General features: G+C 42.8%; 105 protein-coding genes, 2 tRNA genes and 1 pseudogene (1 of these 108 running past the window's edge). 45 read left to right on the forward strand and 63 right to left on the reverse strand.

Features of this window, described 5'->3' with window-relative positions:
• Window positions 1–28: 28 nt before the first annotated feature.
• The 3 genes and pseudogenes from AC6RV6_RS04735 to fabG form a co-directional block, all read right to left on the reverse strand.
• A complete protein-coding gene (locus AC6RV6_RS04735) occupies window positions 29–1,852 on the reverse strand; it encodes a hypothetical protein (RefSeq protein WP_500239352.1) in 1,824 nt (607 codons plus the stop codon).
• Window positions 1,853–1,989: 137 nt separating this feature from the next.
• A pseudogene (locus AC6RV6_RS04740) lies at window positions 1,990–3,204 on the reverse strand (glycosyltransferase).
• Between the two features lie 403 nt (window positions 3,205–3,607).
• Window positions 3,608–4,372 (reverse strand): 3-oxoacyl-[acyl-carrier-protein] reductase, encoded by a 765-nt coding sequence (fabG, locus tag AC6RV6_RS04745; RefSeq protein WP_500239354.1) that lies wholly within the window; start codon window positions 4,370–4,372, stop codon window positions 3,608–3,610.
• 99 nt (window positions 4,373–4,471) lie between these two features.
• On the opposite strand from fabG, the gene trxA reads away from it, so the two are divergent.
• Complete coding sequence (trxA, locus tag AC6RV6_RS04750) at window positions 4,472–4,789, forward strand: thioredoxin (protein ID WP_500239356.1); 318 nt, start codon at window positions 4,472–4,474, stop codon at window positions 4,787–4,789.
• A gap of 110 nt (window positions 4,790–4,899) precedes the next feature.
• Here trxA and AC6RV6_RS04755 read toward each other — a convergent pair whose 3' ends face one another.
• From AC6RV6_RS04755 to AC6RV6_RS04780, 6 genes are all read right to left on the reverse strand, one after another.
• Window positions 4,900–5,019, reverse strand: a complete 120-nt coding sequence (locus tag AC6RV6_RS04755; RefSeq protein ID WP_500239359.1) for a photosystem II reaction center protein J — start codon at window positions 5,017–5,019, stop codon at window positions 4,900–4,902.
• Between the two features lie 45 nt (window positions 5,020–5,064).
• Window positions 5,065–5,184 (reverse strand): photosystem II reaction center protein PsbL, encoded by a 120-nt coding sequence (psbL, locus tag AC6RV6_RS04760; protein WP_500239361.1) that lies wholly within the window; start codon window positions 5,182–5,184, stop codon window positions 5,065–5,067.
• Window positions 5,185–5,226: 42 nt separating this feature from the next.
• The gene (psbF, locus tag AC6RV6_RS04765) at window positions 5,227–5,358 is read right to left on the reverse strand and encodes a cytochrome b559 subunit beta (RefSeq protein WP_500239363.1); all 132 of its coding nucleotides are present in this window, start codon (window positions 5,356–5,358) and stop codon (window positions 5,227–5,229) included.
• Window positions 5,359–5,406: 48 nt separating this feature from the next.
• A complete protein-coding gene (gene psbE, locus AC6RV6_RS04770; protein ID WP_500239365.1) occupies window positions 5,407–5,652 on the reverse strand; it encodes a cytochrome b559 subunit alpha in 246 nt (81 codons plus the stop codon).
• 89 nt (window positions 5,653–5,741) lie between these two features.
• Window positions 5,742–6,770 carry a photosynthesis system II assembly factor Ycf48 gene (locus AC6RV6_RS04775; RefSeq protein WP_500239367.1) on the reverse strand — a complete coding sequence of 343 codons (1,029 nt, stop codon included), beginning with the start codon at window positions 6,768–6,770 and terminating at the stop codon, window positions 5,742–5,744.
• Window positions 6,771–6,826: 56 nt separating this feature from the next.
• Window positions 6,827–7,174: a rubredoxin gene (locus tag AC6RV6_RS04780; protein WP_500239369.1), complete on the reverse strand. Its 348-nt coding sequence runs from the start codon at window positions 7,172–7,174 to the stop codon at window positions 6,827–6,829.
• Between the two features lie 349 nt (window positions 7,175–7,523).
• Between AC6RV6_RS04780 and AC6RV6_RS04785 the strand changes: the two genes are divergently transcribed.
• Window positions 7,524–7,781, forward strand: a complete 258-nt coding sequence (locus AC6RV6_RS04785; protein ID WP_500239371.1) for a ribbon-helix-helix domain-containing protein — start codon at window positions 7,524–7,526, stop codon at window positions 7,779–7,781.
• Window positions 7,781–8,104: a type II toxin-antitoxin system RelE/ParE family toxin gene (locus AC6RV6_RS04790; protein WP_500239372.1), complete on the forward strand. Its 324-nt coding sequence runs from the start codon at window positions 7,781–7,783 to the stop codon at window positions 8,102–8,104. The genes AC6RV6_RS04785 and AC6RV6_RS04790 overlap by 1 nt, the downstream gene beginning before the upstream one ends.
• A gap of 471 nt (window positions 8,105–8,575) precedes the next feature.
• Here AC6RV6_RS04790 and AC6RV6_RS04795 read toward each other — a convergent pair whose 3' ends face one another.
• Entirely contained in the window at window positions 8,576–11,473 is a 2,898-nt protein-coding gene (locus tag AC6RV6_RS04795) for a GUN4 domain-containing protein (RefSeq protein ID WP_500239374.1), read from the reverse strand.
• A 128-nt stretch (window positions 11,474–11,601) separates the two neighbouring features.
• Here AC6RV6_RS04795 and AC6RV6_RS04800 point away from each other — a divergent pair.
• A tRNA-Arg gene (locus tag AC6RV6_RS04800) sits at window positions 11,602–11,674 on the forward strand.
• 64 nt (window positions 11,675–11,738) lie between these two features.
• Here AC6RV6_RS04800 and AC6RV6_RS04805 read toward each other — a convergent pair.
• Genes AC6RV6_RS04805 through AC6RV6_RS04815 form a run of 3 tightly spaced genes read right to left on the reverse strand, consistent with a single transcriptional unit; the run spans window position 11,739 to window position 14,393 of the window.
• Window positions 11,739–12,056 carry a hypothetical protein gene (locus AC6RV6_RS04805; RefSeq protein ID WP_500239376.1) on the reverse strand — a complete coding sequence of 106 codons (318 nt, stop codon included), beginning with the start codon at window positions 12,054–12,056 and terminating at the stop codon, window positions 11,739–11,741.
• Window positions 12,057–12,064: 8 nt separating this feature from the next.
• Window positions 12,065–12,688 (reverse strand): Uma2 family endonuclease, encoded by a 624-nt coding sequence (locus AC6RV6_RS04810; protein WP_500239378.1) that lies wholly within the window; start codon window positions 12,686–12,688, stop codon window positions 12,065–12,067.
• Between the two features lie 22 nt (window positions 12,689–12,710).
• Complete coding sequence (locus AC6RV6_RS04815) at window positions 12,711–14,393, reverse strand: M14 family metallopeptidase (RefSeq protein ID WP_500239380.1); 1,683 nt, start codon at window positions 14,391–14,393, stop codon at window positions 12,711–12,713.
• A 140-nt stretch (window positions 14,394–14,533) separates the two neighbouring features.
• On the opposite strand from AC6RV6_RS04815, the gene AC6RV6_RS04820 reads away from it, so the two are divergent.
• Both AC6RV6_RS04820 and AC6RV6_RS04825 read left to right on the forward strand, forming a co-directional pair.
• Window positions 14,534–15,037, forward strand: coding sequence for a DM13 domain-containing protein (locus AC6RV6_RS04820; protein WP_500239382.1), 504 nt, complete (start codon window positions 14,534–14,536; stop codon window positions 15,035–15,037).
• Between the two features lie 6 nt (window positions 15,038–15,043).
• Entirely contained in the window at window positions 15,044–15,205 is a 162-nt protein-coding gene (locus AC6RV6_RS04825) for a hypothetical protein (protein WP_500239384.1), read from the forward strand.
• Between the two features lie 9 nt (window positions 15,206–15,214).
• On the opposite strand, the gene AC6RV6_RS04830 is transcribed toward AC6RV6_RS04825, so the two are convergent.
• From AC6RV6_RS04830 to AC6RV6_RS04895, 14 genes are all read right to left on the reverse strand, one after another.
• Entirely contained in the window at window positions 15,215–16,672 is a 1,458-nt protein-coding gene (locus tag AC6RV6_RS04830; protein ID WP_500239386.1) for a glycosyltransferase family protein, read from the reverse strand.
• Window positions 16,673–16,676: 4 nt separating this feature from the next.
• Window positions 16,677–18,395 (reverse strand): hypothetical protein, encoded by a 1,719-nt coding sequence (locus tag AC6RV6_RS04835; RefSeq protein ID WP_500239389.1) that lies wholly within the window; start codon window positions 18,393–18,395, stop codon window positions 16,677–16,679.
• A gap of 299 nt (window positions 18,396–18,694) precedes the next feature.
• Window positions 18,695–19,732: a hypothetical protein gene (locus AC6RV6_RS04840; RefSeq protein ID WP_500239391.1), complete on the reverse strand. Its 1,038-nt coding sequence runs from the start codon at window positions 19,730–19,732 to the stop codon at window positions 18,695–18,697.
• 709 nt (window positions 19,733–20,441) lie between these two features.
• A complete protein-coding gene (locus AC6RV6_RS04845) occupies window positions 20,442–21,533 on the reverse strand; it encodes a glycosyltransferase family 1 protein (protein ID WP_500239393.1) in 1,092 nt (363 codons plus the stop codon).
• Window positions 21,530–23,362, reverse strand: a complete 1,833-nt coding sequence (locus tag AC6RV6_RS04850; protein ID WP_500239396.1) for an LIC_10190 family membrane protein — start codon at window positions 23,360–23,362, stop codon at window positions 21,530–21,532. Before AC6RV6_RS04850 ends, AC6RV6_RS04845 begins: the two co-directional genes overlap by 4 nt.
• 145 nt (window positions 23,363–23,507) lie before the next feature.
• Window positions 23,508–24,623 (reverse strand): glycosyltransferase family 4 protein, encoded by a 1,116-nt coding sequence (locus tag AC6RV6_RS04855; protein ID WP_500239398.1) that lies wholly within the window; start codon window positions 24,621–24,623, stop codon window positions 23,508–23,510.
• Window positions 24,620–25,471 carry a glycosyltransferase family 2 protein gene (locus AC6RV6_RS04860; protein ID WP_500239401.1) on the reverse strand — a complete coding sequence of 284 codons (852 nt, stop codon included), beginning with the start codon at window positions 25,469–25,471 and terminating at the stop codon, window positions 24,620–24,622. The genes AC6RV6_RS04855 and AC6RV6_RS04860 overlap by 4 nt, the downstream gene beginning before the upstream one ends.
• The gene (locus AC6RV6_RS04865; RefSeq protein ID WP_500239404.1) at window positions 25,468–26,637 is read right to left on the reverse strand and encodes a glycosyltransferase family 4 protein; all 1,170 of its coding nucleotides are present in this window, start codon (window positions 26,635–26,637) and stop codon (window positions 25,468–25,470) included. The genes AC6RV6_RS04860 and AC6RV6_RS04865 overlap by 4 nt, the downstream gene beginning before the upstream one ends.
• 51 nt (window positions 26,638–26,688) lie before the next feature.
• Entirely contained in the window at window positions 26,689–27,525 is an 837-nt protein-coding gene (locus tag AC6RV6_RS04870) for a hypothetical protein (RefSeq protein ID WP_500239405.1), read from the reverse strand.
• Window positions 27,518–28,570: a glycosyltransferase family 2 protein gene (locus AC6RV6_RS04875; protein WP_500239408.1), complete on the reverse strand. Its 1,053-nt coding sequence runs from the start codon at window positions 28,568–28,570 to the stop codon at window positions 27,518–27,520. The genes AC6RV6_RS04870 and AC6RV6_RS04875 overlap by 8 nt, the downstream gene beginning before the upstream one ends.
• A gap of 18 nt (window positions 28,571–28,588) precedes the next feature.
• The gene (locus AC6RV6_RS04880; protein WP_500239410.1) at window positions 28,589–29,683 is read right to left on the reverse strand and encodes a glycosyltransferase family 4 protein; all 1,095 of its coding nucleotides are present in this window, start codon (window positions 29,681–29,683) and stop codon (window positions 28,589–28,591) included.
• 5 nt (window positions 29,684–29,688) lie between these two features.
• The gene (locus AC6RV6_RS04885; RefSeq protein ID WP_500239411.1) at window positions 29,689–30,543 is read right to left on the reverse strand and encodes a class I SAM-dependent methyltransferase; all 855 of its coding nucleotides are present in this window, start codon (window positions 30,541–30,543) and stop codon (window positions 29,689–29,691) included.
• 18 nt (window positions 30,544–30,561) lie between these two features.
• Window positions 30,562–31,845, reverse strand: a complete 1,284-nt coding sequence (locus AC6RV6_RS04890) for an ABC transporter ATP-binding protein (RefSeq protein WP_500239412.1) — start codon at window positions 31,843–31,845, stop codon at window positions 30,562–30,564.
• 56 nt (window positions 31,846–31,901) lie between these two features.
• The gene (locus AC6RV6_RS04895; RefSeq protein ID WP_500239414.1) at window positions 31,902–32,726 is read right to left on the reverse strand and encodes an ABC transporter permease; all 825 of its coding nucleotides are present in this window, start codon (window positions 32,724–32,726) and stop codon (window positions 31,902–31,904) included.
• Between the two features lie 133 nt (window positions 32,727–32,859).
• Here AC6RV6_RS04895 and AC6RV6_RS04900 point away from each other — a divergent pair, with 133 nt between their 5' ends.
• The 3 genes from AC6RV6_RS04900 (at window position 32,860) to AC6RV6_RS04910 (ending at window position 37,911) form a co-directional block, all read left to right on the forward strand.
• Window positions 32,860–35,118: a GumC family protein gene (locus tag AC6RV6_RS04900; RefSeq protein WP_500239417.1), complete on the forward strand. Its 2,259-nt coding sequence runs from the start codon at window positions 32,860–32,862 to the stop codon at window positions 35,116–35,118.
• 17 nt (window positions 35,119–35,135) lie between these two features.
• The gene (locus tag AC6RV6_RS04905; protein ID WP_500239418.1) at window positions 35,136–36,551 is read left to right on the forward strand and encodes an SLBB domain-containing protein; all 1,416 of its coding nucleotides are present in this window, start codon (window positions 35,136–35,138) and stop codon (window positions 36,549–36,551) included.
• Between the two features lie 82 nt (window positions 36,552–36,633).
• Window positions 36,634–37,911 carry an FAD-dependent oxidoreductase gene (locus AC6RV6_RS04910; RefSeq protein WP_500239421.1) on the forward strand — a complete coding sequence of 426 codons (1,278 nt, stop codon included), beginning with the start codon at window positions 36,634–36,636 and terminating at the stop codon, window positions 37,909–37,911.
• A gap of 64 nt (window positions 37,912–37,975) precedes the next feature.
• Here the strand turns inward: AC6RV6_RS04910 and AC6RV6_RS04915 are convergent, their stop codons facing one another.
• Window positions 37,976–39,145, reverse strand: coding sequence for a hypothetical protein (locus tag AC6RV6_RS04915; RefSeq protein ID WP_500239423.1), 1,170 nt, complete (start codon window positions 39,143–39,145; stop codon window positions 37,976–37,978).
• Window positions 39,146–39,326: 181 nt separating this feature from the next.
• Window positions 39,327–40,028 (reverse strand): ribulose-phosphate 3-epimerase, encoded by a 702-nt coding sequence (gene rpe, locus AC6RV6_RS04920; protein WP_500239425.1) that lies wholly within the window; start codon window positions 40,026–40,028, stop codon window positions 39,327–39,329.
• 136 nt (window positions 40,029–40,164) lie between these two features.
• Between rpe and AC6RV6_RS04925 the strand changes: the two genes are divergently transcribed.
• From AC6RV6_RS04925 to AC6RV6_RS04935, 3 genes are read left to right on the forward strand one after another with little or no spacing between them, the layout of a single operon-like run.
• Window positions 40,165–41,742 (forward strand): S8 family serine peptidase, encoded by a 1,578-nt coding sequence (locus AC6RV6_RS04925; protein ID WP_500239426.1) that lies wholly within the window; start codon window positions 40,165–40,167, stop codon window positions 41,740–41,742.
• A 56-nt stretch (window positions 41,743–41,798) separates the two neighbouring features.
• On the forward strand, window positions 41,799–42,068 hold the full coding sequence (gene grxC / locus AC6RV6_RS04930; protein ID WP_500239429.1) for a glutaredoxin 3: 270 nt from the start codon (window positions 41,799–41,801) through the stop codon (window positions 42,066–42,068).
• A 54-nt stretch (window positions 42,069–42,122) separates the two neighbouring features.
• Window positions 42,123–42,785 (forward strand): class I SAM-dependent methyltransferase, encoded by a 663-nt coding sequence (locus AC6RV6_RS04935; RefSeq protein WP_500239431.1) that lies wholly within the window; start codon window positions 42,123–42,125, stop codon window positions 42,783–42,785.
• Between the two features lie 5 nt (window positions 42,786–42,790).
• Here AC6RV6_RS04935 and AC6RV6_RS04940 read toward each other — a convergent pair whose 3' ends face one another.
• Both AC6RV6_RS04940 and ruvX read right to left on the reverse strand, forming a co-directional pair.
• Window positions 42,791–42,997 carry a hypothetical protein gene (locus AC6RV6_RS04940; RefSeq protein ID WP_500239433.1) on the reverse strand — a complete coding sequence of 69 codons (207 nt, stop codon included), beginning with the start codon at window positions 42,995–42,997 and terminating at the stop codon, window positions 42,791–42,793.
• A gap of 271 nt (window positions 42,998–43,268) precedes the next feature.
• Entirely contained in the window at window positions 43,269–43,694 is a 426-nt protein-coding gene (gene ruvX / locus AC6RV6_RS04945; protein WP_500239434.1) for a Holliday junction resolvase RuvX, read from the reverse strand.
• A gap of 138 nt (window positions 43,695–43,832) precedes the next feature.
• Between ruvX and pyrG the strand changes: the two genes are divergently transcribed.
• Together pyrG and AC6RV6_RS04955 are read left to right on the forward strand one after the other, a co-directional pair.
• Window positions 43,833–45,524, forward strand: a complete 1,692-nt coding sequence (gene pyrG / locus AC6RV6_RS04950) for a CTP synthase (RefSeq protein ID WP_500239435.1) — start codon at window positions 43,833–43,835, stop codon at window positions 45,522–45,524.
• Between the two features lie 153 nt (window positions 45,525–45,677).
• Window positions 45,678–46,097 carry a hypothetical protein gene (locus tag AC6RV6_RS04955; protein ID WP_500239436.1) on the forward strand — a complete coding sequence of 140 codons (420 nt, stop codon included), beginning with the start codon at window positions 45,678–45,680 and terminating at the stop codon, window positions 46,095–46,097.
• 165 nt (window positions 46,098–46,262) lie between these two features.
• On the opposite strand, the gene psaJ is transcribed toward AC6RV6_RS04955, so the two are convergent.
• Window positions 46,263–46,382: a photosystem I reaction center subunit IX gene (gene psaJ / locus AC6RV6_RS04960; RefSeq protein WP_500239437.1), complete on the reverse strand. Its 120-nt coding sequence runs from the start codon at window positions 46,380–46,382 to the stop codon at window positions 46,263–46,265.
• Between the two features lie 82 nt (window positions 46,383–46,464).
• Window positions 46,465–46,959: a Photosystem I reaction center subunit III gene (locus AC6RV6_RS04965; protein WP_500239438.1), complete on the reverse strand. Its 495-nt coding sequence runs from the start codon at window positions 46,957–46,959 to the stop codon at window positions 46,465–46,467.
• Window positions 46,960–47,220: 261 nt separating this feature from the next.
• Between AC6RV6_RS04965 and tsaD the strand changes: the two genes are divergently transcribed.
• Entirely contained in the window at window positions 47,221–48,282 is a 1,062-nt protein-coding gene (gene tsaD, locus AC6RV6_RS04970; RefSeq protein WP_500239439.1) for a tRNA (adenosine(37)-N6)-threonylcarbamoyltransferase complex transferase subunit TsaD, read from the forward strand.
• A gap of 32 nt (window positions 48,283–48,314) precedes the next feature.
• On the opposite strand, the gene AC6RV6_RS04975 is transcribed toward tsaD, so the two are convergent.
• Window positions 48,315–49,304: a carbohydrate kinase family protein gene (locus AC6RV6_RS04975; protein ID WP_500239440.1), complete on the reverse strand. Its 990-nt coding sequence runs from the start codon at window positions 49,302–49,304 to the stop codon at window positions 48,315–48,317.
• Between the two features lie 240 nt (window positions 49,305–49,544).
• Between AC6RV6_RS04975 and pedR the strand changes: the two genes are divergently transcribed.
• Window positions 49,545–49,823 (forward strand): photosynthetic electron transport-dependent transcriptional regulator PedR, encoded by a 279-nt coding sequence (pedR, locus tag AC6RV6_RS04980; protein WP_500239441.1) that lies wholly within the window; start codon window positions 49,545–49,547, stop codon window positions 49,821–49,823.
• A complete protein-coding gene (locus tag AC6RV6_RS04985) occupies window positions 49,801–50,388 on the forward strand; it encodes a TolB family protein (protein ID WP_500239442.1) in 588 nt (195 codons plus the stop codon). The genes pedR and AC6RV6_RS04985 overlap by 23 nt, the downstream gene beginning before the upstream one ends.
• Before the next feature lie 53 nt (window positions 50,389–50,441).
• Here the strand turns inward: AC6RV6_RS04985 and AC6RV6_RS04990 are convergent, their stop codons facing one another.
• The 8 genes from AC6RV6_RS04990 to AC6RV6_RS05025 form a co-directional block, all read right to left on the reverse strand.
• Window positions 50,442–50,846, reverse strand: a complete 405-nt coding sequence (locus AC6RV6_RS04990; RefSeq protein WP_500239443.1) for a type II toxin-antitoxin system VapC family toxin — start codon at window positions 50,844–50,846, stop codon at window positions 50,442–50,444.
• A gap of 21 nt (window positions 50,847–50,867) precedes the next feature.
• Window positions 50,868–51,149, reverse strand: a complete 282-nt coding sequence (locus tag AC6RV6_RS04995; protein ID WP_500239444.1) for a hypothetical protein — start codon at window positions 51,147–51,149, stop codon at window positions 50,868–50,870.
• 89 nt (window positions 51,150–51,238) lie between these two features.
• Window positions 51,239–52,015 carry a FliH/SctL family protein gene (locus tag AC6RV6_RS05000; protein ID WP_500239445.1) on the reverse strand — a complete coding sequence of 259 codons (777 nt, stop codon included), beginning with the start codon at window positions 52,013–52,015 and terminating at the stop codon, window positions 51,239–51,241.
• Between the two features lie 105 nt (window positions 52,016–52,120).
• Window positions 52,121–56,452 (reverse strand): WD40 domain-containing protein, encoded by a 4,332-nt coding sequence (locus AC6RV6_RS05005; RefSeq protein WP_500239446.1) that lies wholly within the window; start codon window positions 56,450–56,452, stop codon window positions 52,121–52,123.
• Between the two features lie 159 nt (window positions 56,453–56,611).
• A complete protein-coding gene (locus AC6RV6_RS05010) occupies window positions 56,612–57,235 on the reverse strand; it encodes a hypothetical protein (RefSeq protein ID WP_500239447.1) in 624 nt (207 codons plus the stop codon).
• Between the two features lie 9 nt (window positions 57,236–57,244).
• Window positions 57,245–58,462: a type II secretion system F family protein gene (locus tag AC6RV6_RS05015; protein ID WP_500239448.1), complete on the reverse strand. Its 1,218-nt coding sequence runs from the start codon at window positions 58,460–58,462 to the stop codon at window positions 57,245–57,247.
• A gap of 102 nt (window positions 58,463–58,564) precedes the next feature.
• Entirely contained in the window at window positions 58,565–59,659 is a 1,095-nt protein-coding gene (locus AC6RV6_RS05020) for a type IV pilus twitching motility protein PilT (protein ID WP_500239449.1), read from the reverse strand.
• A 62-nt stretch (window positions 59,660–59,721) separates the two neighbouring features.
• Window positions 59,722–61,716, reverse strand: coding sequence for a GspE/PulE family protein (locus tag AC6RV6_RS05025; protein WP_500239450.1), 1,995 nt, complete (start codon window positions 61,714–61,716; stop codon window positions 59,722–59,724).
• Window positions 61,717–62,324: 608 nt separating this feature from the next.
• On the opposite strand from AC6RV6_RS05025, the gene grpE reads away from it, so the two are divergent.
• From grpE to trmFO, 9 genes are all read left to right on the forward strand, one after another.
• Window positions 62,325–63,287 (forward strand): nucleotide exchange factor GrpE, encoded by a 963-nt coding sequence (gene grpE, locus AC6RV6_RS05030; RefSeq protein ID WP_500239451.1) that lies wholly within the window; start codon window positions 62,325–62,327, stop codon window positions 63,285–63,287.
• Window positions 63,288–63,398: 111 nt separating this feature from the next.
• The gene (dnaK, locus tag AC6RV6_RS05035) at window positions 63,399–65,375 is read left to right on the forward strand and encodes a molecular chaperone DnaK (protein WP_500239452.1); all 1,977 of its coding nucleotides are present in this window, start codon (window positions 63,399–63,401) and stop codon (window positions 65,373–65,375) included.
• 160 nt (window positions 65,376–65,535) lie between these two features.
• A complete protein-coding gene (gene dnaJ, locus AC6RV6_RS05040; RefSeq protein ID WP_500239453.1) occupies window positions 65,536–66,672 on the forward strand; it encodes a molecular chaperone DnaJ in 1,137 nt (378 codons plus the stop codon).
• Between the two features lie 33 nt (window positions 66,673–66,705).
• A complete protein-coding gene (locus tag AC6RV6_RS05045) occupies window positions 66,706–66,963 on the forward strand; it encodes a sulfurtransferase TusA family protein (RefSeq protein ID WP_500239454.1) in 258 nt (85 codons plus the stop codon).
• Between the two features lie 17 nt (window positions 66,964–66,980).
• Window positions 66,981–68,018 carry a small ribosomal subunit biogenesis GTPase RsgA gene (gene rsgA, locus AC6RV6_RS05050; RefSeq protein WP_500239455.1) on the forward strand — a complete coding sequence of 346 codons (1,038 nt, stop codon included), beginning with the start codon at window positions 66,981–66,983 and terminating at the stop codon, window positions 68,016–68,018.
• A gap of 63 nt (window positions 68,019–68,081) precedes the next feature.
• Entirely contained in the window at window positions 68,082–68,801 is a 720-nt protein-coding gene (locus AC6RV6_RS05055) for a sulfite exporter TauE/SafE family protein (protein WP_500239456.1), read from the forward strand.
• Window positions 68,802–68,867: 66 nt separating this feature from the next.
• Window positions 68,868–69,275 (forward strand): hypothetical protein, encoded by a 408-nt coding sequence (locus AC6RV6_RS05060; RefSeq protein WP_500239457.1) that lies wholly within the window; start codon window positions 68,868–68,870, stop codon window positions 69,273–69,275.
• A 254-nt stretch (window positions 69,276–69,529) separates the two neighbouring features.
• Complete coding sequence (locus AC6RV6_RS05065) at window positions 69,530–70,804, forward strand: valine--pyruvate transaminase (RefSeq protein WP_500239458.1); 1,275 nt, start codon at window positions 69,530–69,532, stop codon at window positions 70,802–70,804.
• A 79-nt stretch (window positions 70,805–70,883) separates the two neighbouring features.
• Window positions 70,884–72,230 (forward strand): FADH(2)-oxidizing methylenetetrahydrofolate--tRNA-(uracil(54)-C(5))-methyltransferase TrmFO, encoded by a 1,347-nt coding sequence (gene trmFO, locus AC6RV6_RS05070; RefSeq protein WP_500239459.1) that lies wholly within the window; start codon window positions 70,884–70,886, stop codon window positions 72,228–72,230.
• A 21-nt stretch (window positions 72,231–72,251) separates the two neighbouring features.
• On the opposite strand, the gene AC6RV6_RS05075 is transcribed toward trmFO, so the two are convergent.
• Window positions 72,252–72,467 carry a hypothetical protein gene (locus AC6RV6_RS05075; RefSeq protein WP_500239460.1) on the reverse strand — a complete coding sequence of 72 codons (216 nt, stop codon included), beginning with the start codon at window positions 72,465–72,467 and terminating at the stop codon, window positions 72,252–72,254.
• 268 nt (window positions 72,468–72,735) lie between these two features.
• Here AC6RV6_RS05075 and AC6RV6_RS05080 point away from each other — a divergent pair, with 268 nt between their 5' ends.
• Complete coding sequence (locus AC6RV6_RS05080) at window positions 72,736–73,488, forward strand: PspA/IM30 family protein (protein ID WP_500239461.1); 753 nt, start codon at window positions 72,736–72,738, stop codon at window positions 73,486–73,488.
• A 68-nt stretch (window positions 73,489–73,556) separates the two neighbouring features.
• Here AC6RV6_RS05080 and AC6RV6_RS05085 read toward each other — a convergent pair whose 3' ends face one another.
• Both AC6RV6_RS05085 and AC6RV6_RS05090 read right to left on the reverse strand, forming a co-directional pair.
• The gene (locus tag AC6RV6_RS05085) at window positions 73,557–74,279 is read right to left on the reverse strand and encodes a TIGR00266 family protein (RefSeq protein ID WP_500239462.1); all 723 of its coding nucleotides are present in this window, start codon (window positions 74,277–74,279) and stop codon (window positions 73,557–73,559) included.
• A 36-nt stretch (window positions 74,280–74,315) separates the two neighbouring features.
• Entirely contained in the window at window positions 74,316–74,864 is a 549-nt protein-coding gene (locus AC6RV6_RS05090; protein WP_500239463.1) for a peroxiredoxin, read from the reverse strand.
• A gap of 84 nt (window positions 74,865–74,948) precedes the next feature.
• Between AC6RV6_RS05090 and AC6RV6_RS05095 the strand changes: the two genes are divergently transcribed.
• Together AC6RV6_RS05095 and AC6RV6_RS05100 are read left to right on the forward strand one after the other, a co-directional pair.
• A complete protein-coding gene (locus AC6RV6_RS05095; RefSeq protein WP_500239464.1) occupies window positions 74,949–75,722 on the forward strand; it encodes a class I SAM-dependent methyltransferase in 774 nt (257 codons plus the stop codon).
• Window positions 75,723–75,855: 133 nt separating this feature from the next.
• Complete coding sequence (locus AC6RV6_RS05100; protein WP_500239465.1) at window positions 75,856–76,500, forward strand: GDSL-type esterase/lipase family protein; 645 nt, start codon at window positions 75,856–75,858, stop codon at window positions 76,498–76,500.
• A 65-nt stretch (window positions 76,501–76,565) separates the two neighbouring features.
• Here the strand turns inward: AC6RV6_RS05100 and AC6RV6_RS05105 are convergent, their stop codons facing one another.
• The 4 genes from AC6RV6_RS05105 to cbiD all read right to left on the reverse strand — a co-directional run bounded on the left by AC6RV6_RS05105 (window position 76,566) and on the right by cbiD (window position 81,520).
• Window positions 76,566–76,949: a hypothetical protein gene (locus AC6RV6_RS05105; protein WP_500239466.1), complete on the reverse strand. Its 384-nt coding sequence runs from the start codon at window positions 76,947–76,949 to the stop codon at window positions 76,566–76,568.
• Between the two features lie 111 nt (window positions 76,950–77,060).
• Window positions 77,061–78,686 carry a glutamine-hydrolyzing GMP synthase gene (guaA, locus tag AC6RV6_RS05110; RefSeq protein ID WP_500239467.1) on the reverse strand — a complete coding sequence of 542 codons (1,626 nt, stop codon included), beginning with the start codon at window positions 78,684–78,686 and terminating at the stop codon, window positions 77,061–77,063.
• A gap of 159 nt (window positions 78,687–78,845) precedes the next feature.
• Entirely contained in the window at window positions 78,846–80,135 is a 1,290-nt protein-coding gene (locus tag AC6RV6_RS05115) for an RNA-guided endonuclease InsQ/TnpB family protein (protein ID WP_500239468.1), read from the reverse strand.
• A gap of 284 nt (window positions 80,136–80,419) precedes the next feature.
• Window positions 80,420–81,520, reverse strand: coding sequence for a cobalt-precorrin-5B (C(1))-methyltransferase CbiD (gene cbiD, locus AC6RV6_RS05120; protein ID WP_500239631.1), 1,101 nt, complete (start codon window positions 81,518–81,520; stop codon window positions 80,420–80,422).
• Between the two features lie 229 nt (window positions 81,521–81,749).
• Between cbiD and AC6RV6_RS05125 the strand changes: the two genes are divergently transcribed.
• From AC6RV6_RS05125 to AC6RV6_RS05145, 5 genes are all read left to right on the forward strand, one after another.
• On the forward strand, window positions 81,750–84,305 hold the full coding sequence (locus tag AC6RV6_RS05125) for a response regulator (RefSeq protein WP_500239469.1): 2,556 nt from the start codon (window positions 81,750–81,752) through the stop codon (window positions 84,303–84,305).
• Complete coding sequence (locus tag AC6RV6_RS05130; RefSeq protein WP_500239470.1) at window positions 84,271–85,674, forward strand: adenylate/guanylate cyclase domain-containing protein; 1,404 nt, start codon at window positions 84,271–84,273, stop codon at window positions 85,672–85,674. The genes AC6RV6_RS05125 and AC6RV6_RS05130 overlap by 35 nt, the downstream gene beginning before the upstream one ends.
• 36 nt (window positions 85,675–85,710) lie before the next feature.
• The gene (locus tag AC6RV6_RS05135; RefSeq protein WP_500239472.1) at window positions 85,711–86,088 is read left to right on the forward strand and encodes a response regulator transcription factor; all 378 of its coding nucleotides are present in this window, start codon (window positions 85,711–85,713) and stop codon (window positions 86,086–86,088) included.
• Between the two features lie 178 nt (window positions 86,089–86,266).
• Window positions 86,267–86,689, forward strand: a complete 423-nt coding sequence (locus AC6RV6_RS05140) for a secondary thiamine-phosphate synthase enzyme YjbQ (RefSeq protein WP_500239473.1) — start codon at window positions 86,267–86,269, stop codon at window positions 86,687–86,689.
• A gap of 251 nt (window positions 86,690–86,940) precedes the next feature.
• Window positions 86,941–88,437: a sugar transferase gene (locus AC6RV6_RS05145; RefSeq protein WP_500239474.1), complete on the forward strand. Its 1,497-nt coding sequence runs from the start codon at window positions 86,941–86,943 to the stop codon at window positions 88,435–88,437.
• Between the two features lie 8 nt (window positions 88,438–88,445).
• Here AC6RV6_RS05145 and AC6RV6_RS05150 read toward each other — a convergent pair whose 3' ends face one another.
• From AC6RV6_RS05150 to sufB, 7 genes are all read right to left on the reverse strand, one after another.
• On the reverse strand, window positions 88,446–88,850 hold the full coding sequence (locus AC6RV6_RS05150) for a hypothetical protein (RefSeq protein WP_500239475.1): 405 nt from the start codon (window positions 88,848–88,850) through the stop codon (window positions 88,446–88,448).
• 150 nt (window positions 88,851–89,000) lie between these two features.
• Window positions 89,001–89,216, reverse strand: coding sequence for a hypothetical protein (locus AC6RV6_RS05155; protein ID WP_500239476.1), 216 nt, complete (start codon window positions 89,214–89,216; stop codon window positions 89,001–89,003).
• A gap of 168 nt (window positions 89,217–89,384) precedes the next feature.
• Window positions 89,385–90,647 carry a SufS family cysteine desulfurase gene (locus tag AC6RV6_RS05160; RefSeq protein ID WP_500239477.1) on the reverse strand — a complete coding sequence of 421 codons (1,263 nt, stop codon included), beginning with the start codon at window positions 90,645–90,647 and terminating at the stop codon, window positions 89,385–89,387.
• Between the two features lie 118 nt (window positions 90,648–90,765).
• A complete protein-coding gene (gene sufD / locus AC6RV6_RS05165) occupies window positions 90,766–92,130 on the reverse strand; it encodes a Fe-S cluster assembly protein SufD (RefSeq protein WP_500239478.1) in 1,365 nt (454 codons plus the stop codon).
• Window positions 92,130–92,918 carry a Fe-S cluster assembly ATPase SufC gene (sufC, locus tag AC6RV6_RS05170; protein WP_500239479.1) on the reverse strand — a complete coding sequence of 263 codons (789 nt, stop codon included), beginning with the start codon at window positions 92,916–92,918 and terminating at the stop codon, window positions 92,130–92,132. The genes sufD and sufC overlap by 1 nt, the downstream gene beginning before the upstream one ends.
• A 106-nt stretch (window positions 92,919–93,024) precedes the next feature.
• Window positions 93,025–93,267 (reverse strand): hypothetical protein, encoded by a 243-nt coding sequence (locus tag AC6RV6_RS05175; protein ID WP_500239480.1) that lies wholly within the window; start codon window positions 93,265–93,267, stop codon window positions 93,025–93,027.
• Window positions 93,268–93,284: 17 nt separating this feature from the next.
• A complete protein-coding gene (gene sufB / locus AC6RV6_RS05180) occupies window positions 93,285–94,727 on the reverse strand; it encodes a Fe-S cluster assembly protein SufB (RefSeq protein WP_500239482.1) in 1,443 nt (480 codons plus the stop codon).
• 168 nt (window positions 94,728–94,895) lie between these two features.
• Between sufB and sufR the strand changes: the two genes are divergently transcribed.
• Window positions 94,896–95,540 carry an iron-sulfur cluster biosynthesis transcriptional regulator SufR gene (sufR, locus tag AC6RV6_RS05185; RefSeq protein WP_500239484.1) on the forward strand — a complete coding sequence of 215 codons (645 nt, stop codon included), beginning with the start codon at window positions 94,896–94,898 and terminating at the stop codon, window positions 95,538–95,540.
• 150 nt (window positions 95,541–95,690) lie between these two features.
• Here the strand turns inward: sufR and AC6RV6_RS05190 are convergent.
• Window positions 95,691–95,764, reverse strand: a tRNA-Pro gene (locus AC6RV6_RS05190).
• Window positions 95,765–95,947: 183 nt separating this feature from the next.
• Between AC6RV6_RS05190 and ebsA the strand changes: the two genes are divergently transcribed.
• Both ebsA and AC6RV6_RS05200 read left to right on the forward strand, forming a co-directional pair.
• Window positions 95,948–96,325: a type IV pilus biogenesis protein EbsA gene (ebsA, locus tag AC6RV6_RS05195; RefSeq protein ID WP_500239485.1), complete on the forward strand. Its 378-nt coding sequence runs from the start codon at window positions 95,948–95,950 to the stop codon at window positions 96,323–96,325.
• A gap of 44 nt (window positions 96,326–96,369) precedes the next feature.
• On the forward strand, window positions 96,370–97,464 hold the full coding sequence (locus tag AC6RV6_RS05200) for a phosphotransacetylase family protein (protein ID WP_500239487.1): 1,095 nt from the start codon (window positions 96,370–96,372) through the stop codon (window positions 97,462–97,464).
• 76 nt (window positions 97,465–97,540) lie between these two features.
• Here the strand turns inward: AC6RV6_RS05200 and AC6RV6_RS05205 are convergent, their stop codons facing one another.
• Together AC6RV6_RS05205 and AC6RV6_RS05210 are read right to left on the reverse strand one after the other, a co-directional pair.
• Window positions 97,541–99,544: a calcium-binding protein gene (locus AC6RV6_RS05205; RefSeq protein ID WP_500239489.1), complete on the reverse strand. Its 2,004-nt coding sequence runs from the start codon at window positions 99,542–99,544 to the stop codon at window positions 97,541–97,543.
• A 101-nt stretch (window positions 99,545–99,645) separates the two neighbouring features.
• Entirely contained in the window at window positions 99,646–100,632 is a 987-nt protein-coding gene (locus tag AC6RV6_RS05210) for a hypothetical protein (RefSeq protein ID WP_500239491.1), read from the reverse strand.
• 210 nt (window positions 100,633–100,842) lie between these two features.
• Between AC6RV6_RS05210 and AC6RV6_RS05215 the strand changes: the two genes are divergently transcribed.
• Window positions 100,843–101,073 carry a hypothetical protein gene (locus AC6RV6_RS05215; RefSeq protein WP_500239493.1) on the forward strand — a complete coding sequence of 77 codons (231 nt, stop codon included), beginning with the start codon at window positions 100,843–100,845 and terminating at the stop codon, window positions 101,071–101,073.
• On the opposite strand, the gene AC6RV6_RS05220 is transcribed toward AC6RV6_RS05215, so the two are convergent.
• The 3 genes from AC6RV6_RS05220 to AC6RV6_RS05230 form a co-directional block, all read right to left on the reverse strand.
• Window positions 101,032–103,515, reverse strand: a complete 2,484-nt coding sequence (locus tag AC6RV6_RS05220; protein ID WP_500239494.1) for a M48 family metalloprotease — start codon at window positions 103,513–103,515, stop codon at window positions 101,032–101,034. The genes AC6RV6_RS05215 and AC6RV6_RS05220 overlap by 42 nt on opposite strands.
• A gap of 120 nt (window positions 103,516–103,635) precedes the next feature.
• Complete coding sequence (locus AC6RV6_RS05225; RefSeq protein WP_500239495.1) at window positions 103,636–104,049, reverse strand: ExbD/TolR family protein; 414 nt, start codon at window positions 104,047–104,049, stop codon at window positions 103,636–103,638.
• On the reverse strand, window positions 104,033–104,695 hold the full coding sequence (locus AC6RV6_RS05230) for a MotA/TolQ/ExbB proton channel family protein (protein ID WP_500239497.1): 663 nt from the start codon (window positions 104,693–104,695) through the stop codon (window positions 104,033–104,035). Before AC6RV6_RS05230 ends, AC6RV6_RS05225 begins: the two co-directional genes overlap by 17 nt.
• Before the next feature lie 272 nt (window positions 104,696–104,967).
• Here AC6RV6_RS05230 and AC6RV6_RS05235 point away from each other — a divergent pair, with 272 nt between their 5' ends.
• Entirely contained in the window at window positions 104,968–106,386 is a 1,419-nt protein-coding gene (locus AC6RV6_RS05235; protein WP_500239499.1) for an energy transducer TonB, read from the forward strand.
• A 100-nt stretch (window positions 106,387–106,486) separates the two neighbouring features.
• The gene (locus AC6RV6_RS05240; RefSeq protein WP_500239501.1) at window positions 106,487–107,479 is read left to right on the forward strand and encodes a helix-turn-helix transcriptional regulator; all 993 of its coding nucleotides are present in this window, start codon (window positions 106,487–106,489) and stop codon (window positions 107,477–107,479) included.
• Between the two features lie 176 nt (window positions 107,480–107,655).
• Here the strand turns inward: AC6RV6_RS05240 and AC6RV6_RS05245 are convergent, their stop codons facing one another.
• Entirely contained in the window at window positions 107,656–108,891 is a 1,236-nt protein-coding gene (locus AC6RV6_RS05245) for a PEP-CTERM sorting domain-containing protein (protein WP_500239503.1), read from the reverse strand.
• 387 nt (window positions 108,892–109,278) lie between these two features.
• Here AC6RV6_RS05245 and AC6RV6_RS05250 point away from each other — a divergent pair, with 387 nt between their 5' ends.
• The 5 genes from AC6RV6_RS05250 to AC6RV6_RS05270 all read left to right on the forward strand — a co-directional run.
• Window positions 109,279–112,212, forward strand: coding sequence for a TonB-dependent siderophore receptor (locus AC6RV6_RS05250; RefSeq protein WP_500239505.1), 2,934 nt, complete (start codon window positions 109,279–109,281; stop codon window positions 112,210–112,212).
• Window positions 112,213–112,233: 21 nt separating this feature from the next.
• The gene (locus AC6RV6_RS05255) at window positions 112,234–113,550 is read left to right on the forward strand and encodes an MFS transporter (protein WP_500239506.1); all 1,317 of its coding nucleotides are present in this window, start codon (window positions 112,234–112,236) and stop codon (window positions 113,548–113,550) included.
• Between the two features lie 21 nt (window positions 113,551–113,571).
• Window positions 113,572–113,886, forward strand: coding sequence for a DUF2470 domain-containing protein (locus tag AC6RV6_RS05260; protein ID WP_500239507.1), 315 nt, complete (start codon window positions 113,572–113,574; stop codon window positions 113,884–113,886).
• Window positions 113,887–114,244: 358 nt separating this feature from the next.
• On the forward strand, window positions 114,245–115,024 hold the full coding sequence (locus AC6RV6_RS05265; RefSeq protein WP_500239508.1) for a 2,3-dihydro-2,3-dihydroxybenzoate dehydrogenase: 780 nt from the start codon (window positions 114,245–114,247) through the stop codon (window positions 115,022–115,024).
• A 69-nt stretch (window positions 115,025–115,093) separates the two neighbouring features.
• On the forward strand, window positions 115,094–115,343 hold the beginning of the coding sequence (locus AC6RV6_RS05270) for an isochorismate synthase (RefSeq protein ID WP_500239509.1). It continues 995 nt past the right edge of the window; only the first 250 of its 1,245 coding nucleotides appear in the window; it begins with the start codon at window positions 115,094–115,096; the stop codon falls past the right edge of the window.

Below are 115,343 nucleotides of genomic sequence, written 5' to 3' on the forward strand. Positions count from 1 at the left end.
GGTTGGATGCCCTTTTCTCAACTTAGTTTTACATACTAAGTTCGGTAGACCCGATGATTGGATTGGCAAAAATGGTATTTGAAAAGTCAACTCTTGCAGTTAGTCTGCCGACATCAAGATTAAAAGTTGTTTCCCAATCAATACCAATATTTGGCTTAAAGAATATGTCAGGATTTAGTTCAAATGTGACATCCATTTTAGAGTCATTGTCTAAATCTTTTATGAGTAGATCATCTAGTTCCTCATAAGGCGTTTTTGTATCCAAAAATTCTCCACCAATAATTTCAGGTTTGGTATCTCTAGGCATCCCTACTTCTAACTCGTAAAACAGGCTTGCTGTGCCAATAATCTCTGCTGGTAGAAGCCGATAAGACAACTCAAAAGGACCTTTCTTAAAAATATCTTGTGCAAGGAATGCCCAATCAGGTTTTTTGGCCAAGATTTTATCTATATTTATCGTCAAGCTAAATAACTTATCTGGATTTGATGGATCTGGATTGGGTACACCAGGTGGTAAATCTTCTGGATCTGGTGGTCGTTTGTTTGTTAGCTTAACAGCAAAATTTTCAGATGATGATGTATTCTCTAAGGTAAAATTTGATAAAGGCAATAAACTATGACTCCAAGTCGCCAAACCATCCATTAATTTATATTTGTTTACACCAAACTGACCAGTCATAAGATCAACTTGCCCAGGCAGTAAATTTATTTGAACAGCAGGATCATTTAATGTATTTATATTTACCATTCGATGATTAAAACTTCCAGATACGCCATTCAATACAGTGACTTCTGTTCCTACACCAGCCAGATCAGCAAATGCCTTAATTCGACCAATATCATAGTCAAATACTGCATCTAAAACTGCATATGCAGATGGAGAAGTAATATCAAGTTTAGTATCAAAAATCGTTGTAAAATCGAATTTGAGTTCTTTATTAGAATTACTTGCTGTTAGAAGAGCTTGTAATGGCAAATCCATATCAATAGCTCCCAAGTTGGCTCCAGCATATGCCTTTAAACCCAAACCAAATGCTCCACTACCTACATCTATTCCTGCTTGAGCAATACCATTGTTATATAACGGCATCCTAAAACCAGGATATGGGGTATTGAACATTAAGGAATCACCAGAGTCATACTCATATGAGTTGGCTAGATTTGTCCCAAAGAAATTGTTGATATAATCTGCAACATTTGCATCAAAAACATATCGACCAAAATCAATTCCATCTGTATATGTTCCTGTTGGAAGAGAATTTTCCACTTCCACTGATTGATCATTAACTTGAATGACCGCAGAATCATTTTCTTGGGTGATTAAATTCATCGTGGAATCCCCCAGATTTTCTCCCTGAACTAAAACAGAAAAAAGATTCCCTTCGTCTCCCGGTGTGTCCACATCATTCACCCGTGTATCAACATAATGTCCAAACTCTTCCAATAAAACACTATTAACGATCGCCAGATTATCTACATTCTGATACAAAAAATCCTCAGAAAAATAGATTGTATTTGTTTCCGCAGCATAAGCAGCATTTGCTCCTTTTAGTTCTTCACCTGTGCGAATTTCAATCCTTGGGAATGAACCAAAATTCCCCGAAGTAAAGGACTCTTTTAAATCGCTGTAATCATTCCCCTCGCCAAACACCTGCCCCATTTTGTCCGCAAAGGCTGCATCTTCGGCAAAATCCTGCAAACTCGACTGAAATAAGTCTCGTAACTCCGCACCATTCCCCAAAAAACGGTCAAAAACATCCATCAAACCCGAAAAAGAATCATCTTGAACTGCCAAAAAGTCATTTTCTAACAAGTCATTGTTTGCGAAATATTGAGCATCGAGTTCCTTCATGATGAAACCTCCAAAGAGATAAAAAATGGTTAATAATGTTGTCTTTTTGTCGGGACGTTGCGTGCAATGTCCCGACGGTAATTTCAGGATCGTTTCTACAGGAATTTCGGAATCGTTTTTACGAGAATTTAGAGGGTTTAACGACTCATCACCCAATCCAAATGAACGGGTAATAATTTCGCGAGATCGTAACGTTGTAAAATGGTTTCTCTGGCTTGCTTTCTCACCCCCTCCAACCGATCGCACTTCTCCAAAACCGAGATAACACGATCGCATATCTCATCGAGAGAAAAGAAATCCACCAGAAACCCATTCACCCCATCGGTAATAACCTCTTCCACCGGAGGAGTCCGAGATCCCACCACCAGACACCCCACCGACATCGCCTCCAACATCGACCAAGACAGGACAAAAGGACGAGTCAGATAAACGTGAACCGAAGAAGTCTGTAACACTCGCAAATACTGGGGATAGGGTAATAATCCTGTGAAATGCAAGCGAGATAAATCTAAATCCAACTGTTCTAACATCGACTGCTTATAGGTTTTCCCATCGGGAAGAGTCTTCCCATAAGCCACCCGATCTTCTCCCACCACCACAACATGACACTGAGGACGACGGCGCTGTAATAACTGCACCATCTGCATAAACTGCGGAAACCCCCGATAAGGTTCCATACCTCGCGCCACGTAGGTGACGATTTCTGCACCTTTCGGCGGTAAATTTGACCCGCGAGAAGCGATCGCACTCCCGAGATCCACCCCGGCTTGAGGCTGAAAAAACGCCGTATCTACCCCATCGTGTAAAACCCGAATCTTGGCTTGAAACTCCGAGGGAAACTGCTGTTTTTGCCACTGTGTCGGAGATAAACCCCCATCACAAGCCACCAAATCCAACAAAATCGGCGCATTCTTCACCCGAATTCTCGCTACATCATCCGCATCTAGCGGATCGGCTGGGTCAAAATCCGCATCAGATCCAAACGCCCGATAAAACCACTCGAAATAACAGAGATATCGCGCCTTCGGAAACACATCCCGCATAAACAACCCCGATCCCTATCCCGAATGGGCATAAATAACATCGGGAATAAACCCTTCCTGTTTCAACTGTTCTCCTAAACGATAGGCACCTTGCCCTTGCAAAACTGCACTTTCTAGAGGTCGAACATAATGATGAGTTTTAGGATTGGGATTACGAGATACACCGTAAATACACTTACGCACTCCTACTAATTTTCCTTCCTGCCGCATCGTTGCAAAAACAACCTCATGCCGAGTATCCTTGGCTAGCAGAGTTGCCAAAAAGCGGAATTGCGCGGGAAAATTGGCATGTAAGAATAAAAAGCGCACGGCTCTCCATAAGTTAATAAGCGCGATTAACTGAGTATCTCTATCAAATTAGGAATATCCTACCACGGAATTTTAAAGCGATCGCAATAATTCACAATAAAATACTGAGACTAAATATTAAGATTAAAAGAGATTGATGCGATCGCAAAAATCGCATCTCGAAGAAATGAAGTTCCCCCGCTATCTACTTCTCTGGAGAGTCTTTGGTATTTTATGCAGCGATCGCTAAATTATTTACAAAACTTTATGAAATAGATCTTTGTGATTGATTCTCCGCGATCGCCAAAAAATTTCCCATTCACTATTGAGGGACATTCCCTTGAATACCCCTAAATGAATTTTTGCGCGATCGCACTATCTTCTAATTATTTTGACTTTCTTCCCGTCACATCATCGCAATTTTCTACGCCATGACCATACCACCATCGACATTAAAAACCTGTCCGGTGATATAGGACGCGGCGGGATCGGCGGCGAGAAAGCGAACCATACCGGCAATTTCTTCCGGCTGTCCGTAACGACCGAGGGGAATGTATTTGAGAATTTCGTCGGTTTTGAGGTCGTGGGTCATATCGGTTTCAATAAATCCTGGGGCGACGGCATTCACGGTTACGCCGCGACTGGCCATTTCTTTGGCAATGGTTTTGGTAAAACCAATGACTCCCGCTTTGGCCGCACTGTAATTAGCTTGACCGGGATTGCCCATTTGTCCCGCCACTGAAGCAATATTAATAATGCGACCGCTACGCTGTTTGAGCATTAATTTACTCACGGCTTTGGTACAGAGGAAAACCCCGGTTAAGTTGAGGTCAATAACGGCTTGCCAGTCTTCTAACTTCATCCGCAGCAATAGGGTATCGCGGGTAATTCCAGCATTATTCACCAGTACGTCAATACGCCCAAATTTACTTTTGGTTTCCTTGATAAGATTTTCAACTTGTTCGGGTTGGGAAACATCGGCTTGTAGGGCGATCGCTTCTCCTCCGGCTGCGACAATTTCTGCGACGACTTTATCGGCCGACTCCTGCGATCGCGCATAATTGACCACGACTTTTGCCCTTTCTGTGGCAAGGGCAAGGGCGATCGACCGACCAATACCCCGAGATGCCCCGGTCACGATCGCGACTTTCTCTTGCAAATTCTGTAAGTTTTCCGGTAGGACTGCCATAAATAATTAGCTCTGTTCTCTTAAGGTTTGCCTAATCTACAATCTCGGATTTTTGTCCTAAAATCAACTTATTCACCCTTTATCCCTTCTCCTTCCACAATGGCCGTTAAAAAACAATTCTCGAGTTTTCAGGAATTACTTGCCAAAACCTCCAAACCCATTCTCGTTGACTTTTATGCCACTTGGTGCGGACCCTGCCAGATGATGGTTCCCATTCTTGAAGAAGTCAGCAAGCAGATTGGCGATCGCGTGCAGGTGGTTAAAATCGATAGCGATAAATACCCTCTCCTCGCTTCCCAGTATCATATTGAAGCCTTACCCACCCTCGTTCTTTTCAAAAACGGCGAACCGATCGATCGCATTGAAGGGGTCGTCCAAACCCCTCAACTCATTCAGCGTTTACAATCAGTGATTTAGAGTATCTAACCTGAATTTCCCGAGCAAAAACCGCCAGTCCGAGAAGAACTAGCGGTCTTTTTGGGTTAGGGAAATATTAACGAGATTTGTTAATTTACGGTTAATTCATCCTACAAAGATGAACCGAGACCGGCATAAGCCCCATAGAAAAAGATTCCCAAAACACTAATTGCACCCATACCAGCAATGAAAGCTACTAGCCAAAGGGGAATTCGTCCATCTGCAAACATCTTGTTGACTCCTAATCGCTTCTTAAATAAATTGGTTGAACTTTGTTAGTTAAAGAAATAGCTGGAAAATAAAATTCCCAACACGAAAATCAAAAGTAAACCCAAATACAGAGAAGTCCGATTGAGTTCTACGGGCTGCCGATTGGGATTGTTGATTCTATCCATGTTTTATCTCCTTGGTTGGTTTGAGTATTGTTAAAACCGGTTTTAACGTTGAATGAATTGCATGGCTGCGATCGCACCTACGAAGAAAACCGAAGGAACGGCCAAGGTGTGAATGGCGAGCCAGCGCACCGTAAAGATGGGATAAGAAATAGGTTGATTGGGTGAGTTCGTCATGGTGTTTTTCCTCTGAGTTATCGTTGATAAATCGTTAATAAAGGGGCGTTATTTTTGGAATTCCTCAATTTGTTTGCTGCTTTCAAAGCGATCGGAAACAATGGGCAACTCCAAACGATTATCGGTGAAATATTCGTTCGGACGAGGGGTTCCAAAAGCATCGTAAGCCAGTCCCGTGCTAACAAAAAGCCAACCGGCAATAAAGAGCATGGGAATGGTAATGCTATGAATTACCCAGTAACGAATACTGGTAACAATATCGGTAAAGGGGCGTTCTCCAGTAGTACCTGACATTTCAGTTTCTCCTTTTACAAATGTTAAACGTTGACTTTACATAATCGGAAGTTTATTGGCTTGACTCCAAGCCACAAATTTTCCAAACTTTACGCATTTTCTGGGGAAGGTTCGTATCTGAGAATGATGCCGCGATCGCCAAGGATAAATCCCCGTTGCGGACTGGTAAAAATAATATTGTAGAAGTTAGAGGGCGTTTCTTCTACACCTCTATCTTTTTGCCAAGTTTCACCGCCATCAAAACTAACGAGTAAATTCCCGCTTCCTCCAGTCACCCAAAGTTCTTCGGGGGTGCGATAGTCCAAATCTAATAGACCCCAACTCGTTCCGGGTTCGGGATAAATAGTATCATCCCATGTCTCCCCGGGGGTGTCTTCCTCGCTGGAATCTTCACCGGGTCGGGAAAATTGTAGTTGGCCGCCTCGTGCGATCAGCCATTTGCGCCCGTCTGGGGAGAAGCCCATATTTTGCAACCGTCGGGAACTATTACGATTGTGAGGAGTCCAAGCGGTTTCCCCCGGTTTCCACGTCGAGTAAAAGTTTCCTCGGGAGGACACAGCGATATAAGACCCGTCGGGATCGCGATACATATTTCGCACGACTCCCACGGCTTGTTGCACTAAAGCCGTCCAATGTTTGGCTGTGTCGTTGGTTTGATAAATTGCCCCGACATCCGTGGCCATTTCGGCACTGTTGTCCCCTAATGCCTCAATCTGGTAAGGGGCACCGGGTAATTTACTGCTGAGGGCAATGCGATCCCACGATTGACCGCTATCCCGTGTATGCAGGAGGATGGAGGGTTTGCCGACAATCCAGCCTTCATCGCCGTGGAAGCTGACGGAAGTAAAGGTGACTTTTTCGTCTCCGAGGTTAAATTCTTGGGGAGACCAAGTTTGTCCGCCGTCGGTTGTCTCAAAGATAGAGGCGCGAGAACCCACTAGCCATCCATGTTGGGAGTCTGCGGTGAAAGCGATGTCGAGGGCGGCGGCATCGGTTGGGAGGTTGATGCGCTGCCAAGGATTGGAACTGGTACTTTCTAAATTACTACAGCCAACACAAAACAGGGAAATTGTCAATATTATTAAGAACTGTTTCAAGGCGCTCGCGAATAGACTCATAAACGAACTGGCAAATCGGTAAGGGTTAATGAAAAATAATTTTGTTTTTGAGGTTTTCAGTGTAGGCCGTACAAGCTGAGGAAGAAGAGAAATGCGATCGCTAAACTGCCAAAAATGAGTAGGTTTTTTTGGCCGGGGGTGAGACGATTTACGCCCAATCCATAGTTTAGATTCTCTTGAAAGCCTGACGGAGAGCCACTCGAGCCGATATTACGAAATTGCGATTTTCTCGCTCGGCAGACAGGACATCGCCAATCTTCCGGCAGATCATCAAAGAGGGTATCGGGGGAAATATTGGCGTTACTATCGCCTTTCACGGGTTCGTAAACATAGCCGCAGGCCAAGCATTCATGGCTGGAGGGGGCTAACTCCGCTAGGGTTTTCTCTTGGACGGGGTCGCTCATGGCTGGTCAGGTCGGCAATTCTTAAAATCTTTGTTAAATATTATCACAGAAAATTAACAAAGTATTCATTTATCGAGAAAGATTGCGCGATCGCGTTGCGGCTTTCGGGGTTTTGGGGTGGGTATGGCGATCGCGTTAACCATGAGAGGAGTGCGATCGCAGTTATCTCAACTTATCATTTTCCAGAGATAAGCAGATTTAAAAATATGGATGTTATGAGATCGCAAATTGCGCGATCTCATCGAGTGCGTTAATTAACCGAAAACTCAACAAACTAAATTTAATTGCAGTTGTGGGTTTGAGAGTGTTTTTTGTTATAATAGAACGATAGAATTAAATAAAAATAGATATGGAAAATATTACAACGGTTAATATTGCTCTATCTGAATCACTTCAATCTTTCTTAAGCCAACAAGTCAATCAAGGCAATCATAAATCTGTCGATCGATATATTTTACACCTTATCCAACAAGAACAAGCTAAGATTGCTAGAGTTGAAGCATTGCTTTTGGAAGGATTAGATAGCGGTAAAAGTATTGAAGTCACTGAGAGTTGGTGGGAGGTAAAGCGAACTGAACTATCTCAGCAGTTTTCTCAGCGATCGTAATGTCTAAGAAGATTTTTATCAGACCACGAGCAAGTCAAGATATTGACGAACATTTTGAGTATATTGCTCGCCATGATTTTGATGTAGCATTACAGTTCTTTGATGCGACTCGCCAAACTTTTGCTAGGTTAGCAATTATGTCGGGAATGGGTTCTATTTATCCGATACAAAATCCTCTATTGGCAGATTTGCGAAAATGGCCGATCAAAGATTTTGAAAATTATCTCATCTTTTATCTTTTTGATGATGAGACACTCGATATTGTTAGGATTCTTCATGGTGCAAGAAATATTGAAACTATTTTAAAAAACCAAGATGTCTAACCGATCGCAGCAGCAATTTTAAAAGTTATATTCAATATGTGCGATCGCGCGATCGATGAAGGAAAGAAAATGAAACAGTAGGGTTTATTTTTAACATCAGTTCGGGTTAAGGAATATGCTTTGATTAGTTAGAGATAACCCGTTTCAATCGTTCACTCTGTTTGGAGAGGTTCTTCTGGGGGACTAGCCCCCCAGACCCCAACAGTGCGCGTTCCCTTGCGTCTTTCGCCGACGCGGGGTCGCACTGCCATTGGGAGCGCAGCGCCGCCCCCAAGCCCCCCGCGCACGCTCCGCTTGCCCAGTAAGTTCAGTGAATTTTTGCAGGGGTTGACACGCTCTAAAGCTTAGTTTCTTAAGGTTTTAGAATTTTAGCTTAACCCGAACTCAGGTTATTTTTACAATTTTTGTATTAGGTTGGGCTTCATTTCATTCTACCCAACTTACGGCGATATACGATCGCATTATACTACCTTAGTTAAGTCTTGATAGGAGGGACAAAAATTTCTTAAACTCAAATCCTGTCGTCATCATACCATCTAAACCTACCCGTTCCAAAAAACCAAATCCCCAGAATGTCTCACGAGTAGTCCATTTGACTGGAAATTCTCCTTTTACAGTTTCATCTTTTGAGAAGTTTAAATTTTCATATTTTTTCCAATTTTCCCCATCATACCATTTTACTTTTTTGCTAAATTTTATCCAACTTTCAAAATTATACTCTGACTTTTTAACAACATTTCTCCATATTTCTTTTTGTATACTAAAACCAAACTGCCCGTTGCTATATTTTACCCAAAGTTTGTCAATTATATTAAGGTCTTGACTGGGAAAATTCTCACAGAGATCGTGAAAATTATCAAACTTTTCTAAAGCTATAATTTGATAAAAAATCCATAATGTTTCTTCATCAGCTTTTTGCCATTTTTGTTGCTTTAAAAATCCTTCTAAATTATTGCACATTTTCACTCTAGATATTTCATTGAAATTCTTTCCTAGCTCAGTTGTAAAAGCCAAGTCTGAGTCTCGATTGTATTGTGTCGCCAGCATTTCATAAAATCCTTCTCGAAAACGTTCTAGATTATCTTTATTAGCAAACTTCAATCTAAAAAGCTCTTGCCATTTTTTACTATGTCTATAACCTCGCCTTCCCCACAATTCAGTCAAGATATCCCATGCTTTCCGATACAGAGAATAAATATCTGGTTCTGTGGGTAGCTGAATATTGCGAATAATACGAGGCAAAATCTGAGATACTCGATAAATCCGATCGCATTCCTCAACATCAGAACTCACCTCGAGCAAACCCAATGCGATCGCGCGTTGTAACTGTTCTCGATAACGAGATATGCCTTCGCAAACGGCTTCTAATGCTGCGATCGGGACAGGAATTTCATAAACCAAACACCGACTGAGAATTTTTTCAAGCGGTTTATCAATTTGTAATTTGGGTTCATTTTCCTGATTCCAAATGATTCGATCTTGCCAGCGATCTGCACGAGTTTCGTATTCTGTCAATTGTTCTTCTGCATTCTCTTGCGAGAGAACATCTCGATCCAACCATTCCAATAAACGAGGATTTCCGTCCGCCAAAATTAAAGCTCTTTCTCTTAACTTCTCATCGATCGCTTCTGAATTAAAATTTTCCAACCGTCGCAGCTTTTTCAGGAGATCGGTATCATGAAAATTATCTAAATTCTGCACGAAAAAGAGAGGCGACCAATCCCAATCAAACCAATATCGGCAAGTGATAATGATGCGATGCCGAGAATCTGTTTCTCGAATTGCCCACACGAGCGCATCTAAAACTTTAATGGCTTCAGTATTGAGAATATACCCATCTTCTCGAGGTTCGAGATTCCATTCAAAATCGTCAAAAACAAAGAGAAAAGGTTTTTCTCCGGCTTCATTTAAACTTACAAAAATATCCCGCAATCTAAACTTAAGCTCGTCCGAAAAGTCCTTAAGAATTTCGCGCTCTTCTCTCGTTAATTTGTCTCCTAAAGTCGTCGTTAAACTACTTTCATCGATCTGTCGCCACCACACTAATGTTTCGTAATTTGATAAGCGATCGCACAACCGAGCCGCGATCGCGCTTTTTCCCCAGCCTCCCATCCCACACAAAACAACCCCGATTTTCTCCTCATCCTTCTTGAGAACCCGCAAGCAATTTTGCAACTGACGGCGGCGACCGACAAATTCACCACGAGACAACAAGCGCAAACGGTTTTTCGAGTCAATAAATCGATCCGTTACTGTTGGTCGAGGTGCAGGTCTGCGTCCTTTTGCCGTCGGTTTGGTCACTAAAGCACCGGGAAGGGCATCCGCAACATAAAATCGCAATAAGTGCCATTGACTCCCGCCTCGTCCCCGCGATATTTCCTGTATCCCCGTCCTTGTCTCTTCCTGTTTTAATAAAGTTTGATAGGTCAAGGCGATCGCTTCTGTCACCGTCCGACCTGTCGATAATGCTTCATAGAGTTTTGCCGCGATCGCCGACGCATTGTCATCATTAACGCGATCGCCCCAACTTAATACCGCCGTTGCTCCCTCATTTAACAACACTTCAGCCATTGAAGGAACTGCATCACCAGAGGAATACCCTGTGCGACAACCGGACAGGAAAATTAACTTAGGATAAGCAAATTGTAAAACCGTGGCGATATCTTCCGGGCTGCTTTCTACGCGATCGCCAAATTCATTTTCCGTCAGAAAATAGGGCTGTTTGTCTGCGATCGCCGCATGACCCGTCAGGTGAACCACATCGAAAGGCTCTTCGGTTTCATCGACCAATTCCCCCAAACCCTGCAAACAGCCGCTTTCTTCCACCGTCAGACAGAGAGATTTTTTCCCTTTCGTCGCGGTCAAAATTTGCCCTTCTTCTGCCTCAAAATCTAACTTCGGTGTCACCTCGCGAGGAGAAGTCGCCATAAAGAGAACATTGAGAAAGCGATTTTGCGGGTTATTTTCGGCGTTTAACCGTTCGCGATCGGCCACCCACCGCACGGGAACGATCGCGGGTTTTCGGTTCACTAAAAAGCGCTTTCCATCGTGCAGTAGTTCCCAAGGGAGATTTGCTAACCTTCCAGATGTGGCGATCGCGAGAACAATTTGCTTGCGTTTGTGGCGATCGAGGGCAGATTGAAAAATGCGATCGCGTCCATCGAGCCAATTAAACAACACTTGACCCGTTTGGGCATAATTTACGGGCATTCGCGTGTAATAGTCCGTTTCGGCGCAATCGTGCAAACTGGCAATATCCGCAAGAGAAAGGTTGCGCGGCGCATACTCATGGGAATTCTCCCAAAAGAAACGAAATTCAGCCTCTTCTTTTCCTCTGGGTTTGAGATTAATATGCAGAATTTGAACCATTACTTGAGATATTGCTCATCTGCTTTAAGTGTAATTGCGATCGCCAACCATTTCATTGAGTCAAAGCGATCGCCAATAATCCTGCGCTTTAATTCTTTGTGCTACAATTGTAGTATCATAAAAAAACTGGGAACGTAGCTCAATGGACAGAGCATCGGTCTTCTAAACCGAGTGTTGTAGGTTCGATCCCTACCGTTCCCGCTACATTAAACTATCTCTAGTGTTTTTATTCTGATTGGCGATCGCCACCAAGAGAACGCCGAAATTAGTCTTCTAAGATTTCTTTAAGTTGTTCGATAGTAGGATTTTTGAGCAGCAAGCGTCGTCCATCCTCCGTGATAATCATCGCTTTTTCGATCGCCTTACCCGCGTCACCTTTTTGCGATTTTTGATACCACTGATACAATTTTTCAGAAATTGCGATCGTGCCTCCAGTAATCGCGACAACGGTAGCAATTGTCGTCAAAACTTCTGCTTTGTTTGTTTCATCAAAAGTTTCGTAACTGCCTTCAATGCCGTCAATGGAGAAAAGCGATCGCGCCATTTCTTCTGCATCTTGTCCGGTAATTTCAATTTTGATCATAGGTAAGTTTATCGGTTGAGAGTGGAATCACCAAAAATATCAGATGGCGTTAAATTGAGTTCGGGAAAAGTGGAGGAAATCAGGCGATCGCTTTCTCGATATGCCTGCATTTGATAGACTCCTTTTTCATCAAGAACAAAGATAAAAATAGTAGGTTGTTTGGGATTGCCGAGATAACTGCGACTCCCGATCGCTAAATAATCAACAATCCAATATTCTGCAATTCCTAAACGTTGATATTCTGCAAGTTTATCAATATAATCATCTTCCCAATTGGTTGAAACAATTTCAACCACTAATTGAGGCGGATCGAGAAGTGCAGAATAAGCAGTCGGTTGAGATTCCCATAAAGTTTTATCCACAACAGTGACATCGGGATGGCGACCATGTTCTCGTCCATCTTCCGTTTCAGTGGCAATAACAATTCTACAAGAAACACGGTAATTTAAATTAAGTCGTTCTACCTCGCGATCGACTTTTCGTTGGATGAAGTCGGCAATATCTTCATGTCGTCGTGTGGGAAGTCGTCTCATAATTTCACCGTTAACCAGTTCGTAATAGCCTTCCTCATCAGGAAGGTTTTCGAGGAACTCCAGAAAATTTAATTTGGGCTTGACTTGAATTGCTGTCATGGTTCTCATCAATTTCTAAATTCTATTTTAACTCAACTTCCGTCCTAACGACCCCAGCGCGATCGCAACGAACTTCTAACTTTACTATTCCCCCAGAAGCACGCACTAACCATTCCACTTTTGCTCGATCTTTGGTTGCATCGCTTCCTCGCCAAATCACCGCAGAAGATTGATAAGCACGTCCTTCCAATTCTCCTAACATTTCTTGAGATTCTCCCATTGATAAACTTGCCTCTTCTGGTAATTCAATAGTCGCAATACATCCTCTTGTCAATTTCTTTTCTAATGCCTTTTTCGTAACATAAGTAGGCAGCCATCCTGTATTTTCTACCACCAATTGGATTAAAAATAATTGCGTTCCCATGCGTTCTACTAATACTTCTCGAATTGCCAGCAAAGGAGAGATTAATAAATGCCAAACCAACCATTGAGGAAAAGGGGAAATTTCCTTTTCTAATAAAGACAAGGAAGGATTACGCCAAAATGAAAAAGTATCCCATCCTCCTAACTCAATTTTACCCAATTGAGGATGCTCGAAAGGATACCAATCGACATAACCTTTGCCGTCTAATTCTTCATCATTCCAGCGCAAAATGGCAAGATCGTCCTCGAGAGGATGTTCTTTAAACCATTGAGTGTAATGATAATTTTTAATTCCGGCTTGACGAATGGGACTCCATAACTCTACCGTCCATGCAAAAAGTCCTTGTTCTTCATACGCCCAATCATCAAACGCCCCCGAGGTGTTATCTTGGCGATCGCAGCGATATTCATGGTAGATCGAGCCAGAAGGATAGCTGGTAATTTCTTCTCCTTTTTTACCAATATGCTGATAAACTCGCAAATCTAAGACAGGAAAATTATCATCACTTTGGTTACTGTAGGGACGCAAAAGAACGGCACTCATGGTATGAAATGCGATCGCCCCAGTTAAATTGGCATGAGAAACAACAAAATCAACAACGGTGCGGACTTCCGGTTCTGAAGTCGGATATTCTCCCGCCCCAAATTGCTCGCACTCCGGTCGCCACTCATAGGGAAAGTTGCGGTTAAAATCTAATCCTTCTTTAGGTGGGGGAGTATTGATGAGAGACCCATCGTAATTAGCGATCGTGCCTTCAGGAAGCAAGCGATAATACTGTCCTCCCGTTTCCGTCGGATCGCGAGGAATCATCAAACGCGGCTCTTCTGGACAGACTTTCCAAGCCCCATTGCGATCGGGAATTCGCATATTGAGATGTCGTCCATCTCTGTCAATATCTTCTTCGATTAAGTTGTTTTTTTCGGGTTGAGGCGTAGGATAAATTCGAGTTCCCGATCTGACAAACTTAGGTGAGTCAGCAAGGGCGAGTTCGGCTCCATCGGGGTTGACGCGAGGGCAAATGTAAAAAGCGCGGGTATCCAGACATCGGGTAATATCGGGATCGTTCCCATATTCTCGCACGAGAGTATCGATAAAATAGAGACAAAGGGTAGATGCAGCAACCTCTGAGGAATGAATATTCCCATCAACCCAAAGAGCGGGTTTTTCTGTGGATTTTCCTGTGGCAAAATTGGTTGCTTCTAATAGCCAAATATCCCGCCCTTCATAACTTTTACCAAGGCTGTTCAATTTGAGAAGGTGGGAAAACTCTGCGGCAAAATCGTGGAGAAGTCGGCTCAATTCAACGTAACGATAATAGCGATCGCCAGAAAATTCGGGCATAATTTTAATAACTCAAATAAAATTCAGAAAATGCTTATGTTTTTCTCAGATATTCGTCAGAATTTGTTCAGTTGCGATGATGATAGTAGAAATTAAGAACGCAAACGGCAAATAAATCCTATCGCAAAGGAGCGACGATCGTGAAACATTTATTACTGGGAAGTTTAGGGCTTTTACTGGCTGCAACTGCTTGCACTGCAACTCCCGAAGTAAATACACCACCGACTTCTCAGGCTGAGGAAACCACTATCGAACAATCTCTAGATACGTCTATTCAAGAATCTAACCCAGCAGAAACGGGAAAATCAGGGTCATTTGTAGATGGAGAGCATCCCACTTCTGGGACGGTTAATCTCGTTAAAAAAGAGGATGGGTATTATTTAGAATTTGCGGCGGATTTTCGCTCCGATACTGGACCCGATCTGACAGTTATTTTACACCGTTCGGCGGATGTTATCGGGGAAACTTCTGCTCCCGCTCATGCGATCGCAGAGGAAGATTATGCTTTTATTGGAGAATTACAAGCCACAAATGGGATGCAAACTTATAAAATTCCCGGCAATATTGAAGTGAGTCAATATCAATCTGTCGCGATCTGGTGTCGTCGATTTAATGCTACCTTTGGGTCAGCCACTTTACAATAGTTTTTGATGTCCCTTGCACCTTGGCGATCGCATCTCGAAGAAGCCCTAAATAATAATTGCCATTTACCTTTTTCTCGTTACTTTCAACTCGCTGCAGTAACATCAGAGGGGTATCCTGCTAACCGCATGGTGGTTTTTCGAGGATTTTTTCAGGATAGCGATCCTTAATTGCGGTCGCTATTTTATGATTGTAACATCATAAGGCGATTTTGGTATACTATTGAAGCGACGACCAAACAATTCTACTCTTTCGTAGTCTGGAAGATCGAGTGTTATCGCTGCTTTTGCAGGAGAAATAATCCAAACTGTATTCGCTGGCTTTTCCTCTACTGATGCCGGCCAAAAAATTTCTGGATTATTAGAAAAATTCCAATCAATTGTATTGTCTGGTAGATTGTAATCAAAAACAAAGCGCGCAGAGACTTCATCAATTGCATAATTGCGATCGGGATTCTCTTTAACCCATTTTAGAATAGATTCATATTTATTAGACGGTAGATTGTGTTGACCGATCCAACTTACAATCAGTTGACTTTGATAAATCAGAAGCGAGACAATACTTAGACTAATCAACAGAGTTCTTAAGTTCTTAGAAACATTAATATTAAAAAGCATAACTGTTATCCCAAACCAGCAAAAAAAGTTAAAGTTATAATATAAGGTACTGGTATAAAGGATTATATTTAGAATTAACGCAATATTGAGAATTATTGCAAAAATCATGATTTTTTTGCGATTCTTTTTGCGATTTTTAAAAAGTAAAAAGAGAAGAGTTCCATAAAGAGTATAGATCACACCATAAATAATTACTCCATATCCATTGCTCACAATAAATACAACTTCTGGGATCACTTTATAAATTGGTACAATTCTAAGAGATGCATGCCAAGAAAGATCTTGAAAAAAACGAACTATTTCAAAGTTAATTGCTAAAAGAAATACAAGAGAGATGAGTAATATTGCTAAAAGTAGTGCAATTATTCTTTGATAAAAATACGGCCAATTTAGTTTTGATTTTGTTCTTAAATTCACGATCGTAATTGCACAAGAAAAAGGAATTGCATAAGCCATTAGGACAGGAGAAGTACAAATTGCTAATCCGAGAAAAATAAATCCCCAAAAGTAACGCCAAGAAGTATCTCGAATTAGTCCCCAAAGCCCAATAGCTAAATAGGCCATTCCTAAAGCATCTTGACGCAAACCAGCAATAACCATCCAAGTAGTATAAACTACAGGAATGCAGCTGATAGACAACCAAGAAAATTTATATTTTCTCAAAATTAACGCTGTAAATATTGAGAATAAGCTATAACAAGTACACTGAAAGAACAGAATACTATTTGTGCTATTTCCAAATAAAGAAATCCAGCTAGCAAGAGTATAAGAGTGGAAAGGAGGTTGCACAAAAAAGCGATCGATTGTTCGCTCTGTCCACATTGACAATAAAGGATTAAAAAATTCTTGTGTTTTGGCAAGATTAATAGCAGCACCAATGAAGAAAAGATCGTCTCCCATCGGTTTGGGAAAACCTAAAAAATACAGGAAAAGCCAGAAGATTATTATCGATATCAGAATAATCCAACTTAACAAGCGATCGTTCGCGATCGCTCTTTTTGATTCAGTTTCTAATCTCATTATTTTAACCTTCATCTGGCTGAATAATTTCTCTGTCTATTAAATCTGATGATAGCAATAAAAACACTTCAGTTTTTGGAATTTTTAATTTAAAAAAATTCCATTGTTGCGGTTGCTCGATGAACTTTATAAACTCTTTATCTTCTGCAAGGCCTGCATCGTGTGCTAGGCGAGGAGTTAAAATAATCATATTGATTCTTTCATTTTTCAAGAACTTGGCAAAATTTTCTTGTTTTTGGGTTTCGTAAATGTAATGGTAGCGATCGCCGAGATAAACATGATAACCAGTACGATTGGGTTGCAATACATTCACTTCATTTTCAATCTGTAAAGATTGGATAAACTCAATTGTTTTTAAGACAGGTAATTGCGAAGTTTCTGGGGTTGAAATTCTTGGAATAATACAAAGATTTTCTGACCAACACCAGCCAGTTGCAAGATTTGGTGTTAGTATAAATAGGATCGTGCCAATAAAAATTGAATATAAAATTTTTTGCTTTTTTCGATCCTGATGAGCGATCGGCAAAGAGTTTTCCAATAAGTAAGCAATAATAGTTAAAATTAAAACAGATTGCAAAATCAGATAATGGAATCGCGGATGAATCAAAAAAGAAGATATAAAAACAGGAATAAGAATACTGATTAAAATCATTAATAATCGTTTTAATATTGTGTAATTAATCCGAGCTAATAATAGCTTAAATCTAAACGTGCTTACTAATATAGCTATTGCCAATAAAATAACTTCAATGCGTCTTATTAAAGTATTAATAGCAGCAGAAAAGTCATTTTGAAAATCAACTAATAATATAGAAAATGAACGATGAAGATAAGATATAAAATTAATTCTGATATGAATAAAAAACTCTTTAGGGTTCGCTATTAAAGCCTGAGATATACTATCTACATCTCCAAAGATAGAATAAAAAATAGAGATATAATATTCAGCGTCGTGATCGTAAATCGTTGCATCATTGCGAAACATCCAGAGAAATCCATAATGTTCGGCAAATGCTATCAAACTCCTGCCACTAGTTAAAGGATTACCAATAAATAATACTAATAATAGAATGAAAGTCAGAAGAGTAGCCAATCTTAAAATTTCATTTTTTATATTAATAGTTTGAGAAAATATAGAACGAATAAATAACAGCAGATACATTACAAATATTATTAAAAAAGAAAGGCTATATTCAGGTCTGATGAACGAGATTGATAAAAATGCAGAAGCGGTTAGAAAGTAAAATCTTATATTATTCTTGGTAAAATTAGCAATGACTAAAAAAAACAGAAAGATGAGAACAGAAAAGTTTCCTGGTCTCGGACTGACTAAAGATATAGTTGATATAGAATAAATAAATCCAAAAATAACCGCGATTACCGGGCGGATTTGTAGCGTTCTTAAGTAGATATAAAAAAGAGATGAAGTCGTAATAATTAATAGTTTGAAATTGAGATAAAATAAAACAATATTGTCACGTTCAAATAAGGATAGAAAAAAGTACCAAACTGCATATAATGGCCCCCAAGATGCTTCGGGGATACCAAATTTGAATAGATTTACTCCTCGATCCAAGTAAAACAATGTTTCGTCATATAGATCGATATCTTTAATCGTTTCTAAAGAATGCGTAAATTTAAAAGTAAGTAAAAGCAATAATAGAACATAGAAGATATCTAAAAATAATTTTGAGGATGTCTTGTTTATTTTCAATCTTAACATCTATTCCTTTTAAAACTTAGTATGTATTTATAGCAATCTTGTTTGAGTTGTAAATAAGTAGATCCAGTAATTGCAAGAGTTTCAGCCTGCTCCACGTTCATCTATAATTTAGGATTGCTATAGTATGTATAATGTTGTTAAATACAATTTTACAATTATCTTGAATCAATATTGATTGGATTTTAAACTTTCTTAATTTTCTCCATTTTTTTGAAATATACCTATTTGGTTTAATTGACGTTTCGTCGCAATCGGTTGCTTTTTTTAACTTGGTTTTCAATATGGCTATTTTCCAATCTCTAATTTTGGATATGATGAATGTCTATCAAATCTGATGAAAGCAATAAAAATATTTTAGTTTTAGGGACTTTTAATTTGATAAAGTCCCATTGTTCTGGGTGATTTGCAAATGTTATAAATTCTTCATCTTTAGAAAAACTTGAACTTCTTGTTAAAGCCGGAGTTAAGACAATCATATTTATTTTTTCTCTTTGCAAAAACTGTAAAAAGTTTTCTTGTTTTTTAGATTCAGGGATATAGTGATAGCGATCGCTCAGATAAACATGATAGCCACCATCAGCTTCTAAAATATTTACCTCATTTTTTATCTGTAGCGATTGCAGGAATTCAATAGTTTTCAGAATAGGTAATCTTGAAGTTTCTGGAGTGGAAATTCTTTGGATAACACAAAAATCATCTATTAAACACCAGCCAGTTGCAAGATTTGGTGTGAGTATAAATAAAATTGAGCCAATGACAATCGGATACCAAAACTTATAGGTTTGCTTCTGAATATTTAAAGACAAAGAGTTTTCCAAAAAATAAGCAATGAGAGTTAGGATAAAAATAGATTGCAAAATCAGATAATGAAATCTTGGATTAATCAGAAGAGAAGATATAAAAACAGGAATTATAATACTAATGAAAATGGTCATGATTCGTTTAAGAATTATATAATTAATTCGTTTTAAGGATATTTTTAGTCTAACAATAATAAACAGAAGAACGAGAGATAGGGAAATAAGTTCAAAATCTCTTATGGAAGTATTGACAATAGTAGAAAAATCATTTTGAAGATTAACTAATAAAATTGAGATCGAATGATGGAAATAAGAAGTAAAATTCATTGATATATGAGCAAAGAATTCTCTCGGATTAGCAATCAAGGCTTGAGATATACTATTAACATCACCAAAAACCGAGCGAATAATATCATTATAATAATTAACATCAACATTCGGAGCTATATTATTTCGTTCCATCCAAAAAAAGGAAAAATGCTCAGAAAAGGCAATAAAACTTCTTCCCCCAGCCAGAGGATTGCCAATTAAAACCACTGATAGTATTATACAAAAAGCAAGAAAAATGAATTGAAAGAATATATTTTTTAAATTAGAAGAATTATAAAATATCGAAATACTTAGCAATAATAAATACAAAAAAAGTATAATTAGAAAAGAAATCGAATATTCAGGTCTAATGAATGCAATTTGTAGGAACGCTAATGCGATCAGAAAATAAAATTTGATGTTATTTTTTATTAAATTAGCAATAGCAAGAAAAGACAAAAAAATGAGGACAGAAAAATTCCCCGATCTTGGAGTTAAGAGAGAAATACTCGAAATGGAATAAATAAATGCAAAAAAAACTGCAATTATAGGTCGGATTTTTAGTGTCCTTAAATAGATGTAAAAAAGAAGTGGAGTTGTAAAAATTAACAATTTAAAATTGAGATAAAATAAAGCAATATTATTATGTTCAAACAAAGATAGAAGAAAATACCATATGGAGTATAAAGGAGACCAAGATGCTTGAGGAAGACCAAGATCGAATATTTTGATTCCTCGATATAAGGCAAAGGTTTCGTCATAGAGTTCAACATCTCTAATAGTTTCTAAAGAATGAGTAAATTTGAAAGCCACTAAAAGTAAAATTAGGCAATACAGAATATCTATTAAATGTTTTTTGATTAGGTTTCTTATTCTCAACTTTAACATCAATCGATTTTTCTCCTAAAATTTAATACAATTTTTTTGCAAAAAAGAGTTAGGTTTTTTTGATCTCACTAATTTTTTTAGCGATCGCAGTTGCTTGCTTCTGTAAATTATGATGAGAGTACCATTCACGAGCACAATCGACAATTATTTGACCTTGTTCAAGAGTGAGAGACGATAGAGAGTTGTTGGCTAAATAGTAATGCCGATCGCATTCTAAACCATCCATTATGTTTGTAGGAGGTTGAGTGACAATAGGAATTAGACCATGGGCGCAATAGGACGCAAAAACCGTCGATTTTGCTAAATATTCTGGCGGAATAAAGCATAAAAATCCAGCAATAGCGTCTAACATTAGTTGACTAATTGTCTTCGCAGGAGTGATTCCCATTTCGATTATGGTAATATCATTCATTGGAGGTAACTGTAAGCCAGTAGGCACACCAATATCATACACTTCTTGAATGCCTAAAGTTTGACAAACTTTTTCGAGAGCAGGCAAATTATTCTGATAAACCAGTTTGCGACTATTATAATGACCAAAAATAATCATGCGTCGCTGACGTTGTTTTAAGGGTAGAATATTTTGAGGCTCGCCAATATTACAAAATACGGGAAAAACCTCAATCTCTCGATTGTTTTCTTGGCTTAATTGTTGGAGCAGTTCAGCATAACTTTGCTTGCTAGTAATTGCGCGATCGCTTATTTCTAAAAGTTGTGCGGCTAGTTTTTTTTGCCAAGGAGACAACCAAAAAGAACTGCTCCAAGGAGGTCCGTGATGGTAAGGATAAATTTCATGAAACATGGTAATCAGAGGTTGTTTGGATCTTTTATGCCATTGTTGTAGACCTTCAATTAACCAGCGAGGATTCCCTCGCTTAGCATATCCATATCCTTCATAGTTAAGGAAAATGGGCACATTAAAATCCAGTGAGGAAAGTAAGGATTTTGCCGAACGTTTCTCGATTTGAGTAACTGGAAATCCAGCAATTTCTTGATTACCAGACCATTGAAGATTACCAACAATGAAGTGAGTCATTATCTGATAATCTTGCCTTAATTGTCGAGCTAAATTGAAAGCATAATCTCCTAACCCATCAACATGAGGAGGAAGAGTGGGTACAATTTGAATAAGAGTTTTCATGGTTCTTTAGTTTGAATAAATCCTCCTGCTAATCCAAGATCTGGATTTCGCAAACGAATATTAGGATGAGTTAAGTTAGGAGTACAAGGAATTTCTGTATTCCAGCAGCGATCTTCTGAGGAAAAAAAACCGGGCGCTCGTTCCCAGAGATAATTGGGATCGGGTATAAGATAACTAATATCATTAACTTGTTGTTTAATAAAAGGAGAAGAATTGAGGGTTTGAATTTGGGCGGGAAATAACCAATAGAGTTTATATTCAGCAGTACTCAAATATTGTTTGGCTGGAACTAATCCGACAAAAAAGCAAAAAACTCCCAATAAAAATGAGGGCTTTATTGTATAAGAGTAACGCCAAATAATCGCGCTAAAAATAGCAGCTAAGCCCAGCAATAACAATAGAGTTGAAGAAAACCCAAGCCAAAGATTTGCTGTTCCTCCGATTGCCCAAATTGTGGCAATTTGCCACGGAGAGCGTTGATAGCAATAAATAGCAAGGAGCAAACTTGGAATAATAAACAGATAAGTAATGCCAATTCTCAAATAAGGACTTCCATACATAACAAATATTGTTCCGACAATTCCTAAGCCGATTAAATAGTTTTGTCCGGCAATTTTCGTTTTTTTAGGCAAAGCAAAGACACTAAAAATAGAAAAAATAATTAAAAAGACCGCACGTTTTTCTTGTTTCAACCAATGTTCAACCCAGTCCCAAGCTCGAGCGTCTGGAGGTGCATCAGGAGGACAAGTCCATCTGGCACAGTTTTGGAGAATTTGAGTAACTTCTTGGACAGTCTCTTTGCCAAGAGACCAAGGTAAATTATCAAAGCAAAATAAAGCAGAGGGAAACAAGGGACATCCTGTTGCAATCATAGCAAAAGAAAACATCGGAAAAAGTAAAATGACCCCGATCGCAGTTCCCCCTAAAATTCGCTTCCATTGATAAGGACAACTGCAAGCAAAAAAGAGAGCGGCTGTTAAAAATAGAGGTAATGCACTTAGCTTGCTCGTCACGGCTCCTGCTGCTAGAATAACAGGAATCAAGTAAGAATCGAAGGGGTGTTGTTTCGAGTTTGGTTGTTGCTGGCTTATGATTAAGATTGTCCAAATAACAACCATTGATAAAATAATGACACCAACATCAGGAGAAGGTGAAATAGGAAGCCCAAACCAAGTTAATACAGATAGACAAAGAAATGCAGAAATAATAAAAAACCAATCACTAAGTTGATGGGTTTTAGAAAGAATTCGTTTTGCACAAATAGCAGCTTGAGATAATCCTAATAAAAGAGCAAAACCTCCTATCGCTGTTGCAGTACGATCCGTTAAAATTCCAGCGTTTAAAGATGCAGAAAGTGTCAACCATGAAGAGGGATAACCAAGAGGATAGTGTAGCAAACTCAATCCCGGAACAAGGCCATATTCCGATAACCATTTGATTGCTGGAAAATGGTAAAAACCTGTATCGTAAGCTGTCACTTTTTGTGAAACTAAGGCCGCTACAATCAAAACTAACAATCCTTCACCGAGTAACTGTTTCCTAGAAATACTGGCAAGAAGAGTTGTTAGTTCTCGGTGAATAATAGGATGAGGACGAGTTAGAATGAGAAGCACGATCGCCACGATCGCGCCAATAACTGGTGAAAGAGGAACAAATAAGCAAGCACCAAGGAGAGAAATTGCCATTAAAGACAATCCCAGCCATATTGCTAGAATAAGTCGATCGCCTTGTTTCCAAAGAAATTGTGTATCGAGACGATGCAAAACACCAATTCCGATAGTCCAACAAAGTAATGCCAAACTCAGCCAAATAATTACTAAAACTACCATTAATAAAATCTTTGTATGAGGAAAACAGGAGACAAGGTGAAAATGTCTGTAAAATAATGGTTATGAAATCATTTATATTGTGTTAACAAAGAATCAACTATAAGTCAAGTTAGAAAAATTGAAAAAAGTTTAAATATCTCTGATTTTATTGGATTTCTTTTAACCAATTTATATAGACTGTTTCTATTTCTTTGATTGAATTATCCCATCTTAAGGTTTGCACTTTTTTATATCCATTTTGAGCAATTTTTTGTTGCAAGTCTTCATTTTTTAATAATGTCTTAATATTATTATACAAATCTGGAGATAAAATTTCATCAAGTAGCATAATTTCTTTTCCAGATTCAAGATTAGCGGCAAAACCAACTTGACTGGCAATGACAGCACAACCACAAGCCATTGCTTCAGCAATTACTAATCCAAAACTTTCATAAATTGAAGGGACGAGCATAATCGCAATCGATTGATAGATTTGAGCAAGCTCTTGTTTTTCTCGGACAAAAGAAATGACTTCAATGCGATCGCAAATTTCAGAGGGAAAATAATCTTCCTTGTTAAAGTCTGCACCCACTCCAATTATTTTAAACCGATATTGAGGAAATTCGGACAAAATTTGCGGAATATCTTGCTGAATGGCTTTGATTCCTTTACGCGCAATCCAAGAGCCACAATATCCTAAAACTGGCGGTCGATTGAAATTTATACTTAAATCTAAATAATTATCTGATAAGCCAGAAGGAATTGTGAGGATATGTTCTGGGTCTTTGTAGCCTTGTTGCAGTGCATAATTGCGATCGTAGTCGGATTGCGTGACGATTCCTGCCACAAACTTAAAAGCATTTTTAAATAGAAAACGTTGGTCGAATTGATACCATTTTCGCCTTGTCTCTAACCATGTTTCATATTTATTCATGACTTCAATAAATTGTGTTTCTAAACCATTGGAGTGACTGACCAACAAATATTTATTTTTCCAGAAACAATCTAAAACTAAAACTACTAACCATGAATCGCCGCCATAAAACTCAATAATATCATACTCTTTTTTCTGGATTTGTCGTAGAGTAAAGATTAGCATTCCTAATGCAATACGGTAATTATTTGCTCTTCCTCGCATAAACTGAAAAGGCTCATAATCATCTGGGCTAAAGCTATCAATTTCGTGGCCAAGTTGTCGCAATCCTCGGCAAAAATTAACGGTAACATAACCCGATCCTTGAGACTCAATCAGAGGACAATTACTAATGGATAAAATTTTCATTCTTGTTTGGCGATCGCTCCCCATCTTTGTTCGATTTTCCCGAATATTTCGGGGATGTACTGGATCGGATTTCTCTGCTTGCTCAAGCGGACTGAATAAGATGTTAAATAGCGCAAGAATTTAACATAATTTGGTTTAAAATAGAGGTTATAACAAATACTTGCATAAAGACGACTTTCATACATACTTAAAGGACGGCGGGTAATCGTAATAGCTTCAGCATAATGCTCAACATAAGCACCTAAAATGCAGCGAGAACGAATACCATTAGCGTATAAATACGCACCAAACTCGAGAAAACTTTCTCCATAGCCATAATCTTCTAACATTCGAAAACCGCGATCGTAAACACTTCGAGGATAAATCGTCGAACCGTCAGCAATACCCCAATTATTATTGAGATTGGTAATGCCAATTCCCACTCCTGAAGCTGAAAGTTGATTAGCTGTTGCAACTTTTTTGTAGAACTTCCCATCAATATAGCCTAATTCTCCTGTCGTCCATATTGATTCGGGATCGCTGGCGATCGCTTCCAAACACTGTTGAAAATGCCCTGGAGGTAGCACGTGATCGTCATCCATTGTCCGAATATGCGTCCCTTTGCAAGCTAAGGCTGCATGATTGCGATTGGCATATAATCCACGCAAACTCCCTGTAATATAGCGACAATCCCAACGATGGGCAATTTCTCGTGTCGAATTCACCCATTGAGGATCGGAATCATCAGAAATAATCACTTCATCGGGTTGCATGTTTTGCGATCGCAGACTTTGCAAGCAACGATTTAAAGACTCGGGACGATTGCGAGTGAGAAGGGCAACGCTTAAGCAAATATCTGAAGGTTTCATGATAATTTTTTTAATCCCTCCTGATAGACGCTAAGAGTATCTTTTGCTATTTTACTCCAAGAAAAGTATTTTGCCACTTCCACACATTCTTGGCAAAGGCGATCGCGATCTTGGATGGGTAATTTGAGCAATTCTATTAACTTGTTACTGAATGCCACAGTATCTCCAGCTTTAACCATTAAAGATGTTGTTTGGACGTATTGCAACATTTCTCGTGGTCCGGGAACATCATAAGCAACAGTAGGAATTCCTGCAGCGAGTTTTTCCAAAACAGCAAAACCGAATCCTTCGAGATAACTAGGAAATGCTCCGATCGTTGCATTTTTTAATAATTGAGGAAGCATTTTAGCCTCATAATTCGGAATGATTTCAATTGTCTCTTTTCGAGAGAGTTTTAATTCTTCCCATATTTTTTCTTTACCTACTTTCGTGCCAAGAAAAAGAAAGCGAATTTGAGAACAAGATTGGCGAACTCGCTGGATGATTTCTCGCCAATCTTTTGATCCTTTTCGAGAACACCAAGTTCCAATAAAAACAATTTGTTCGGGCAAAGAGATATTGCTTCTCTCAGGAATAATTTGAGTTAATTTTTCTTGTCGAGATTGGGAAAGACCAAAGGGAAAAACAGTGCATTTTTCTCCTAAGTTTTGAGTTTGTTCGAGATATTCTTGTTCATAAATATTGGGAAGATTAATTAAGTCACAGGTTTGATAACTTTGGAAACAGTATTTCACTTCTTTACGATCGCGCCATCCCAATAACTCATTGACAATTTTTGTTTTGAAATTTTTTAAATTAGTTAGAGGGATATCCTCCAGAGAAGTACGATTGAATTGATAATATAGAGGAAATAATCCTACCGATCGCGTTACTAATAATCCTGAAAATCCTAAGTTTTGTTTTGAGATTGGTAAGTTGCCTTGATGAGCATCAATAATATCAAAATGCTGGCCATGTTCTCGGACGTAAGCGATCGCTTTTTGAGAAAAATGAGGTTGCGTCAAAGTTGAGAAAAAAGAGGCGTTTTGATAGGGAAATGCGTCTTCAATATCAAATTTTTCAATAATATGTCCTTCTTTTTGCCATTCTTCAGCCAGTTCTAATTGCACTCGAGAGCCGCCAAAATCTCGTTTTAAGGGCATATGAATAATTAATAAAATTTTCATTTTATCATGTTTTAATGAGAGAAAGTTAATTTATTGAGTAATATATTTATTTTAAACTAAATATTGGGGATTGCACCAAAATTTATGACGAACGGGGGTGACATAATGCCTTAATACAGTGTCTGAGTTTGCATAGCGATCGCGAAACACAAATTCGTCATCTCGCCACATTATATATTTATTTCTGGGAAATGGTTTTGCCTTTTCTCGATGTAAGGTTAAGTGCATCATGGTTTGTTCTGTAAAATAATTGGGAGGGTCTTGAAGATTGAAAAACCGTTCCATTGCAAAATCCCAATTCGGTTTTTTCTTAAACAAAATAAAGCCACCATTAATAGGATTATCTTGTTCTGATGCTTGAATAATTCTTAAATCGAAAGCGGGATCGATATCAGGTAAATAATAAGAATGAGGATCGGTAGTTTGCATTAAATTTTCCAGTTCTTTTGCTTTCGGAAAAAAGAAAATATCTGAATCGGTGTAAATTGAAACGCGATCGCAAGGAATTGAGACAATTGCGGCTAATTTTTTACCCATTGGATTCATTTTCCCATAATCATATATTTTTTGAGGCAGTCCGCGAGTAAATTTATCTAAAGGAATGACCAGAATACAAGGATGAATCGTTTCTAATAATTGAGTTTCTCGATCTGAATAGCCATCGGAAATCACAGTGAATTTTTCTGGAATGCCGACATAAGCTAAAAAGCTGCGAATGCTGGCCACTTGTTCGGGTAAATCTCTCGGACAAGACAAGGAATAAATGGTAGCGGCAATTTTTTTCTCTTGTTGGATAGGATGGTGAATGAGGCTAGAGATCCTTTTTTGATAAAGCGATCGCATAATTTTTCCTTGCAATCTTGCTGCACGATAACCGAGATTAACCATGAGATTTAAACCAATTATAAAATTTTTCTTTGAGTTGAATGAGTTTCTGTAAATTTCCTGCACCGACCCAAGATAACCCATACTTTAAACCGATTCCACCGATCGCTGTTTGTATACCAAACATTTTCACTAATTCTGCGACAGTTTGACGAAAAATTTCCGCTCTTCCTTTGGCAAAATTATCCAAACACAATCCATAAAGACAGCTTTTTGCTTTATCTCGAATTTCGCGATCGCAGGCTTTATTAAGATAAACCTGTTGGCATAATTGAAAGGCTTCTGTTGCCCAAATATCCATTTGACGGGAAGATTTTGTCAGATCGTAGAGTCGCCAATTAGCAATAATGTTCGGTTCAAAGATAAATTTATATTGTTTGAGTAAGAGTCTGAGAATAAATTCTTGATCCATACAGTGTTTTAAGTTTATATCGATAAAATTCCCTTCTTGAAAAATTTTAGCGGTATAAAAAACGGAATGATTAGTAACGGCTGAGTAGGGAATCATATTGGCAACTGTTGCAGTCGTTACGGGATATTTTTTGACAAATTGACTATCGCGATCGGTATGATGAACGAGTCCGTAAATTACATCGGCTTCTGGATGGGATAGATATGTTTTTGCCGCATATTGGAACGCATGAGGCTCATAGGTATCATCAGAATTTTGCCAGCCAATTAAATCCCCAGTTGCCTGTTTAAAGCCCTTATTTAACGCATCAGATTGTCCGCGATCGCTTTCGCTAACCCAATAGGCTAAATAAGCTTCGTATTTTTTGATAATTTCTATACTTCTATCCGTACTGCCTCCATCAATAATAATATATTCCAAATGAGGATAACCTTGTAAGAGAACTGAGCGAATCGTTTCTTCTAAAAATTCTCCTTGATTGTAACTGGGGGTAATAATACTAATGAGCGGATATGTTTTTCCATTGGCTAAAATAGAAGGTAAGATTTTACTCTGTTCGGTCCAACACCATCCCGTTTTATTTAGAGAGGGAGGGGGTAAATCTGTGAGGTTTAGTGCTGTGGTTACAATCGCCATAGAAAAATTAATAATACTTTAAATCAGAGATTGATAAGCCTCAAGAGTTTGAGAGACGGTTTTTTCCCAACTAAATAATGTGACTCGTTCTCGGGCTTTTTGCTTTAAGCGATCGCGTTCTGAAGGGCGATCTAATAACAAGATCATGCAGTCGGTCAGATCCCGAACTGAAGTTGGATCAAATAATAAAGCCGCATCTCCTACAACTTCAGGAATACTTGCAATATTAGAGGAGATCGCGACAGTTCCGCAAGACATGGCTTCGAGGGGAGGTAAACCAAATCCTTCATAAAGAGAAGGATAGACTAAGGCAACACTTCTACGATATAATTGAGCGAGAGAACGATCGTCAAGGCGATCGTAAAGCATCACAGAATCTGTTAAATTTAATGTGGCTAATTGTTTTTGTTCTTCATCATTAAAAGTTGATCCGACAAAACAAAGTTTAATGTCTGGATAAACTGAAATAACCCTAGCAAAGGCTTTCAACAAAGTATCGGTATTTTTATAAAACCAACGACTGCCAACATATAAAAAATAAGGGACATCAATAGGACTGCGATCGCTATTAACTAAACTTTGATGCAGATCTGATGCGAGATAAATAACTTTGGTTTTTCCGGCTGCATGAGGATAATATTTCAGTACATCTTGACGAGTATTTTCTGAAATACATAAAACTAAATCGGCTGCTGAAATTGCCCTATCTTTCATTTTGGCTTGCATTCCATCAGGATCGAAGCGATCGGCAAAAATTTCGTGAATTGTATCGTAAATTGTAATCGCAATTGGCTGAGAAATTTGTGAAAATTCTTTCTGATTTAAGAGATGATAATAAGTTGGATGCCAGAGATCGGCACTCACTCTTTGCTCAATCCAGCGAAAGTAATAAGGTTCGATAAAATACGAGATTCGCCCCGGACGCAGGCCAAAACGATGATAAGATGCAATCTTGAGATTAGGATGCTTAGGGCGATCCAGATCGCTAATTCCAGTCGTGGTTAAAATTGGAGTGCAGCGATCGGGTAGTCGTTGAATTACGTTTTGAAAGTAACGATTGACTCCTCCTGTTACTTGCATTTTATAAATGCTACCATCATAGAGAATTCGCATTACAATTATCGCGGCTTAGTACAGAAAAAAGAGTAAAGGCGACCGGGCAAATTACAGGTTCCCGATAAACGATAGCGGTAAAGTGTCTCAAGGAAAGAAACTTGACTGAGAATAGAAGCAATTGGTTGCCCTAAATATTTAGCAAAACCTAATTGCAACCAATCTTTAATTTCTGCATTTTTTTCGGGATAATGATTGATAACAGTATCAAAATGACCGAAAACTCGATGGATTTTTAGTCCAGAAGTTCGTAAAGCCTTGAGATAATCATTGAGGGGGTAAGCATTTTCTTGACCGTGCAAGTGATGCAAAACATGGTTGGCTAAAAATTCTTGGCGTTGCTGTGAATCAGTCACGACGTGTTCTCGGGTAGCTAAGAATTTTCCTGCTGGTTTTAAGACTCGCGCACTTTCTTGTAATCCTAGGGTTAAATCAGCAAAATGATGAAGTGCTTGGCGTGCATAAATAATATCAAAAGTAGCATCGTTAAAAGGTAAAGATTCCGCGCTGGCTTGTTGGGTGATTATCTTTCCTTTACCAATCTCTGAGGCTAAACGATGGGTCGCTTCCAGTCCAACATCAGCACTGATATCGGGATCGATCGCGGTTACTTCATGACCTAAATTTGCCAGCGCATAGGAAACAATCCCATTACCACAACCGAGATCGAGAATTTTCAACACTCGATCTTGTTGCTTTAAGTTAAGCAGGGCGATCGCTGATTGAAATTCTTCGCTGGCCGAAAAGCGTTGGGCTGCTGCCAGATTATCTTTATCTAAATAGGAAAATTTGACCAGTTCGGTATGCTCGGGTTGCAAACGAAACCATTGAACCGATTCTTCATAAGAATATTGCACCATTTTGATGTACCCGTTAATTTACCTCTGATAATTGTTTTGTTCGCGGTCTTCGACCAGATGAGTCCATGAATAATCGCAGAGAAAACCCGCACAAGTTTGCATTCTCCCACTGTTATAATAATCTCCTTCGCGAACTTCAACAAAAGCTGCTGCTTCCACCCAATCCACAATTGCCGCATCAAGTTTGATGCCCGTAGAAATTGCATAACGTCCGGGTTCTACAGGCAGATTGGGAATTTGACAGCGAAAACATCCCGATCCTTGCACGAAGGCAATATCTTTCCGCACGATATTTGTGCCTAAGTGCAGAAAAGAAGCCAGATCGAGATATTGAATTCTCACAACCACTTCTATATTACGATAAAGTCTATTGTCTTGACATTCATAATCAATCTCCAAGGCGGCTTCTTCCCCCGTAACCCAATGACCGCTAGAGGGATTGCTTTTCGTGCCAAAACGAATTGCACTGGCAAATACTGCCCCACTGCCTTGACGATCGCGGCGATCGCGAAGATGTACGGAAACCGCTTGTTCTTGTAAATTCCCGAGATAGTTATCAACAACTTTTTTGGCATCACCTTGGCTTTGAATTTGACCGTCTTGTAAGAGAATGCCGCGATTGCATAAATTTTTAATCGTAGTCATATTATGACTGACAAAAAGAACCGTTCTTCCTTCTGCCGTTACGGATTCCATTTTTCCCAAACATTTCTTCTGAAATTTTGCATCTCCTACTGCCAAAACCTCATCAACAATTAAAATTTCTGGGGCGAGATGGGCGGCAACCGCAAAAGCAAGACGCACATACATTCCTGAAGAATACCGCTTCACGGGCATATCTAAAAACCGTTCGATCCCGGCAAAATCAACAATTTCATCAAACTGTTTTCTAATGTCGAACTTGCCCATCCCCAAAATCGAACCATTGAGATAGATATTTTCGCGTCCCGTTAATTCGGGATGAAAACCCGTTCCTACCTCTAATAAACTCGCGACTTTACCTCTGAGATGAATGCGTCCGGTTGTCGGGGCAGTGATGCGACTGAGCAGTTTTAGTAAGGTAGATTTTCCTGCGCCATTGCGTCCGATAATGCCCACGCGATCGCCTTTTTCGATCTCAAAATTAATATCTTTTAAAGCCCAGAATTCCTCTCGAACCGGACGATGGCTATTTTTCGATAATGTTTGTTTTAAATTTCTGATTTTATTAGTAATAGCATAGCGTAAAGAATAGCCATCATGCTGATGGTTGATGACAAATTTCTTACCTAAATTTTCAACTTTTATAGCAAACTGAGACATAAAAAATTATTTTGTTTGAAGAACTGATAAGAGTTTTTCCTTTATCAATTGTCAATTTAAATAATATCCGCAAAAGTCCGTTCGGTTTTGCGAAAATAGAGAATACTACTTATACCTAACAGCGTTAATAGTAGCAAAGATAAGCAAAATCCGGGGAGATAGAGATGAGAATCTTCTCCCAAAATTGCCCAGCGAAATCCATCAATGACCCCCACCATCGGATTGAGAGAATAGAGTAACCGCCAGCGATCGGGGACGATACTACTGCTAAAACCTACTGGAGAAATATAGAGTCCCAACTGCATGAGAAAAGGAACGACAAAGCGAAAATCTCGATAGCGAACATTGAGGGCGGCTAACCAGAGTCCGACTCCAAAACTCGCGATCGCTGCGATCGCAATAAAGCCCGGTAGAAAGATAATACGCCAAGAAGGAACAAAATTATACCAAGCCATTAACCCTAAGAGAATTATCCCCGAGAGGGCAAAATCAACAAAACTCACCACCACAGAACTCGCTGGAATAATTAGGCGAGGGAAGTAAACTTTAGAAATAAGATTGGCATTTCCCACCAAACTATTACTACTATTAGAAAGAGAATTCGCAAAAAACTGCCAAGGTAACATCGCAGCAAACACCAAAATCGGATAGGGCGCACCTTCAGACGGTAATTTTGCCAGCTTGCCGAAAACTACTGTCAGCACCACCATGGTCGCAAATGGCTGTAGCAATGCCCAAGTGACTCCCACGGCTGTTTGCTTGTAGCGCACTAAAATATCCCGCCACGCCAAAAAATAAAATAGCTCTCGGTAGCGCCACAAATCTTGCCAGTATTCTTGTTCTGTTTTTCCCGCTTCGATAATGAGTTCGGTTTCAGGCATAGACAAGAATTAAGTTATGAGAGATTAGGATGAAGAATAAATTTCTTTCTTCAGTAGATATCATAGAGTTATTATCCCCAATTTACCCCACGAACTGAACGAATACCAATAACCAACAACCAACCTCAAGTACATGGTCTCGAATCGCAATCAGCATCCCATCTCCAATGGAACGACTCCGACTCTTCCAGCCAAACCCGCGATCGCGGATTCTTTTCCAGCCGCTTTACCCAAATCCCAAGACGATTCTCTTAACCTGCGTCAGAGTCTTTCGGTGTTGCGTCGTCGGTGGTGGTTGCTGCTGTTGGTGAGTGCTGCGGTAACTTCGTCCATGGCTTTTAGAATTCTCAACGAAGTTCCCATCTATAGAAGTGCTTTTCGGATTTTGGTCGAACCCATTGCCAGCGAAGAAACCTTCGATCGCTTCTCTCAGCGTTTAGTCGGTCAGTCGGGATCGGAGTTAGACTACGATACCCAAATTGAAGTTCTCCGCAGTCCTAAAGTGATCGAACCCATTGTTGAAAAAATTCGCGATCGCTATCCAGAACTCGACTACAACGGTGTTGCAGGAGGATTGAGTATTGGGCGAGTTGAATATACAAAAATTCTGGAAATTTCCTTTCAAGATTCCGATCCCGAGAAAATTAAATTCATCCTCGATACTGTTTCTGATGGATTTATCGAATATTCTCAAATCGAACAAAAAACAGGCAAACAAAAAGGCTTAGAATTCGTACAAAAACAACTTCCCATCCTCGAAACTCAAGTCAACGACTTGCAGCAAAAAGTTCAGCAATTTCGCCAGCAACACAACCTCCTCGATCCCGAAGTACAAGGCCAACGCGTCGCCGATCGCCTCGGTCAAATTCGCATTTCCCAACAGGAAACCGCCACCAGTTTAAAAGCCTCAGAATCTTTAGAGCAAAAATTGCAAGGCCAGTTAGACATCGAACTCGATCGCGCCATTACCGCCACGGCCTTAAGTGAAGCCCCTCGCTATCAATCCCTCCTCAACCAATTGCAAGAAATCGAAACCGATCTGGCGATCGAGTCCACCCGCTTCACCCCCACCAGTCCGCAAATTCAAGTTTTACGCGATCGCCGCAATAAAATTCTCCCTCTCATTCGTCAAGAAGCGATCGCGGTTTTAGGAGAAAAAGGCGCAACGGCCAATCTCAACAATCTCAACACCTCCCCCAATTCCATTCGCCTCAAACTCACCCAAGAACTGATCGAAGCCACCAATCAAAAACAACTACTTGCCGTTCGCGAAGCCGCTTTAGCCCTCGCAGAAAATCAAACTCGAGGGGAAATGCAGAAATTTGCCCTTCTCAGCCGTCAATATACCGACTTGCAACGGGAATTGGGCGTTGCTACCGAAGCCCTCAAACGCTTTCTTTCTGTCAAAGAAGACCTCGAGATCGAATCCGCCCAACGTACTCTCTCTTGGGAAGAAATTGACGAGGCCGAACTCCCCGTTTATCCCATCGCCCCCAATGTCTCTCGCGGTTTAATGTTAGGGGTTTTTGCCGGGCTACTGGCGGGATCCGGGGTGGCACTCATTGCCGAAAAACTTGACGTGCGCTTCCATTCCCCAGAAGACCTCAAAGACAGTGTAGGATTACCCATATTGGGGGTGATTCCCTATCGCAAAGACTTCAAAGAACGCAAAGCGGCGGAAAGAGCAACCCCTCTCCCTTTACCGTCCTTCGATCGCCGCTATCGTGCCTCTCCCTTCCTCGAAGCATTTCGTTCCCTTAATGCCAATCTTTCTTTCTTTACGCCCGATCGGCCTTTACAGGTATTGGTAGTTAGTTCTTCTGTTCCTCTGGAAGGCAAATCGACCACCTCGGTGCATTTGGCTCAGTCGGCGGCGGCTATGGGACAAAAAGTTCTCTTGGTAGATGCGGATTTACGTCGCCCGCAAGTTCACGCCATGACAGATTTACCCAATGTTTGGGGACTCTCTCACGCGATTTCGATGGATCTGGAAGTAGAAGACATCGTACAGCAATCTCCTCTAGATGATAATTTGTTTATTCTCACTTCTGGTCAAATTCCTCCCGATCCGACTCGCTTATTGTCATCACAAAAAATGAGAAGCTTAATCGATCGCTTGCGTCAATCTTTCGATTTAATTATTTTTGATACGCCACCGATGTTAGGGTTAGCAGATGCAAAATTCCTCGCGGGTCAGGTGGATGTCATGCTCTTAGTGGTGCGATTGGGCTGGACGGATCGCACGTTACTCAAACAGGTTTTGGAAAGTATTAAAATGTCTCAAACGGCTCCTATCGGGTTAGTTGCGAATGGTGCCAAAGATTTCAGTTCCGGTTCTTATTATTACTATCAACGCTATTTTTCCTCTGAGGAAAATGCGCTTGAACAATAAACAATTATCAATTATCAATGAACAATTATCGTTTATTTCTGATTAGTTTGAGCGTACTTGTTTTCTGTTCGGAAGTTAAGGCTCAAATTCCGACCCTAGAGGAGGATATCCCCTTATTTCCCCCTCTCCCGGCCTCTCAATCTTCCCCCGCTTTCCTCGCGCCTCCTCCCGATCGCCCTTATACCCTCGGATCTGGCGATCGCGTGCAAATGACGATTTTTGCGGTGGATGAATATAACGGGGAATATCCGGTTCTCATTGATGGGACGCTGAATTTACCCGCGATCGGGACGGTTTCGGTTCGGGATCTTACTTTAGCGGAAGCTTCGCAAAAAATTTCTCAACGCTATCGATCGCTTTTGGTGCGTCCCCTTGTCACGTTGGGTTTAGTTGCGCCTCGTCCCGTCCGTTTGGCGATCGCGGGAGAGGTGAATCGTCCGGGGTCTTATACCGTGAGTCCGGGAGGTGCGACGGGTTTTCCTAGCGTGACCGAAGCGATCGAGTTAGCAGACGGAATTACCCTCTCGGCGGATGTCCGTCAAGTGCAAATTCGCCGTACTTACCAAGGAAACGAGGAATTCTACGCGATCGATCTCTGGGGTTTGATTCATCAAGGAGATCTGGCTCAAGATGTGACCTTGCGGGATGGCGATCGCCTTTTTATTCCCACCTCTGAAGTCCTCGATCGCGTCGCCAGTCGCACGATTTCCGATTCCAACTTATTCCCCTCCACCACTACGCCGGTACAAATTGCCGTCACCGGGGAAGTGCTGCGTCCGGGAACCCATACCGTGAGTGCAGAAGGTTCCAGCGAACCCCCAACGGTGACACAAGCGATCGGCATCGCAGAAGGAATTACCCCCCTTGCTGACGTGCGAAATATCCAATTACGACGCATCAAGCGGACGGGAGAGGAAGAGATCGTCACGATTAATTTATGGGAAATTCTTCAAGGGGGAGATTTAGAGCAGGATATTCCCTTGCAACCCGGGGATAGTATTATCGTTCCTAAAGCAGAAACGATTAATCTCGCAGAAGTGGGGGAATTGGTGGACGCGACTTTTTCACCCCAAACCATTGAAGTGAATATTGTTGGGGAAATTAATACTCCCGGTACGCAAACTTTACGACCGAATACGCCATTAAATCAAGCCATTTTAGCGGCAGGAGGGTTCAATAATCGCGCTCGTCAAAACAGGGTTGAATTGATTCGCTTAAATCCCAACGGTACGTTAATGCGAGAGGAAATTGAATTGGATCTCTCTGAAGGAATTAATGAGGAAAACAATCCTTTACTCTTGAATGGGGATGTTGTCGTGGTTCAGCCGTCATCCCTTACGGAAATTACAGATGTTGCGGGTTCTATCTTAGCTCCAATTGGTAATTTTTTCTCGTTCTTGAATTTCTTTAATATCTTTGGTTTATTTCGATGATTCTTTTGTGAAATTAGATGAATGAGTTTAAGCGATCGGTTAGAATTGACCTTGAATTGCGTTTTGAAAGTAGATTTAAATCATGGTGCAAAAAATTGCGATCGTTGGTGCCGGCCCCGCAGGTATTTTATTAGCACATTATTTATTGCGCCGCAATAATTTCAACGTTGAAATTTACGAGAGTCGTGCCGATCCGACACGGTACAATTATACAAATAATCGTACTTTTCCCATTTCTTTGTTCCCGCGAGGCAGATTGGCGTTAAAAGAAATCGCCTGCTTAGAAGAAAAGATTTGCGATCGCGGTACATTTTGTGACGCTTCTTTGGTTTATCGAGGGAAGGGAAAAACGCGCTTAATTCCCAGAAAAGAACCACTTTTGACCATCGATCGCAACGATTTGGTTGCAGTATCGATCGAAACATTAAAAGAAAAATACGATCGCGATCGCTTGACAATTCATTTTAATTGTCAATGTATTGGACTCGATACAACTGAAAGAATTGTTAAGTTTCAGGATGAAAATGGTCAGAGTTTTAGCGTTAATTACGATCGCTTAATTGGAGCAGACGGAGCGCGATCCACAATCAGACAACGCTTACAAGAACAAGGAAAGTTGAACTGTCAGCAAGAGAACCTTCCCGATGATTATAAATCCATCTTTTTACCTCGAAAGCAAGGAGAACTAGAATTAGCTGCCGATAAAATTCATGTTTGGCGAACTTCTGAGAATATTTCGGTGTTACTTGTCCCTCAATTCGAGAAATTTCTCAATGGGGTTATCATTTTCCCATCGGACAAAAATCCTCTTGAATTTTTCACAACAAAAGAAGAAATCCTTGCTTATTTTCAAGAAAACTTTCCTCTATTTGCCCGTTTGATGTCTCTTGATGATGCCGAAAAAATCCTTAATTGTCCTGTCTCTAAAGTTGTAACAGTACGCTGCGATCGCTTTCATCATGGCGATCGCATTCTAATTTTAGGAGATGCGGCTCATGCGGTTTCTCCTTCTGTGGGTCAAGGGTGTAATGCTGCTTTAGAGGATGTTTTAATTCTGGATCGTTTAATCGAAAAATATGCAGGAAATTGGGAACAAGTATTCCCAGAGTTTACCAGAACTCGATTAGCTGATGCTTATGCGGTGCAAGATATTTCTAACTATGCTTTCCCTCGCAATAAACGCTTAGCTTTTGAGTTTTTCTTAAGACTTCTTGGGCAAAGATTCCTTCACAAGATTTTTCCTAACTATTTTCAACCCTTTTTCTTCGATTTACTTTCCAATTCAAGTTTATCTTACTCTGAAATATTGAATTCCTCTCAAAATTGGATCGCAAAAGTTAAGCGATCGCAAGAAACCTAGAAATCTAGAGCGAGGTGATGAAAAAGTCTAAAATATAATTTTTCTGGATTTCAAGTTTGTGAATCTATTCAGATGTTTGAATTGTACCTTCTTGTTCTAGAATATTATCGATCTTAAAATCATTCGATTTTTCAATAATATCTTTTTTGAATTGCTCTCTCTCTTCTTCGGTTAAATTTTGCATTCCTTGATTTAAAACTTTTTGTAATATCCCCTTCTCCTCATCATTTAAAAGAGAGGATTTAAGGAATTCTTGAAGAAATTTTCTTGGTTTCCCCCATTCTTCTTTAGTTAATTTTTCTAATTTAATTTCTACATCTGACAATTGAGATTCAAATTGTTTTTTCTCTTGTTCTATTCCTTTGATTTTTGCGCTTAGCTGATTAATCAAATCTTGATAATTATCAATATTATTGATAACTGTTTTGCCATATTCATAATGATTTTTTAAATTCTCAATTGTTTCTTCTTTTTCTAAATGATCATTTTCCCAAATCTTCTTTTGACGATGCAAATATTCAGTTACGTCATCATATTCTTGCCATGTATGAATGAATTTGATGTTTTTAGTAGCTTCTCCTAGAATTTGTTTGATCTCTGTTTCTTCTTCTTCAGGACAGCAAATAATTTTAATATCTTGATAATTAAACTTAAAACCTTCAGGGTCTGGGTAACGCCACTCTCTTTCCCACATAAAACCTTGTTTTTGCGATTTTTCTAAAAGAGGAAATAAAAGTGGATAGATTTTTTGAATGACTTTAGCAGATTTTTTTTTAGCATCATCTAGTTGTTCTATACCTTTTTTTTCTATCCAGCTATACATATAAATTAATCGTCCATAAATTTCTTTGTCTGAGTAAATCACTGGTCTTACTCCCAGTTCAACTAACTTACTTTTATTGAATCCAATACCAAATTGCTGATCGGATTCCCATCTATTTTTTTTACGATATCGAAAAAAATCTACAGAGAATGTAGGCGATTCTGTAAAACAAACTACTTTAGCAGTATAATTATCTTTCACTGCTTCTGGAATAGAGGCTTTTAAATATCCCTGATCTTTTGTCATATTATTTTCTTGACCTCGCAGAATACTAAGAATATTCTTTTTACCCGTCATATGAATCAAAAAAGGAGACATATCAGGTTTTTCCAAAGGAGTAAGCTCAAAAGTTGGAGTATTGATTGCATACTCTTCCCAGACAACTTCTGAATCGTATGATGGTAAAGACATAATATCTTTTCTCTTTTTTTATATTTCTAAGTTTAATATGATGTTAGCTTCTAACTTTTTTAATTGCAATAGCATAATCCATAGAGATCGACACGATCGCAATACCATAAAAAAACAGACAATACTCAACCCATTTTGTCAAGTATTGCCCATAAAAATTAACTGATAAAAGCTCTTAAACTTAAACCGTGACTAATTCCTTCTCTGGTGCAGGGCGCTTGCTATTGCGAATCCCTTCGATCGCTTCCGCATAATCAGGAGCCTTGAAAACCGCAGATCCAGCAACAATTGCATTGGCACCCGCTTCCAAAACCTGCCAAGTATTGTTAACTTTTAACCCGCCATCCACTTCAATCCAAGGATCCACACCGCGATCGTCGCACATCTGACGCAACTTGCGAACTTTCTCCGTCACTTGAGGAATGAAACTCTGACCGCCAAAACCGGGGTTAACGCTCATCAACAAGACCAAATCGCAAACATCAATAACGTATTCAATCAACTCTAACGGCGTAGAAGGATTTAAAACAACCCCTGCTTTTTTACCCAACTCTTGAATCTGAGTTAAAGTGCGATGGAGATGAGGTGAGGCATTATGTTCCGCGTGAACCGAGATAATATCAGCACCCGCTTTGGCGAAACCTTCGACATATCTTTCCGGTTCGACAATCATTAAATGCACGTCTAGCGGCTTTTTCGTAATCGGGCGAATGGCATCGACGATTAACGGACCGATGGTAATGTTGGGGACGAAACGACCGTCCATGACATCCACATGAATCCAATCTGCACCCGCTTTATCCACAGCCGCAATTTCCTCTCCCAAACGGCTGAAGTCCGCAGAGAGAATCGAGGGGGCAATAACAATCGGCTTTTTACTCACGACGGCGTTCTCCTAAATTTTTTTTAAGAATTGTAATATTACCAACAATTTAACATTGTTTTCACATTTTGTTGAGTCCCAACTCAAAAAACGCAAAGGTTTAGAATAAATAAAATAAGTTATCGAAACGGTGCGAATGAGCAAAAAATTAACGTGGCTACTGGGCGGATTGTCTGTACTTGTTGCGATCGCCGTCCCAGTGGCAGCCTCGGAAGATACCATCAGCGATCGCGGGGTGAACGTCCGTTCCTTACACGAAGCCCCTTATAACCTCATCGGTCGCAAAATCGGCCTCGGACAAGTGGAAGTAGGCAGACCGGGAAAATTTGGTTTGGATAAAGCCTCCTCCCGCAACCGTTCCCTCTCTCTCGCCGGAGCCTTTCATCGCGATCGCCCCGCAGCAGCCAATACTCACGTTGATGCTCATGCGGCCATGGTCGCAATGGTCATGATTTCCGCCGATAAATGGGTGCCGGGGGTGGCTCCTGGAGCGCGTTTGTATTCCTCGGCGGTGGGATCCTTGCGGAATGCCGGACAGCCGGAAGAATGCCTCGCCTCTCAACACGTCGCCCTACAGAATAGCGGGGATGTACGAGCCATTAATTTTAGTTTTGGTGAATCTTTGCAGCGCGATCCCCGATCCAATGCCGTTTTAGATGGGAATGCCCTCTTAACCCTCTGTGTTGATTGGTCGGCACGGGTTCACGATGTCCTCTATGTTATTGCGGGAAATCAGGGCAGTGGCGGCATTCCTATTCCCACGGATAATTACAACGGGGTCAATGTGGCCGCTTCCACCGTGAGAGATGGAGTCTTTGATAAGTTGGATTTTTCCAACATTAGTGCTTTACCCGAAGGCATCGGACGCAATCTCATTTTGCGCGAAATTAATACCGATGGCAGGCGATCGATTAACCTAGTTGCCCCGGGGAGTCATGTTTCCGTGCGAGATTTAGAAGGGGAAGTCGAAGAAGTGCGCGGTACCAGTTTTGCTGCCCCTCACGTCGCTGGAGCCGTGGGCGTTTTGCAAGAATTCGGCGATCGCCAGCTTGCCAGTGCTGCCCCCAATTGGAGCATTGATTCCCGTCGCAGCGAAGTAATGAAAGCAGTTTTGCTCAATTCTGCCGATAAAGTCCAAGATGAAGCCTTGGGAGTCGATCGCAGTCTTTTCAATAAACACAACCGGACTTGGCTCGATGGCGATGCCTATCAAAATCCTGAAATTCCCTTAGATATTCAAACCGGGACGGGACATTTGAATATTTATCGCGCCTACCAACAGTTTAGCGGCGGCCAGAATTCTCCCGGTAACTCAGTTATTCCGCGCGGTTGGGACTATAACACCGTTGAAGAGGGCAACTATCAAGATTATGCGATCGCATCTCCCCTACAAGGCGGAAAGTTTGCCTCCGTCACCCTCACATGGCATCGTCGAGTGGAATTGAACGATGAGAATAGCAATAACTTATTTGATGTTGGCGAAGATTTTCGCGACTTGGGATTAAACAATCTCGATCTCTATCTCCTGCCCGCCGAGAGCGATAATCTTTCGAGAGCGGTTTGCTCCTCCATTAGCCGAGTAGACAGCAGCGAACATATTTTCTGTCCCGTCCCTACCACCGGACGTTACAAAATTCGCGTCGTTTATCGCCAACAAACAAACGATTCCCTACAAGCTTACGGCTTGGCTTGGTGGACGATTCCCGTACAATAATTCCTCTGCCAATCTGCGCTAAAATCGTAATAATCCTTAACATTTCTCAAAAGGCCATGACAGCTAACGTTGAAATTTACACTTGGAGTACCTGCCCATTTTGCATTCGCGCCAAAGCTTTATTGCAAAAAAAAGCGGTAGAATTCACCGAATACTGTATTGATGGCGATAACGCCGCTCGTGCAGAAATGGCAGAACGCGCAAATGGGCAACGTTCTTTACCGCAAATCTTTATCGACGATCGCCATGTTGGAGGTTGTGACGATCTCTATGCCTTGGAAGGACAAGGACGATTGGATTCGCTTCTACAAGGTCAAGCTGCTTGAGCAATGAATATTAAAGCCTATCTTGAGGATAGGCTTTAATCGGGTTATTATTATTTGTTATTTTTGGTCATGGCGATCGCCGATTTTCTTGCTCGTCAACTGCGAAAACCCTCGGGCTGGTGGGGAAAATTCATCATGTCTCGCTTGCTCAATGCGGGTAATGTCGCCATGAATGAATTAACTTTTCAACAACTCAACCTACCAACAGACAAGACAGTAAAAGCAACAGAAAATGTTCTTGAAATTGGTTTTGGTGGTGGTTATCTGCTGTCAAAAATTCTCGATAATCCTTCTGTAAGTTTTGCTGCCGGTGTAGATTTTTCACCGGAAATCGTAGAATTTGGCCAACAACGCTTTCACTCTTTTATTACAGCAGAAAAACTAGAGCTTCAATGTTCTTCTGTTGAAAATATTCCTTATCCTGACGCATTTTTTACTAAGATTTGTACTGTTAATACGATCTACTTTTGGCCGGACATTAAAAAAGCACTCGCAGAATTAAATCGAGTGCTTGTTCCGGAAGGGACTTTATTGATTTGTTTCACTTCATCCGCCTTTTTAGAAAAACAAGGATTGACAAAACGAGGCTTTCAAACATACGAAATCGATCGCGTTAAAAATTTATTGGCAACTTTTGGTTTTCAAAACTTAAATTGCTTCTCCCAACGCGATCGCCATCGAGAAGAATTTATCTGTATCTCAGCGCAAAAGCAATAATTTCTTTAACTCGCAATCACTTGCAAGCGCCCCCGAGCGACTGCTCTCAATAGACGATCGATTGCTCGTCGATCTTGTTCTGCAAGACCATCATCTAAAATCGCCGCCATTAGCCCGTAGCGATCGCTTAAAGTTAAAATTCCTGTATCGGCGGTAGAGGCGAGAATTTCTGCGATTGCCCCCGGAATCAATTGCATTTTCGTGTTATTCATGTCTCGACCTTTTGAATTACCTCATCTCAGTATCTCTTAATTTTTACCAAGTTGAGGTGATGCGTCCGCTTGTTTTGATGTAAGCCTTATCAGTCCAAACCTTGAGGAAAATTACACAAAAATAGCGATCTTCATCAGTGATTTGCTGCGATCTGAATCTCTTGAAAATTGCGATCTAAGTCCCTCAAAGATTGCGATCTTGCTAACAAGATTTCGCGATCAATATCACTCGAAAAATGCGATCGAAAACCCATTGAATCAACTAATCCGATTAAATTGTCCGCCGTCGATCCAACCATTGTTGTAAAATGATCGCTGCAGCCTTGCGATCGATTGTTGCTTTATGGCGAGATGGCGAAATATTTTGTGCCTTCATTTGTTCCTCTGCTTCCACGGAAGTCAAACGCTCATCCATATATTCCACGGGAAGCGATAAAGCGACTCCGAGACGTTGAGCATATTTTTGCACCTGTCGCGCCTGAAACCCAATTTCACCATTCATGGTGTAAGGCAACCCCACCACCAATAATTGAACTTGACGCTCTTCCACCAACGCTTTAAACTGTTCCACATCTCGTACAAAAGCACTGCGAATCACTGTCGTTAACCCCGTGGCAATTAATCCCAACCCATCGCACCCTGCCACCCCAATTCGCTTTTTACCCACATCTAACCCTAAAACGGAAAGTTTCTCCATTGCGATCCTAAAGTCCCTATTTTTCTATACAATAGGTTGTTTTGGGTTAGAAAGACGAAAATAGCGATCGCCTTGTTTATCAGTTCTAATTGATAACTGATAGCTGTTTACTGATAACTGATAATTGATAACTGAATAATGGCTAAATTTGTATTTGTAACCGGGGGGGTCGTCTCCAGCATCGGAAAAGGCATCGTTGCTGCCAGTTTGGGACGATTGCTTAAATCTCGCGATTACTCGGTTTCTATCCTCAAACTCGATCCTTATATTAACGTTGACCCCGGTACCATGAGTCCCTACCAACATGGGGAAGTTTTCGTTACCGAAGATGGGGCAGAAACAGACTTAGACTTGGGACATTACGAACGCTTTACCGATACATCCATGTCTCGCCTGAATAGCGTCACCCAAGGCGGGATTTTTCAAGCCGTCCTCAATAAAGAGCGTCGGGGGGATTATCAAGGCGGTACCGTGCAGGTTATTCCTCATATTACCAACGAAATTAAAGAACGAATTAAACGAGTTGCCATCAACACTCATTCCGATGTTGTGATTACAGAAATTGGTGGTACTGTCGGCGATATTGAATCTCAGCCCTTTTTAGAAGCCATTCGGCGTTTTCGTAAAGATGTCGGGCGAAACAACGTTTTGTTTATTCACGTGACCCTCGTGCCGTGGATTCCCTCGGCAGGAGAAATGAAAACTAAACCGACCCAACATTCCGTTAAAGAATTGCGATCGCTGGGCATTCAACCAGATATTTTAGTTTGTCGCTGCGATCGCCCCATCGATCCCGGCATCAAAGAAAAACTCTCAGAATTTTGCGATGTTCCTGTAGAACGGGTCATCACCGCTCAAGATGCCGGTAGTATTTATGAGGTTCCTCTGATGCTAGAGGCAGAAGGATTGGCCAAACAGAGTTTAGAACGCCTCAAACTCGAGGTTCGGATTCCCGATCTTACCCAGTGGCAAACCCTCATCGAACGCATGAAAGCCCCTCAAAATCGTGTGGACATTGCCCTCGTGGGAAAATATGTCAAACTGAGCGATGCTTATTTATCGGTCATTGAAGCCCTGACTCATGCCGCGATCGCTCTCAATAGCGAGGTCAATATTTGCTGGGTCAGTGCAGAAGATATTGAAGCCAAAGGAGCAGACACATTTTTAAGTCACGTGCAAGGCATTGTCGTACCCGGAGGGTTTGGCATTCGGGGTGTTGATGGGAAAGTGGCAGCCATTCAGTACGCTCGAGAACGCGATATTCCTTTTTTAGGTCTTTGCTTGGGGATGCAATGTTCCATCATCGACTGGGCGCGAAATATTGCCCAATTAGAGAGCGCCAACAGTGCAGAATTCGATTGCGAAACCCCCAATCCTGTCATTAATCTCCTACCGGAACAAGAAGATGTGGTGGATCTCGGCGGAACGATGCGCTTAGGTTTGTATCCCTGTCGCCTCACTCCCAATACTCTCGCCTATTCTCTCTATCAACAAGAAGTAGTTTACGAACGCCACCGCCACCGTTATGAGGTGAATAACGCTTATCGAAATCTTTTGTTAGAAATGGGATATACCATTGGCGGGACTTCTCCCGACGGTCGTTTAGTCGAAACCATCGAATTGAGCGATCGCAAATTTTTCCTCGCCACCCAATTTCACCCAGAATTCAGTTCTCGCCCCAATCGTCCTCACCCTCTCTTTCTCGGTTTCATACAAGCATCCCTCGGCCAAGAGGTTAACGTCTCCGATTCTTTGCGATCGGGACTCGATACCCCATGCGATCGGGCTTATTCCAACACATCGGAACGCCCCACCGTCGAAGTCTCCTAGAGGTTCTCAACCGATCGCGCGAGGGCAAAGCGAGAATCTGTTCGCGATTTCTGTTGCCCGTTCCCTCATTGATAATTGATAATTGAGGTTGAGGGACGGCGAACAAATTCGCCTTGTCCAACCAACCTATTGATAATTGTTTAAAGAGGTTTCGTGGCACATTGGGTCAAGATTAAATACGAACGGCAACATTATATTGTCAATCTCGATCGCCTGAGTGCCTTTGCGTCCTCTCCGAATGGGAGAATCACATTCTGGTTGCCTGATAGTGCGATTCCTATTGTCGTAACGCAACAGGGAGACCCGGAAGACTACCAAAAGCTACAGGACTATATTTTAGCGATCGTCGAAGATTCCGTACCGGGCTGTTGGGTGCGCCTCTTTTACGATCGCCGCGAGTATTTTATCAATCTCAATCAGATTGCTAGTTTTTGTTATACGGACAAAGGTAAACTAACTTTTTGGATTCCCGATTCGTCTGTCCCAATTATTTTGACCAAACAAAACGATCCGGAATCCTATGAAAAAATCAAAGATTTTATTCTGCAAAAAACGGATGAGGTTTTACCCTGAGCAAGAGTGATTCTCACTTCATTATTAAAACCACGAGCAAGGGTATTTTGACAGACCAATAAAAAACCCGCAATTCTGAGGAACTGCGAGTTTTCAACAACACTCAATTTCTTAGTTTATCTGCGAATGCAAGAATTTTTGCATTTTTTTTAATGCTAAAATTTTTTACGGCATGGGATGAAACAGCAGATCGGGAAAAAAGCGGTTAAATTCAATTAACAAGCCGGCAGTAAAGGTCATCCAGAGCGCAAGTAAAACCGGGGCGCTAGAAAAGAATTTTGCCATTATACAACTCTCCAAATAATGAATGAAAAAACAAAACCATTGAGATCGACTCCCGAGGAGTCCAAAAATTAACGCGGGAAAATTAACGTGGAGAAATCGGAACTTCCGAATCTTTAGCCGTTAATTGACCCGAGGTGAATTCACCGATCGCGGCCAAAGGCCAAAGCGCTGCACCCAGCATGAACTTTATAGCTGAAGGAACGTCGATGATGATTTCTTTCATCTCGGCATCTTTTTCACCGCGCATGGCAATGAGGTAAGAACGACCCGCCCAACCAATCCAGCCAGCAATATAAAGGAAGAGGATACCGGGAATGGTAAAGTCCCCTGCGTGATCCAAACTACCGCTAACAATCAAACGGGGTAAACCATCATCAGCACCGCAAAGCGCTTCAGAATAGCGTTCTGCGCGAGCTTGACCCGATAGAGGATCGTTGGTGGTATTCACAAAGGTTTTTGCTCGTTGCTGAAAAGCTGCGGATTCACCGCAAGGAACGAGATTTCCATCTGCCGATGCTGCCGGCGCAAAGTTGAACCACAGCGCAGCCATCAAAATTAATGCCAATAACTTTCGCATAAAAAATGTTACCTTTTGTTACGAAACACTATATTCATTGTTGTCCAAAAGCATCAAGGTATCATCACTGTACATGAATGCTGTCGTGAAATACCCGAACTTATTGTGTTGAAGATGACCGTGAAATAATTTCACGGTCAGCGTTTAGCCTCATTATTTCAGTACATGAGGCCATCTCGCTCGATTATTAATAAAGCTACAACCAAATCGGGACGCTAACCTTTATTATTAAGAAATATTAAAGAGAAAAGATTGAGAAGAATGGCAACAATTTTAGCGATCGAAACCAGTTGCGATGAAACGGCTGTGGCCATCGTGCGCGATCGCCAGATTTTTAGTAATATTGTCGCTTCTCAAATCGAGATTCATCGGGAGTATGGCGGAGTCGTCCCCGAGGTCGCATCGCGCCATCACCTCGAAACTATTAATTTCTGCATTGATGCGGCTTTTAAGGAGTCGAATCTCGATTGGTCGGAAATTGAGGCGATCGCGGCGACTTGCGCTCCGGGGTTGGTGGGGGCGCTATTGGTGGGAATGACGGCGGGTAAAACCCTTGCGATGGTTCGCAATTTACCTTTTCTGGGTATTCATCATCTAGAAGGACATATTTATGCGGCTTATTTAAGCAACCCAGAGCTAGAACCGCCGTTTTTATGTTTGTTGGTTTCGGGAGGTCATACCAGTTTAATTCGCGTCCGAGATGGAGGAAGTTACGAACAATTAGGGACGACGCGAGACGATGCGGCGGGGGAGGCCTTTGATAAAGTAGCGCGGTTGTTGGGGTTGGGCTATCCTGGAGGCCCTGCGATCGATAAAATTGCCAAAGGGGGCAATCCTCGCGCTTTTGTCTTACCGGAAGGACGGATTTCTCAGCCAGGCGGGGGATATCATCCTTACGATTCTAGTTTTAGCGGTTTAAAAACAGCGATGTTGCGCTTGGTACAAAAATTAGAAGCCCAAGGGGAAACATTGCCGATCGCGGATTTAGCAGCCAGCTTTCAAGAGACCGTCGCGCGATCGCTGGTAAAACGAACGATTGCTTGTGCCTTAGATTACGACTTACAAGCAATTGTCATGGGAGGAGGCGTTGCGGCGAATAGCGCCTTGAGACAGTATCTCCAAGACGCTGCTAAGCAACAGGGTTTAAAAGTTTATTGTCCTCCTTTAAAGCTCTGTACCGATAACGCTGCTGCGATCGCCTGTGCTGCTGCCGATCGCTTTAATCGCGGAGAAACTTCTCCTTTGACCGTGGGAGTGCGATCGCGTCTAGCCATCACTGATTTAGCAGAACTATATGTATCGGCAGGAACGAGATACGAGTAATGAGTTGAGGGAATTTTGGTTTTTATTCTCTCTCAACTCTTAACCGTAAGTGCCGATCGCAAAAAGGTATCGACTTCTGAGGCTGTAGGTTGAGCGTTCATTGCTCCGACTCGGGTGGTCGCGATCGCACCGACGGCTGCCGCATAAGTAACAATTTCTCGGGCGATGTCAGCATCTTGTAAGCAAGCAATTCCACGTTGGCAAAATTGATGAATTAAACCCGCCACAAAGGCATCTCCCGCACCGGTTGTATCTTTAACGGCAATCTCAAACGGTGCGATCGTCCCGGAATTATCGGTCAAACAGTAAGAAATCTCTCCTCGACCGCCATGGGTGACGACGACTCCTTCCGCAGAATTGATATTGTAGAAAATTTGAGTTGCGTCGGTCGTCCCGAAAAAATAGCGAGCTTCTTCCCCGGACAGTTTTACAAAATCAACGGCCGACCACAAGGAATTAATCAAACGATGGGATTCTTGCGGATTGACCCAGAACATCGGTCGCCAGTTCACATCTAAGACAATTTTGAGATAGTATTCATCGGCGAGTTCTAGCGCGCGAAATACGCTCTCTCGCGTTTGCGGATAGGCTAATTCTAAAGTACCAATGACTAAATAGTCGGCAGCTTGAAAGAGTTCCACCGGAAGTTGAGAACTGTCTAAATAGGCATCGGCAAAGATATCGGGAGCGCGATCGCCAAAATCGGCAAAAATGCGATCGCCATTCTCTTGACGCAAAACATAAACTTCGCGTGTGGGTGCTGTGGGGTGAGACTGAACTCCTTGATAATCTACGTTCAATCGTTGTAACAAGCGAAGTGCTTCTTCCCCATAGGAATCTTGTCCGACACAGCCCATAAATGCAGCCGGAGTCCCCAATTTCACCAAACCACTGGCTACGTTTGCCGGAGCGCCTCCCAGAAAACGAGTCCACGATTGGACTTCTTCTCGTGAGGTTCCCACTCGATCCGCCAAACAATCAAACAGGATTTCCCCCAAACAGATCGCACGCAGATGACTCATACAGCCTTTACTTTTCGATATAGATTCGATTTTATTGTCTCATTGATTCGGAACGGGACGATCTTCAATCAACAATTATCTTATAAATGCACCGCTTATTATCCTATAGATCGGTGCGAGGCTTTACTATGCCAAAGTCTTAAGGAACGATGAACAATTATCAATAGGAGACGCGAGGACTCTCGGGTTTCGGCTAAAATCAAGACAGGATAGGTAAAAATAACTAGAGGTAGGGTTTTTATGGCTGAAAGTAAGTTCAAATCGCCGGTATCGTTATCGGAACGGGAAGTCCAAATTATCGAACTCGTGTCTAAGGGGTTAACTAATCATCAAATTGCTCGCACGTTGGAAATTAGCAAGCGAACGGTAGACAACCATATCAGCAATATTTTAACCAAAACATCTACGGATAATCGTGTGGCTTTGGTTCGTTGGGCGTTGCAATGGGGGAAAGTGTGCATTGATGAGGTGAACTGCTGTACTTTACCCGAATTGAATGAACAGGAAAGCGATCGCTAATTTCGGTAAATTCCTTTTAGGAGGGGGTTTCTGTTTGTTTGCGATCGCCTGCACTCGCCAAAATTTTATTACCCCACCGACCCAACGTTTGGGAGCAACTCTCAATAGCACTTCGGCGGAAAATCATCCTCGTTTTTCTTATGACGGTCGTTATGTGGTTTTTGCTTCGGATCGCCGCAATCATCGCCAAATCTACGTTTACGATCTACAACGCCGTCAGTTATTGCCGCTTCCGGGGCTGAATCAACAGGGAATCTTACAAGATCAGCCGGATATTAGTGCGGATGGTCGCTATATTGTCTACGTTTCCGAGCGATCGGGGAAGCCGGATATTATGGTTTACGATCGCAAGACTTACAAGACTGAAACGATTACGCGCAATCTCTTAGGAGAAGTTCGCCATCCTACCATTAGTGGCAACGGTCGTTTTATTGCTTTTGAGACTAATCGTTCGGGACAATGGGATATTGAGGTTTACGATCGCGGGGCGCAAATTGAGCGATCGAATCCCACCCCTTTCTCGAATTCTGCGCCGAATCTTCCTGAATCTGCACCGGAGGAATAAGAGGAAAAATGGGGGATTTTCTGCGATCGCTCATTTTAAGTTGTGTACAAGATTTATAAAAGTTTGCTAAATCCTGCTTGTTGGAAGTGGCGATCGGAAGTAAATGCTTGTGAAATTCCTTGTTCTGTCATGACGATAAAACTAATACAATCTGTTAAACTCCATTCTTTATCTGGGCGTTTTTTATAAAGTTCCCATCCTTGAATTAACAAAGTATGACTAACTTTCACGATTTCTAATTGAGGTAATTTTAGTAAAGCATCAATAAATTGAATTGCATTTGTGCGACGCGGTAGATTGCAAAATGCGTCAGCGACTTCCAATAATACAAATTCTGTCGTTACCAGACTGGCTTTTTGTTGTTGTAATCTTCTCCGAACTTCGAGGGTGCGGTCGTGTAGATCGTCTCGTCGGTTAAATAATGCAATCCATGCGGCCGTATCGACAAATACTTTCATTCAGTGCTAGATTTCCCAGACTTAAGAGATATGTTTTGGCGTATCGTGAATATAATAATCGTGTTGATGTGCTAAATCTTGAATTCCCGTATCGATGGAATATTCTTCTATTAAGCGATCGAGTTCATCCCAAGTGCTATCGTCCCACGAGATCGCATCCGATAGAGACTCGTCAAAATGAGGATTTGTTGGTTCTGATATTGAGTTGGAAAATACGATGGTGACTGATTCACCATCAAATCCTTGAATGGGTTTGCTTGGATGAATGACTCCATTTTTAATCGTTCCTCGAACAGATTGCATGAGTTTTACTTGAGTTAGAATAATCTTATTATAGCTGCGATCGCTTATCATAGCGGCGATCGCGATCGATTTTGCTGTTGCTTTAGCAATTAGTTTTTAGTGCGATCGCGTTTTAAAGCATTGATAATCTCCTGAAATTTAGCGATCGAATCGATGGTAATAGCTTGTCGCAGCAAATCGGAGAGAATGGCCTCATCTTGAATGGGTGCGATCGCTTTCATTAATTCCTCGGGTATGGTTTCAAAACGGACTCGCAGTACTTCGAGAATATCTTCCCGACTTTTTTGCAAAATTCCCCGATCGCGACCCTGTTCGATTCCTTGGTTGAATCCTTGTTTAAGTCCTTGTTTGAGTCCTTTCTCTAAACCTTGTTCGAGTCCTTGTTCGAGTCCTTGTTGGCGGCCTTTTTCAATGGCTAAACGTTCGACACTGGTAATATATGGCATTTTGTTTTCTTCCTCATAACGTTGAATTTCTGCGGTGAATTCTTTTTCTATTGCTGGGGGTAGCGCCATCATCCAGTCAATCAACCGGAATAACTCTAGGATATCTTGTTTTTGATAACCGCGTTGATAGAGAGTTTTGGCAATTTGGATTTTTTCTCGATAGCGATTACAGGGGTCTTTGCTCGTTTTTTGAGTTTCCCGATGCGCTGTAACGATAACGGCAAAAGGGTTGTTACTTTCAACAAGAGTTTTGGCACTATAGTCGAGAAGTTTAACTGTTGAAAATTTTAAGCAAGTTTCTGTGCCGAGAATCTCTTTTCGATGAATTCGTAACCATAATCCCAAGCGATCGCATCGCGGATATGCGGAAAGAAAAACGCCAGAAAGGGTTGAAAATAGAGAGTGATGGCATCTTTCCATGGGGATTCATATTCGGCATGGGGTTCATTTTCACTCATGGCAGTGCGATCGCTCGTATTGCAATTCAATATCTAACATTAATACTGCTTGAATATTTTTTCAATATTACGAGTTTTCTACCGCACCTAATGTTTTTAACGTTGCTTTTTCTGCATCCGTTAATCCTTGAACTCCAGTGATGTTCATAAATTCGTAAGGTTTTGGAGGTGTAAAAATTGCCACACATTCACCAGTTAAAATCTCCCAAATTCTAGCTGTACCATCTTCACAACCACTCGCAACTAATCGCTCATCAAGACTAAAAGAAACTGAAAGAATATTTCTTGTATGTCCCTTGAAAGTTTGAAGACACTGACCAGTTTGAATATCCCATATTTTTATATTACTATCTTCTCCTGCACTTGCTATAAAATTTCCACTATTGCTATAAGACAAAGATTTAACTTGACTGACATGACCTGTAAATTTTTGAAGACATTGCTTCCCAGAAAAATCCCATATTCTTACAGTATAGTCATCACCACAACTAGCAAAATTTTGCTTGACAGGATTTAAAGAAATTTGTTTTGACCAATAAATATTTTTCCCTAAAATCTTAAGGCATTGACCTGTTTTTATATCCCAAAATCTTACAGTACAATCTTCACTTTGACTAATTATTATAGAACTATCAGCATGAAAAAAAATAGAACAAATCTTACCTATATGCCCTTTGAAAGTATTTATGCACTGACCATTATCTGTTTGCCAAACTTTGATTGTTTCGTCTTCTCCGCCACTTGCTATTAATGTGCCATCATCATTAAATGTAACTGAGAGAATACCATCAAAATGACCTGATAAAATTTTAATACAAAGCCCTGTTTGAATATCCCATAGCTTGAGAGTTTTATCTTCACTAGCACTAACAATAATTGGCATATTAGGATGAAATTTTACTGACAAAATAGAACCTTTATGTTTTGCAAGGAAATTTAAAGGTTTCCGAGTTTTTAAATTCCATAATATTAATGAACCTTCATGATCTCCAGTTGCTACAATTGTGTTATTAGGGGAAATAGTAGCTGTTCTGATCCAATTACTATAACCTTGTACTGTTTTTAAACATTGGCCTGTTTGAGTATCCCATAATTTTATAGAATGATCTTGAGAACCGCTTACTAAAATCTTGCCACTTGGATGAAAACTAATCGATTGAACCCAATTGTCACATCCTTGCAAAGTTCTCAAACATTGCCCAGTAGAAATATCCCATAACTTAACCGTTCGATCCGAACTGCTACTAGCTAAAACTTTACCATCAGCTCTAAATTCAATTGAATTTACTTGGCCAGAATGTCCCTGTAAAATTTTAATACATTTATATTTCTCCATATCCCATAGACGTATTGTATTATCTTGACTTCCACTAGCAAGAAGTTGACCATTTGGTTGAAAAGAAATAGATTTTACCCAATTTTGATGTCCTTGTAAATGGGCAATACAGATAGAATTTTTAAAATCCCAAATTTTGACTGTATAATTTTCTCCACTACTGGCTAAAAGTTTATTATCATTGCTAAATATAACAGAACGAACAAATCCATTATCTATATTAAATGAAGTAAAATGAGCGCCTGTATCAGTATACCAAATTTTAATAGAACTATCTTCGCTACCTGTTACTAAAAATTGACTATTTGGAGAAAATGCAACAGAGCGAATATTAGAACTATGACCAGTTAAAGATATTGAATATCCTATATCCAAATCCCAAATTATAGCCTTTCGATCATAGCTCGCACTAGCTAATTTATTTCCATCTGAACTAAATTTTAAGGCTCGAACTATATAGCAATGATTCTTTAAAACTTTAATAACTGACAGATCTCGAGAATTTAATAATTTTATTTCTCCATCACTATAACCTACAGCTATTATTTTGCCATTTGGACTATAAACAGTAGAAAAAACTTGTCCTGAAACTTGAAGAAAAATTGATTTAGTTAGAAAAGTTTGAGAAAAATTTGTATTATGTAAATTCGCTTTTGTAAAATCAACTCCAACAATAATACAACCACTTAAATCACAACCATTCAAGGAAAACCGATCGCATTGCAACAAAAGCGTCACTGCATTTCCTCCCAAATATCCCACCTCATCTACTGTTTTTCCTCTCGTACTCCGCACCACCTCTAATAACTTCTCTCTTGTCTCCTCCCCAGACTCCAACATCGGTAAAATCAAATCGATTACCGCCTTTGCTAGAGGCATTTTACCAAACGATTCCTGTAAAAGCGATCGCACTTCAAATCGCGACAAATCCCCAATCTCGGTAAAATCTGCCGCCAAAACCCCCAACGCTGCGGCAAACTTAAACGCAACAAAAAACTCTAAAAGCGATCGGTGTGCGGGATAATAATCTCCCTCAGCATTGCGAACTAACATTGTTTGACCCATCATATCGTAATGCCAATGATCCAAATCTTTTTGCTCCTGTACCTCCGTACCAAAACAACGACGAATGCGATCTGGGAACTCCTTATAGTTTAAACTCATCCTATCTGTTGAAAGCATCTCCCAAGACAGTTCGCAGAGAAAATAGAGCTTATCTTCGAGGGAAGTAAATGTGCGTTCTGTCTTAATATCTCGCTCCATCTTACGACGAATTGCATACCAATAAATTCGCGCAATATCGATCGCTTTTCCTGCTTCAATCTCCGGTAATGCCTCCAAGATTAACTCTATCATCACGGGACGACGCGCTAAATCTAATAATTGTTCGTTTTCTATTACCTCCTCTACTGTTTTTGCTTCTGTCTGAAAAGAAAGCACCTGTCTAATCTGTTCATCTGTAAATTTCTCTAACTCCAAAACCTCAAACTGTGGCGGTTCTCCTGTTAAATTAGAGGTAGATGCTTGTAACTCCGCATTGAGCAATCTTCGCCCTTCCTTCGCCTCTGGAAAATGTTCTGTGCGACAGGTTAAAATTGCCTTTGCACCCGGTATGACAACCTTCGCTAACTCCCAAAAATTATTCACCATTGCTTGGCGATCGACCCGCGCAGCCATCTCATCAAAGCCATCAAAAATCAATAATAACTTACCCATGCGATTGAGTTGTTCAAAAGCAGAATAACCCGGTAAACCGATCTCGTGCTTGCGGAAAAAGAACTCAGAAAAAAGCGATTCTACTGTCACCGCTTTGGCATAATCTCGTAAAGGAATAACCAAAGGTAAACGCGGACGCTCAATGCCTCGTTCTTTTGCTTTTAAATACTGCTTTAGTGCAATCCAAGCATAATGCAATGCAAACCATGTTTTACCTGTGCCAAATTCTCCTAAAATCGAAATATGTTCTTTTGCTGGATCGTCCAACCACATATCAATATAACCGTCAATCCAGCCGTCTTCTTCCTCGTAACAACTCGTGCCAATCCGTTGATGAGTATTGGGATCGACTTCTTCTTTCGTACAAGCAAGAGGTACATAAATTGCATCAACTTTGCGACTTTTAACCTCATTCTCTAACCACTTAAAATAACCGCTAAAATCCGCCACGTCATCCAATAATTCATCGAAAGTGTAGCAAAAAATACTGCGATTTTCTTCCTTTTTTACTTCATTTCTCGCGGCACGGCTAACCCGACGAGGTGCAATAATCCATCCCTCATCTGTCTTGTTTGTCGCCACAATTTCCTGTAATTCATTAATATCTTTAATTCCCGCTTCTCCATCCACTCCTCGCACCAAAATGCGGTCATACCCTCGTCGCTTGGAAATATTAATAATCCACTCAAAATACTCTTCCTCTATAACCTCATAACCCTCAAAACGATAACCCAAAGTCGTAAACCATTCCCGCAATTCTTTCGCCAACTCTGTTTCCTGTTTTACTGTTCCAGAAGGCAACAATTTTTGATAAGATTGCACGAGTTGCTGAAGTTGCGATCGCATTTCCCCAAGAGAGTCAATTTGTTGAAGCCGCGATCGCACTTCTTCCATACTTTCTTGTATATTGTTAACTTTGTGGGCAAGCAACACTTCAGCAGGCGTTCTAACACGCTTCGCCACCTCAATAAACATAGCGCTAAACTCAGCAAATTCGCGCTGATAACTGATTCCTTGGGTTCTAATTTTATCTCCCAAAGCATAACTCTGAATATAGTCTTCTCCCTTCTGCAAAAGAATATTGGGATCGTCTTTTTCAAATGCTTGACTAAACGCCTCTTTAATTTCTTTTTGAGCAAATAGTTCGAGAATTACTTCTGGTTTTCCGACACCATATTCAATTAAAGTATAAACATATACCCCTTCAAAATCTTCAGGAGGTTCATCAGGTTTGAGATTAAACTTTTTCAATAACTTGATAATCTGTGGATTGCGAGAAAATCCGTCTTTGACCTTTTCTAATCCAACAGAAACCAACTCACTAATAATGTCATCAATAATAAACATTGTTCAAAAAACAATAAATTCATTTCAGACTACGATCGCCTCGTTTTAGTTATTCATTTTAAGCAAAAATTTTCACTTTTTACCAAAATCGGAAAAATGCGATCGCGTTTATCCGAAAATTTCAGTAAACGCGATCGCATTTTCTAACTCTTAAATAACTTATTCCCATTCTTCAATTTCCAGACCATCTTCAATTGATAAAGACTCGAGAGGCTTATCCAAAAATTCAATCGACTCGTCATCAAAAGGCATAGTGGATGTAGATTGAACCACATAAGGAAGGTGAGCGCCAGCCAAACCTTTAAGAATCCGTCCCGGACTATCAGAAGAGAGAATAAAAAGTGGATACAACTTATCTGTACCCTCACAAATAATATCCTCATAGCAATGAGGCATCAACCATTCATAATCCTTATCCAAATACATCTGAGTCTGTCGCCACCGCATCAAGAGATCGGAAAAATCTTCATGGGGACGATGAATAAACACTAAAATTTCCGGTCCCATTTTCACCTTCCATTCCGGGTCGCACATGAGAATTGCCAGATCGCAAGGTAATTGGGTCGCCGTATTGGGAGTAAAACGATTGTTGGCATTTTCCCCCGTTTTCGGTCGGCGAATGCGTGCTACCGGTAGAGGTAAAACAATGACACTCTCGAGGGGACGGCGCAAACTGGGAATCATTTCTAAATAAGGCCGGTATTGCCGCAGGAGAGCGATCGCACCATCGCGATCGCTATATTGCGTCAGGAGAGTTTCGTAAGCAAACTGTTTGACAGACATAATCCTTCGTTAACCTAATTCATCAAACACGGCAAACATGGGCAAATACATCGACAGCAAGATCACGCCAACAATTCCCGCAACGCCTACCATCATTAGCGGCTCGATGACACTGGTTAAAGCCTTAACTGTTTGTTCGACTTCATCTTCATAAAAGTCCGCAACTTTCATCATCATGGTGTCTAATTCCCCAGTTTCTTCGCCAATACTCATCATTTGAATGGCAAGCGGAGGAAATACCCCTTCTTTTTCCAGAGCAATGCTGATCATTCCCCCCTGCTGAATTTCGGCTTTTGCTTTTTCGATAGAAAGCTCGAGTACCCGATTCCCGGCAATATCGCGCACGATATCCATACAATTGAGAATCGGAACCCCCGATCGCGTTAGAGTCCCAAAAATCCGACAAAATCGAGCAACCGCCGTTTTTTGATTCAAATCGCCGATTAAGGGGGCATTTAAAAAGAATTTGTCAATTTGAAACTGTCCTTGGGGGGTTTTATAGTAGAGCTTATAAGCTGTTGTTACCCCAAACAAAGTCGGACCCACTAAAATCCAAAACTGCCAACTCCGAAACTGTCCGCTCAAAAACAGCATTAACTTTGTTAACGCGGGTAACTCTGTCCCCAATTCCTGAAAAATCCCCGCAAAAATGGGAATCAAAAAGATCGTCATCGCAAAGAAAACAATGACAGCTAAAGATCCAACTGCAACAGGATAAGACATTGCCGATTTGACTTGGTTGGTCAAACGCTGCATATTTTCCAATAAGACAGCCAAGCGATCGAGAACTTGATCTAAAACCCCCCCAATTTCTCCAGCATCTACCATCGAAACGTAAAGTTTGTCAAAACACTCTGGGTACTTTCTCATGGACTCGGAAAGGCTAACTCCTTGTTGCACGTCAGCACTGATACCCGTGAGCGCTTTTTTGAGTTTGGGATTGGGGCATTGATCGGTTAAAATCCCCAGGCATCTCACCATTGCTACCCCGGCATTGACCATAACGGAAAATTGGCGAGAAAAGACGGCTTTATCTTTAACCCCAACACTAGTCAGTTTTTCCGTCAGGCTGGCTAAGTCTAAATTTAAACCCGCCGCTTTGATTTCACCAACACTACTGTATTGATTCTGGAGAATCAAGCGAGCTTGCTCTTGGGAGGTGGCGGCCACCTTTTCCTTAACGAGATTGCCTTTGGAATCTTTAACTTCAGCAACAAATGTAGGCATTGTTATTGGTTATTAGTTATTGATTAATTAGTTATTGATTAATTAGTTATTGGTTGCTCATTATTGGATTCTAGTTGTTGGATTCCGAACAACAAACAACAATTAACGTCTTTTCGCGCCTCCTGTTGCACCAACAATCCGTTGTAATTCATCAGGTTTGCCACTTTTACCCATTGCTTCTTCATAGGCAACCTTGCCTTCTTTCACAAATCCTCCCAAGGCTTGTTCCATCGTCTGCATTCCCAATTTCATCCCCGTTTGAATAGCGGAGTAAATCATGGCGGTTTTGCCATCGCGAATTAAATTGGCGATCGCTGGCGTAACAACCATAATTTCTTGAGCCATACACCGTCCGAATTCTCCCGGTTTAGGATTGGCTTTTTGTACCAAACATTGACTGAAGACAGCTAAAAGAGATTGGGACATTTGCGCCCGAATTTGCGGTTGTTGTTCCGGGGGAAAGACATCTAAAAGGCGATCGATCGTCCCCGCCGCCGAATTGGTGTGCAGAGTTCCAAAAACGAGGTGTCCTGTTTCTGCGGCGGAGACGGCAAGAGCAATGGTTTCTAAATCTCGCATTTCCCCGACGAGAATGATATCTGGATCTTGTCTGAGGGCTCCTTTAAGAGCATTCCCAAAACTTTTCGTATCTTCTCCTTTTTGCCGTTGGTGGAAGAGACTTTTGACATTGGGAAAAACATATTCAATCGGGTCTTCCACCGTAAGAATGTGTTCGGAACGAGTCCGATTGATCAAGTCCAGCATCGCTGCCATTGTTGTTGTTTTTCCCGATCCGGTTTGCCCAGTGACTAACACCATTCCCCGAGGGCGTTGAGTCATTTCTCTGACGATATCAGGCAGCCCTAACATATCAAAATTAGGAATCTTAGAAGATAAAGCCCGCATACAAGCCGCCCAGCATCCTCGTTCTTTGTAAACATTAAGACGGAAGCGAGCCAAACCTTTGACTCCATAAGATGAATCCAATTCCCAATTTTGCTCGACTTCTTTGCGCTGCTTGTTGTTCAGCATACTGAAGATTAACTTCTGAGATTCTTGAGGGGTCAAAGGTTCTTCACCGAAAGGTTGCAGGTGACCGCTCACGCGAAAATAGATGGGCGCTCCGGCTTGAATGTGAATGTCAGACCCTCCCATTTCTACTAACTGTTCCAATAAGTCTTCAATCATTAATTCCATGAGTTTTGCTCCAAATTAGTTGTTGGTTATTAGTGTTAGTTGTTAGCAGTGACTCCCTTGTGTTAATCTGCTGCAAAACGAGGGGTCATGCAATAAGGACAATCTACCCATTCGGGTTGCAATTCTGCCGAGCAATTCGTACAAGTTAAACCGCTCTTGCGCTTTGCTTTCAGTTCGGCTTCCAACCCTGCATCAGTAAAGGTAACGCGATCGACTTCTTCTAAGGTCGTGCTACCTTCTTTGACTAAATTCAAACTATAAGCGAGCAGGGTAATCATGCCTTCCTCAACAGCCTTTTCTTTAATGCGTTCTGTGGGTGCGCCGCTGTTAATCAGAGCTTGTAGTTCCTCACTATTCCGCATTACTTCATAGACCCCCACCCGGCCTTTATAGCCAACACCGCCGCATTTGGCGCAGGTATCGATGTTACGTTGGTCGGTAGGAACAAAGTTAGCTTTGTAGAAAGTCAATTCGCCATCTTGAGAAGCAGACATTCCGTATCGCGCCAATTCTTCTCGAGTGGGTTCGTAAGGAATGCGGCATTCGCTGCAAACTCGTCGCATTAAACGTTGTGCGAGGACTCCCAGTAACGCTCCAGAAATCATAAAGGGTTCGACCCCCATTTCATCGAGACGAGCGATCGCACCGGCAGCATCATTGGTATGCAGGGTAGTTAAGACCAAGTGACCGGTCAGTGCTGCTTCAATTGCCGTTTTTGCTGTTTCTTTATCTCGCGTTTCTCCCACCAGAATCACATCGGGATCTTGTCGCAGAAAAGAGCGCAGAATGGAGGCAAAATCCATGCCTTTTTCGCGAATCACCTGAACTTGGGTAATTCCATCTAAAGAATATTCAATGGGATCTTCGGCGGTACTGATATTCACTCCAGGATCGTTGCGCTCTGCCAGAATGGAATACAAACTCGTGGATTTTCCCGATCCTGTGGGTCCTGTAACCAGAATCAAGCCAAAAGGACGACTGGCCATCTCCCGCACCAACTCCAAGGATTCTTGATGGGAAATCAGCATCCCCAACCCCAATTGAGTGGCCGAGTTATCCAAAATCCGCAGGACGACCTTTTCTCCATAGCGACTGGGAAGGGTACTCACGCGAAAATCAACTTTGCGTCCCTTGTACATCCGGCGAATTTTCCCATCTTGGGGCATTCTTTTTTCCGCAATGTCCAACTCAGACATGATTTTAAAACGGGCGGCAACGGCGGGGGCTACTTTTTTGGGAACAGGGGGGAAGGGCTGCTGCAAAACGCCATCTTTCCGGAAGCGTACCCGCAGTTCTTCTTCTTGGGGTTCGATGTGAATGTCAGAAACATCTTCATTGAGCGCCCGCATTAAAATTTTATTGACTAGATTGACAATGGGTGCACCTTGTGCATCTTCTGCTGCCCCCAGATCGTCTTCATTTTCGTCGGGAGCGTCCTCGAGGTTGCCCAAGTCATCGACTAAACCACTAACATCAACAGCTTTAGCATCTTCTGCTGCTTTTGTTCGTTTCAGTTGTTCGTCTAAATATTTGTCAAGAAGCTGTTGATAATCTTGGGGAGCGATGACCATGCGTTGGAGCTTGATGCCTTGGGGGCGGAGAATTCGCCCCAAGTCATCTTGCGCCTCGAGATTATCGGGATTGACCATTGCCACCAATACTGAAGGTGGATTCCCCTCTGTTCTGGAAAGAGGAGCGAGTTGATGGCGGCGACAGACATCAATGGGAATCAATGCTTCAATCAAGTCGGCCATTTGGTTGTCAGCTGCGGCATCGATTTCCGGATCGAGGGAGTCAACTCCGTAGAGAATTTTAAGTTCGAAAAGTTGTTGTTTTTTATATTGACGCTGTAGCTCTGGGGTAAGTTGGCGACCCGTAATATTCTCGATCGCCTCGGTCAAGGGACGACCGTTTTTGCGCGTTTCAGCAAGGGCTTGCTTCATCTGTTCGTTATTCGCAAAACCCGCTTGAATGATTTTATTGCCGAACGGGGAAAAATCATTGCGAATTGTGAGGGCGCGAGAACGCCGCGAGGATCTGGATGGTGATTGGGTCATAGTCGGTGCGGATTTCCTGACAAAATGATGGGGATTTGGACTGGGAAATGGTGGATCGCCAGACTTTATCCTCTCTTCTTTAGCTTTCTTAAATCATTCCCCCGACTCGAGGGGAAGTTGCTAAAGCGGTGTTGAGAAGTATGTTCGATGGGGAGAGATGCGACTCGGACTCATCCCCTTCCACCTCAAAAGGCGATCGCTCTTCAAGCCTCAACTATCCATGATGATAACTTTGAATCTTGACACGGTCGATAGATTTATTCCAAACCAGAGAAAAATCACCAATTTTTGTGCTAAGTTTTGTAAATCTATTGCTAGGGTCAATCATGACCTCCGCCCAATCGACTCATTGCCCAGTCCAAAGCGGCACGGGGAAATGGTCTCAAAGAAGGCGATAGCCAGTCCTCAGAAGAAATCTTGACGTTTGCAAGGTCAGGATAGAGAAAGGACGGTATGATAGTTCAAAGCAGGAAAGCGTTCCCTCGAGAAACGCGAAGGCGATTAGCGCCATCGGGCTATCCCGATCGCCCTATTTCCCAAGTATATTTTCAAGTATATTTTTACAGTAGCAGTTGGCGACTTCAATTCAAGGCACAATTTAAGAGAAGATGATCGACGATCGAAAGCAGTCAGAAACAACCTTAGAACATGCAGAGGCATCCTTAGATACCTCTGAAGATAGGGTCAAGGAAAATAACGCAACAAAAACAAATGCACCGGGGGACAAAACCTCCCCAGAAAGTGCAAGCAATAGCGCCAATAAAAGCGAATCCGAACTTGAATCTCCAAGCAAATCTGGAAATTCAGACCCTCGCAACCAACATTTAGATGAAACCCTAGATGACCTACCGAGCGAAACTCTCGAGTTGAAAGATCTCGAATTTGACGGGACAAATGAGGGAATGGGTTCTGCTTCTGCACAACCGGAAATCGGAGTATCTGGAGAGGAAAGAGATGCTCCCGCTCGAGACACCCCCCCTCAAGTTCAGGCTGCCCAATTGCAAATTATGGAAGCCCTGCAACTTGAAATCGAGTCTCTCAAACAACAATTGGCCAAACAAACCGAACAGGCTGACTCGGTAAAAGCTCAATCGGTGAGAATTGCTGCCGATTTTGATAATTTCCGCAAGCGGACGCAAAAAGAGAAAGAAGATCTCGAAGTTTTTGCCAAACGCAATACGATTAACGAACTCCTGCCTGTGGTGGACAATTTCGAGCGGGCGCGATCGCAAATTCGCCCGGCTAATGATGGAGAGATGGGAATTCACAAGAGTTATCAAGGAGTTTATAAAAATTTAGTCGATTGTCTCAAACGCTTAGGGGTGTCTGCCATGCGCCCTGAAGGCCAAGAATTCGATCCCAATTATCACGAAGCCATGTTACGGGAACAAACCGCCGAATATCCCGAAGGGGCAGTGATCGAGCAATTAGTTCGTGGCTATATGATCGGCGATCGCGTTTTGCGCCATGCCATGGTCAAAGTTGCTGCAGCCCTAGAAGAAGAAATAAATTCCTCAACTGAGGGTAATATAGACTCTAACTCGGGCAGCGAAAGCTCATCGGAACAGTGAACAGCAAACAGTGTCGATAACTGATAACTGATAACTGATAACTGACAACTGATAACTGATAACTGACCAAACATAAACCAGTCTCTTGCACACTTATAAAACCCGATCGCTATGGGAAAAGTCATCGGTATCGACCTAGGCACCACCAATAGCTGCGTGGCCGTTCTCGAAGGGGGAAAACCCATTGTCATTCAGAACACCGAAGGGGGTCGCACTACCCCCAGCATGGTCGGTTTTGGCAAATCAGGGGAGCGTCTGGTCGGCCAGCTTGCCAAGCGTCAAGCTGTCACCAATGCCGAAAATACCGTCTACAGTATCAAACGCTTTATTGGTCGTCGTTGGGACGATACCGAAGAAGAACGCTCTCGCGTGCCATACAAATGTATTAAAGGGCGAGATGAAACCGTTGACGTACAGATTCGCGGCAAAAATTACACCCCCCAAGAAATTTCGGCCATGATTTTGCAAAAGCTAAAATCTGATGCCGAGCAGTTTTTAGGGGAACCCGTTACCCAAGCCGTAATTACCGTTCCCGCTTATTTTACCGATGCCCAACGACAGGCCACAAAAGATTCGGGAACGATCGCGGGCTTAGAAGTTCTTCGTATTATCAACGAACCTACCGCCGCCGCACTGGCTTACGGCTTGGAAAAACAAGACCAAGACCAACACATTCTCGTGTTTGACTTGGGAGGAGGCACCTTTGACGTTTCCATTCTCCAACTTGGAGATGGGGTCTTTGAAGTAAAAGCCACGTCTGGCAACAATCACCTCGGGGGAGATGATTTCGATAACGTCATCGTGCGCTGGATGATGGAAAACTTTAAAGAAAAAGAAGGTCCAGATCTCAGTGATGACAAAATGGCACTGCAACGCCTGAGAGAAGCGGCTGAAAAAGCCAAAATCGAACTATCGAGCGTCGGCAGTACTTCCATCAATCTCCCTTTTATTACCGCCGATGAAACCGGGCCGAAACATCTCGAAACGGATTTGGCGCGTTCTAAATTTGAAGAACTCGCCCTCGAATTGATCAAGGGTACAGTCCTTCCGGTCAAACAATCCCTGAAAGATAGCGACCTCAGACCCGATGATATCGATCGCATCATCATGGTAGGCGGTTCCACCCGTATTCCCTCCATTGGCAAAGCCATTCGGAAGTTTTTTAACAAAGAACCCGATCGCTCAGTCAATCCCGATGAAGCCGTTGCTCTCGGTGCTGCCATTCAAGCAGGGGTTTTGGGTGGCGAAGTCGAAGATCTACTTCTTCTCGATGTTACGCCTTTATCTTTGGGCATTGAAACCCTCGGAGAAGTCTTTACTAAAATCATCGATCGCAATACCACCATTCCCACCAGCAAATCCCAAGTTTTTTCCACAGCGATCGACGGGCAAACCTCCGTAGAAATTCACGTTCTCCAAGGAGAACGGGCAATGGCACGAGATAATAAAAGCTTAGGCAAATTTCTCCTTACGGGAATTTTGCCCGCTCCTCGAGGTGTACCGCAAATCGAAGTCAGTTTTGAAATTGATGTCAACGGCATTTTGCGCGTATCCGCTCAAGATAAAGCCACCAATAAAGAACAAAGTGTCAGCATTACCAACACAGGGGGCTTGAGTACCTCGGAAGTGGAAAAAATGCGAACGGAAGCCGAGCGCTATGCCGAACAAGATCGCCGGCGCATGGAATTGGTAGACTTAAAAAATCAGTCGGACAGCATTGCCTATACCCACGATGTCACCCTCAAAGAAAATGCCGAGTTGATTCGCGAAGATCTGAAAGTGAGAGCAGCAGAAAAGCGGATGGCTTTAAATGCCTCCCTTACCGATGAATCCCTTAGCATTGAGGAAATCAAAGAACGACTCGACGCATTCAAACAGGCTGTCTTGTCCGTGGGAACCGACTTGTACAATCGCGCCAATCAGGGAACGAGCGAAGAATTTGAACGAGTGGAAGAAGCCAGTGCTCCCGCTAGCGAACAGCCCACTGAAATTATTGCTGATGAAGGAGGAGAAGATGAAGACGAGTTCAGCTTCGACTTTGACGATGATGAACAGGCTGCAGCCACGGATTACGAACCCGTTGACTGACTTCCCACCCGATCGCTCTCTAGCCATTGGCTTCCCGTGGCCAGTGCGATTTAGCTCAATATCTCTTTCTCAACCTCGCGATCGCGATGGACGAATAATTGATAATTGATAATTGATAATTGATAATTGAAATTGCACACCCAAACAGAATCGGCACCCTATGGCAGGCGACTACTACGAAATTCTTGATATCTCCCGCGATGCCAGTCCAGATGACATCAAACGCGCATACCGCCGCCTCGCGCGGAAATATCATCCGGATGTGAACAAAGAATCGGGAGCAGAAGACCGATTTAAAGAAGTCAACCGCGCTCACGAAGTCCTTTCAGATCCAGAAATGAAAGCACGATACGATCGCTTTGGCGAAGCAGGCGTATCGGGAGGTGCTGGCGGCTTCTCCGACTTTGGCGACGTGGGCGGCTTTGCGGATATTTTTGAGACGATTTTTAGCGGCTTTGGCGGTGGTGGTGTCGGCACCGGAACGACTCAACGCCGACGCAGCGGCCCCGTGCGTGGGGATGACCTACGCCTCGACTTGAAATTAGAATTTCGCGAAGCAATTTTCGGCGGTGAAAAAGAAATTCGCATCCCCCACCTCGAAACTTGTAAGACTTGCACGGGAACGGGCGCAAAACCGGGAACGGGGGTCAAAACTTGCCAGACTTGTAACGGTACGGGTCAAGTCCGCCGGGCAACTCGCACCCCCTTTGGCAGTTTCGCTCAAGTCTCGGTTTGTCCAACCTGTAATGGGGAAGGACAAGCGATCGAAGAGAAATGCGAAACCTGTAGCGGAGTCGGTCGCCAACAAGTCACGAAAAAGTTAAAAATTACCATCCCTCAAGGGGTCGATAATGGTACGCGTCTGCGAGTCGCCCGAGAGGGAGATGCTGGCTTGCGGAATGGCGCACCGGGAGATTTATACGTTTACCTCTTTGTGGAAGAGGATAAGGAATTCAAACGGGATGGGGTTAATATCCTCTCGGAGATTACTATTAGTTATTTACAAGCCATTCTCGGTTGTAAAATCCCCGTCAATACGGTTGATGGCGAGACAGAATTAACCGTCCCCCCCGGAACTCAACCCAATACGGTATTAACCTTAGAGGATCGCGGCGTACCGCGTTTGGGTAATCCGGTCAGTCGCGGCGATCATTTAATTACCATTAAAATCGATATTCCCACGCGGGTGAGTGCTGAAGAACGGGAATTATTAGAGCAATTGGCAACAATTCGCGGTGAAGCAGCAGGCAAAGAAGGGGGTTTGGAAGGATTCTTAGGCAAAATGTTTCGAGGTTAATTGCAATGAACAATGAACAATGAACAATGAACAATGAGCCGTAACGAAATTAACAGCAAAGCCGATCGCGTTGCTGATGCCCAGTTGGATCTACGAGGAACGCCCTGTCCGATTAATTTTGTGCGGACAAAATTGCGTTTGGAACAAATGGGGGTCGGGAAATTATTAGAGGTTTGGCTCGATCGCGGAGAACCTATCGAACAAGTTCCCGATAGCTTAGTCATGGCAGGTTATGCTATTGAAGCTCAAGAAGATCGCTGGGAATATTTTGTTTTACAGGTGAGGAGTTAAACCATGAATGACGATCGATGAATATGTTGGGAACGGTGGTTGCCGTCCAAGCTAATTTTTATCGCGTGCGCTTGGATCTCGTTTGGGAGGGACATCAATTTTTATTGTGTACGCGGCGATCGCGCTTGAAAAAAATCGGGCAGAAAGTTATGGTCGGCGATCGCATTGCGATCGAAGAACCGGACTGGCAAGACGGACGGGGCGCGATCGCAAAAGTTTTACCCCGCAAAACTCTCTTACAACGCCCTCCCGTCGCCAATGCCGAACAAATTTTACTGGTTTTTGCCCTCGAAGAACCCGCCCTCGATCCGTGGCAATTGAGTCGCTTTTTAATCCAAGCCGAATCAACTTCTTTGGCTCCTCGTTTGTGTTTAAATAAGAGCGATTTGATCCCTCAAGACTTACAACAGGAATGGACAATCAGGCTGCAAAAATGGGGCTATGAGCCAATTTTTATTAGCGTCCTACAAGAGGAAGGATTAGAAGCCTTAGAGAAGGTATTAGCAGACCGAATTACCATTGTTGCCGGACCGTCGGGGGTAGGAAAATCGAGTTTGATTGGCAAATTAATTCCCGATCTCCAGTTACGAGTAGGAGAAGTATCGGGAAAACTTCAGCGCGGTCGCCATACGACTCGCCATGTTGAGTTATTTGAGTTACCGAAAGGAGGACTTCTAGCGGATAGTCCGGGATTTAACAAACCAGATTTGAATTGCGATATCACTCAATTGGTGCAGTATTTTCCCGAAACGCGATCGCGAGAGAATGCCTGTCAATTTCGTGATTGCTTGCACCGAGATGAACCGAATTGTTCGATTCGGGGCGATTGGGAGCGATACGAACATTATCTTATCTTTTTGGAAGAAACCCTCGCGCGAGCGGAATTTCTCCAGCAACAACCGGATGCAGAAGCGGCGGTTAAATTAAAAATTACGGGTGCGGGAAAACGCGAGTACGAACCGAAATTGGAGAGTAAAAAATATCGCCGTCAGTCTCGTCGCCTTCGCCATCAGACACTGCAAGAGTTGGTGGAAGAAGCAGAAAGAGAAGATTGACCGATTTCTTTTCTCAATTAAAGATGATGCTCATAGCCGTCCTGCCAACATTAGGTAAATTACATGGAATTTGAGATAATTCTGGCGATCGCAATTATTTTTTGTGCCATATTATTACAAGGAATTTTTGGGTTTGGTAGCGCTTTAGTGGCGATGCCTTTATTAAGTTTAGTGATGGAGTTACAAGTTGTAGCGCCAACATTTGCGCTTTTAATGACAACAGCGACAACATTAATTTTTTTAACGAGTTGGCAAAAAGTAGAATTTAATGCGATCTGGCGACTCTTAATAACGACAATTCCGGGAATTATCTGTGGAGTTTGGTTGCTAAAAATTGTCCCGCAAATCTTGATTATTAGGGGAATAGGACTATTTTTAATCGCCTTTGGTGGGTATAGTTTGGGGAAATTTAAACTGCCTCAATTGAGTAGTCGCTGGGCTTATGGGTTTGGTTTTATTGCCGGAATATTTGGTGGAGCATATAATTTAAACGGCCCGCCTATTGCAATTTATGGCAATATGTGCAACTGGAATCCGCTCAAATTTCGTGCCACTTTACAATGTTATTTTTCGATTAGTTCTCTAAGCATTGTGATTAGTCATGGGTTCAGTGGATTTTGGACAAAACAAGTTTTTACCTTGTATGGTTTGGCATTACCAGCCGTAGCGATCGCTCTTTGGTTGGGCTGGCAAATCAACCGTCGTTTACCTGTCCAGCGCTTTCAACAATTAATCTATTTTATTTTAATTGGATTGGGGGTTTTACTTTGGGTTGTCAATTAAATTTTGCTATTTTACGCCGTTTATCTATTAATCTACTCAACCAAATTAACCTTCCTTTGAATTGTCATGATAGAAAAATACTTACAATGGGAATTAGATACAGAAACTCCTATTGAGTCACAAGAACCTCTTGGCACGATAGTGATTTTGGGTGAGCAAGGAATTATTGAAGAAAAAGACATATATCTTGATTCTTTTTTTGAAGCTATGCTTAATGCTATTGATTCTTTAAAGATTAATGAATTTGCAAAAGTAGATATTTTGGAATCCTATGATTTTTTCCTTTATAAACAAGAAAATAGTCTTCAATTGGAATTAGGAATGCAAACAGTATTTTTGAGCAATTTTCAAGAATTTTCAGGAGAAATCATTGAGGCTGTTAATGACTTTTTGCAGTTAATTGATAAAATTTCAGAAGATATGGGACAAAAAAAAGAAGAATTAGCAAAACTACGAATATATCAAAAACACTGAGTATACTAATTTGTAACTCAATAAATCTGGACATGGCGATCTCGATCGCAACCATTCTTGGTTTTTTCTTCAAAATAATTAGACAATTGAGTCAGAATAGAACAATTTAACTATTCTTGCTGTTTGATTTTAGGAAAAATTGGAATAAGTGGATTTTTTACAGTTACAATTTATATCAAATTAGATGCGTTTACCCTGTAAATAGTTGTTATAATTTTTCCATCTTTTATCCTTTCATAATATAACTTTTAGCCATGACACTCAATCTCTCTCAATTTGGCTTGCGAATGTCTCAACGCACTGGAGTGCGAGAAATCATGAAAGATATTATTGAGACATTGAGAGCCAGTGCAGGACGAAAATTCATTAATTTGAGTGCGGGAAATCCGGTGATTTTGCCAGAAATCGAACAATTATGGCGAGATTGTACGGCAGAATTACTGGCCAGTGGAGACTATGGAGAAGTTGTTTGTCGCTATGGCACTTCTCAAGGATATACTCCTTTGATTGAAGCGATCGCGAAAGATTTTAACCAGCGCTATAACTTGAATTTAAGCGAACGAAATATTTTAATTTCACCGGGATCTCAAGCACTATATTTTTATGCGGCAAATGCGTTCGGTGGTTATCATCGCGATGGACCGTTAAAACAAATTGTCTTGCCTTTGAGTCCCGATTATACGGGATATGGTGGTGTTAGTTTATTTCCTGAAGCAGTGGTTGCTTACAAACCCAGTCTTGATATTGAAGAAAAGGCACATCGTTTTAAATATCGTCCCAATTTAAAGCAATTAAAAATTGACGAACAAACTGGGTGCATTATTTTTTCTCGTCCTTGCAATCCGACGGGGAATGTGTTAAGCGATCGCGAAGTTACAACCATTACTGAGTTAGCGGCACCTTATCATGTTCCCGTATTTATTGATTCTGCTTATGCGCCGCCATATCCAGCTTTAAATTTTACAGAAATGAGTCCGATTTTAGGTAATAATATTGTTCACTGCATGAGTTTGTCAAAAGCAGGGTTGCCGGGGGAACGAATTGGGATTGCGATCGCGGATCCCGAAATCATTGAGATTCTCGATGGGTTTCAGAATAACGCTTGCATTCATTCTTCTCGGTACGGACAGACGATCGCGGCAAAGGCGATCGCCTCGGGACGATTGGCAGAACTTTCGGAAACGGTCATTCGCCCCCATTATCAACATAAATTTGCGGTTTTAGAATCAACTTTAGAGGAGGCATTACCACAGGATTTACCTTGGTTTTTACATCGCGGAGAAGGGGCAATTTTTGCGTGGTTGTGGTTAAAAGATTTACCGATTACGGATTGGGAATTATATCAAAAAGTTAAGGAAGAAGGTGTTATTCTGGTACCGGGATCGACATTTTTTCCGGGGCTACAGGAGGAATGGCCACATCGTCATCAATGTTTGCGAATTAGCTTAACTGCAACCCCAGAAGAAATTATTCAAGGCATGCAGAAATTAGCAGCAACGATTGTGCGAGTTTATTCACAATCGTTATAATTGAAAAGCGAAATAAAGCGCGATCGCCTCCCAGAGATCGTTATAACTAATAACTGATAACTGATAACTGATAACTGAAATGACACAAACACCCGTGCGCGTAATTGGAGGCGGACTCGCCGGCACCGAAGCAGCGTGGCAAATTGCCCGGGCTGGAGTTCCCGTGATTCTATCGGAAATGCGCCCCGTGCAAATGACCCCCGCCCATCACAGCCAAGAACTCGCAGAATTGGTGTGCAGTAACTCTTTTGGAGCCAAACAAAGCGATCGCGCCGCCGGACTCTTGCACGAAGAAATGCGCCGCTTGGGGTCGATCGTGATTGGCAAAGCTGACGAACATCAAGTCCCTGCCGGAGGAGCCTTAGCCGTCGATCGCGCCCTATTCGGTCAAGACCTCACGGAAACCCTCTCTCAGCATCCCCTCATTGAATTGCGTCGGGAAGAAGTCCCGCAAATTCCTCCCGATGGGGTTGTTGTCCTGACCACAGGACCCTTAACCAGCGATCGCCTCGCCCGAGACCTACAAAACTTCACGGGGATGGACTATATGAGCTTTTTCGATGCCGCCAGCCCCATCGTTGTCGGAGACTCCATCAATAAAAATATTGCCTTTCTTGCCTCCCGCTACGACAAAGGAGAAGCCGCCTATCTCAACTGTCCCTTAAATAAAGCAGAGTACCTGCATTTTTTGCAAGAACTCTGTCAAGCCGAACAAGCCCCCGTGAAAGACTTTGAACGGGAAAACGCTAAATTTTTTGAAGGTTGTCTCCCCATTGAAGAGATGGCGCAACGGGGAGAAGATACCATGCGCTACGGACCCCTCAAACCCGTGGGCTTGTTTGACTCCCGTTACGGCGACTTCAAAGCCCCAGAAAATCAGGATAAGCGCCCTTATGCCGTGGTTCAGTTACGTCAAGAAGATAAAACCGGGCAACTTTGGAACATGGTGGGTTTTCAAACCAATTTGCGGTGGGGAGAACAAAAGCGGGTTTTTCGCCTCATTCCGGGTTTGGAAAAAGCAGAATTCGTTCGCATGGGTGTCATGCACCGCAATACCTTTATTAACTCCCCTCAACTCCTCACACCGACCCTACAATTCAAACAACGGCTTTCACTCCTCGCGGCGGGTCAATTGGTGGGAACGGAAGGTTATGGGGCGGCGGCGGCAGGGGGATGGCTGGCAGGAACGAATGCAGCACGACTAATTTTGGGATTGAATCCCTTTATCCTGCCCAAAACAACTATGATGGGGGCATTGTTTGAGTTCATTACTTCTGCCTCTGCCAAACACTTTCAGCCTATGCCCCCCAATTTTGGCATTATCCCGCCTTTAGAAAAACGCATTCGCAACAAGCGAGAACGGTATGGAGTTTATCGCGATCGCGCCCTCACAGATTTAGAAAACTTGACGGGGCAATTAACTTAGCGATCGGCGATTTTTTGCGGGTTAACCCACTTCAGCCGGTTGAGCCAGTAAGGGTTCGACAGTTTGGGGAAGCAATGCAGATGAGAGGGATTGCACTTTATGCCGTTCTTGGTTGGCAGTCATCATCACATTCAACAAATCGGGCATCTCTTGATGACAATTCGGACAAAACCAATAGGCACGACCCTTTTGGGCATACATCAGCATGGCTCGAGAACAGCAAGGACAAGAAATCATAATAAATATCCGTTTGTTAAAGATCGATCGCTTTTATCTGGAACACTCCTCTCTTCTAGTGTATGTAGAGAATCTGAAAACGAATGTAACAATTATTTCATAATTGCTTTTTGGGACGGCAAGACGGCAATAATGGCAAGCAAACCCCGCAAAAAGCTAGACTAGAGAATAGCGAAAAACATAAATAAATCTTAAGCGCCCGCCAAATAATTTTGGCCGCATTCTTATCAATTCAGTTCTGTACGTTTTCAATAGGATAAACAACGTCATGGGATTATTCGATCGCCTGAGCCGCGTCGTCAGAGCCAACCTCAACGACATGGTGAGCAAAGCAGAAGATCCAGAGAAAATTCTGGAGCAATCTATTGTTGATATGCAGGAGGACTTGGTGCAGTTGCGTCAAGCCGTTGCCCGCGCTATTGCCACTCAAAAACGTACTGAGCAGCAGTACAACAAAAACCAAGCTGATGCCAACCAATGGCATCAACGCGCTCAACTTGCGCTCTCGAAGGGAGATGAAAATCTGGCTCGCGAGGCTTTACAACGCAAAAAAACCAGTGGAGATACCGCCACTCAACTCAAAGGTCAATTAGATATGCAAACTGGGCAAGTGCAAACCCTGAAAAAGAATTTAATTGCCCTCGAGAGTAAAATTTCGGAAGCCAAAACTAAAAAAGATATGCTCAAAGCCCGCGTGCAAGCAGCAAAAGCAAACGAGCAACTACAAAGTACAATCGGTTCTCTCAATACAGGGGGATCGATGGCTGCTTTCGAGCGCATGGAAGAAAAGGTACTAGAAATGGAAGCTCGCTCTCAAGCCGTTGGAGAGTTAGGGGGAGTCGATCTCGAAAGTCAATTTGCAGCGTTAGAAAGTGGCAGCGATGTTGACGACGAACTTGCGGCAATGAAAGCACAATTAAGCGGTTCTTCTCCCAACCAAGGGGCTTTACCCGGGGCGAGTACCGCTCCTCCCGTGGATGCAGAATTGGAAGATCTCAGAAGACAGTTGGATAAGTCGTGAGCGAGAAAATTGCGATCGCATAGGTTGGGGCGAGAATTTCTCGCCCTATTTTGTGTTAAAAATCTCTCTTAATTATCATTTCCCAAGCGACTAATTTGAGCTTGCAAGGGAGATGTAATTCTCGCCATTAAGCGGGCGAAAGGCAGACTTTGTAGATAAACTTTGCCGGGTCCTGTCATCTTGGCTAAAAATAGTCCCTCACCGCCAAATAAAAGATTTTTAATGCCCTTCATAAACTGGATGTCGTAATCGACTGAAGGCGCAAAAGCAACTAAGCAACCCGTATCGACTTTTAAGACTTCTCCCGGTGCTAAATTTTTCTCAATAATCGCTCCTCCTGCTTGCACAAATGCCAAACCATCTCCTTGTAAGCGTTGTAAAATGAACCCTTCTCCCCCAAAAAATCCCGCACCCAAACGCTTAGTAAAAGCAACCTTAATCTCTGTCCCATTCGCCGCACATAAAAACGCATCTTTTTGACAGAGAAATTCTCCGCCTAAAGCAGCTAAATCAAGAGGAATGATTTGACCAGGAGAAGTTGCGGCAAAGCCAATTTTTGCCTGTCTTTTCCCTCCATTGGCAAAAGTGGTAATAAAAAAACTTTCTCCCGTTACCATGCGCTTAAAACCCGAAAATAAGCCACCGCCACCCATCCCTGTTTGCATTTCAATTCCTTGCTCCATGTAGGTCATGGTTCCCACTTCTGCTTGTACGCCTTCACCGGGATCGAGTTCGATTTCAACTAATTGTAAATCCGCGCCGTAAATTTTGTAATCGATCGCGTCTGCCATTTTGACCTCCAAATCATTTTTGCATTTTATAATGGTTTATGAAGCCTGCAATTCATCTAATTTTGCTAACACTTCTGTACTGTGAATAACGGGTTGTACTCCTAGAAAAATTGCTTTGAGAATTCCCTCGGGATCGATCAGATAAGTATGACGTAAAGATATCATACCCAACCACGAACCGTAACGTTTGCTAACGCTGCCATCCGTATCGGCAAGGAGGGGAAATTTTAATCCTTCTGCGTCGCAAAATTCTGCGTGAGAGTCGATATCATCAACGCTAACCCCTAAAATTTGTGTATTTCTGGCCTGATATTGAGGTAAATCTTTTTGAAATCTTTGTGCTTCTAAAGTACAACCCGAAGTAAAGTCTTGAGGATAGAAATAGAGAACAACCCATTTCCCTCGATAATCCGAAAGGGAAATTTCGCCATTTCCAGTATTTGTGGGTAGGGTAAACTCGGGGGCGGGTGCATTAAGATCGGGTTGTTCCCCCCCCAAAGCGATCGCTTCGGGAAGAAAATTCAATCCCATCAAACAGGTAAAAAGTCCGGCGAAAAATATGCACAGGAAGGATCGACGAAACATAAACTCAACCTCAATAAACTCTAAAATTTTAGCGCGATCGCGTTATAGTTAAATTAGCCATTGTCATCGTTACCACTCATTATAATGACCTCTCCCTCTCTTTCTGCCAATTGTCAATATACTATCTGGCAAGATCCAGAACTCGCGAAAATTTTTCTCGAAGGGGTAAGAGGAGCAATACCTCTCGCTGCCGAACAAATTGATGTCATCTTGAGAATTGTCGCGATAACTCAACCTCGAGTTGAGAGTTTCTTGGATTTAGGCTGTGGGGATGGTATTTTAGGGCGATCGCTCCATCAATGTTATCCTCAATCTCGAGGTATTTTTCTCGATTTCTCGGAAACAATGCTGGCGGCGGCAAAAGCAAATTTTGCCGAGATTCCAGAGCATTTACGGTTTGTGGCAGAAAACTTTGGCAAGGAAAAATGGAGCGATCGCTTACTTCCAAAGATGAAGGAATTAAATCTTGCTAATTTCGATATTATTGTTTCAGGTTTTGCCATTCACCACCAAAGCGATCGCAATAAAAAAGCAATTTATCAAGATATTTTCTCTCTCTTAAAACCGGGGGGATTATTTCTGAATTTAGAGCATATTTCTTCGCGATCGCCTTGGGGAGAACAAGCTTTTAATGAATTATTTGTTGATGCTCTCTATCGTTTTCATCAAGAGAAAGGCAGTCAGAAAACAAAAGCGGAAATTAGTCTGGAATTCTACCACAGAGATGATAAAAATGCAAATATATTAGCGCCAATGGAGATTCAATGTCAGTGGTTAACAGAAATTGGATTCATCGATGTCGATTGTTTTCTCAAAATATTTGAAATTGCCTTATTTGGAGGAATTAAGCCCACTTAAAACGAGTAGTATTTTAATGTATCTACTTGTTTGAATTACCGTAACTCAAACATTACCTATTTCTTAAGTTTCAAATTTCTATTAATTGTTCATTATTCATTGATAAAAGGGGTGCTATCTATCAGATGAAAATATGGAAATTGCATTTATTGGGGATTCTTTTGTCAGTGGGACAGGAGATCCGGAATATTTGGGCTGGGTGGGAAGACTTTGCGCGGAAACGGCTTTTCGAGGCTATAAATTTACGATTTATAATTTAGGCGTTCGACAAGATACCAGTACCGATATTCAAAAGAGATGGTTGCGGGAACTTTCTTATCGTTTTCAACGAGGAGAAAGAAATTGTGTGGTTTTTTCTTTTGGAGTCAATGATACTATGCTTGAAAATGGTAAAATTCGAGTGGGTTTGCAAGATTCTTTAAAGAATACTTATAATATTCTTAATGTTGCGAAAAAGTCATTTTCTGTCCTCGCGATCGGGCCACCTCCCGTCGCTGATTCTCAGCAAAATAAAAGAATTTATCGTCTTTCTGAAGAGTTTTTTGCGCTTTGTATTGAGTTAGATCTTCCCTATCTCGATATTTTTACACCTCTGAGTACTTCTGTCGTTTGGACGCAGGAAGTCCGAGAAAACGATGGCATTCATCCCTATATTCAGGGTTATGCAGAGTTGGCTGACTTGGTGCAAAATTGGTCGCCTTGGCTGTCTTGGTTTACTCCTTATTCTGGCCAAAAACGCAGACGATCGCGATCGCAAAGGTCTCTCAATTTTTATTGAGGTTAACAGCAGGGAAGCAAGGGAGAAAGATTTTTTCCTTCATCCCTCATTGCTTGCAGAATTTTTCATTCTTCCGCAATTTTTTCGTCCTCGACTGTTAATGCCCCTGCAGCCAGTGCGTTTTGATTAACGCAACCGCCATCAAAGGCAACATACCAAGCATCGCTGATGGTTTTATAAAATTGGGTAACGGTGACAGTTTGACTACTATAAGGAAGTGCGATCGCATCCCCTGCTTTTAACCCATCGTGTTCTAAAATTGGCTCGGCCTTGCGAGGTTTGGGAAATCGATGAGGCTTGCTGGGACTGGAAACCGACGGCTTGACAGGTGCATTTTCCGAAGGCTTGGGTGTCAGAGATTCTTGAGGCTTGGATTGGATCTGGGTTTTGGATTCCCCTTGAGGCCTCGGTTTCGGGCGCATTAAAGCGGGTTTATTGGATTGGTTCATGGACTGGCAGCGAAGCAATATATACAAATTAGCTTACATCTTCTTCCTTTTGCTGTCAGGAAAAAGATGTAGCGGCTATTTTCAACAAAAATCCTCGATATTAAAGCGGTACTACTCCCATTCAATCGTTCCGGGGGGCTTGGAGGTGATATCGTAAACGACGCGATTGACCCCTTTAACTTCGTTAACAATGCGGTTGGATATTGTTTCGAGGAGGTCATAAGGGACTCGCGACCAATCCGCCGTCATGCCGTCTTCGCTGGAGACGAAACGCAAAACAACGGGATGGGCATAAGTACGTCGATCGCCCATGACTCCGACACTCCGAACGGGTAAGAGGACGGCAAAAGCTTGCCAAAAATCATTATATTTCCCTTGTTTTTGGATTTCATCCCGCACGACAAAATCTGCATCTCGCAAAATATTCAAGCGTTCGGCGGTCACTTCGCCAATAATGCGGATGGCTAAACCGGGTCCAGGAAAAGGATGGCGGCGGATGATTTCTGAGGGGAGCCCGATCGCGGTACCGACTTTGCGAACTTCATCTTTAAAAAGTTTTCGCAAGGGTTCGATGAGTTTAAATTGTAAGTCTTTGGGCAATCCACCAACATTGTGATGACTTTTGATTTTGACGGCGACTCGTTCTCCAGTTTTTGGATCGACGTTGGTATCGGCGGATTCGATCACGTCGGGATAGAGCGTACCTTGAGCCAGATAATCAAAGGGTCCTAGGCGTTTGGATTCTTCTTCAAATACCCGGATAAATTCGTGACCGATGTGGCGGCGTTTTTCTTCGGGATCGGTGACTCCGACCAGTTTGGCTAAAAATCGCTCTCGGGCGTTGACGTATTCGACGGAGATATGGAATTGATTATCAAAAATCTCGACGAGTCGTTCGGGTTCGCCTTTCCGCATGAAACCTTGATCGATAAACATACAAGTGAGGCGATCGCCGATGGCTTCGTGCATTAAAAAGGCAAGGGTTGAGGAGTCTACGCCACCGGAAAGGGCGAGGAGAACTCGTTTATCTCCGACTCTGGCACGAATTTCTCGAATGGATTCTTCCACAAAGGCGGCTGTGGTCCAAGTGGGTTCGCAGTCGCAAATGTGATAAACAAAATTGCGAATGAGAGCCTGCCCATTGCGGGAATGGACTACTTCTGGGTGAAATTGTACGCCGTAGAGGTGCCGATCGTGATGGGCGATCGCGGCACATCGGGTATTGTGGGTATGAGCTAAGATTTCAAATCCTGTGGGGAGTTCCGTGCAGGAGTCTCCATGACTCATCCACATGGTGGAGTTATCTTCAACATTGGTAAGGAGATCCGTGGGATCGTCGATGCTGAGGGAGGCTTTCCCGTATTCTGCTTGTTTGGCTCGTTCGACACGCCCGCCCAATTGCTGCACCATTAACTGCATTCCATAGCACACCCCGAGGATGGGAATTCCCAAGTTCCAGATTTCGCGATCGCAATGGGGGGCAAATTCGTCATAAACGGAGTTGGGTCCGCCAGAAAGGATAATCCCTTTGGGGTTGAGCTTCGCGAGGTGTTCGGCACTGGTACGATAGGAAAGAACTTCTGAATATACTTGCGTTTCTCGAATGCGTCTGGCGATCAGTTCAGAATATTGCGAACCAAAATCCAAAATCGCGATCGTTTGACGATTGATGCTGGTTTCTAAGGACTTTGCTGGCAAAGTCTCTCGAGTTGAAGGGGCTTTAATTTGAGGAGTCATGGGCTTTATTTAGGATATGCGAAACTGAACCATCGAGGCGATCGCAAAAAGGAGTGAATAAGGAGGGGTTGATATTGGGTTTTGGGCTTGAGTTCGGAAACAGTGAAAAAATACAGATGCAACAAATTGACATTCTCTCGCCGCTAAACACTTCGCGTTCTAGCGGGAGATTCCCAACCTTGCGATCGGGAGTTCCTGCTTCACAGATTCTTGACTAGACGAAGTTACCCTCGCCCCCGCCAGAACATCTCCACAGGCATTTTGTTTAATGTCCAAGTCCAGCCCGGACTCAGACAGTGTTAGATTGAGTACAGCCGAAACTCCACGATTTCTAATGACTTGAGCCGCCGCCACATCTCTTGATGTTCGATACCCACATTCGGGACAAGCATGAAACCTGACATCCAAAGTTTTCTTGCCCGTATGTGTCCCACATTCAGGGCATTCTTGAGACGTGCCATCTTTATTGACCTTGGCGAAGTAAATGTCTCTTTTCCAACATACCCATGCCAAGATCGTGACGAATTGCCCAAATCCGGCATCGGCTGAATGTTTCGATAACATTCCCCTCTGCCAAGAAATCAAGTTGATATCCTCAACAAATATCATTCCCGCACCATCGCCAAGATGATGCGCTAACTTAAAATGCCAGTCTTTGCGGCTATCAGAGATTTTTTGATGCAATCGGGCTATTTTACGGTTTAATTTCCGTCGATTCTTTGACCCTTTCTGTTTTTTCTTTAGCCTGCGTTGCAGCAATCTCAGCTTGCGTTGCAGAGTATTAAGAAACCGAGGTCGTTTGACTTCTTCTCCGTCACTCGTCGCTACGAATTTATCGAACCCCAAATCTAATCCTCGCGGATGACCGTGAGGAAACGGTTGTAGAACATTGACATCTAATTGTAGTGACAGAGCGATGAAATAACCCGATGCTTTTCTGATAATTCTGGCTTGTTTAACCGTAAATGCTTCAGGAATTTTCCTCGACTGCCTAAAATTGACCCATCCCAGTTGAGGGAGTTTAATTTGATTATCCTGCAAGCAATCTTTTAACATTTGTGCATAGACGAACGAACGCATCCGGTAATGACTCTTAAACCGAGGAAAACCTAATCCTTTCGCTTTCATATCTATGAAGGCACGCTCTAGCGTTCTCAAGACTTGTTGGAGAACTTGAGCATTAACAGATTTGAGAAAAGGGTTGGTTTTCTTGGCTTCCGTTAATTGCTTGGCTTGGTAATTGTAATTCGGGAAAGGTGCGTCAGCCGAAATGATATATTCCTTTTCTAAGGAACAAACGTTAACGGAAGACTTACGAGAATTAAGCCAGTCTTTACGCTCTCTGAGGGCGTAATTCCAGACTGAGCGGCAAACTGTTAAAGTCTGCTCAATAATCTCGATTTGCTTGACCGTTGGTATCAGCTTGTACTCGTAAGTGAGTGTTAACATTTTGACCTCTTGTTGCTTGATTTTAGCAATATTTACTCAGTGGGTCAAGATTTGTAGACTCCCTTCTCCTATTGGAGACGCTAAGCGAACGGTCGATTTGTTTGTTGGTCGCGATTCATTGTCACCGCTAAACGCGAAGCGTTACCTCTCTTCAGTAAAGCTGTATAAATTGAGGCATCTCTTCAATCAACTAAGAAATCGAATCAATCACACAGCTAGTAAGAATGCCTTATTATAAAAGGCTTGTTAAATATTAATTAGTTATTCAGAGTATTATACCACAATTATGCAAAAAACGTGGTTCCATTTTGACTTTTAACAATAATTTTACGATCGCGGTCAAAGAGAACAGAACCGATACAAACGTCGCGATCGCCGTGTTTGCGGATGTATTCATGGGTGCGGCGATCGATGGTTTCGGCGATGGAACGATAAATGCGATCGACGCTTTGGGGTTGAGATTGACGCAGGAGTTGTAAAGCGGCTTCTGTGGTGGGACTCTGCAATACGGCTGCGAGAATGTCGGTGGGTAAACCGATTTTGGCACAATGCGCCGTGAGAATTTCTAATCGTCCATCGGCGAGGTGGTGATGGGTGTGGAAAATACCACCGGCGAGTTTAATGAGTTTTCCGTGATAGCCAAAGAGAAGAAGCAATCGCACCCCAGAAATTCCGGCTGTGACTAGCAAAGGACCTAACCAATTGGCCGTTTTAATGAGGCGATCGGATTCAATTCCTAAATTGCGAGCCAAGTCTAAACCATTTTCTCCGATGCAAAATACTAAACTATCAAATCGTGTGGCTTTTTCGGCTAATTCTTCTCGATAAATTTCTAACTGTTGGGGAGAACTTAAAGGCTGACTAATTCCCGTCGTTCCTAATAGGGAAAGTCCTTCAATCACGCCAAAGGCTTTATTAGAAGTTCGTTCTGCGAGTTTGCGTCCTTCCGGCAGGATAATTTTAACTGTAATTGCTTCCGAGGGGGAAAGTAAAACTTGTAAATTATGCTGTAAAAGTTGAGTTGCATAAGCGTAAATTGCAGCTTGTCCATCGCGATCGCGTTGTTTGCCAATGCCTTCTCCACCTTCGATCGTAATTTGAGAAGGTTGGCGATCGGCGTTCTCTTGCCATTCTACAATTGCCCAGATTGGAGTATTACGGGTTAAATCCAAGTTATCTCCGGGATCGCTGTAGGCGATCGCTAAAGCGGTGCGATCGCTGATTTTGGCAACTTGTGCGATGGGAATTTCGGCAGTTTTTGGAGGATCGATAAGGTTTATACTTACGGTTTCTAAAAGAGGTTGTTGCTGGAGATAGCGCAACGCAGCAGCAGCAGCAGCAGTAGCAAAAACAGGTAAGGTAAATCCCGATTTCGGTTGAGAAATTATCACGATGAACTTAAAATCAAACTCAAGAACAAGATAACCTAAAAATTAAAATTCCTCTCACTTGTTCGGTAAAACTCAATCTCTTTAAGTATTTTTACGACTTGAAATAAACCCTATTTTATGCTGTAAAATCTGAGTCCGTTAAAGAGAGTGCCAGTTTCCGATCTGGCATGACAGAATGGGATGAAGGGTGCTTCAGAATCAACTCTCTATCGCGATCGCAACAATGAATCATCGCAAAAGACTCAAATTTCTACTCCTTCATCAAGCCATTATCTCCACGATCGTTGCCGGAATAGGTTTTAGCATTCTCTATCGTACCGCGATCGTCGAACAGAAACATCGCCTTGTCGAAATTGCCAAAAGTCAAGCGCGGTTGATCGAATCTATTGCCGAGACTGCCGATAACGAAGAAATAACCCTCGAAACCTTACAACGATCTTACGCTAAACTGCACGGTTTTGTGAAAACCGGGGAATTTGTCCTTGTTAAGCGCGAAAGTGATGATATTAGACTTCTCCTCCGCAAAAAACACGAACCATACACAGAAACGAAACGGATCTCTTGGGAAAATCAATTCGCCGAACCCATGCGGAGAGCATTATTGGGACAATCAGGAATTATTAAAGGATGGGATTATCGCGGTGTCCCCGTTCTTGCCGCTTACGAACCCGTTAATAATTTAGGATGGGGGGTTATTGCCAAAATTCCTCTGAAAGATATTCGCAAACCTTTTATTAATGCGGCTGTAACAACAGTTTGTGCGGCTATTTTAGTCGAACTGTTAGCGACAATCATGTTTATGAGAATGGGTAAACCGTTAATCGATCGCCTCGAGGAAAGTGAGGCTCAAAATCGCACGGTTCTCGAAACGGCAGCCGATGGAATTATTCTGATTAATGAAAGCGGTAAAATTCAGTCCTTAAATGTTGCTGCCGAAAAACTTTTTGGTTATTCTGCAGAAGAAACGATCGGAGAAAAAAATATTTGTTTGCTCATCCCTGTTTTTGAAAGCCACAACGACTTAATGTTTTTAGTCAGTCGCGGTTATGCAGATTGTTTAAATTGTTCGCCAGAAATTCCTCTGTCTCAAACTCGGGAATTAATGGGGCAGCATAAAGATGGAACAATGTTTCCTGTAGAAATTGCCGTTTCTATTTTTAAACAGAAGCAAAAGATATTCTTTACGGCAATTATTCGCGATATTACCGATCGCAAAAAAGCTCAAGCAGAATTAGAAGATGCCGCACGAGAAATTTCTTCGCTTAACGAACGTCTGAAGGCAGAAAACGAACACTTAATCGAAATTGACAAGCTCAAAACTGATTTTATTTCTACTGTATCTCACGAATTGAGAACGCCGTTAACTTCTGTTTTAGGATTTGCTAAACTCATTGACAAAAGATTAAAAGATACTGTTTTTCCATCCGTTGATTTGGAAGAGAAAAAAGTTAAACGTGCAGTCAAACAAGTCGGAGAAAATATTAATATTATTGTTGCTGAAGGAGAGCGTTTAACAGCTTTGATCAATGATGTTTTAGATATTGCCAAGATGGAAGCCGGAAAAGTGGAATGGAAAATGGAACCTCTTGATGTTGGCGAATTATGCGATCGCGCTATTGCGGCAACTTCTGCTCTATTGTGTTCTAAAGATTTGCAACTGATTCAAGAGATCGAACCTAATTTACCGCCAATTTTAGGCGATCGCGATCGTCTTATCCAAGTAATTATTAATCTCCTTTCCAATGCTGTTAAATTCACCGAACGCGGATTGGTAACTTGTCAGGTTAAACAAATCGATAATACCGTTACTTTTAGTGTTATCGATACCGGAATTGGCATTACCCCGGAAAACTTACCCAAAGTATTTGAAAAATTCAAACAAATCGGCGATACTTTAACTGACAAACCGAAAGGAACGGGTCTGGGATTGCCCATTTGCAAGCAAATCATCGAGTATCATAGTGGTAAAATTGGTGTAGAAAGCGAACTCGGTCAAGGAAGTAAATTTTTCTTTAGTTTACCGATTCAAAATGTCCAACCCATTCCTGAAATACCTTTGAATGTCGATACACTATTACACCAACTTCAATACCGTGTCAAAGCAAAAGAAAAAATAGATGAAGAACACAATAAAATTATTCTAATTGTTGATGACGATGCCAATATACGCCGTTTGCTTCGACAAGAATTAGAAGTCCGCAATTATGATATTGTTGAAGCAGCCGATGGTTTAAAAGCCATTCAGCTTGCTAAATCTGTTAAACCCGATCTGATTGTTATGGATGTGATGATGCCACAAATGAACGGAGTTGATGCGGCAGCCGTGATTAAAAACGATCCCAATACCTTAGATATTCCTATTGTCATGCTCTCGATTTTAGAAAATAAAGAACGAGGTTATCAGGTGGGAGTCGATCGCTTTCTCAGCAAACCCATTCAAGGCGATATTTTATTAGCAGAAATTGACTTTCTTTTAACTCAAGATCGTCACTCAAAAGAAGTCTTAATTTTAGACAAAGATCGCTCAACTGTACAGGTTCTATCTGAAGTATTAAAGACAAAAGGTTATCATGTTGCTGAGGCTTTGAATGGAGAGGAATTTCGCGAAAAAGCCGCACAAGTTAAACCCGATCTCGTCATTGCAAATGCTAACCTTTGGCAACAATCAGAGGTCGTACAAACTCTGCGATTTGAAAAAGGGATGGAAAATGTATTTTTTATCCTCTTAGCTGACGAGGAGACTCATGACAAAATTCTGTCTGAAACGGTTACTCGCTAAAAAGGAAACACAACAACTCATCCAGCAAACTATCACCGCGATCGCTTCCGAGATCGCGATTATCGATCTGCAAGGCAATTTATTAATCGGAGAAGATTCTGCCGAATTAAGGCTTCCAGAAAAATATCCCATTCAAATCAACGATCTGATTGTCGGTTGGGTGAAAGGAGATGAGAAAGCTGCTACGATCGCCAATTTACTCAGTTATTTAAGCAAGCGAGAACAAGAAAAAAGAGAGTTGGCCCGAGAAACGTTGGAACGCTATAAAGAATTAAATTTACTTTATAGTATTTCTGATAAGATCACCTCACAATTAAAATTAGAGGAAGTCGCTCAATTAGTTCTCGATGAAGCCAAGCGCTTAATTACAGCAACGACGGGTTGGGTATTATTATTAGAAGAAGAAAAGTTACGAAAAATTGCTTTTTTTGGAGAAGTAGAAGGCAATCCAAATCTCGAGCAAGAGATCGTGAGCTTGCTTTTAGATACAGGAAAAGGAGAGATTTTAAACGAGATCGATCGCGATATTCATCATTTGTCCAATCGAGATCGCTTGAACTCTTTGATTTGCGTTCCTTTGAAAGGACGAGATAAAATTTTGGGAGCAATTGCGATCGGAAGTCATGAGAATAAATATTATACCGCCGCCGAATTAAAGTTATTAAATACTTTAGCTTCCCAAGCTGCAACAGCCATTGAAAATGCAATTTTATATCTCAAACACCTCCAAGAAGAACGCATTAAAAGCAATTTGGAACGCTATATTTCCTCTGCCGTAGTCGAAACAATTTTAGCCGATCGCGATCTCGCTGTCTTACAACCCAAACGCCGCAATGTCACGGTTCTATTTTCTGATATTCGCAACTTTACAACAAAATGTGAAGAACTTCCCCCAGAAAAAATTGTCAGTTACCTTAATGAATATTTTACCCACATGGTTGATGTTATTTTCAATCATCAAGGCACAGTCAATAAATTTGTGGGTGATATGATCGTCGCTTTATTTGGAGCCCCTGCGGTGATTGCCGATGCCGAAAAACGCGCGATCGCCACGGCAATTGATATGCAAAAACGCCTCGATCTCATTCCTCGTCGCTGGATCGGGGAAAATTTTCTCACTGGGATCGGGTTAAGCTCGGGAAGTGTTGTTGTCGGGAATGTTGGCTCTCCCACCCATACCGACTATACTGCGATCGGCGATGAAGTTAATATTGCCTCGAGACTACAATCTTTAGCCAAAGGAGGGCAAATTTTAGTCAGTCGCAGCGTTTACGAAAAAACTTATATTGATTTCCGCTTTAAGGAATTTGGTACAATTCATGTGAAAGGGAAGCGAAAAGCAGTAGAAGTCTTCGAGGTTTTATACTAAAATTTAACTTTAACTTTAACGTTCTCGAATAGAAAAATGAGTGGAAAAATTTTAATTGTTGACGATGAACCACATATTAGAATGCTTCTCGAACAAACTTTGGAAGAGTTGGAAGATGAAGGCGTTGAGTTGTTAATTGCTAATAATGGAGAAGATGCCCTCGCACAAATTAAAATAGAACAACCGAATTTGGTTTTTCTCGATGTCATGATGCCCAAAATGAATGGATTTGATGTTTGTCAAAATGTGAGAAAAGAGTTTGCATCCCAAGAGATTTTTATTATCATGTTAACAGCCAAAGGTCAAGAGTTTGACAAACAAAAAGGGAAAGAAGTCGGCGCGGATTTATATATGACAAAACCCTTCGATCCCGATGAAGTCTTGGAAAAAGCGATCGCTATTCTTAACTTATAAAAGTTATGAACAGAATTTGCGATCGCTGAACAAAAGGTATACAATTTAAGAAAAAGTGTTTGTTTTTGACTCGATATATCGAAGATTGCGATCGCTCTTACTCAATCTTTTTTAAGATTCATGCCAGTCTCACAACTCAGATCGCTTTAGCATTAATTGTATTTATTAGAACAAACTCATGTCTCAAATCGTACAAAAAATCCTCAAAATTCATACTACAGGAAAATCTTTTCATAATATTACTTATCCCATTCAAGATTTAGTTTCCGAATCTCATGTAAAAATCGGTTTATGTACGATTTTTATTCGCCATACTTCAGCCAGTCTCGTCATTCAAGAAAATGCAGATCCCGATGTTCTGAAAGATTTAGCAAATTTTTTTAGCAAACTCGTTCCTGAAGATGGAAAAAGTTATATTCACGATGCAGAAGGCTCTGACGATATGCCGGCTCACATTCGTTCTGCTTTAACGCGAACCTCAGAACAAATTCCGATTTCTGAAGGAAAATTAGTCTTGGGAACGTGGCAAGGAATTTATCTTTGGGAACACCGTCACTATCCTCATCATCGTCAAATTGTTATTCATGTGGATGGAAATTAAATTTATTAGATAATTACTCTCAATTTTACCTTTCTCTTGTTTTGCGAGCGACTGATAATAAATTTAAGAGAATGTTCTTGTCTTGTCCTACCATAAATAGTATACTTAACGGAAGACTATACCGCGATAGCTGGTTTGTTAAAGGAGAAAGTTAATGATAGAAACCTCCTCTATAATTAGGATTAAGATTAAGATGCGATCGCCGATTTGCCTCAATCTCTTTCACCCTAAATTGGGAGAAAATAACGCTCATGTATGATTTCGATCGCGAAGACAGCGAAATATTAATGCACCGTCATTCTCTATCTGGTAGTGTTGATGTGCGCCATCCCGTACGAAATTTAACTCGTGGGATTAGCATGGGTTGGCTGCGGATTTGTGCTTTTATGCTCCTTGATGCTGGATTAGTAGCCTTTGCTTGGTTCATTGCCAAACGAGTCGGAAAAGCCGTTCATTGGTTGCAAACTGTTGATTCTTTTGCCCTCTTACAGCGCAATCCAGAACAAACGGGATTTTTACTGCCAATTTTAGTGATTACATTAGGAATTATTGCGGCTGCAGGCTTGTATGGAGAACGATCCAGTCGTCGTAAATATTTAAGTTTGGTAGCTTGTCTGACCTTATCTCAATGTCTTTTAATAGTTTTAACATTTCTGTATCAACCCGGTATTATTTTTTCCCGTTCGACGTTTTTATTAGCTTGGTTTTTTACCGTATTTTTTGTGCTTGCTGGACGATTGCTCGCAGAAACATTCATTACATCATTGCGCCGTGAAGGTGCCGTGACTCGGCGCATTGCTCTCATGGGATATCCCGATGATATGGAGCAAGCTAAATTAATGTTGCAATTGTCGAGTAAGAAAGAATTTGAAATTGTTGAATGTATCGATCTCAGCGATCCCGAAACTTACGATTTATGGTATGAAACGTTAGATCATGTTTATTATCGAGGAGTGGGGGAAATTTTTGTTTGTTCTTGGAAAGCTATTCCCAATCCTTTGGATTGTTATTGGAGTGTTAAATCGGCGGGTTTAAATTTACGAATTGTGCCGATCGATCTGGAAATTCCCAATCAATATCCGAGGATTGAACTCCTCGGAAAAATGCCTACCATTCGATTTTCTCCTCCAGCTTTAGTAGGGGGTGATTTTTGGCTGAAGCGAAGTTTCGATCTGATTGCCTCGGCTGGAATTCTTTTATTTGCCAGTCCACTTTATATTGCGATCGCACTCTTAATTAAATGGGATTCTTCTGGGCCGATTTTTTTCAAACAACAAAGAGTGGGTTTGCGAGGAAAATCTATTAAAGTTTGGAAATTTCGCACCATGGTTCAAAATGCCGATAAATTACAGAAGGAGTTAGAGAAACAAAATGTCACTAAAGACGGCGTTTTATTCAAAATCAAAGACGATCCGCGTATTACCCGAGTCGGTAAATTTCTCCGTCGCTACAGTTTGGATGAAATCCCTCAAGTGATTAACGTTTTGATGGGAAATATGAGCTTGGTGGGTCCGCGTCCTTTACCGCTCAGAGATGTAGAACGATTTGAAGAACACCATCATTTACGTCATAATGTCATGCCCGGAATTACCGGACTTTGGCAAGTCTCTGGGCGATCGGATATTACTGATTTTGAGGATGCGTTTAAGTTGGATATGGCTTATATTGAAAATTGGTCTCTCGCTCTTGATTTTCAAATTCTCTTTAGAACCGTGAGAGTGGTTTTAGGCAAGGAAGGCGCGTATTAAAGGTTGATTTATTTCTTAAAATAAATCGATAGAAACAAGACTAGAAGCAATAACCCTTCTATCTCTAAAATTCCATTTAATAATGCTGCATCTTGTGGTTGAGTGAGGAAATAAGAGCGAAAGAAAGTATAAGGAATCAGTTGAAATAAAATTAAACCTGCTACCAAAATAATAACGGCAAGAGGAACTTTGAAGAATAAGGCGATCGCAATACTAAAATCAAAAAGCAGCAGGACAATATCGAGAATGTGCCACAAGAGAGGAGTTTCCAGCCAAGGTGTACCACTCCAACCTAAAATATTACCAATGTGAACGAAACCGCCGTATAACAGAATGCAAGCAAGGATACGGAGGTAAATCGGAGTAAAAGTTTGCTGGGATGCTTCTTGAATGTGATTGAGAATATTTCTCATTGATAATGCGATCGCGAGCGTTAATTTTAGAATTATAGCAATCTGAGATGAATCGCAAAAAAGCCGCAAATTTTTACCAATTGGAAAACTTGAGAGAAAAGAGACGATGCGATCGCATCGTCTTCAATCTAGTTTAATTCATCACAGGATTTACTGAGAAACCCAAGAAGAGATCGCGCGATCGTAAGCCTGTCTTTCCTCAGCATTGGCTTTGCGGAGACAATCAGCGTGAATGCACTTTAAACCCTCAATATAATCGCGATCGCCAGCATAAAGCGGATTTTTGCGAAGTGATGCAATTAGCATCAGTTGGGTGAGAAGGGGGAGTTTTTGAAATGTATCAAAGCGGTACTGCACGGGAGACATGGCAATCAGAAGAGCTAAGATTTGAGTCGATTAATATCAAACTACCGATCTCGCGCCTAAATTTCCGGACAAAAACTCAATAAAAATGAACTATTTTTTCTTTAGAAAACGAATTTTTCCGGACTTTTATTGTGCCAGTAAATTAATTGTCTCCATAGAAATTTTCAACTATTCCCCAACACTTTTAAAGAAATCAATTGTATCTTTTAAGGCAACAATAAAGCGATCGATTTCGCCGCGAGTATTGTAAAAATATAAACTCGATCGCGCGCTTCCCGTGATTCCTAAAATACGATGTAAGGGTTGGGTGCAATGGTGTCCGGCACGAATGGCAACCCCTTCATGGTCTAATAGGGTAGAAAGGTCGCTTGCGTTCAATCCAGCCACGTTAAACGCCGCTAATGCAGCCCTGCCTTTTCCTTCCTGATTGGGTTGGGGACCATAGGTGTGTAAATTCGGGATTTCTGCCAGTTTTTTAAATAAATATCCCGTTAATTCTTCTTCATAGCTGTGGATCTTTTCCATCCCGATACTCGACAGATAATCGACTGCTGCACCCAAGGCGATCGCTTCGCCAATTGCTGGAGTTCCTGCTTCAAATTTATGCGGTAATTCCGCACAGGTAAAACGATCTAAAAATACATCTTGAATCATTTCGCCCCCACCTAAAAAAGGCGGCATTGCTGTCAATACATCCAATTTGCCATAGAGAAATCCAATCCCCGTGGGGGCACACATTTTATGCCCTGAAGCGACCAGCCAATCACAATCCATTACTTGCACATTAATCGGTAAATGCGGTATACTTTGACAGGCATCAATTAATACTTTTGCGTCGTATTGATGGGCAAGTTTTATAATCTCTTCTACGGGATTAATACAGCCCAAGGTATTAGAAACATGAACGACAGAAACTAATTTTGTTCGTTCTGAAAGCAAGATTTTATATTGTTCGAGATCGAATTCTTCTGTTGCTGTTAAAGAGACATGCTTGAGAACTGCCCCTGTTTTTTGCGCGACAATTTGCCACGGAACTAAGTTACTGTGATGTTCCATGACAGAAACAATAATTTCATCCCCGGGTTTTAGGTTATTTAACCCCCAACTATAGGCGACTAAATTAATCGCTTCGGTGGCATTGCGCGTATAGACAATTTCATTCCGCGATCGCGCATTAATAAAAGCTGCGACCTTATCTCGCGCCCCTTCATAAGCATCTGTTGCCTCTGCACTTAGGGCATGCGCCCCTCGGTGAACGTTGGCATTAATTTGCTCGTAATAATCCCGCAAAACATTCAAAACCGTGAGAGGTTTTTGAGACGTTGCGGCACTATCAAAATAAATTAATGGCTTTTCGTGTACATCTCGCGCCAAAATGGGAAAATCAGTGCGAACGCGATCGCCGAGGGTTTTTTCTTGCAATAAGGTCATTACAGTTATCAGTTATCAGTTATCAGTTATCAGTAGGGACGTTGCAGGCAACGTCCGTAGACCAGTTATTAGTTGTTAGTTATTAGTTATTAGTTATCCAATAACTAATAACTAACAACTAAAATGTACGACAGGCAATACATTGAGTGAGGGACTTTTGTAGTGAAGGAATGGGAATGCGATCGAGAACTTCGGCGGCAAAAGCATCTAATAACAAATTGCGAGCATTATCGAGATTGATACCGCGACTTTGTAAATAGAATAGTTCGTCTGCGTCAATTTGACTGACGGTCGCGCCGTGGGTACATTTGACATTATCGGCCGTAATTTGTAGTTGAGGTTTCGTATCGACTCGTGCTTGGGAAGATAGTAATAAATTGCGATTTAATTGTGCCGCATTGGTGAGTTGAGCATTTTGGGGAACGAGGACTTTGCCATCAAAAATGGCGTGTGCCTTATCGTCCACAATACATTTATGAAGCTGATCGGTTTTACCGTGGGGATAATTGAGAAAAATGGCGCTATGGGTGTCGGCAACTTGTTGTCCGGCGATCGCGGTTAATCCATTTAAAAAGGTTTCGGTTTGTTCTCCTTTTTGCCAAATGTCTAAATTATGGCGGGATAATTTGCCTCCCAGCGAAATTGCATTGCAAGTATAGTGACTGCTACGTTGTTGAGATACTGTGGTTTTACCAATATGAAAGCCGTCTCCAGATTCTCGTTGGTGGCGGGTATGATGGACGCGGGCGTTATCTTGGACGAACACTTCCGTCATGGAATTGGTGAAATAGGGGCGATTGCTGGGGACATCAGGACAATTTTCATCAATCACCCCGTACTGTTCGATAACTTGTAAACTCGCCCCCACTTCAGCCACAATTAAGCCGCGCGGTTGATAAAAAATTGGCGTTTTATCGGCAATGGTCAAGAAAAGGATGTGAATGGGATTTTCGACCACAACATTCCGTTTTGCCCAAACGATCGCGACATCGGGAAATCCTGTTGTATTGAGGGCGGTAAATACTTCTTTTTCTCCTTCTTGATGAACGATGTATTTGACAGCATCGTAACTATCTTCAAGCGGGAGTTGGGTTAAATTTCCTGCAAAAATACCTTCTGGTAACGCTGAAGTAGCGGATAATTCTGGGGCATAAATGCCATTAATAAAAACAATGCGACTTTGGGCGGCTTCTGGGAGGATAAATTGCGCGATCGCGTTCTCATCAAGTTTAACGGGTTGTGCGGGGGAAAAATCGATCGCCAGTAGGTCCGATAGATCCGTAAAGCGCCATTCTTCATCCCGTCGCGCAGGCAAATTGAGTCGCGACACATCATACGCCGCTTTTTGACGCAATTCTTGCAACCAGCCGGAAATTTCGGGATAGGTTCTAATGGTTTGACCTTCGCTGTGTCTTAATAATTTTCCCAAATATTCATCGCGATCGGCTGAAAGCGGAGAATTTGCAGAAACTTCACTTGCCATTATGACCTCACCTCCACTAATGATTCATCTTCGAGAAAGTCATAGCCTTTCTCTTCTAATTCTAATGCTAATTCTTTGCCGCCACTGGTGATAATTTTCCCGGTTTGCATCACGTGAACAAAATCGGGTTCGACATAATTTAACAGGCGTTGATAGTGGGTAATCATCACGGTCGCGTTCTCGGGATTTGCCAATTGATTAACCCCATTGGCCACAATTTTGAGGGCATCGATATCCAGACCCGAGTCCGTTTCATCTAAAATCGCCAGAGAAGGTTCGAGAAGTGCCATTTGTAAAATTTCATTGCGCTTCTTTTCGCCGCCGGAGAATCCCTCATTTACGCTTCTTTCTAAAAAGCTGGCGTTCATTTTCACGACCTCTAACTTTGCTTCGACTAAATCTTCAAAGTCAAAAGCATCTAGTTCTTCTTGCCCTAAATATTTCCGGCGAGAGTTATAGGCAACCCTTAGAAAATCTAAGTTACTCACCCCCGGAATTTCGAGAGGGTATTGAAAAGCGAGAAAAATTCCCTTTTGGGCGCGTTCTTCAGGTTCGAGATCGAGAATATTTTCTCCCTTGAAAATAATTTCCCCTCCCGTCACTTCATAATCGGGATGTCCGGCCAAAACTTTAGAAAAAGTGCTTTTTCCCGAACCATTCCGCCCCATAATGGCGTGAATTTCTCCGGCTTTCACTTCTAAATTAACCCCTTTGAGAATGGGCGTTCCCTCAACATTGGCAGTTACATTGCGGACGGATAAGATAACTTCGCTGTTCTCGTTAATCATTACTGGATTTCTCTTTTATCTATCAAGAATTTTTTGAACGGCTTCTACTCATTATCGCACCTGCTGACCCAAAAGAAGCGATCGGTAATTGTTCATCGTTCATTGTTCATTGTTCATTGAAATGGCTCCATTCTTGCTGTAAAAATGCCGACCAGAGAAGAAAGCAGACCAATCCCAGTCCGGCCAGCCCATCAGAACAGATAAATAAGTTCATTTTCCCAGAGAGGGCGGTGGGAGAACCATAAAAGTAATGGCCAAAACTGCCCAAGCTGGTGAAGGAATAAACATTCAATGGGAATGGAGAAGTGGGAAAGGAAGCGATCGCCTCCTTTATTTCTGAGGCAGGCAATGCCCGCGCGACAAAGATTATCCCACGGTTCCTTCTAATTTCAGACTCAATAATTTATCGGCTTCGGCGGCAAATTCCATCGGGAGTTGGTTGAAGACATCTTTGCAGAAGCCGCTAATGAGCATGGAGATCGCATCTTCAGAACTAATTCCCCGTTGGGCAAAATAAAAGAGTTGATCTTCGCCAATTTTTGAGGTAGAGGCTTCGTGTTCGACTTTGGCGGTATTATTTTGTACCTGAATGTAAGGAAAAGTATTCGCTTCAGCCGTATCCCCAATTAACATAGAATCGCATTGAGAGTAATTCCGCGCCCCTTTTGCTTTCGCTCCCATTTTTACTAAGCCGCGATAGCTATTTTGCGATTTTCCGGCGGAGATGCCTTTGGAAATAATGCGGCTGCGGGTATTTTTGCCGATATGCACCATTTTTGTGCCGGTGTCAGCCTGTTGTCGATTATTGGTGAGGGCGATGGAATAAAATTCCCCGACGGAATTATCTCCGACTAACACGCAACTGGGATATTTCCAAGTAATGGCGGATCCGGTTTCCACTTGCGTCCAAGAAATCTTCGAGTTGACCCCTTTACATAACCCTCGTTTGGTGACGAAGTTGTAAATTCCCCCTTTGCCATTTTCGTCTCCGGCAAACCAATTCTGCACGGTAGAGTATTTAATATCTGCGTTATCGAGGGCGACGAGTTCGACGATCGCGGCGTGAAGTTGATTGCTGTCGTACATGGGAGCAGTACAGCCTTCGAGATAACTCACGGATGCCCCTTCCTCGGCCACAATTAAAGTCCGTTCAAATTGTCCTGTATCTCCGTTATTGATGCGGAAATAGGTGGATAATTCCATCGGACAAGTTACGCCTTTGGGAATATAGACAAAAGAACCATCGCTAAACACGGCAGAATTGAGGGCGGCAAAAAAGTTATCTCCAGCCGGGACGACGGTACCGAGATATTTTTTCACCAAGTCGGGATGCTCTTGCAGTGCTTCGGAAATAGAACAGAAAATTACCCCTTCTTCGGCCAGTTTTTCTTTAAAAGTCGTGGCGATGGAAACACTATCAAAAATGGCATCAACGGCAACATTACCCAGTCGCTTTTGTTCTGAGAGAGGAATGCCCAGTTTATCAAATGTTTCGAGGAGGGCGGGATCGACATCATCAAGACTGTTGAGTTTTTCTTTGCTTTGTTTGGGAGCAGAATAATAAATGATATTCTGATAGTCAATGGGAGGATAGCCCACGTGCGCCCAATCCGGTTCTGCCATTTCCAACCAATGTCGATAGGCTTTGAGGCGAAAGTCGAGCATGAATTTTGGCTCGTTCTTTTTGGCAGAAATCAGGCGAATGACATCTTCGCTAAGTCCGCGAGGAATGGTATCAGTTTCGATATCGGTGACGAAACCGTATTTATAGGGTTGGTTGACGAGGGTTTTAACCGTTGTGGCGCTCATTGATGCTGGGTTCTCCTTGATAGGCTCCGCTTGGACTCAGAGTTAAACAACGATTTGGTTGTTTAACTGTTTATAGGCTACATTAACAACAAGGATGTTGTCAAAGTCTGACGCAAAATTTTTTTCATCTCTTTTATTCTGTAGTCGCGATCGCTCTCTATTCAAATCATGACCGCAAGCCAACACGTTTCCACCAAAGAAGAAATCCTCCGCTATCTCCTCAAATCCGGTCAAGCGACGGCTCATGAATTGGCCGAAGCCTTAACGATCAGTCCGCAAGCCACACGACGGCATTTGAAGGATTTAGAAACGTCTGAACTCATTGTATACCAGTCAGTACAGGCGGGGATGGGTCGTCCCCAGCATAAATATTCCCTTTCTCATCGAGGCAAGGATCATTTTCCGCACCGTTACGGCGAATTTACGGTGTCGTTTTTGGATACTTTGGTCGAAACTGTGGGAGAGGAGCAAGTCGGGGAAGTTTTTCACAAGCAATGGCAAAGAAAAGCAGCAGTATATCGCGATCGCCTTGGACAAGGAGCTTTAAAGGAAAGAGTTGAGACTTTAGTGGGGATTCGTCAAGAAGAAGGCTATATGGCAGAGTTACATTCGATAACGGCGGAAAATGGCGGTGAGGAGTATATTTTTGCCGAGCATAATTGTGCGATTTCTGATGTTGCGGAGTCTTTTCCGAAAGTTTGCGACCACGAGTTAGAGATGTTTGAGGCAATTTTACCGGATTGTACGGTGGAGCGGACTCACTGGATTAATGATGGGGAACATCGTTGCGGCTATTCGGTGCGAGCAAAGTAGGAGTTAAAGATTGACTTCTCTCCGCTCTCAAGAGACGGAGATTCATAAGTAGCAAACAAACTCTTAAAAGCATAGTAAATGAATTAAGGTTGATAGATGCAGAACTGAGCAAACAGTTGAAACGCCTATATATTAAGGTTTTGGTTGAAATCGGGATGACAGGATTTGAACCTGCGACCCCTTCGTCCCGAACGAAGTGCGCTACCAAGCTGCGCTACATCCCGATATAAGATATTTTTTCTTACAGTTTCTGATTATAGCAGTTTTTCCTTGTCCCGAGGGCTAAAATGCGATCGCCAGCAAAAATTTTTGGTTAAATTGTCTGATTCAGTCGATTATCCCTAGGGGTTTGACGCTAATTTCTGTAAGATAGGCATATTATACAAGACAGTTTGAGAAGATTTGCCATGTCTTTAGATAGCCTGAAACCCGCTCAAAAAGCAGCGTGGATGGTATATCAGCCTTACTTTCAAGGGCAGAAACGCCAGATTCTCCCTTATGCCATCGGTCTCTACCAAAAAGGCTCTCTAGAAGGAGAACGCCCCATCGAGGGTCGAGAAGAAGGCGTTCCTTTTGTGGCGACGTGGTTTGTCTCCAAACTTCCCGCAGAACTCACGCGTTGTCGCCTACAATTTGACGGTAATGCGGAACTCAGTTATGAAGTCGATATGCAAAATTCAGAATTTGTAGATCACTTAATTGAAGTCATCGCCAGCTATAAACGCACGAAAATTACCGACTTTTCGAGAGGATTTTATCGTAAATTATTACGAGCCGAGGGATAAGTCCACAAAATTCAACCATTAGAGTCAAAAATGGAGTGAGGGTGATGCCAAAGACCAAATGTTTATTAGTCGGATCGACTGAAGTATATGGCGGGAAGTCGGCAACAATTGTCGGAATAGCCCATCAACTTCAACAAAAAGGAATCGCGATCGGTTACGGAAAGCCTCTGGGAATCTATCCTCGTCAAAGTCTGGATCGGAATCTGTCCGATCCCAGCGAAGAGGATGTACGCTTTATGACTGATGCCCTCGCTCTTTCAGAAAGCCACCGCAAAGCCCCTATATTTTGTTTGGATGGATTAACCATCCGCAAACAATTACAAAGTGGCAATAGACAGGATAACTCCGAATTACTGAATACTTATATCAGCGATATTGCAGGGGATTTAATTTTGCTCGAAGGTCCTGCGAATCTTTCCGAAGGACAGTTATTTGATTTATCCTTAGCTCAGATGGCTAAGCAACTGAATGCACCGATTTTGTTGGTGGCTCGCTATCACTCCTTAGAATTGCTCGATCGCCTCTTGGCTGCCAAAATACAGTTAGGCGATCGTCTCTTAGGCGTATTAATCAGCGATATTCCCGAGCAAGACTGGCAATTGGTAGAAACCGAGATCGAGCCATTTCTCAAGCGAGAAAATATCGATGTTTTTGGCCGTTTGCCCAGCAATAATCTTTTACGCAGCGTCAGCGTGCGAGAATTGGCGAAGAAACTGGAAGCTAAGGTTCTTTGTCGAGAGGATCGCTTGGATTTAATGGTGGAAACCCTGACTATTGGGGCGATGAATGTCAATTCGGCTTTAGAATATTTCCGCAAGGGGAAAAATATGGCCGTAGTTACGGGAGGCGATCGCAGCGAATTGCAATTAGCGGCTTTGGAAACGTCAACCAATTGCTTGATTTTAACGGGTCATGCACCGCCTCAAGATTTTGTTCTTACTCGTGCCGAAGATTTGGAAATTCCTATTTTATCGGTTGATTTAGACACCTTAACAACGGTAGAAATTGCCGATCGCGCTTTTGGTCAAGTTCGTCTGCAAGAAGCCATTAAAGTAGACTGCATTCGCGAATTGATGCAAAAGCATTTCGATATCGATCGCTTGATTGGGGCTTTAGATTTGCAATTGGCTGCCGTTTAACGAAGTTCTGGCGATCGCAATTCTGCGATCGCCAAGTAAAGATAAGGCACTCGGAGAGTCAAATCGGTGGGAAAATTCACCCAACCCAAACAACGTGTTCGGAGATGTTGAAATCAACCGGAGAATTCACATTTTCCAATTGAACGAAGCCTTGGTCGAAGAAAGAAAGAATTCCCGTGGAATAATCGAAACCAAACCCTCGAGCCATACTCCAATCGGTTGCACTGTGTAGCAAAATAAGATCGCCTTCCGCACCGTTGAAATCGGCGATCGTATCCAGAGAATCAAGCGTCATGGAGAATAAGGGGTCGATTTGCTGGGCTGCATGGTATTTGTCTGCGTCGAAATCCAAAACTCCCGTTTCTGGATTGCGAGTATAGAACTGACGCATGACATGGATTCGGGCTCCATTTGGGTTAGATGGGTTCGACACCCAAGGATTGAAAAAGAACGAAAAATGATCGGCACCTTGACCCCCAACAAAAAGATCGCGTCCCTCGGAATCCACAAAACTATCATTCCCTTGACCGCCGTAGAGTTTGTCATCTCCCCAGAAACCATCGAGTAGATCGTTACCGCGATTGCCATAAAGAATGTCGTCTCCCGCTTGGGAATCCGACTCGGAATCATTATAGCCATCATCGCCAACGAGCAAATCGTCACCATCTCCACCATGAATCCGATCGCGATCGTTGCCTCCTATCAAAAAATCGGAATTGCGACCCCCAAAGAGTTTGTCCTCCCCTACTCCTCCATAAAGTATGTTAAAGTCGTCTCCACCGTACAAGCGATCGTTGCCTTTGCCTCCACCTAGATAATCTTTTCCCTGCCCTCCCGAGAGGAAATCATCACCTTCTTCGGCAATGAGAATATCGTCCCCACGACCGGCTATTAAGCGATCTCTGCCTGTTCCACCGAGTAAGATATCGTTACCCTCACCACTCCGTAAAGTATCGTTTCCGTCACCCCCATCAAACACGTCGTCCCAAAAAGGTTGAAACCGGATGCGGAAGTTGCTAAAGAATATAGGCAATTCATGTTCTCCTTGGTCATAAAGAGTCCATTCCATAAGATGTGCATAAGGGGCTAATCGATTGTCTGAGTATGGGAGTAGTGAGAATCGTAGCACGTCAGACATTCTTGCCGCGAAAGATTCATCATCGGGCAAGGAAATTCCCGAGCCTGTAATGGGAAAAGTCGTCCCGCTATACAGAAAATCATCTCCTGCTCCACCATTTAAGAAATCATTACCCCGACCCCCATAGAGGCGATCGCTGCCCATTCCCCCCGACAAGACATCGTTTCCTTCTCCTCCATAAAGGCGATCGTCTCCCAAACTCCCGTGAAGTCGATCGCTTCCCTTTCCCCCACGAAGCAAGTCATTGCCCGCACCCCCGAGCAAGAAATCGTTTCCCGTATCTCCGAGTAGGATATCGTTACCTTCATCTCCTTGCAGCAGATCGTCTCCTGCTTTTCCTCGCAAAATATCGTTTCCTTCTCCCCCTTGCAAGCGATCGTGGCCATTACTTCCTCGCAGGCGATCGCGACCCTCTCCTCCGTTGAGAAGATTGTGGAAGCTATTGCTAGAGATCCCTTCCTCGACAAGAGAAGGATTTGAAGATTGCTCGGTGACGAAGTGAAGGGTAAATGTGGTGAAGTCATCAATAAAAGAGGTAGAACCGGATGACGAGATCGGATCTTCGCTCACGAGATAAGAAATCCGGTAATGATAAGGTTCGACATTGCCAACGGAAAGGCGATCGTCCCCTGCTCCACCCTGCAATTCGTTATAGCCTTTGCCTCCTCGTAAAACATCATTACCTTCGCCGCCAAACAGGAGATCGTTACCTTCTCCCCCATGCAGGCGATCGTCCCCCTCCTCTCCATGCAAGGTGTCATTTCCTTTGCCTCCTCGCAGGCGATCGCTTCCCCTTCGACCGAAAATTAGATCGTCTCCTGCTAATCCCAAAATGATGTCAGATACCTCAAAACCGAGAATTCTGTCATTGCGTTGCGTACCGACGATGCGCGTCATGTTTCTTGCCCCCAAAGTCCGGATTTCCTCTATCGTTAGAATCACGGAAATTCACTGATGAAAACAAGATCGGTTCATCGGGGGTTTTAAATGGTCTTCTCGATCCTTTTTTGAACTTGACAAACGGCACAATTAGAGAGTGAAACTCAAAGCGAGCGAGTGCTGAGGTGGAGAAAATACTCTTGAGGGATGGGTTGCCCTCCCATATAAGTTGGCTCAAATTGCCATTGTTCGATAATCTTTTTGGCTAATTCTGCGGCTTTTTCGGGGGAAATATTACCTGTAAGAACTTTAATCGATTGAGGATATACGATTGGTTTACCGTCGCTTTCGATACTCGCAACCACTTCGATCTCGAACTCTCCCGTCAGTTCAATATCGAGCGGGATTAAATAATCGATCGCATTGAATTGTTTTTCATTGTGCTTGCGTCTGGCCAAGCGATCGGGGATGTCGCGATCGGGGTGAGTCAGTTGCGGAATTCCTATGGTTGCAACAAAGCGATCGCTGTTTGAAGGAGTTGGAGGAATTGAAGGAGTTGGAGGAATTGAAGGAGTTGAAGGAGTTGGAGGGATTGAAGGAGTTGGAGGAGGTGAAGGAATTGAAGGAGTTTGGGGTTTAGGAGGGGGTTCTAGTAAAGAAGTTTGAGTGGGGGGTTTAGGAGATGGATTCTTGTTTTGAGGAGCAGGTTTGGGAGTTGGAGTTAAGGGAGGGGACTGTTTGGGGGTCGGCGTTTTTGAGGGTAGATTATTTTTAGGACTAACTTGCTGTTTTTGAGGTAAAGGAATTGCTGTTTTAGGACTGGCTTGCTGTTTTTGAGGTGAAAGAGTTGCTTTTTTAGGACTGACTGACTGTTTTTGAGAGGAAGGAGTTGCGGGAGGAGAGACTAAAGATTGATTTTTGGCGCGATCGCGGGAGGGACTTTGTTTAGGGACTGGAGGAGATTGGGTTTTCGGTTGTTCTGGCGCGATCGCGATCGTTTCAATGGGAATGATAGTTTCTGCGATATTCCCCGATTTTTCCGATAAAACAACCAATCGCAATGTCCATAATAGCCAAAGGTGAAACGCGATCGAAACTAAAGTGACACCGATCCAGAGTCCGGGAGGATCGTTGTGGCGCGGTTTGGTCATTACAATGGTTTTGATTTTGAAGTTCGATCGCATGATTGGTATGGCAAAAACACCCATTCACAGCCTTCAGAGAGGAACAGGAAGAATCGGGATAAATTGTGCCAATTTGATTTTTGTTTAGATTTGGGGGGAAATGCTATATTTTGAAGCAGAATGCGATCGCGTTTAACAACTTGTTACAAAGTTTGAGTAATCTGATGAAACAACCAAATGAGAAAAATTGACGATCTCAATCTGCAAGAATATTTACAAACAAGTGAAGTCATTGATTGGAAAAATCCAGCTATTTTTTCAGAACCACTATCAATGATAGTACAAACTTTACAATCTCATAGTACATGGAGAGAAATACTTCGCAATCTTCCAGATATCTCTTTAGAACAAAGAGAAACTTATGGTTTAAGTATTCCATATCAACCAAGCGCTCCAAAGTGCCGCTAAAACGGCCAAAACTGTCACCCAAACAGGATAGCCGCTACGAGTGCTTTTCGTCCCTGTCGTGCGGATTTCATCCACATCAATCCAAGGCGTACTACCTCGACGAAACCAACCGGAAACCGTCACTTTGCGATCGCAAAACTGTTCCGGACGAGGAGGAATGGGAAACAAATTTCCCAAGGTTCCCGCTTTAGAAACAAAGTTCAAACGAATCGATCCCGTTGAAGTTTTTAACATTAAATCCTGTGCCAACCAATTACTAATTCCTTTGCGTCCCATTAACCGTCCTGTTAAACGAACGCCCTGATTTGTTGGTGGTAGGGATTTAGGATTAGAGAGTAAATCTTCAATCCGAGGATCTTTGCGGGTGGGAGAAATACGAATATTAGGAAAATAGTCGTTAATCCATGTAATAATGCAAAAACTAAAAGCGGCTAAGATACAGGCATCGAGAAAAGGATTAACAGTATTATGCAGCCAAATCAATCGCCAAAGGGGAAAGGAAACCCAAGCACTCAAATAATCGCTTGATAGCCCAATAATCCATAAAGTAATTCTCGCTGTTAAACCAAATAGTAAACCAAATAATAAAGAGCTTTGCAGTAAAGGTAAGGCTTTATAACTATTTTTGAGTTTCTCTAAGTCTAATTGATTATCTAACAATAAAATTGCTAGAAAAATAATAAATAGGGAAACTAAATTCACGCCATTCTCATAACTCAGCCAGACCAATAAGAGAACGAGAAAATCTTTATACTGTTTCAAACGAGCCGTTAAAAATAAAGTTACGAGAATCAAGATAATTGAATAGATAGACTGTTGCAAGCCGCGATTCCAATCGATCCATTGTGTTAAGTATCCCATATAAAGAGTGAGAAAAAGACAGAAGAATTCTTCGAGTTTAAATCTTCTGGGTTTTTCTTTTTCCTTAACTAAAGTCGGTAGCATAATTTCAGAAGATAATTGCCAAAAGTTAGCATAACGATTGAGCAAATAAAGGCGATCGCCGATTAAAGGATGGGATTCAAATAATCCCAACCAATAGCGATAATCGTTGCTACATTCCCATGTCAAAACGTCAGCAAAAGGTGTTTTATCCGGCAAACTTCCCAGACTTAAGACTTGTCGATAGCTGACAGGCATTAATAGATCGAATCCTTCTAAAATCCACAGGGTTTCTTGTCTTTGTTCGATTTGTTTGGCCATACCCACGGCAATTTTTAGTAATGCACGACTAAGGGCATTCGGATTGCCGGTAAATTCTGCGGCAAAGCGATCGCTATAATAGAGACGCTGCCGAGAAAAATAGAGGAGAGGAACTCGCCAGAGGCAATAGACTCCATAAAATAACGTCGCTCCTAAACCGCTAACCCAGCGCACGGACGATCGGATAAATTGAGGAGAAGTGGGAGAGATGAGCGTACTGAAATGTTCTCCTCCTTTGGCGATTTGCCAATAGAGAATAAAGGGGATTTGTAATAAGGCGATCGCACCAGAAAAAAAGATAAAATCTCGCTTGACAATTTGCGAAAAATGTGAAGCGAAAATCGTTGCTAATTCGTCATCTTCCAGTTGTTCGAGGAGGGCATTGCTGACGACGAGACGGGCATTACGAGGAAGATTGCCATAGGTCAGAGAAAAAGGCGCACCGGTCGGTAATAGTCCCAATTGAGGACGAGGAATTTTGTATTGTGCGGTCAGCTTTTGCAGGACTTTTGCCGTTTCGGGATATTGAGAAGCCAGTTGAGAAAACTTAAGCGGTTCGAGTTTAGAGAAATATTTTAATATCCAATCGATGAGCCACGGTGAAACAACCAGAAGAATTACCAGAAAAATGAAAATATTGCGCGTGGGATTTTGATACAGTGCGGGGATGGGTTGCACAAAAGGGAGTTCTGCGAGCAGGCGATTCACTAAAATCATTGCCCAATCGAGACTGGCCCGCACCACCCAAAATAAAATTAAAGCCGCGATCGCACCTTTCAACCAAAATTTCCATTCTTGGGGGGCTTTCATCCGCTTCCATGTCTTCGCGCGTTCTGCATTGCGCCATTCCCGTCCGGATACGAATACGGCTGCGGCTGCCGCTTCTGAGGGGGACTGATAAGCCGTTGGCAGTTGACGCTTCCCGGTTGCCTGCTTCTGATTCTCTGACGGGGGACGGGTGACGGGTGACTGTTTGCGATAGCGTAGAACGAGATCTTTGTAAGTTTTGGCCGCCCAAGGATTTTCATCGAGGTTTTGTGCAAGATCTCGACAGAATGCGATCGCTTCTTGTTGGCGATCGCTTCTCCAAAGTGCCAAGACTAAAGACTGACGCGCACCTGTCAGAATTTGAGGGTCTAATTCAACTTCGCACAACTTTTGAAAATGCGCGATCGCCGTTTCATAATCGCCTTGGTTTAATGCTTCTTGCCCTGCTTGAAAGCTCGGCTCTGAAATCATGGTTCATCCGTTGAGAAGAGTGACGGGAAAATTTCTCTATCCCTAGAATTATAGAACCTGTCCTACAGAGCGCAAGGCTCAAACTGAATCTAGCAAGAGTTTCCTAATTGCGAATTGGTATTACTCCGATTTGGGAGCCGTTGCAATTCCTAAACGCACTCCTTCGATCGTTCGCAGTACATCCATCACTTCAATGACTTGACCATGATAAGAGCGTTTATCGGCTTGAATAGTGACGATCGCTTCTTGTCCGGGTTTGAGTTTCTCTTTAATGGCATTATCGAGACGAGTGGCGCGAGTGGGTTGGCGATCGAGTAGAATATCTCCATCTTCTTCAATGACCACCACAAAATTAGCCTCGGGTTTTTCTTGGGATGTTTCCGTCTCGGGCAGATTAACAGGAAATTCCTCCGCTTGAGTGAGGAATAAGGTAGACAAAATAAAGAAAGTCAAGATAGCAAAGATGACATCAATCATGGGGATGAGGTTAATCTCATCGAAGGAATCTTCGGGTTCATTATCCCACACGCGCATAGGCTTTATCCTCTTGGTTTTGTTGTTTGGCTTTGTGATGCCATTCATATAAAATCTCTAATTGACCGCCGTACTCTTGAAGTAATGCGACCTGTTGCCGATAGAAACTGCGAAAGACATTAGCAAGCATTAAAGTTACGATCGCCACCACCAAACCGGCGGCTGTAGAAACAAGAGCTTCGCTAATTCCTCCCGTGACAATTTGAGCATTTTCATTAATTTCGCCGATCTGAATGGCAGAAAACGAGCGAATTAAGCCTAAAATTGTCCCCAGCAATCCCAACAAAGGTGCGACGGCAATAATGGTTTGAAAAACGACATTAAATCTTCTCAATAAAGGGATTTCTGCTTGCGTCGCACTTTCTAGCGCTAAACGAAACTGATTGGGAGAAGCTCCTTCAAGTTCCAGTGCTTCAAGGAAAATTCTCGCGATCGGGAGTTTGGTTTCTTTTTTGAGCTTGGGAAATATTTCGTTGGGATGGTTGCGGTAAGTTTGCAACAGTCCTTTAACGATCCGCTTCTGACGGCGGTTGAGCCGCAACCAAAAGATGAGGCGCTCGGTACTGAGGGTCAGAGCGGTCATGGAAAATAACAGCAGCGGCCACATGACAAATCCGCCTGCTGCAAAAATTTCAGCCAGAGACATATTGACAACATCCTCGGTAGAAACTGCATGGCGAGAGATTGCCAGCAGTTAGATTGTATTTGTTCCAAATTAGGTTAGTTTAGTTAAGAATCTTTGTCAAGATAATTCTCGGAAATAGCTAACGATAAAAATTGTTATTCTATCTCAATAAACGCTACAGCCTGTTTTTTCAGATTTTCTTTGTAATTTTAATGAAAATGATGTGCAATAATGAGCTAAATTTTGGCAATAAATATTTTTTATTGAGATCTACTAATTAGGAATTATTTTCAATGAGTCTCTCTCAAACTTGTATCGAACAACAAGAAAAGCAAAAGGCACTAACCAAACGCTGGATTTTGTGGGGAATTTTCGGGGCTGCGGGAGCGCATATCGCATTGCTCCCTTTTATCGCTTTAGTTCCGGCCCGCTTAATGAGCCATCATGCCAATTCTGAGAATATCGAATTGATTGTCACCGCTCCTACGGAAAAAAAAGCTGAAGATACTCCCAAGAAGACCCCTAAGAAGACCCCTAAGAAGACCCCTAAGAGGACTTCTAAAACCAAATCAAAGCCATCCGCACGAACCAATAAACCCAGAGTTGCTCCAACAAAGGCCGCTTCGAGTTCTGCCTCTTCTCCTCCTGTCGCAGCAGCGATCGCGCCACCACCGCCACAAATTAACCCGAATGGTTTCGATTTTAATAACGATGATGACGATCGAGGCAGGAACATTGCCCCACAAGAGGGAGATGAAGGAAATGGCACGGGCAATGGGAATGGTAGTGGTACTGGGAACGGGAATGGTAGTGGCACTGGGAATAGCACTGGAATCAACAACAATAGCCGCAATGTACAGCGATCGCTCAATGTGGAATGTCGCGATTGCGATCGCCCAAAATACCCTAAAAATGCTGAAAGACAGGGGGTAGAAGGAGAAGCGAAAGTGAAGCTGGAGTTCGACAGTCGCGGCAATGTAACGGGAGTACAATTGGAACGTTCCAGTGGCAATGACGATTTAGATCGCGCTGCAATAGAAGCCGCTAGAGATTGGAAATTTAAAGCTGGCGGACAAAGCGGACAAGTTTCTGTAGAAGTCCCTTTTACCATCGAAGGTTCCCGACGAAATCGAGAGGTACAACGACGCGGCGATCGGCGATCGGTTCGGGTTCAAACGCGGGAAACTCCCTCTCGAGCCACTCAAACCGCGCCTTCTCCAGCTTCGAGGAATAATGCCGCCACTCAAACCCCGGCAACCAACTCGCGATCGCCCCAAGCAACCTCCTCCCCCAATCCATCTCCTTCACCTGTAACGAATGCTTCTGGAGGGAATAATACGCCCTCGAGTCCGAGCAATAATAACTCGAATCCAACGCCAACCGCTTCACCCTCACAAAATACCAATTCTTCGAGGTCTGCAACATCTCAACCCACTTCAACACCCAAACCCGCACCTCAGTCCACTCCTCGCCCCGTTCCTGTATCCCGACCTTCGACCACATCTCAACCCGCAGCACGACCCGCTCCTGCACCCAAACCCGCAGCACGACCCGCCCCTGCACCGCGTCCTGCTCCTGCACCAAGACCTGTAGCGCGACCCGCTCCTGCACCGAGACCCGCCCCTAAACCCGTTCCCGTACAACGCAAACCCGTTCCTGTGCAGCGTAAACCTGTTCCCGTCGCTCCGGCTTCTTCGGGCGAGGGAGGCTAACCATTGTGCGATCGCTTTGCTAGAGGAAAGCACAAAAATTCCGACGGTTTTCCTCTTTCTTTGATTTTACATCAAGCACGATTAATAATTTTTTCTTAAAATGACCATATCTACCTCAACCCTTGAGAAGCCGTATCCGAATAGAAGTCATCTGATACAGGCAAGAGATCGCGCTCGAACTTTACCCTTACCCTTGCCGAGCCAGACTTGTAGCGGTTCAATTCAACAGTGGCAGTTGCGCCCCGGACTCAATTTGGTCGTTCACGATGTTGGGTTTCGAGACAAGACGACCGTTGAGTGGGATCATTCTGCCGATGGTATCCATTTGGGACTGAGTTTCTGCTTGCTCGGTCGGACTCAAAGGATTAATTCGCCATCGGAACGGGTGTTTCAGCTTGAATCCGGCCAAGCCAGTTTGGGAGTCCTGAATGGCTGTCATAGCCGCGTTGAATATGAGGAAAAACAGCGCGTACTGCTCGTACATATCCACGTTCGACCAGATATCATCCGCCTTGCCAGTCAAGAGACTGTCGAGCAACTCCCCGAAGCTCTCGGGGATGCCATTACCGGGCGCGATCGCCCTTTTTATTTTCAGTCCTGCGGGATGACTCCGGTGATGACTGCTTCGGTCAAACAACTGCTGCATTGTCCCTATCAGGGTTTATCGCAACATCTCTATCTGGAGAGTAAAGCCCTCGAATTAATCGGCCTCTACTTCGATCGCCTATTACCCGATCGCGCCTTACAACAAACATCCACTTCGAGCCGCGATGAGGTCGATCGCATTGTCCTCGCGCGAGATATTTTGCTGAGTCGGATTGCCGATCCGCCGACATTGCTAGAACTCGCCGGTCAAGTCAGTTTGAACGATCGCAAGCTCAAACAAGGATTTCGGCAGGTCTTTGGTACGACGGTCTTTAACTATTTGCGCGACCATCGCTTGCAACAGGCTCAGCAATTATTGTTAATGCCCCAAGCGACCATTGCTGGAGTCGCACAAAAGGTAGGCTATCGCAGCCCTGAAGCCTTTAGCGTTGCTTTTCGCCGCGCTTTTGCGATCGCTCCTAAAGCCTATCAGATGCAGCAGCGTTAGTTGTTGTAGTTGGCAATAAGAATGGCTCAAATCCGCAAAGGGCGATCGCATCGAGCCAGAAATTCTCAACTTGAAGAAAGATATCTACGGTCTTTCGTACTCCGTTGCTGTCGTAATTCAGACGTGGTGTTCATGGGAGGATTTTTACCTCTTTTTGTTTTGTGAAAATGGTAAATTTACTCGGATTTTCTTTTCTTCAGGTTACTTGCGAGAAGAATTCCAATAGCTGACAATCCCAAGATAGAAGCAGGTTCGGGGACGGAGTTTGTTTGCGATGTTCTTATTCCTTCGAACAAGTAAGCGGAACCTTTACCGCCATTTCTTTCCGCACCAATTAAAGCAAGTTCTCCATCTAGTGCTACCGCCCCACCAAAAGTATCGCTATACCAACTATCAGAAACCGTGAGTTTTTGCAAGAAATTACCGTTGGTCGTATCGAATAAATAAGCCGAACCACCATTAGGGGCAATGTCGTCATCTCCATGTGCACCAATCAAAGCAAGATCTCCATCCAGTGCTACCGACCAACCAAAACTATCTCTATACGAACCATCAAAAGCCGTAAGTTTGTACAGGAAGTTGCCAGTAGTCGTATCGAATAAATAAGCCGAACCCGTCTGAGAGTCATCTCCATGTGCACCAATCAAAGCAAGGCCTCCATCCAGTGCTATTGATTCACCGAACCTATCGCCAAATGAACCATCAGGAGCTGTAAGTTTGTGCAGGAGATTGCCAGTGGCCGTATCGAATAAGTAAGCCGAACCATTAGAATCATCTCCGGATGCACTAATCAAAGCAATATCTCCATTTAGTGCTACCGACCAACCAAACCATTCACGATTTGAACCATCAAAAGCTGTAAGTTTGTGCAGAAGATTGCCAGTGTCCGTATCGAACAAGTAAGCCGAACCCGTCTGAGAGTCATCTCCATATGCACCAATCAAAGCAAGGTTTCCTTCTAGTGCTACCGACTGACCAAACCTGTCGCGATCCGAACCATCAAAAGCTGTAAGTTTGTGCAGAAGATTGCCAGTGTCCGTATCGAACAAGTAAGCCGAACCCGTATAGCTGTCATCTCCATCTGCACCAATCAAAGCAATGTTTCCATCTAGCGCTGCTGACCGACCGAATTTGTCACTAATCGAACCATCAGGAGCGGTAAGCTTGTGCAAGAAGTCGCCAGTAGCCGTATCGAACAAGTAAGCCGAACCCGTATAGCCGTCATCTCGTTCCGCACCAATTAAAGCAAGGCCTCCATCCAGCACTACTGACTGACCGAATTCGTCACCAGATCGACCATCAGGCGCTGTAAGTTTTTGGTCAAAGGTAAAAGAACCAGCCGTAGCAGGATTTGAAACAGCAAGCAGGCCGATTGCGATGCCTGACAAATACACGAGTGATTTTCTTAACATTTGATAAACTTTCGGAGTGATTTTTACTTAAATAACTACTTATATTATGATTGCTTCCAATGAAATTCACAAATATTTTTTGAACCTTTGTAGTTTTTTAATCAAAACATCAGCCAACTTTATCGTTGATTATTTTTTGCACTGGGAATGCAGTTGTTGGGAATTGAGGGGAATTTTGGGAGCGCTCGCCAGTTTAGTGAGAAGACATAGTATTTATTGCTGGCTGCGACCGTTAGTTTGCCCCAGAAAAGTTTGACCGACACGGAAAAAAGTCCGGCTAACACAGAAAAAAAGTCCGGCTGACAAAGAAAAACCGCAAATTTGCTCATTACCATCCCAATATCAACTTATTGAGAAAATTTCTTATTTACTGATGGGGAAGCAAATATGACGCAAACGTGGCAGAAGTGGGGCGGCTTGTCCCTCGGGTTGACGATATGCTTGCTCGCTCACGCTCAAAACGCGATCGCTGCTCGGATATTGACAGTAGAGAAAGTATCGCAGCAAAGAGCCATTTCCCAAGCAGAGATACTCCCTAACGGGAACCCTGACGCGATCGCACAAATTATTAGTATCCGCTTTCAACCCGGAGAGGCCGGACTCGACCTGATTCTCGAAACGGCCAACGGGGAAAACATTCAAGCCTTTTCTTCCGTCGATGAGAATACCTTAATCCTCGATCTTGTTGGCGCTCGGCTCGATATCGGTGCAGAACGCTATCGAGCCGATAATCCGACGGAGGCCGTGTCTTCTCTTGTTGTCGAGACCTTGGACGATCGCAGCATTCGCATTACCATTGCCGGCATCGAAACCCTGCCAGAAGCCAATCTGTCCGCCACGGGAGCAGAATTTATCGTCTCTCTTCCCAGTTCTAATGCGATCGCAGCAGAGCCGCAACCCGACGAACCCTCAGAGGTGTCAACCGACATTGCAGACATCGCCAATATCCGCTTGCAATCCATCGCGTCCGGGGTAGAATTGATTCTCGAAACCACCAACGGAGATGCGATCCAGCCTTTCTCTTCTGTAGAGGGAAACACCTTAATTCTTGATTTAACCAACGCTCGACTTGCACTTCCTGAAGGCGATCGCTACAGTATTGAAAATCCTATTGAAGAAATCTCTTCCCTGACAGTAGAACCGTTGGACTCCCAAAGCATTCGCATGACCATTGTGGGGATTGAAACCCTACCCGAGGTCAATTTATCGACCACGGGAGAAGAATTTATTGTAGATATTCCCAGTGCTGCCGCGATCGCCCGCTCTCAAGATTCCTCAGTCACATCCGATTCGGGTACGTTGCGGATTGGCGTAACGGGACAAGAAGCAACCTCTGTCTCTAGTACGGGAACGCGAACGGATACACCAATTCTGGAAATCCCCGCCTCGATTCAGGCGATCCCGCAGGAAGTATTGCAAAACCAGCAAACTGTCGATCTCGGAGAAGCCTTAAACAATATTAGCGGTGCATCTGTCGATTCGACAGAAGGACGAGGATTTCGCATTAACCTGCGAGGGTTTGAAGGGGTTTCGGTATTTCGCGATGGCTTCCGCCTTTATAGTCCCAACGATAACGGCGATGCTGCCGGTCAAGGATTCCCGGAAATTGCTAATATCGATCGCATTGAAGTGCTGAGAGGACCTGCTTCCATTCTCTTTGGACAGATCGAACCGGGGGGAGCCGTCAATATTATCTCCAAAAAGCCCCTTGATGACCCCTTTTACGAAGTCGGGTTACAGGTAGGTAGTTACGGGTTCGTGCGGCCTCAAATCGATGTCTCCGGTTTCCTCAGCGAAGATGAAACCCTGCGCTATCGCCTCAATGCCGTTTATCAGCGCGAAGATGGCTTTCGAGACTTCGATCGCGATTCGCAACGGTTCTTTGTTGCTCCAACTTTGAATTGGCAAATTAGCGATCGCACTGACTTCACTTTCCGACTCGAGTACCTCGACGCAGAGCGCCCCTTCGATCCCGGACTGGTGGCATCGGGGACGGGGTTGGCCAATATTCCCCGCGATCGCATCTTAGGGGAACTTGACGATCGCGTTTCGAGCGAATTCATCAATGTGGGCTACGATTTCGAGCATCAATTTAGCGATCGCTGGACGCTCCGCAATGCCTTTCGCTTCATCAGAGGTGAAGATGATATCAGTGCCGCCCTCAGTTTTCCCTTTATCGGCGGGCTAAATGAAACCACCGGCCAACTCAATCGCGTCTTTGCCGAGCAAAATATTTCTAATGAAGCCCTCGCCTTACAAACCAATGTCGTCGGGGAGTTTTCTACCGGCGCGATCGACCATACCTTGCTTTTGGGGGTCGATCTGGCTCGCTATCGCCTCGAATCGGTTTCTTTTACAGATTTTTCCTTGCGCGTGCCGATCGATATCTTCAATCCCGTCTATGGCTCAGTGGTCAGACCCGCTCGCAGTAGCACTTCCACCAGTAGCGAAACCATCAAAACCGACAGCTTGCAATTTTACCTGCAAGATCAAATTCAGCTAACAGACAATTTGATTTTCGTAGCAGGTTTCAATTACGAAACTGTCAGCCAGACCACCACAACGATCCGAGGAGGGATAACCGAATCCAATCTCGAAGAAAATGCCTTTAGCCCTCGGTTGGGACTGGTCTATCAACCCAGCGAAAATCTCTCCCTTTATGCCAACTATTCTCGCTCCTTCCTTCCCAGTGCTTCTGTAACCGTTGATGGCAATGCCCTAGAACCTGAAACGGGAGAAGGGTTTGAGGTGGGTCTCAAAGCCGAATTGTTTGATGGCGATCTCCTCGCTACCCTCGCTTACTTCAACCTCACTAAACAAAACGTCGCCACCGCCGATCCGAACGATCCTCGCTTTTCTGTCGCGACAGGAGAACAACAAAGCCAAGGGATTGAATTGGATATTATCGGCGAAGTTTTGCCGGGATGGAACATTCTGGCTTCCTATGCCTATATTGATGCCGAAATTACGGCAGACAATACGTTTACAGTAGGCAACCGACTGCCCGGAGTCGCCGAACATAGCGCCAGTTTGTGGACGACTTATGAAATTCAATCGGGAGACTTAACCGGACTGGGATTCGGTGTCGGGGTCAACTGGGTGGGCGATCGCCAAGGGGACCTCAATAATAGTTTCGCCCTCGATAGTTACTTTTTAACCAATGCGGCGATTTTCTACGAGAAAGATAATTGGCGGTTTGGACTCAATTTCAAGAACATCTTCGATACCAACTACATCGCAGGTACTCCTCGCACCCGCACGCGAGGTATTGAACCCGGCGATCCGTTTACTGTCTTGGGCACGATTCGCTACCAGTTCTAAAACCGATAACCCATAACTCCAATGAATCAAGTTCGCTCGCCACAACGCCTTCACCCGGCTGCTAAGGCTATCTTATTGAGCAGTCTTTACACCTCTCAATTCTTACCTTCTGCTTTTTTCTTTCGAGCCTTACCGATTTTCTTGCGAAAGGAAGGTGCATCGCTGCAAATCATTGGTTTGATGGGATTGCTGGTTCTACCTTGGATGCTCAAGTTTCTCTGGGCTCCTCTCATCGATCGCTACAGTTTTAAGAAGTGGGGACATTACAAGTCTTGGATTGTCGTCACTCAAAGCCTGCTGGCGATCGCGACTTTCTCCTGTGCGTCCATTGATGTCGCAGACAATGTATCTTTGCTGTTTCAAGGGATCTTTGTCGTGGTGACCCTCGCGGCGACCCAAGATATTGCTACCGATGCCTTGGCGTTTGGGTTACTCGAATCTCACGAACGGGGCTGGGGGAATGGCATTCAAAGCGCCGGTCGCGCTATGGGAGGGATATTGGGTGGCGGTGTCATGCTGCTCGTCTTGGAGCAACTGGGCTGGCAGACAAGTTTGCGAATCTTAGCAGGATTGGTTTTACTGGCACTCCTGCCGTTACTTTTCTATGAAGAAAAAAGCCGTCCGACCCCGATGAGGAAACCTCACCTAGGAAACGCGCACCAAGAGAGCAGAACTAAAGAGCGCTCTGTTTCTGCCCCGGGTTATTTCGAGACTCTGCTGAGTTTCCTGCGGCGATCGGAGATGTCCGTTTGGCTTTTGTTTATCTTGCTTTATGCCACGGGCAGCAGCATGGCGGCGACGATGTTCGGCCCGTTATTGGTGGATTTGGGGTTGTCGATGGCGGATATTGGCTGGATGAAAGGCATCGTCGGCTCGGGGGCGGCCATTATTGGCTCCCTGTTGGCGGGGGTGCTGATTCAACCCTTGGGTCGCAAGCGATCGCTGATTTGGTTCGGACTATTGCAGGCGATCGCGGTCGTTGCTCTGATCTTGCCTGCGATCGGCATTCGCAATCCGGTAGTCCTCTACGCGGTCAGCACTGGGGAAGTATTCGCTCGCAGTGTCGCCAGTGCAGCACTCTTTACCGTGATGATGGACAAAAGCCGCCCGGAAACGGCAGGCAGCGATTACACTCTACAATCGTCGGTTTATATCATTGGCCATCATGTCGGCGTGCCGGCATTGAGCGGCTTTATTGCAGCAGCCTCGGGCTATACCGGAGTTTTTGCGATCGGTTTTTTCGTTTGTTTGGCGAGTGTTTGGCTGGCAACAAAAATAATTTACGAACCTCGGGAAAATCTCGCTCCCTCAACAAAATCAATGCAAACAACAAAATAAATTCATACATGGAGGTCGATTGTGGCAAACTCTGAATCACAGGAACGAAATGGCGCACCGTTAACCGAACGATTGCAAACAGCGATCGCCAATCATTTAAATGAAGACCATCTCGATGATCTCTTGCTCTGTGCCAAAGCTAATGCAGATGTGGATTGGGCCGAGCAGGCAAGAGTTATCGATCTCAATGGTGTCGGGATCGATCTCGAGGTGAGAGGAGGCAACAATGTGCAATTTTTGCATTTAGCATTTCCCGAATCTGCCCAAGGAGTTCTCGCCCTAAAACGCATTCTGGAAAAAATGATGGTAGAGAGTCGCACTCAGCACAGTAACTAATGTACTGTCATCTCTCCTAGAGAGTCTATTAATAATAATTATCAATAGACTCTCTAGGATTATTTATGTTTGGCAATGCCTAAATTGACAATATTTTCCTTGATTTGAGGGTTTTGGGAGTTGGATTGCTGCTCTTGTTGCGGGAAAAATAAAGAAAAAAGGCAATTTGGCAAGGTTCTGAAAAAACGGTGTTATTCTGTCATTAGTTGAGAATAATTTTCAACTAGCTAAAAATTTAACTAATTAATTATTGCAATAAAGTTACGAGCGATATTGGATCGAAGGATGTATCGTCGCGGCCTTTCTCCCTTACTTGTTAGTTGTCTCAACAAAACTTTTCACCTTGACCTCAATCGTCATGCAACCTATCGATTTAACAGACAAACTTATTCTGGTTACTGGTGCTGCTCAAGGGATTGGCGCGGCTGTAGCGCGATCGCTCGTTGATGCGGGATCTCGTGTTGTCGGTTGGGATATTCAAGCCGACAAACTGGCAGCTTTGCAAGAGACTTTGACTCCACAACGGTTCAACCCTGCCCAAGTTGATGTCAGCAATAGCCAAGAAGTCGATCGCGGCATTGCACAGATCGAGCAGACTATCGGGGCGATCGCCGGACTGGTCAACGTAGCCGGAATTCTCCGGCCGAACCCGATCGTTGCAACCTCTGATGCAGATTGGGAACGCACCTTTGCCGTCAATGTAACGGGAGTCTTCAACGTCGCTCGAAGTGTGGCACGGGTGATGATTCCCCGCAAACAGGGCGCGATCGTCACCGTGAGTTCTAATGCTGCCAGCGTACCGCGCCAGCAAATGGCTGCCTATGCTGCCTCCAAAGCCGCCGCTACCCACTTTACGCGTTGTTTGGGGTTAGAACTGGCTGGCTTTGGCATTCGCTGCAATATCGTCTCGCCGGGGTCTACGGATACACCGATGCAACGGGCGCTCTGGGTGGATGAAACCGCTCGCGATGCCATCTTAAATGGTTCTCCAAGTGCCTTCCGCACGGGGATTCCTTTGGGTCGCATTGCCCAAACCGAAGACATTGCCAGAGGCGTTTTGTTTTTGCTCTCCGAACAAGCGTGCCAGATGACGATGCACGATTTGCGGATTGATGGCGGCGCAACCTTAGGGGTTTAAGTCACCTGCAGCCCTCATTTGCGATCGCGATCGCTTTGAATACCCACTAAAAACATAATTGTGAAAACTATGTCTCCAACAACAATAAGTTTTCCCCGCCAAACAAGCCAAGCCTTAGATGCCAAGCAATTGCTAGCAGCCTATAGCGATCGCACCTCTTGTTTTTTTGCCTCACCTGCTCAAACCCTCTTAGCTCGGGGAGTGCGAGCCGTGTTGCCCTCATCCCTTGCCAGCCAAGATTTACCGCGACATACCAAAGCGTTGCTTACCCGTCAATCTCAATTGGGTTTGCCTCCCATGCCATTGATGGGTGCAATTC

The organism is Spirulina sp. LEGE 11439 (assembly GCF_059821285.1).

What these genes read in the sequence shown, in the direction of transcription:
- AC6RV6_RS04735 (WP_500239352.1), bottom strand. Translation starts at nt 1,852, where the DNA reads ATGAAGGAACTCGATGCTCAATATTTCGCAAACAATGACTTGTTAGAA.
- fabG (WP_500239354.1), bottom strand. Translation starts at nt 4,372, where the DNA reads ATGGCAGTCCTACCGGAAAACTTACAGAATTTGCAAGAGAAAGTCGCG.
- trxA (WP_500239356.1), top strand. Translation starts at nt 4,472, where the DNA reads ATGGCCGTTAAAAAACAATTCTCGAGTTTTCAGGAATTACTTGCCAAA.
- AC6RV6_RS04755 (WP_500239359.1), bottom strand. Translation starts at nt 5,019, where the DNA reads ATGTTTGCAGATGGACGAATTCCCCTTTGGCTAGTAGCTTTCATTGCT.
- psbL (WP_500239361.1), bottom strand. Translation starts at nt 5,184, where the DNA reads ATGGATAGAATCAACAATCCCAATCGGCAGCCCGTAGAACTCAATCGG.
- psbF (WP_500239363.1), bottom strand. Translation starts at nt 5,358, where the DNA reads ATGACGAACTCACCCAATCAACCTATTTCTTATCCCATCTTTACGGTG.
- psbE (WP_500239365.1), bottom strand. Translation starts at nt 5,652, where the DNA reads ATGTCAGGTACTACTGGAGAACGCCCCTTTACCGATATTGTTACCAGT.
- AC6RV6_RS04775 (WP_500239367.1), bottom strand. Translation starts at nt 6,770, where the DNA reads ATGAGTCTATTCGCGAGCGCCTTGAAACAGTTCTTAATAATATTGACA.
- AC6RV6_RS04780 (WP_500239369.1), bottom strand. Translation starts at nt 7,174, where the DNA reads ATGAGCGACCCCGTCCAAGAGAAAACCCTAGCGGAGTTAGCCCCCTCC.
- AC6RV6_RS04785 (WP_500239371.1), top strand. Translation starts at nt 7,524, where the DNA reads ATGGAAAATATTACAACGGTTAATATTGCTCTATCTGAATCACTTCAA.
- AC6RV6_RS04790 (WP_500239372.1), top strand. Translation starts at nt 7,781, where the DNA reads ATGTCTAAGAAGATTTTTATCAGACCACGAGCAAGTCAAGATATTGAC.
- AC6RV6_RS04795 (WP_500239374.1), bottom strand. Translation starts at nt 11,473, where the DNA reads ATGGTTCAAATTCTGCATATTAATCTCAAACCCAGAGGAAAAGAAGAG.
- AC6RV6_RS04805 (WP_500239376.1), bottom strand. Translation starts at nt 12,056, where the DNA reads ATGATCAAAATTGAAATTACCGGACAAGATGCAGAAGAAATGGCGCGA.
- AC6RV6_RS04810 (WP_500239378.1), bottom strand. Translation starts at nt 12,688, where the DNA reads ATGACAGCAATTCAAGTCAAGCCCAAATTAAATTTTCTGGAGTTCCTC.
- AC6RV6_RS04815 (WP_500239380.1), bottom strand. Translation starts at nt 14,393, where the DNA reads ATGCCCGAATTTTCTGGCGATCGCTATTATCGTTACGTTGAATTGAGC.
- AC6RV6_RS04825 (WP_500239384.1), top strand. Translation starts at nt 15,044, where the DNA reads ATGTCCCTTGCACCTTGGCGATCGCATCTCGAAGAAGCCCTAAATAAT.
- AC6RV6_RS04830 (WP_500239386.1), bottom strand. Translation starts at nt 16,672, where the DNA reads ATGAGATTAGAAACTGAATCAAAAAGAGCGATCGCGAACGATCGCTTG.
- AC6RV6_RS04835 (WP_500239389.1), bottom strand. Translation starts at nt 18,395, where the DNA reads ATGTTAAGATTGAAAATAAACAAGACATCCTCAAAATTATTTTTAGAT.
- AC6RV6_RS04845 (WP_500239393.1), bottom strand. Translation starts at nt 21,533, where the DNA reads ATGAAAACTCTTATTCAAATTGTACCCACTCTTCCTCCTCATGTTGAT.
- AC6RV6_RS04850 (WP_500239396.1), bottom strand. Translation starts at nt 23,362, where the DNA reads ATGGTAGTTTTAGTAATTATTTGGCTGAGTTTGGCATTACTTTGTTGG.
- AC6RV6_RS04855 (WP_500239398.1), bottom strand. Translation starts at nt 24,623, where the DNA reads ATGAAAATTTTATCCATTAGTAATTGTCCTCTGATTGAGTCTCAAGGA.
- AC6RV6_RS04860 (WP_500239401.1), bottom strand. Translation starts at nt 25,471, where the DNA reads ATGAAACCTTCAGATATTTGCTTAAGCGTTGCCCTTCTCACTCGCAAT.
- AC6RV6_RS04865 (WP_500239404.1), bottom strand. Translation starts at nt 26,637, where the DNA reads ATGAAAATTTTATTAATTATTCATATGCCCTTAAAACGAGATTTTGGC.
- AC6RV6_RS04870 (WP_500239405.1), bottom strand. Translation starts at nt 27,525, where the DNA reads ATGGTTAATCTCGGTTATCGTGCAGCAAGATTGCAAGGAAAAATTATG.
- AC6RV6_RS04875 (WP_500239408.1), bottom strand. Translation starts at nt 28,570, where the DNA reads ATGGCGATTGTAACCACAGCACTAAACCTCACAGATTTACCCCCTCCC.
- AC6RV6_RS04880 (WP_500239410.1), bottom strand. Translation starts at nt 29,683, where the DNA reads ATGCGAATTCTCTATGATGGTAGCATTTATAAAATGCAAGTAACAGGA.
- AC6RV6_RS04885 (WP_500239411.1), bottom strand. Translation starts at nt 30,543, where the DNA reads ATGGTGCAATATTCTTATGAAGAATCGGTTCAATGGTTTCGTTTGCAA.
- AC6RV6_RS04890 (WP_500239412.1), bottom strand. Translation starts at nt 31,845, where the DNA reads ATGTCTCAGTTTGCTATAAAAGTTGAAAATTTAGGTAAGAAATTTGTC.
- AC6RV6_RS04895 (WP_500239414.1), bottom strand. Translation starts at nt 32,726, where the DNA reads ATGCCTGAAACCGAACTCATTATCGAAGCGGGAAAAACAGAACAAGAA.
- AC6RV6_RS04900 (WP_500239417.1), top strand. Translation starts at nt 32,860, where the DNA reads ATGGTCTCGAATCGCAATCAGCATCCCATCTCCAATGGAACGACTCCG.
- AC6RV6_RS04905 (WP_500239418.1), top strand. Translation starts at nt 35,136, where the DNA reads ATGAACAATTATCGTTTATTTCTGATTAGTTTGAGCGTACTTGTTTTC.
- AC6RV6_RS04910 (WP_500239421.1), top strand. Translation starts at nt 36,634, where the DNA reads ATGGTGCAAAAAATTGCGATCGTTGGTGCCGGCCCCGCAGGTATTTTA.
- AC6RV6_RS04915 (WP_500239423.1), bottom strand. Translation starts at nt 39,145, where the DNA reads ATGTCTTTACCATCATACGATTCAGAAGTTGTCTGGGAAGAGTATGCA.
- AC6RV6_RS04925 (WP_500239426.1), top strand. Translation starts at nt 40,165, where the DNA reads ATGAGCAAAAAATTAACGTGGCTACTGGGCGGATTGTCTGTACTTGTT.
- grxC (WP_500239429.1), top strand. Translation starts at nt 41,799, where the DNA reads ATGACAGCTAACGTTGAAATTTACACTTGGAGTACCTGCCCATTTTGC.
- AC6RV6_RS04940 (WP_500239433.1), bottom strand. Translation starts at nt 42,997, where the DNA reads ATGAATAACACGAAAATGCAATTGATTCCGGGGGCAATCGCAGAAATT.
- ruvX (WP_500239434.1), bottom strand. Translation starts at nt 43,694, where the DNA reads ATGGAGAAACTTTCCGTTTTAGGGTTAGATGTGGGTAAAAAGCGAATT.
- pyrG (WP_500239435.1), top strand. Translation starts at nt 43,833, where the DNA reads ATGGCTAAATTTGTATTTGTAACCGGGGGGGTCGTCTCCAGCATCGGA.
- psaJ (WP_500239437.1), bottom strand. Translation starts at nt 46,382, where the DNA reads ATGGCAAAATTCTTTTCTAGCGCCCCGGTTTTACTTGCGCTCTGGATG.
- AC6RV6_RS04965 (WP_500239438.1), bottom strand. Translation starts at nt 46,959, where the DNA reads ATGCGAAAGTTATTGGCATTAATTTTGATGGCTGCGCTGTGGTTCAAC.
- tsaD (WP_500239439.1), top strand. Translation starts at nt 47,221, where the DNA reads ATGGCAACAATTTTAGCGATCGAAACCAGTTGCGATGAAACGGCTGTG.
- AC6RV6_RS04975 (WP_500239440.1), bottom strand. Translation starts at nt 49,304, where the DNA reads ATGAGTCATCTGCGTGCGATCTGTTTGGGGGAAATCCTGTTTGATTGT.
- pedR (WP_500239441.1), top strand. Translation starts at nt 49,545, where the DNA reads ATGGCTGAAAGTAAGTTCAAATCGCCGGTATCGTTATCGGAACGGGAA.
- AC6RV6_RS04985 (WP_500239442.1), top strand. Translation starts at nt 49,801, where the DNA reads ATGAACAGGAAAGCGATCGCTAATTTCGGTAAATTCCTTTTAGGAGGG.
- AC6RV6_RS04990 (WP_500239443.1), bottom strand. Translation starts at nt 50,846, where the DNA reads ATGAAAGTATTTGTCGATACGGCCGCATGGATTGCATTATTTAACCGA.
- AC6RV6_RS04995 (WP_500239444.1), bottom strand. Translation starts at nt 51,149, where the DNA reads ATGCAATCTGTTCGAGGAACGATTAAAAATGGAGTCATTCATCCAAGC.
- AC6RV6_RS05000 (WP_500239445.1), bottom strand. Translation starts at nt 52,015, where the DNA reads ATGGAAAGATGCCATCACTCTCTATTTTCAACCCTTTCTGGCGTTTTT.
- AC6RV6_RS05005 (WP_500239446.1), bottom strand. Translation starts at nt 56,452, where the DNA reads ATGTTTATTATTGATGACATTATTAGTGAGTTGGTTTCTGTTGGATTA.
- AC6RV6_RS05010 (WP_500239447.1), bottom strand. Translation starts at nt 57,235, where the DNA reads ATGTCTGTCAAACAGTTTGCTTACGAAACTCTCCTGACGCAATATAGC.
- AC6RV6_RS05015 (WP_500239448.1), bottom strand. Translation starts at nt 58,462, where the DNA reads ATGCCTACATTTGTTGCTGAAGTTAAAGATTCCAAAGGCAATCTCGTT.
- AC6RV6_RS05020 (WP_500239449.1), bottom strand. Translation starts at nt 59,659, where the DNA reads ATGGAATTAATGATTGAAGACTTATTGGAACAGTTAGTAGAAATGGGA.
- AC6RV6_RS05025 (WP_500239450.1), bottom strand. Translation starts at nt 61,716, where the DNA reads ATGACCCAATCACCATCCAGATCCTCGCGGCGTTCTCGCGCCCTCACA.
- grpE (WP_500239451.1), top strand. Translation starts at nt 62,325, where the DNA reads ATGATCGACGATCGAAAGCAGTCAGAAACAACCTTAGAACATGCAGAG.
- dnaK (WP_500239452.1), top strand. Translation starts at nt 63,399, where the DNA reads ATGGGAAAAGTCATCGGTATCGACCTAGGCACCACCAATAGCTGCGTG.
- dnaJ (WP_500239453.1), top strand. Translation starts at nt 65,536, where the DNA reads ATGGCAGGCGACTACTACGAAATTCTTGATATCTCCCGCGATGCCAGT.
- AC6RV6_RS05045 (WP_500239454.1), top strand. Translation starts at nt 66,706, where the DNA reads ATGAGCCGTAACGAAATTAACAGCAAAGCCGATCGCGTTGCTGATGCC.
- rsgA (WP_500239455.1), top strand. Translation starts at nt 66,981, where the DNA reads ATGAATATGTTGGGAACGGTGGTTGCCGTCCAAGCTAATTTTTATCGC.
- AC6RV6_RS05055 (WP_500239456.1), top strand. Translation starts at nt 68,082, where the DNA reads ATGGAATTTGAGATAATTCTGGCGATCGCAATTATTTTTTGTGCCATA.
- AC6RV6_RS05060 (WP_500239457.1), top strand. Translation starts at nt 68,868, where the DNA reads ATGATAGAAAAATACTTACAATGGGAATTAGATACAGAAACTCCTATT.
- AC6RV6_RS05065 (WP_500239458.1), top strand. Translation starts at nt 69,530, where the DNA reads ATGACACTCAATCTCTCTCAATTTGGCTTGCGAATGTCTCAACGCACT.
- trmFO (WP_500239459.1), top strand. Translation starts at nt 70,884, where the DNA reads ATGACACAAACACCCGTGCGCGTAATTGGAGGCGGACTCGCCGGCACC.
- AC6RV6_RS05075 (WP_500239460.1), bottom strand. Translation starts at nt 72,467, where the DNA reads ATGATTTCTTGTCCTTGCTGTTCTCGAGCCATGCTGATGTATGCCCAA.
- AC6RV6_RS05080 (WP_500239461.1), top strand. Translation starts at nt 72,736, where the DNA reads ATGGGATTATTCGATCGCCTGAGCCGCGTCGTCAGAGCCAACCTCAAC.
- AC6RV6_RS05085 (WP_500239462.1), bottom strand. Translation starts at nt 74,279, where the DNA reads ATGGCAGACGCGATCGATTACAAAATTTACGGCGCGGATTTACAATTA.
- AC6RV6_RS05090 (WP_500239463.1), bottom strand. Translation starts at nt 74,864, where the DNA reads ATGTTTCGTCGATCCTTCCTGTGCATATTTTTCGCCGGACTTTTTACC.
- AC6RV6_RS05095 (WP_500239464.1), top strand. Translation starts at nt 74,949, where the DNA reads ATGACCTCTCCCTCTCTTTCTGCCAATTGTCAATATACTATCTGGCAA.
- AC6RV6_RS05100 (WP_500239465.1), top strand. Translation starts at nt 75,856, where the DNA reads ATGGAAATTGCATTTATTGGGGATTCTTTTGTCAGTGGGACAGGAGAT.
- AC6RV6_RS05105 (WP_500239466.1), bottom strand. Translation starts at nt 76,949, where the DNA reads ATGAACCAATCCAATAAACCCGCTTTAATGCGCCCGAAACCGAGGCCT.
- guaA (WP_500239467.1), bottom strand. Translation starts at nt 78,686, where the DNA reads ATGACTCCTCAAATTAAAGCCCCTTCAACTCGAGAGACTTTGCCAGCA.
- AC6RV6_RS05115 (WP_500239468.1), bottom strand. Translation starts at nt 80,135, where the DNA reads ATGTTAACACTCACTTACGAGTACAAGCTGATACCAACGGTCAAGCAA.
- AC6RV6_RS05125 (WP_500239469.1), top strand. Translation starts at nt 81,750, where the DNA reads ATGAATCATCGCAAAAGACTCAAATTTCTACTCCTTCATCAAGCCATT.
- AC6RV6_RS05130 (WP_500239470.1), top strand. Translation starts at nt 84,271, where the DNA reads ATGACAAAATTCTGTCTGAAACGGTTACTCGCTAAAAAGGAAACACAA.
- AC6RV6_RS05135 (WP_500239472.1), top strand. Translation starts at nt 85,711, where the DNA reads ATGAGTGGAAAAATTTTAATTGTTGACGATGAACCACATATTAGAATG.
- AC6RV6_RS05140 (WP_500239473.1), top strand. Translation starts at nt 86,267, where the DNA reads ATGTCTCAAATCGTACAAAAAATCCTCAAAATTCATACTACAGGAAAA.
- AC6RV6_RS05145 (WP_500239474.1), top strand. Translation starts at nt 86,941, where the DNA reads ATGTATGATTTCGATCGCGAAGACAGCGAAATATTAATGCACCGTCAT.
- AC6RV6_RS05150 (WP_500239475.1), bottom strand. Translation starts at nt 88,850, where the DNA reads ATGAGAAATATTCTCAATCACATTCAAGAAGCATCCCAGCAAACTTTT.
- AC6RV6_RS05155 (WP_500239476.1), bottom strand. Translation starts at nt 89,216, where the DNA reads ATGTCTCCCGTGCAGTACCGCTTTGATACATTTCAAAAACTCCCCCTT.
- AC6RV6_RS05160 (WP_500239477.1), bottom strand. Translation starts at nt 90,647, where the DNA reads ATGACCTTATTGCAAGAAAAAACCCTCGGCGATCGCGTTCGCACTGAT.
- sufD (WP_500239478.1), bottom strand. Translation starts at nt 92,130, where the DNA reads ATGGCAAGTGAAGTTTCTGCAAATTCTCCGCTTTCAGCCGATCGCGAT.
- sufC (WP_500239479.1), bottom strand. Translation starts at nt 92,918, where the DNA reads ATGATTAACGAGAACAGCGAAGTTATCTTATCCGTCCGCAATGTAACT.
- sufB (WP_500239482.1), bottom strand. Translation starts at nt 94,727, where the DNA reads ATGAGCGCCACAACGGTTAAAACCCTCGTCAACCAACCCTATAAATAC.
- sufR (WP_500239484.1), top strand. Translation starts at nt 94,896, where the DNA reads ATGACCGCAAGCCAACACGTTTCCACCAAAGAAGAAATCCTCCGCTAT.
- ebsA (WP_500239485.1), top strand. Translation starts at nt 95,948, where the DNA reads ATGTCTTTAGATAGCCTGAAACCCGCTCAAAAAGCAGCGTGGATGGTA.
- AC6RV6_RS05200 (WP_500239487.1), top strand. Translation starts at nt 96,370, where the DNA reads ATGCCAAAGACCAAATGTTTATTAGTCGGATCGACTGAAGTATATGGC.
- AC6RV6_RS05210 (WP_500239491.1), bottom strand. Translation starts at nt 100,632, where the DNA reads ATGACCAAACCGCGCCACAACGATCCTCCCGGACTCTGGATCGGTGTC.
- AC6RV6_RS05215 (WP_500239493.1), top strand. Translation starts at nt 100,843, where the DNA reads ATGAGAAAAATTGACGATCTCAATCTGCAAGAATATTTACAAACAAGT.
- AC6RV6_RS05220 (WP_500239494.1), bottom strand. Translation starts at nt 103,515, where the DNA reads ATGATTTCAGAGCCGAGCTTTCAAGCAGGGCAAGAAGCATTAAACCAA.
- AC6RV6_RS05225 (WP_500239495.1), bottom strand. Translation starts at nt 104,049, where the DNA reads ATGCGCGTGTGGGATAATGAACCCGAAGATTCCTTCGATGAGATTAAC.
- AC6RV6_RS05230 (WP_500239497.1), bottom strand. Translation starts at nt 104,695, where the DNA reads ATGTCTCTGGCTGAAATTTTTGCAGCAGGCGGATTTGTCATGTGGCCG.
- AC6RV6_RS05235 (WP_500239499.1), top strand. Translation starts at nt 104,968, where the DNA reads ATGAGTCTCTCTCAAACTTGTATCGAACAACAAGAAAAGCAAAAGGCA.
- AC6RV6_RS05240 (WP_500239501.1), top strand. Translation starts at nt 106,487, where the DNA reads ATGACCATATCTACCTCAACCCTTGAGAAGCCGTATCCGAATAGAAGT.
- AC6RV6_RS05245 (WP_500239503.1), bottom strand. Translation starts at nt 108,891, where the DNA reads ATGTTAAGAAAATCACTCGTGTATTTGTCAGGCATCGCAATCGGCCTG.
- AC6RV6_RS05250 (WP_500239505.1), top strand. Translation starts at nt 109,279, where the DNA reads ATGACGCAAACGTGGCAGAAGTGGGGCGGCTTGTCCCTCGGGTTGACG.
- AC6RV6_RS05255 (WP_500239506.1), top strand. Translation starts at nt 112,234, where the DNA reads ATGAATCAAGTTCGCTCGCCACAACGCCTTCACCCGGCTGCTAAGGCT.
- AC6RV6_RS05265 (WP_500239508.1), top strand. Translation starts at nt 114,245, where the DNA reads ATGCAACCTATCGATTTAACAGACAAACTTATTCTGGTTACTGGTGCT.